The organism is Labrenzia sp. CP4 (assembly GCF_001579905.1).
GTDB classification, from domain to species: Bacteria; Pseudomonadota; Alphaproteobacteria; order Rhizobiales; family Stappiaceae; genus Roseibium; species Roseibium algicola.
The window spans coordinates 2,427,725-2,540,843 of the sequence record NZ_CP011927.1 but is presented as its reverse complement, the minus strand read 5'-3'; the positions used below and the strand labels follow the sequence as shown (position 1 = coordinate 2,540,843).

Genomic DNA, 113,119 nt, shown 5'->3' with positions numbered 1-113,119 from the left:
CGCCCGCCAAGTCAGAATAGACCGTTCATCTGCCCGCCTCGGCTACAGCTTCGGGGCGGGCAGATCTAATGCATGCATTGAAACGCCTGTTTCAAGAACAGTTTCCAGTTTTAGATTTCAGTTACACACCCCTGATAATAATAGCATCACAAACTTCAAGAACATCGGGGTGGGACTTGTCTGTACTACGGAGTTTTGCTTGCACCTGCGTGCGCGCGCTGGTTTTCGGCCTCGGCTTGGGACTTGCCGGCCAACCGGTCCTGTCTTCACCAGCTGCCGCAGAAGAACTTGTCGCATTCACCGGATATCTGCCCCCTCTCTCCATCAACGAGCAGGAGAAGGGCATTGCAGTCGAGCTCATGGAGCTCGTTGCAGAAGAGGCCGGCCTGGATATCAAGATCCGCTTCGCCCCCTGGAGGCGCGCGCAGCTGCTGGCTGAAAACACGCCCGGTTCACTTCTCTTTACTGCTGCCTATTCCAGGAACCGCAGTGAGAAATTCCAGTACATCGCCCCCCTGCTTTATACGGAAAGCGCATTCGTAACGCTCGACCAGCCGTTGGATACCTTTGAAAAGGCTATTGAGAGCGGCAAGGTCATCGGGGTGCATCTCGGCAGCCAGCGCAGCCAGATCCTCCAGCGGTTCGGAGTTCGCAACGTTGAGGAAATACCATCAGCCGAACAGATGAGCGTCATGCTCAAGACCGGCAGGATCGATGCCTGGTACACCATGTCTGTTCGGGCCAGCTACATGTTCCGCCAGCAGGGATACGACCCGGGAAGTCTCGTCATCGGCGCCCCGGTTACCCACGGCATCCAGTGGCTGGCGGCCAACAAGGATCTCGACCCGCAGATCAGAGGCCGACTGTCGGCTGCCGTCTCCAGGGTGTGGCGCGATCCGAGATACTGGCAGATCGTCGACCGTTATACCCACTGACGGTTCATCTCCCGATCAAGGGCCGGAAAAACGCCTCAAATCCTTATTCCGCTGCCATGGCGTCCTCGTGGCCGGATTTGGCGGACAGGATCCTGGCGATATTGACCTCGATCCAGTCAGCGAATTCTCGCACTTTCTCTGCAGCCTCCCGGCCGATCGGGGACAGGCTGTAATCGACATGCGGTGGCACCACCAGGTGGGAATACCGGTTGACGAACCCGTCGGCCTCCAAAGTCTGCAGCGTTTGCGCCAGCATCTTTTCACTGACGCCGCCCACGGTGCGGCGAAGTTCTGAAAACCGCTGATCTTTTTCCAGAAGCGCAATCAGCACCAACACGCCCCAACGGCTCGTGAGATGCCGCAGGATTTCGCGTGATGGACAGTTCTGGTTGAGCAGTTCCCCCTGCTGCATCAATTCGGACAAGGGCGCGCCGCTGTTCAGCACGCACTTGGGGGTTATTTCTGCCGTGTCGCTCATCCTGTTTTCCAGTTTTTTGTCCGAGATCCGATAAATCTCAAAACTAACCTTTTTGTACGTACTAACAAAAAGTAAGTGATCCGTCTACATGGGCAGCATCCGATGCATTTTCGAACGATCAACCTTCAAGGAGAAACACAATGATCGCAGTCACGGGTGCCAATGGTCAGCTGGGCCGTCTTGTCCTCAAACATCTTGCCGGCCTCACAGCCGAGCCAGTTCGCGCGCTTGTCCGCTCACCGGAAAAAGCGGGCGATCTTGCCACGGACCAGGTTTCGGTGGTGAAGGCTGATTACGATGATAGCGCCGCCCTGCCGGCTGCGTTGGAAGGTGTTGAGCGTCTTCTGCTGATCTCCGGATCGGAGGTCGGCAAGCGCGCGCCGCAGCACAAGGCCGTCATCGATGCAGCCAAGGCAGCCGGCGTGCGTTTCATCGTCTACACCAGCCTTCTCAACGTTCCGCAGTCCAGCCTCCAGCTGGGTGTGGAACATGCCGAAACGGAACGGATGCTGCGCGAAAGCGGCATTGCCCATGCCGTGCTGCGCAACGGCTGGTACATCGAGAATTTCGGCGGCACTGTAGCGGCTGCCCTTGCCCATGGTGCCGTTGCGGGCGCAAGCGGTGACGGCAAGTTTTCCGCCGCTGGACGCGAAGATTACGCAGAAGCCGCAGCCCGCACCGTTGCCGGCAGCGACCTGAGCACGCGAGCACTGGAACTTGGCGGATCACCTGCGTTCAGTCTTGCCGACCTGGCAGCAGAGCTCTCCAGCCAGTCCGGACGTGAGATACCGTTCAACAACCTGCCAGAAGCAACCTATGCCGGCATCCTGGTCCAGGCAGGTCTGCCGGAAGGCTTTGCAAATGTCCTCGCTGATTCCGACAGAGGCGCGTCTCAAGGCGAGCTCTTCACGACTTCCACGGCCCTGGAGGACCTGATCGGTCATCCGACCCGCTCGTTGAGTGATTTCATCTCCGAAAGCCTGAAAGCGAACGCCTGACGTCCGCTAAACGTCTGCTCCTGCACGAAGGCGGCCCTTTCGCCTTCGTGCAATCATTTGAATTTGTGGTCGGTTGGTTCAAGGATATTTGTTGGTTCCCCATCGGCGAACCTGTTAGGCAGATGGTTCTGCACTTTCCCGGTACCCGATCATGTCCCTTGCCAACGCATCCGATCCATACGTCCAGGACGGGCCTTACGCCTGGTTCCGGTTGGCGATTTCGATTTTGCTGAGCACCCTTGGTGGTGCCGGCATGTGGGCGGTTGTCATCGTTCTGCCCGCCGTCCAGACGGATTTCGGGATCGATCGTGCCGGAGCGTCCCTGCCCTACACCGCGACGATGTTCGGGTTTGCTGCGGGCAACTACCTGCTTGGCCGCGTCGTCGACCGTTACGGCATTGTCATACCCGTCATAGGCTCTGCTCTATCACTCGGTGCCGGCTTCGTTCTGGCCGCCTTTGCGCCGGATGTCTGGAGCTTCTCTCTGGCGCAGGGCCTGCTGATCGGTCTGGGCACCGCGGCCACATTCGGCCCGCTGATCGCCGACATCTCACACTGGTTCCTGAAACGGCGCGGTTTTGCGGTCGCCTGCGCCGCCTGCGGAAACTATCTCGCCGGTGTGCTCTGGCCATCGCTGATCCAGTGGAGCCTTGCGACGTCCGACTGGCGCCACACCTATATCCTCATCGGCGTCATCTGCCTTGTCGCCATGGTGCCGCTGGCCCTTTTGCTGCGCCGGCCGCCTCCGGACACCTCCTTGAGCACCGGCGCGGCCACGGCCCGTTTCGGTCGCCAGGACACCGGCCTGCCGCCTGCCATCCTGCAGGCTCTTCTCGTGGTCGCTGGTCTTGCATGCTGCGTCGCCATGTCGATGCCACAGGTTCACATCGTCGCCTATTGCGTCGATCTGGGTTATGGTGTTGCCCCTGGAGCGGACATGATCGCACTGATGACCGGTGCGGGTGTCATCAGCCGGCTGGCATCCGGATATATTGCCGACAAGATCGGCGGTGTCATGACCCTGCTGATCGGTTCCGTGCTGCAATGCGCCGCGCTGTTCCTGTTCATTCCCTTCAACGGCCTGGCTTCGCTCTACCTCGTGTCCCTCATCTTCGGTCTGTCGCAAGGCGGCATCGTGCCCAGCTATGCCGTGATCGTGCGAGAATACCTGCCGGCCCGCGAAGCTGGACAGCGTGTCGGCCTGGTGATCATGGCGACAATACTCGGCATGGCCCTCGGGGGCTGGCTGTCCGGCTGGATTTACGACCTCACAGGCTCCTACCAGGCCGCGTTCCTGAACGGTATCGCCTGGAACTTCCTCAACATGGCGGTGATGATCTTCATCTTCATGCGCGGCAAGATGAGGCCGACGGGCGCAGCGGCTTGAGACTGTGGTTCCGATGAACGGCCAGAGGACGCCAGTTACTTCAGAACGCTGAAGTTGCTGGTGATCAACCAGATCTGCGACAGCAGGACAACGCTGACGAGACCGATGTGATAAGCGGACTTGCGGATCCTCGTCGCGGCCAGCACCAGCACGATCATCACGATCTGACGCACAAGATACGCGGTTCCAAGATCGTTGAAATAATCGATCCCCTTCAGCCGCGAGTCCACGATGTCGAGCACGAACATCAGGGCAAGCAAGCCGTAGATCCAGGTCTGCCTGGCGTGAAAATAGTCCTTGTAGCTGGCGTATTCGCCCATCTTGTCCGGATAAAGCACGGCGGTAATAAAAAAGTAGAGTGCGGCAAAGGCGATGACGAACAGATAGCTTTCGAACGTCCAGACCTGAATGCGGCCAAGTGCGAATTCGAACCACCAGAAGTGAACGACGGACAAAAGCATGAACAACGACCACCCAAGGTGCACGCTGTAGATCTCTTCGCGTTGGGGATGCTGAACATACCGCGCGAGGCCATTGAGAAGCCGCGCAACACCCAGCCCGATCACCATGCCGATGATGATCCGGATGTGTGTGAATTCCGCAAGATTGGTAGGAAGTTTGTCCATGTGGGTCCGTTTTGGTCTCGATAGAGCAACACTATACAAATGCTGCCTGATGGAAACCGTCGAGATCTGCCACAACGAACCTTGAGCCGCGCTCTGACCAGCGACCGTTCAACCTGGCCCGGTTGAACGGTCGGACGCGGACCATGCGAGGTTCTAGTGTGCCTGACCCGTGCGGGAGCGCAGGAGGAGCACGAAGAAAATGCCGCCAATCAGCCCGGTGACAATGCCGATAGGCATATCCTCGGGGGACAGGAGCGTTCGTGCGATGATGTCCGCCCAGATCAGAAAGATTGCGCCAAGCATCATTGATGCCGGCAGAACCCGGCTATAATTGCCCCCTACCAGGAAGCGGGCAATATGCGGCACCATCAGCCCGACAAAGCCGATGATGCCTGAAAAGGCTACCATCACACCGGTGATCAGAGCTCCCAGCACAAACACCGTGAGACGGAACCGGGCAACCGGAATGCCGAGCGTCGACGCTGTTTCATCGCCGATGGTCATCGCATTGAGATCGGCAGACCGCAGCAGAAAATACGGCGCCACCAGCAGCAGAATGCCAAGCGGAAACGGCAGTTGAGCCCATTGGGCAAGGCCGAGACCGCCCAGCATCCAGAAGACAACCGTATGCGTTGCCCTCGGATCGCCCAGGAAAATCAGGATATTGGCGATCGCCATGATGATGAAGGACACGGCCACACCGGCCAGCACCAGCCGGTCGGCACTGGTTGCAGATGCAAACCGCGTCACCCCGAGCACCAGAAAAGTTGCCGCCAACGCACCGGCGAATGCCATCAGCGGAACGGTCATCAGCCCCAGGAAAAGACCAGTATGCAACAGCGCAAGAATGGCGCCAGCCGCTGCTCCGGACGAAATGCCAAGCAGATGCGGATCGGCCAGGGGATTGCGCGTGACGGATTGCAGGGCGGCGCCGACAACGGCCAGACCTGCGCCGACAAACCCGGCCAGAAGCGCCCGCGGAAACCGGATCTCCCAGACGATAGCCTCCCGGCCCTTGGACCAGTCCACGTCGAAATAGCCGGGCACCACGCCGTTGACGAGGACCTTGAAAACAGTGCTACCCGGGATCGGCACCGCACCTGCACCGATGGCGGCTACAATGGAAATAGCCAGCACCAGCACGCCGGCCAGAAGCAATACGCCATTCCCCCGCAACCGGCGCAGGCCAGCGCTTTTGGCCGTGAGCAGGCTCATGCCGGTCTATCGTTTCTGCCTGCAACGGCAGTTCGAAGCATCTTCTGCAAGGCTCACTCTCCCCAGAACGCTTCGGTGAGCTTTCCGATGGCCTTGAGGTTCCGCGGCCCCGGGGTTGCCTCGACATAGTCCAGCACGACAAAACGGTCGTTCTTGACGGCTGCAATATTAGCCAGAGCGGGATTGTGTTTCATGAAGTCGCGTTTCTGGTCAGCCGTCACTTCGCCGTAGTTGACGATCACGACCATGTCCGGGTCTTTTTCCACCACGGTTTCCCAGTCGACGGTTGCCCAGCTCTTTTCAAAATCGTCCATCACGTTGACGCCGCCGGCTGCCTCGATAAGCGCTGTCGGCATGGCATATCGTCCGGCGGTGAACGGCTTGTCCTCGCCGCTGTCGTAGACAAAGACCCGCAGCGGCTCTTCACCAGCAGGCACCGTTGCCGCGATCCGGTCCAGCTCCAGCTTGTAGGCCGCAACAAGATCGTGGGCTGTGTCTTCGACACCGAAGATCTTTCCGAGGTTGAGGAGGTCGTTATAGAGATCCTGCAGGGACGCCTTCGGCTTGTCGCCGATATGAATGCAGGATTCGGTCAGCTCGTAGACCTTGATGCCGAACGGCTCCAGCGTTTCAGGCGTCACTTCACCGCCCACCTTCATGCCGTAATTCCAGCCGGCGAAGAAGAAATCGGCGTCGGCCCCGATCAGCACTTCCTTGCTCGGATATTTCGACGCGAGTTCCGGAAGTTCGGCAACGCCCTCACGCATTTCCGCGTCCAGCGTCTTCCAGCCTGAAATGCCGGTATATCCAACCATGCGGTCGCGCAGGCCCAGTACCAGCATCATCTCGGTCAGGTTGACGTCATTCGAAACGGCTGCTTTGGGCGGCGTGTCGAAGGTCACTGTGCGGTTGCAGCTTTCCACGGTCGTTTGCGCAATTGCCGGTACAGACAGAAAGGCGAGCACGAGGCTCAGGGCAATCTTTTTCATTTTAAGTCTCCAGAAATTCAAAGATGGAAGGTCAGGTAGCGCTCGCGGCTGGCAGACAGTTGCTCCAGACGGACCTGTACCGAATAGGCTTGCTCAATGTTGCCGGGGGTCAGCACCGTCTCCGGCATTCCCTGGGCAACCAGTCGGCCCTCATGCAACAGCAAGACCTTGTCGCAGACACGGCTTGCCAGGTTGAGGTCGTGCAGGCTGGTGACAATGGTAATGTCCAGATCGGCAATCAGCTCGACGATCTCGAGCTGATGACGGATGTCCAGATGGTTCGTCGGCTCATCCAGCACCAGAAGCCTTGGTTCTTGCGCCAGCGCCCGGGCCACCATCACCCGTTGCCTTTCCCCCCCTGACAATGTGCCGAAGGCTCTTTTTGCATAGGACAGCAGATCCATTTTCCCGAGACAGTCATCGACGATCTCGGCGTCCCGCTTGCCTGCGCCGGCAATACCGGTTGCATGGGGACGCCGACCGAGTGTGACGATCTCGCGCACGGACAAGGCAAAGTCGGTCGGCTGCTCCTGAAGCACGGCGGCGATCGTTTTGGCAGCCTCCCTGGCACTGATGTGCCAGAGGTCCGTGCCATCCAGAAGGATTTCGCCCGTTTTCGGTTTCAGGAAGCGATAGAGCAGCCGCAACAGGGTGGATTTGCCGGCACCATTGGCGCCGGCAATTCCAAGAACCTCACCGGCAGGCAGATCGAAGCTGAGCGGATGCAGAATGGTTTTGCCCTGCCCCGTCTTCCAGCTGACCTCCCGGACAAACAGATCGACCCCCGTCATGAGAACGCCGTCGCGTCTGCTTCCGAAACGATCATCGCTGCCGGAAGCCGGCCTTGCGATGCGCTCCAGCGCTTGCCGTGGCTTTCCTCGGTCACCTCGCATCCATTTTCAATCTGGCGATACCGATTGGCGTAGTCGACAAGGTCATCGATGTCCGTATCGTCCTCAATGTCCCCAAAGAGGTAGATCGCCTTGTCGGTGGCCTTGAATGCCAGCGTGCAAGGTCTCGAACAGCTCTCCATGTCGGCTGTTCCACTGATTTCGAATTCGTCTCCAACAACAGGCACTGCCTGTGCCATTGCACTCTTCAGCTTGCAGATCAGCCCATATCCGGGATGGCAAGTCTGCCCATTGTGACGACAGGTCGTGCAAACAAATATCTTGTGCGGATCATTGCCCATGACGCGCCTCCACGGCTTCTGCCAGTGAACCGACAGGAGGCTGCGGAAAAGCAAAGGCATTGCTTTCCTCGTTGCACTGGGCACGGCCGGATCGGGTACGTTTGGCACAATCATCATGTAATGTTATTACATTACCTATGTTCTTGCTGACAACAGATTTTTGCAGCCCATCCGGAACCATCGCGCGTGCTGCGCGCGTCGCCAGCGGATCAGCCTCGGTCAGGAGGTTGGCAAGTCTTGAGAATTCAGCAGAAAATTTCCGGTTCATATCGCCCTCCGCGATTTCGCGGGGCAGTCAGGAACCGAATGTGCAACTTTGCCGGCAGGTGCCGATTGGCCATGTCACTCACTCCTCCGGGGCACCCCGCCCGGGTTAAGGTTTAAGGTGAAATGGCAGGTCTCCTGACTTGCGGGTCATTGCTTGCCTGATCCTTCCCGGGGTCTCCCCAGTGGCGCTTTCAGGTTTGCTCACCGCTCACAGTTGCGGGGGCAGTCACGGATTTGCAGCCTTTCGGGCTCGTCGCACCGTGTTCCCTTTTAATCCCGGTCCGGAGTTCGGAGTCGGGAACCATCTCTTCCTAAGTGCGCGAACGCCTGAAAAATGTCAAAGACTTTTGCGGGTCGCCGCTCTTGTCTGAAAGCACGACAGGATTGCCTGCAAGCGGAAACGCCCAGCCGCCTCGGCAGGATTGACCCTTGCCTTCAAGGCTCAAAAATCTTACCTCCGATCCATGAAACAGGATGCCCTTCCCCCGCGCGCCGCAGCGCGCCCCCTCACCCTTGAGACCCACGGCATTACCCGCCAGGACGACTTCGCCTGGCTGAGGGCGGACAACTGGCAGGAGGTCATGAAGGACCCGTCCGTGCTGGATGCCGACATCCGCAGCTATCTGGAAGCGGAAAATGCCTATCACGAAGCGCAGATGGCACCGACGAAGGCTCTGCAGGAGAAGCTTTTTGCGGAGATGCGCGGCCGCATCAAGGAAGACGACAGCTCGGTTCCTGCGCCCGACGGGCCCTTCGCTTACGGCCTCAAGTATGAAACCGGCGGCCAGCAACCGGTTTTCTTTCGCACCCCGCGTGACGGTGGCGCGGAAACGGTTCTTCTCCATGGCGACAAGGAAGCCGAAGGAACGGCATATTTCCGGATCGGCGGCGTCAGCCAGTCGACGGATCACAAGCTCATCGCCTGGGCCTATGACGACAAGGGCTCGGAATATTATTCACTGAAGCTGCGCGACGCCCAGTCTGCCAAGGATTTCGACTACGCCATCGAGGACACGGGCGGCGGCGGCGTCTTCTCGGAAGACAGCCGCTATGTCTTCTACGTTCGCCTCGACGCCAACCACCGGCCCTCGAAACTCTTCCGTCACGAAGTCGGTTCCGACCCTGCGAGCGACGTTCTCGTCTACGAGGAAAAGGATGCCGGCTTCTTCATGGGAGTCGGCAAGACCCAGTCCGGCGACACCATCGTCATCGACATTCACGATCACGAGACGTCCGAAGTCTGGATGATCCCGGCCACCGACCCGACCGCCGAACCGGTGCTTGTCGCAGAGCGCGAGACCGGTATCGAGTATTCCATCGACGATCACGGCGACACACTCTACATCCTGACCAACGCAGGCGGCGCCGAGGACTTCATGATCGTCACTGCGCCGAAAGGCAATCCCGGCCGCGAAAACTGGTCCGATCTTGTGCCCCACAAGGCAGGATGCCTGATCCTGTCGCATTGCGTCTACAAGTCCTTCATGACGCGGCTGGAGCGCGAAGACGGCTTGCCGCGCATCGTGATCCGCCGGCTTGCAGACAACATCGAGCACTCCATCGCCTTCGACGAGGAAGCCTATTCGCTCGGCCTTGGCGGCGGCTACGAGTTCGACACGAGCACGATCCGCTTTACCTATTCCTCGATGACAACGCCATCGCAGACCTTCGACTACAATGTCGAGACCCGCGAGCGTGTTCTGCGCAAGGAACAGGAAGTGCCTTCCGGCCATGATGCGGACGACTATGTCACCCGCCGGTTGATGGCTCCCGCAGCCGACGGCGAGACCGTGCCGGTGTCTGTGCTCTACCGCAAGGACACCAAGCTCGACGGTTCCGCACCTCTGCTGCTTTACGGCTATGGTTCCTACGGCATCACCATTCCGGCGAGCTTCAACACCAACTGCCTGTCGCTGGTCGACCGGGGGTTCGTCTACGCCATCGCCCATATTCGCGGCGGCAAGGACAAGGGCTTCCACTGGTACAAGGATGGGCGGCGCGAGAACAAGAAGAATACCTTCACCGACTTCATAGCCGCAGCAGACCATCTTGTTGCGGAAAACTTCACCTCGCACGACCGTATCGTCGCTCAGGGCGGCTCGGCCGGCGGCATGCTGATGGGGGCGATTGCCAATCTGGCACCGGAAAAATTCGGAGGCATCATTGCCGAAGTTCCGTTTGTCGACGTTCTGTCGACCATGCTGGACGACACGCTGCCGCTCACGCCGCCGGAATGGCCGGAATGGGGCAACCCCATCACGGACAAGGCAGCCTACGATTACATCGCGTCCTGCTCGCCCTACGACAACGTCGAGGCAATGGCCTATCCGGCCATCCTGGCGGTAGGCGGATTGACCGATCCGCGCGTAACCTACTGGGAGCCGGCCAAATGGGTTGCCAAGCTGCGGGCAACCGGCACAGGTGACAAGCTGCTGATGCTGAAAACCAACATGGAAGCCGGCCATGGCGGCGCTTCCGGCCGTTTCGACCGGCTGAAGGAAGTCGCCGAAACCCAGGCCTTTGCCCTTTTGGTGACCGACAAGGCCTGACACCTCGTCAGACCCGAAGATTTTCCGGGCGTGCGGAGTAGTTCGCACGCCCGGAACCCTAAATTCCTTTCACACGCCCTTGCGGGTACCGCCCGAGCGAACGTGACTTGATTTTGACCAAGTCTTCGGCTCATGTGAGAGTTGTTGCAAATCAATCAATTGAACGGTCCTGGACCGTACCGATGCTGTTCACTGGAGCCCGTGATGACCTGCTACCGCACACTTCCACACCGCCTTGCTGATGGGCTGAAAAAGGGGTTGCGCCTGGTTCCGGTCATGGCCGCCACGCTGTGCCTTGCCGCATGCCAGTCCTACGACACGACCGGCGGCAATGTGGTGGAAACGCTGCTGTTCTCCCCTACCTTCACCAAGAACCGGCAGGACATTCCCAGCACATACAACACAGCTTATGACTGCCGCACCTTTACCGGCAGCGGCTGGAAAGGCATTGCCGGTGGCAAGGTCTTCAATTTCAGCCAGAAATACATCATTTCCCAGGCCGGTTGCTTCAAGACTCAAGGCGAATGCAACGCATGGCTTGCGGTCATGTCCAGCTACATCGATCAGCCGCGCTACATCCGCTGCAATCCCTACACTGCGTAGGACATCAAGCAGATCTTGCAGGATCACGCTGGACGACAGTCCCCTGAAACACGGGAAGCGCTGCCATGAACGGTTCCATGTAATCAAGCAGGCAGCGCGCCCGGGCATTGAGCAGCCGCCCGGTGGGCCATACCGCAAAGATATCCCGTTGCTGCCCTTGCCAGTCTGCGAGCACAGGTGTGAGGCGGCCTGAAATCAGGTCATCGGAAATCTCGCTCGCAGGCAACAGAGCGAGCCCGTGACCGTCGCCGGCCAGCTGCCGGGCAAGGCTGATGTCATCGACAACCACACGTGCATCGACAGGCACGGTTTCGCGGCAGCCCGTTTCCCGATTTGTCAGTTGCCATTGCGGAAGCGTGGACACCCGCACCACCTTGTGCCGGCCGATCTGGTCCGGACTTTCCGGGGCACCCGCCTGTTCAAGATAAGCAGGCGCCGCAACGAGAACCGTTGCCACCACCCCGAGACGCTTCTGGTAAAGCCGCTCATCGGTCTGGGGTCCGGCTCGGAGGGCAATATCGACCCTGTGTTCCAGCAGATCCTTGTTCTCGTTGCTAAGCGTCAGCGTCAGCTGGATCTCCGGAAAGGTCTTGAGAAATTCCGACCACATGGGTTGCAGGATGCCGATGGAAATATTGGTGGGCGCCGCCACCTTCAACGCTCCCCGAAGACCGTGCAGGTCGGTGCTTAACCCGTCCAATGTCGTCTCAGCGTTTTGAACCAGGTCGGCAAAGGCCTCGAAATACGCTTCACCCGCCACCGTCAGATCGAACTTCCGCGCGGACCGGAAGACCAGCTGCGTGCCTATGGTTTCCTCCAGCTTCGCCAGGCGCCGGGTCACCGTTGCCGCAGGCAATCCGAGATGCGCAGCAGCCTTTGCCAGGCTTCGATTGCGCGCGATATGAACAAACAAGGCGATGTCGTCGAGCATGATTTCATTTTCAAAATTTAAACTCTCATTATTCGATATAGATTGAGGTTAGAGAAATCAATAAGTCTGTCTTCGTCCTTAAACGCAACGGAGACACTCATGGGCAATTACTTCATCAGCGCTGGTATCGAACTGCAACAGGGTGCGGTGCGGACCAGGGCAGAGACGGAACTGCGCCGACTTGTGGCTGAAACCCAACACGAACCCGGCTGCAATTTCTTTGAAATCCGGCAGAACCTGCAGGATCCCGACAAGTTCACCCTGTGGGAGAGCTGGACAGACAAGGACGCCCTGGCCGCCCATTTCGAAATGCCGCACACCAAGGCCTATCTCGCGCAGAACCTGACACAGGTCAGCTACATTGAAGAACTGGGCGAAATCGGCACCAGCGAAGCGATCGAAAGTTAGTCAGTCATGAAGAATCGATTGATCGCGACGTTGCTGATGTCGCTGGGGCTGTCGCTCTTGATGTCGTGCTGGGTCACATTCCTGAACCTCGGCTGGAGCGACAGGTTCTTCTGGCAATGGATGAGCGCCTTTCGCCTGGCATGGCCCGCTGCTGCCGTCATCGCCTTTTTTCTTGGCCCGCCCGTGCAAAGGGCAACGCTGTTCCTTTCAGCCCGCCTGCCGTAATCAGAAAAGGAAAAATAATGCCTCTTGCCCGACAGAATTTCGAGGAACTGGGCCTGCCGGCCGGCCCCTATACCCACGCCGTTCGGCATGGACAGACGGTCTATACATCCGGTTTCACAGCTTTCGGCACACCTGCTCAGGCCGATTCGGCCGGCCCGCAAATCAGGGCGGTGTTCGCTCAGCTGAACACGATCGCCGCCTACTACGGAAGATCACTGAAAGATCTGGTGAAAGTAACCGTGTTCGTCACCAACATGACCGACTTGCCGGAAATCCGGTCAGCCCTTGCAGAACTCTATGAAAATGAGGTTCCTGCTAGCTCGCTGGTCTGTGTTGCCGCACTGTTTCACCCACAGCTGAGGGTCGAAGTTGAAGCGATCATTGCAACCTGATCGATGAACGACTTGCAACCGGATTGAGAAATACGTATTATCCCTTAGTTGAATAGCAATGGACCGGCTCTACAACTTTCTGGAGATACGCGTTCCAATTTCTCGAATAACTGTGCACGGGCAAAACGACCCAATAATAAAAAGCGAAACTTGACCACCTGCTCGCAGGTGGTTTTGTTTGAAAGCGTCAGTTGTTTACCCGTTCAGTTGCTTTCTGAAGAAAACCGTCTCCAGGATCGGCGTATCGTAATAGGCGCCAACTTGCTCAAACCCCGCGGCTTCATAGAGCTTGATGGCACCCGTCATGCTTGGCAGCGTGTCCAGCAGCATCTCCCGGTAGCCGGCGGCAACCGCCGCTGCGATTACAGCCTCCACCAGCGCACCACCAACACCCTTGCCGCGTCCGTCCGGCAGGACGTAAAGCCGCTTCATTTCACACGCACCGTCTTTTCCGAACGCCCGCAGGCCAACACAACCGAGAACCGAGCCCTCCTCATCCTTCGCCAGGAAAAGCGCCCCGGACGGCGGCGCGTATTTCCCCGGCAGACCTGCAAGCTCTTCTTCAAAGCCCTGGTAGGAAAGGTCGATGCCGAGCCAGTCGACATAGGCCCGAAACAGGTGCCGGATCGGGGCCAGGTCGTTTTCGGTTGAAACGGGTACGATCGAAATTTGCTGCAATTGAATCATGGAATGACAAAAGGTCCGCGTGATGTCGTCAGTTGGCTGTCGGCGCAACGGGCGGGATGGCTTTCAGGTAGGCGGCGATCGCTTCACGATCACTGGCAGGAAGCTTGGCCATGTTTTCCTGAACATGCACCATTTCACCACCGACGGAATCATATTCAGGCGTGAAGCCGCTTTCCAGATAATAGGCAATATCGCTTGCACTCCAACTGCCGAAACCACCGTCTACCGGCGTAATGTCCGGAATGCGGCCTTCACCTGTGGGAGCCGGTGCGCCACCGAGCCATTTCGCCAGATCCAGTCCCCCTGCAAAATTTCGAGCCGTGTGGCATTCACCGCAATGGCCGGGCCCTTCCACCAGATACCGCCCGCGGTCCCAAAGGGCAGCGTCGACCTCGTTCCCGCTTGAAGGGGCGGCTATGACAGGTGACGGATCCAGGAAGAGCCGTTTCCAAAGCCCCAACCCCCGACGGATATTGAACGGAAAACCGAGCTCGTGAGGTGGCGTCTTGCCATTGACGGACGGCAGCGTTTTCATGAAGGCAAATAGATTGCCGATGTCTTCGCCAGACATGCGGGCATAGGAAGTATAAGGGAACGCCGGGTAATAGTTTCGCCCGTCCGGTGATGTGCCATGCGTCATGGCATTGGCGAAATCAGCAAGCGACCAGGCTCCGATACCGTCTGCCGTGCTGGACGAAATGTTCGGGGCAACAAACACCCCGAACGGCGTCTCCAGGCGAAGGCCTCCGCCAAGCTTCAGCTTGTCGTCTCCCGCAGCATCCTTGGCCGCATGGCAGGAGGTGCAGCCGCCGGCCCAGAATACAAGTTCCCCTTGCGACGCATCCCCTTCCGCAATGGCGGCAAGCTGGGCTTCGCTCAGCTTCGTCGGCGCGGACAGGAACCAACCCGCACCTGCCGCAACAACGGCAAGAACGACGAGGACGATGACAGCCTTTTTCATGAGGTCTCCCTGGGTCTTCCTGGCACCGAAACGCCAAAACAGCGGCTCTTCAACCCGGACAGGGTGAAAAGCCGCTGATCTGTCTCACAGTCTGGAGCCTGCCTGTTGCAGTCTGTGTGCGGTAGACCCCGGAATGCCGCCGGTCAGTTTTTCTTACGGTAAGTTTCGTGGCACGATTTGCAAGAGCCGAACACGGGACCCATCGCAGCCTTGAAAGCCTCGACATCCGCAGGACCGTCCTTGCCGGATGCTTCGAAGGCTTTTGCAGTCGCGTCCGCAAACTTGGCCAGCTCAGCGGAAAATCCGTCCGGATCTTCCCAAATGGCCGCAGCGGCTCCGGTTTCACCCTGATCGGAACCAGCAGGGAAATAGTCTCCGAATGTCAGGGCTGCTGCATTCATGGTTGCGATGGCAGCCTTACCGGCAGCAGGAGAATAGGCGATCTCCCCTTTCATCAGGCCTCCACCGAGCCCGGCGGCCGCGCCGACCGACGACATGATGGCCTGCCGGGTCGCAATCGGATCGTCAGACGCCTGAGCAATGGAACCGGCAAGGCCAGTCCCGGCCGCAAGACCCAATACAACAGCCGATTTGATCATTCGCATCGTTCTCTCCCTCTCGTGGAAATTGCCTTCGGCAATGAATCACCAGTGCGAGTACAGCCCATGTACCGCTCGGTCGGAAAATCACGGTCGCGTGAAGTGCGCCATGTTCGGTGAACACAGCGTCAACGCTGACGAAACAGCCAAACAAAAAACCCCGGCCTGTTCAGGCCGGGGTTTCGCAAAACGGGATGTATCCCGAATTACTTCGTTGCAGCTTCGTACATTTCCAGCACGTAGTCCCAGTTGACCATGCTGTCGATGAAAGCTTCGAGGTACTTCGGGCGCGCATTGCGATAGTCGATGTAATAGGAGTGTTCCCACACATCGCAGCCGAGAATCGGCGCGGCGCCGTGTACCAGCGGGTTTTCACCGTTCGGGGTCTTCATGATTTCCAGCTTGCCGTCCTTGACTGCGAGCCAGGCCCAGCCGGAGCCGAACTGGCCAACACCTGCGGCGATGAAGTCGGCGCGGAACTTGTCGAAACCACCAAGATCACTGTCGATAGCGGAAGCCAGCGCACCCGGAAGCGAGCTGCCGCCACCGTCTTTCTTCATCCACTTCCAGAAGTGAATGTGGTTGTAGTGCTGACCGGCGTTGTTGAACAGCGGAGCGTTCTTGCCGAAGCTTTCCTTCACGATTTCTTCCAGGGACTTGCCTTCCAGGCCGCTGCCGGCGAGCAGCTCGTTGCCTTTGGTGACATAGGCCTGGTGGTGCTTGTCGTGGTGAAACTCGAGAGTTTCAGCAGACATGTAAGGGGCCAGCGCGTCATATGCATACGGCAGGTCAGGCAATTCGAAAGACATGACAAACTCCTTAAAAGGTCGGTGACCGGCGGCGACATGCCTGCCTCAAGAATGAATGCAGGAACGGCCGCGTCGAGCGGCAAAATAGGATTGCTGGGCCGTCACGGCAAGCGCCGATCCCCAAAATAAAGAAATTTTTTCTTTTTATTTTAGGACGTACGATCTGCCATTGACACTTCCCACGACGGGAACGCGTCCACACGGCTGCAGTTGCGCCGCTCACGGAAATGTGATCAGTAATTTTCGAAAGAAAAGCATCGTTATTTATAACGAAAACACTTTAACAATATAGAATTATATAATAATAATCTTATTTCGATCATTATCTAATGTATATCTAGAATGATATTAAATAGAAATCTTCACTTCTTTTCTCAAGAAAAATTCTCCTCGCTACCACCATCACCTCTCAGGCCAGTCTCTGAAACGGCGTTTCTCTTGGAGAATGCTAAAACAACTGGAGTTGATGATGTAACGACAAGACCTGCGACTACCCGAACAGTTGCTACGGTGGAGCATGGCTCATTGCGACTGTATCCATAAGGCCTGCATGACCCGGGCTCCCGGTTCCAAGGTCCAGTCGGTGCGAACCAATGCCCTGCGAAAGGCAATGCGCACCAATACTCGGCTTGTCGCCCCTGGTGTCCGCACCGGAAACTGATCGCCTTAACCCTACCCTGCACCAACCCTACTTCAACGTGTTCCTGGAAATGACAAAGCAGAGCGATCGTGCAAGATAGCAACGACTGCATGTCAGTTTTCAGCTATCGCCTCACGACCGGAACTCCATGTCACCCATCTCGCGCTCTCCTGCCGCATTGGCTTTCGGCGGTCTGCTCGCCCTTGCTGCCGCGATGGGCATCGGCCGGTTCGTCTATACCCCTATCCTGCCCTTCATGACCGACGGCCTGCAGTTGCCGCCCGATGATGCCGGCCTGATCGCGTCCGCGAATTTTCTCGGATATCTGGCCGGAGCTCTTGCCGGCGCCTCAAGGTCCCTGCCCGGTAATCCCCGGCTGTGGTTTCTCGGTGGGCTTCTTGCCAGCGCCCTGACCAGTGCCGCCATGGCGCTGACCACTTCCCTGTCTCTGTTTCTGTTGATCCGCTTCGCCAGCGGCGTCGCAAGCGCCTTTGCGCTGGTATTTTCAACCAGCCTGATCCTGGAGCGGCTGACGGCAGCCGGTCGCGGCGGCTTGAGCGCCCTCCACTTTGCCGGGGTCGGCTGCGGCATTGCCTTTTCCGCCGTTCTGGTTGCCCTCCTGGCGCATCTGGGGGCAGATTGGCGTGGGCTCTGGCTGGCCAGTGGCGCTGCCACGCTTTGCTTTCTTCTGGTGGCTGCATTTCTGGTGCCGTCCGAGCCGTCTCCCCAGCCGGTCACCGCACCTGCGCAAAACTCCCCCGACGAAACCCCGGCATCTCCGTTTGGCTCTGCCAGTCGCATCCGCCTCATTCTGGCCTACGGTCTGTTCGGTTTCGGCTATGTCATCACCGCGACCTTCGTCAATACGATCGCACGCGCCAATCCGGCGCTTCAATCAACCGAAGCCTTCGTCTGGTTGACAGTTGGGCTGTGCGCGGCACCTTCAATTTACGTCTGGAACAGGATTGCCGCCCGCATGGGCACTCGAAAGGGCTTCGCTCTTGCTTGCGTGCTGGAAGCGGCAGGGGTTGCCTTGACGGCGGTGAGCACAGCGCCTGGGCTTTTCCTCTTCGGAGCAGCGCTCCTCGGGGCAACCTTCATGGGTATCACCGCGCTTGGCTTGATGGAGGCACGGCGCGAAGTCAGCCGGGACGGACCGGCAGCAATCCGTCAGATGCTTGCGGTACTGACGGCAAGCTTTGGCGTCGGGCAGATGGCCGGGCCCTGGGTTGCCGGCCAGATGCACCATCTGACCGGGTCCTTTACTGCTTCATCCCTGGCAGCCGCCGCGGCGCTTGTGGTAGCCGCGGCACTGGTCGTCAGATGAAACTCCCCACTCAGGCGTGGGAAAATTCCCAGTAGAGTTCTCTTGCGCGAGCCGCGATCGGACCCGGCTGCAGGTCGCGGTCCTCGATCCGCTTGACCGGCGTTACCTTGCTGTAGTTCCCGGTCGAGAAGATCTCGTCGGCTTCCAGGAACTCGCCATAGTCCATGGTGCGCTCGAAAACGTCATAGCCAACGGACCGCAGCAGCTGAATGACGCGCTGACGGGTAATGCCGTTCAGGAAGGTGCCGTTGGGAACCGGCGTGTGTACCTTGCCTTCCTTGGCCATGAAGATATTGGCCGATGTCAGTTCAGCGACATTGCCCAGCATGTCGCGAACGACCGCGTTGTCGAAGCCGCGCCCCTTGGCCTCCAGCATCGCTCTCGCATTGTTGGGATAAAGGCAGCCGGCCTTGGCGTTGACAGGCATGCATTCAACAGTCGGACGGCGGAATGGAGACAGCGTGATGCTCATCGCCGCATCCTTGGGTGCCATCGGCGCATCGAACAGGCACAGGCAGAACCGCGTGCTGTCCGGATCGCCCACGATCACCCCGGGTCCGTCACTTTCGACCCAGTACATGGGCTTGACGTAGATCTGCTGGTCACCACCGAATTTGGCGCAGCCTTCCTTGGTGAGCTCGACCATTTCACCAACCTTCATGGTCGGCTTCATGCCCAGCGCCACGGCACTGTCGTTGACGCGTTTGCAGTGGAGATCGATGTCCGGCATCACACCTTCAAAGTAGCGGGCGCCGTCAAAAACGCTGGAACCGAGCCAGGAAGCATGTGTGCGCGGGCCCATGATCGGCGGATTGCCCTCGTGCCAAGTCCCGTCGATCCAGGTCCAGGTGTCACTCCATCCGCTCATGTCTCTTCCCTTTTCTGCGCTGCGGTTGTGCAGTCTGTCCGCCGAAACAACACCGCTCATCCCGGCAGGTCAATAGCTTACCGCGAAATTGAGGAAAGTTGCTGTCATTCTTCGCAAGATACGGTGATATCAGGATAAAAATCACCAAAACACCCACTTGAGCGACATCATTTTTTCAAGTCGAGTTCTGCAATGACAAGATGTGGATCCCCTCACCGACCCCTGGCTTGGAAACAATGCCCCCGCCCGCGGACCATTGACTCTCGTCACACAAAGTTCACTATATGTTCCTGCTACAATTTTGGGAGTTCAGGATGGAACAGCGCATTTCCGTGACGACGCTCGTGGTCGAAGACGTTGCCGAGGCACGCCGCTTCTTCGAAGACGGCCTGGGATGGCAGGTTCATTCCTCCCCAGGCCCCGAAGTGGTCTTTTTCCAGGTTCCCGGCAGTGTATTTGCCCTCTATGGCCGCGCCTCCCTGGAAGAGGAAATCGGACGCTCTGTCACCGACAGCCCCACCGGTGCGGTGACGCTCGCCTGGAACGGCAGGTCGGAAGCCGAGGTGGACACAAGCTTCCTGAAAGCGCTCGCCGCGGGTGCCCGATCGGTCAAGGAACCCCAGAAAGCCTTCTGGGGCGGGTATTCCTCTTACGTGGAAGTCCCCGGCGGTCACCTGCTCGAGATTGCCTATAACCCGTTCTGGCCGGTGGAAGAGGATGGCGCAATCACCCTGCCTCCAGTCCAATAGCAGGGCACAATTGTTGTATAAGTCCTGCCTGCGACCTTTGTCGCAGATAGCTGCGCTTGACGCAGGAGGCCGCAGGCTGTTCTCTTCCGCGGTTTCGTGAAAGGGCTTGGAGGTCTTGAAGATGGCGCATGCAGCTTACGTGTTCGATGCGTATGGAACCTTGTTCGATGTGCATGCCGCCGTCCGCAAACATGCGGAGAAGCTCGGACCGGATGCCCAGAGGCTGTCGTCTCTCTGGCGGGAAAAGCAGCTTGAATATTCCTGGGTGCGTGCCCTCATGGGCAAGTATCTGGACTTCTGGGAACTGACCCAGCAAGGCCTGGACACCGCATTCGCCCTGGTGCCTTCCGCTGACAAGTCGTTGCGCGAAGATCTTCTCAGCGCCTATTGGGAACTTGATTGTTACCCGGAAGTGCCGCAGGTGCTGACCAACCTCAAGGCAACCGGCGCTAAAATCGCGATCCTGTCCAACGGATCTCCGGCCATGCTCGAAGCTGCCGCCAAGGCCGCCGGATTGACGGAACTTTTCGACGAAATCTTTTCCGTCGACGCCCTTCGAACCTTCAAGACCGATCCGCAGGTCTATGAAATGGTCACGACCCATTTCCGGATCTATCCGGAAGAGGTTTCCTTCCAGTCTTCAAACCGTTGGGATATTGCCGGTGCTACCGCATTCGGGTTCCGTACCGTGTGGATGAACCGGATGGGCATGCCTGACGAATATCCGGACCTTTCTCCCAAGGCGGTTCTGGCGGATCTGACAGGGCTCGCCACACTCGGCTGACCTGACACCACTTCCCTTCAGGAAGAGGAGACAGCGTCAGCTTTGTGTTTCTCTATTTTCAAAACAGTTCCGGCCATTTTTTCCAAAAAGGAAAAGATGTTTTGAGCGTCCGGCAAGGTTGCAGGATTCTGTAAGTGTAATATCCTTCCCTTGGTTGGGAGGAAAAGAAGAGCGACAGACTTCCTCGAGGTCATCCCGAACCAGTTACAAAACAACTGCTTAAGAACACAAACAGCTGGTTTGTCTCCGCGAAGAAGAAGGGGCGTTGAAACACTCCCCGCGCGAGCGCTCATTTGCTCCCAGACCTATTTGGGAGGATACCATGAAACAACTTACGACTCGCAGGCAGGCCCTGCGGACGCTCGCAGGTGCCGGCACGGTCGGAGCAGCGACACTCGCTGCGCCGCATATCGCTTCGGCACAAGGCCAGACGACGACCTGGAAAATCCAGACGTCCTGGCCAGGCGGTGCCGGTTTGCAGATCTTCAAGGACTGGTGCGCAACCATTGCCGAAAAGACAGGCGGGGAGCTCGCCTTCCAGCCATTCGGCGCCAACGACGTCGTGGGCGATTTCCAGCTGTTCGACGCCGTCAAGAATGGCGTTCTGGACGCGGTCAACCCGTTCACGATCTATGCGCAGGGCATCATCCCCGCGGCCACCTTCCTGACGAGTTATCCGCTCGGTATGCGCAACCCGCACGAATGGGACGTGTTCTACTATTCCCTTGGCGGTCTTGAGATCGCCCGTGAACTCTACGCCGCACAGAACATGATGTTTGTCGGACCGGTGCATCACGGCCCCAACATCATCCACTCCAAGGTGCCGATCCGCTCCATCGATGACTTCCGCGGCCGCAAGATGCGCCTGCCGGGCGGCATGGTCGCCGAAGTCTTCACAGAGATCGGCGCGGAAACGACGGTGCTTCCGGGATCGGAGATTTTCCCGGCACTTGAAAAAGGCACCATCGACGTCGCCGATTATGTCGGTCCGGCGGTCAACTATGCCCTCGGCTTCAGCCAGGTCACCAAATACATTTCCATGGGCCCTCCGGGCTTCATGTCGCTGTATCAGCCGGTCGACCTGATGGACATCACCGTCGGCATGGATGCCTGGAATGCGCTCAGCCCGCAGATGCAGCAGTTCGTCGAGATGGAAACACACGTCTATTCCGACATGCACCATGCAGCCATCCAGAAGGCAGACCAGGAAGCCTGGGCGAAGTTCGAGGCCGACGGCACCGAAATCACCCGGCTCAGCCAGGACGATGTCGAACTGATGACCGAAGTCGCCGTTCCGATCTGGTTCAACTATGCGAACCGGGACAAGGACAGCGCGCGCCTCTTCAAGATTCAGCTCGACTACATGATGTCCGGTTCACTCGGCTACGTCACGCCGGAGCAGGTCGAAGGCCTCGAACTCGACCTCTGATCCCAGACGACGTCTCGGGAAACGGACCCGCGCGGCCAGCCGCGCGGGTCCTGTTCAACTCAACAGGGGCTTGTTTCCCCTGGGGAAGGGAGAGGCATGCCTCATCTGGACTTTACCCTGCCGCATTGGGCCTATTGGCTGGGGCTGATCATCTTTCCGCTGATCGCCGCTGCCCTTGCCAAGCGGCCGAAGCCGACTGAACGGCGCTACTCGCTGGTGCTCGGCTATTTCATTCTTGTCACCGGCGGCATCCTGGGTCTGCATCGGCTTTACCTGAAAAGCCTGATCGGGCTGGTCTATATCCCGGTGTTCGTGCTGATCCTCTACGCCAACGCGCAAAGCCAGGATGCGCGCGCGGTTGTCTCGGACATGGCCAACGCAGTGCGACAGGCGGAGCGCACGCTCGAGCGCGAAGGCGAAAGGGTGAAGACCGCAGAGGCCGATCTGCCTGCCTTGCGCCAAAAGCTCGCCGAGGCGGAAGCGCAGGCCGAAGAAGGCAGCTTTGCCAAGCGCCGCGCGGAACGGGATGTCCAGCGCGCCGAACAACGTGTCGAACAGGGCAAGACCCGGGTTGCCGAGGCCGAGGCAACTCTGGAGACCGCCCGCCCGGCTGCCGTAACAGCTCGCGAAACCCTCGATTTCTGGGGCAATGTTGCCAAATACGCCTTCTGGCTACTGCTTGCAGGTGTGGCGGTCGACGCACTCCTCCTGCCCCGGCTGGTTTCCAAAGCAAACGAGAACCTGCCACCGGACCCGGAACTCAGCGAGGCGGAAAAGAAGCTCAAGGAGCTGGAAGAAGCCGAGCGCAAGGACGATGCGGATCACGTCTCTTCCGGCTGGACCGGCTGGATTGACCGGCTCTCGCTCTACTGTGGCGAGTTTGTCAGCTACTGGGCGGTGATCGCCGTTCTTGTCTACTACTTCGAGGTCATGAGCCGCTACGTCTTCGGCAGCCCGACCAACTGGGCTCACGAGGCGATGTATCTCATGTTCGGCATGCAGTACCTGGTCGCCGGTTCCTACGCCATGCTGACGGAATCCCACGTACGGGTCGATGTCTTCTATGCGCCGCTGTCGCCGCGCCGCAAGGCAATTGTCGATCTATTGACATCCGTCTTCTTCTTCATCTTCGCCGGCACCCTGCTGGTGACTTCGTGGATCTTCGCGTTCGATGCCATCGCGGTTCCTTCCGGCAACTCGCTGGTTTCTGACTGGGCGCGCGGTGAAATCGGCTTCAGCGATGTCGTTGCAAGCTGGAACCTGGCCCAATGGACCGATCCGAACATCCGCTGGGGCGAAATCAGCTTCAACGAATGGGAAGTGCCGCTCTGGCCAATGAAGTGGGTCATGGTGCTCGGCGGGTTGCTGCTGGTGCTCCAGGGAATTTCCAAATTCGCGCAGGACATCCGCGCAGTGATGGGCAGGGCTTGATCGATGGGACTTGAAATCGGAATCGAGTGGCTGACACTCATCATGTTCGGCTCGCTGCTGGTCCTCTTGATGGCAGGGCTGCCGCTGGCCTTCGTTACGGGAGGGCTCGCCTGTGTGTTCCTGTTCGTCCTGGGTGACGAGCGGGCGCTCAACATCGTGCCGTCGCGCATCTTTCCGCTGATGACCAACTACCAGCTATCGGCAATCCCGCTGTTCATATTCATGGCATCGATGCTGGAACGGGCCGGCATCATCAACGACATGTTCGATGTCATCTACAAGGTGCTTGGCGGCGTGAAGGGTGGCCTGGCGGCTGCCACCATCATCGCCTCCACCGTACTGGCGGCCATGGTGGGTGTCATCGGGGCGGCCGTTGTCACGATGGGCATCATCGCCCTTCCCGCCATGCTGAAGCGAAACTACGATCCGAAGATCGCCATGGGCTCGATCATGGCCGGCGGAACGCTCGGCATCCTGATCCCGCCGTCGATCCTGGCAATCATCTACGCCGTCGTGGCCGAACAGTCCGTTGGTGAGCTCTTCATCGGCGCGGTCATTCCCGGCCTGCTGCTGTCCGGGCTCTACATCCTTTATGTGATCGTCAGCTGCATGATCGACCCCAGTAAAGGCCCGCCGATCCCGGAGGAAGAACGTATTCCGTTCAAGGAAAAGGTCCGGCTGCTGTCGAACATGTCCGCTCCGATCGCGCTGATCGTGATCGTGCTGGGCGTGATCTTCACCGGCGTCGCAACTCCGGTGGAAGCAGCCGGCATCGGCACCTTCGGCGCCATCGTCGTGGCCGCCATCCACCGCAATCTCGACTGGCAGACACTGCGCGAAGCCTCGCTGACCACCTTGAAGGCTTCGGCCATGGTGATCTGGATCATGTTCGGCGCGACCATCTTCGTTGGTCTCTATGTACTGGAAGGCGGTCAGCAGTTCGTGCAAGGCGCGCTGGAAGCCACCGGCCTCGGCCCATGGGGCATTCTGATCATCATGCAGATCGTGCTTGTCGTCCTGGGCATGTTCCTGGACTGGGTCGGCATCCTGCTCCTGTGCGTGCCGATCTTCGTGCCGATCATCAAGGCGCTCGGAGCGGCGTCCTTCGGGCTCGACAGCCCGGACGATCTGGTGCTGTGGTTCGGTGTTCTCTATCTGGTGAACATGCAGATGAGCTTCCTGTCACCACCGTTCGGCTACGCACTCTTTTACCTGCGAGGCGTCGCTCCGGCGGACATTCCGATGACAGACATCTTCAAGTCTGCCCTGCCTTTCCTGGCGCTCCAGGTGCTTGGACTGGCATTGTGCATGCTGTTCCCCGGACTGATCACCTGGTTGCCGGACCTGGTCTACGGATAACAGAGCCCACAAAGACAAAGGGAAACGGCTGCGCTCAGTGGGAAAAGCGCAGCCGTTCCATGCTGCCGGACAAATGGCCCGAAAGGGTTGGCTTGCCAGGAGACAGATCAGAACGAACGGGAGAGCCCGATCATGAGCCGATGGTTACCGGCCGTCCGATCTACCTTCGCACCGCCATATCCGGCCTTCTCGTCCAGGATCCCGGTCATCGAGTAGTCGGCCCTGAGATGCCACGCATCCGTTACCGCAACCTCGACACCCCCGCCGATCACCGGACCAATCGAAACGGAGTTTCTCTCCGTCCCGTTCGCCTTTAGGCTGTGTTCTGTCGCAGCAATACCGAGGCTGAGATAAGGCATCACGTTATTGATCGGCACGCCGACCCGGGCCTTGGCATTGATCGTCCACTTGGATCCTGTCTCGATGGTGCCCAGCGTCGGATGGTTGCCTTTTTCACGGCCGCCGAGATAGGCCGCACCGCCTTCGACACCCAGGACGAAGCGGGAAACTTCCCAGTTGTAACCGCCGAAAAGACCGAACGCTGCGTCGACCCGTGAAAATTCCTTCGATCGCCCCCCTGATTTGACGTCTGTCACGGTCTGCGAAACACCTGCTTCAAAGCCGAGATAAGGCCCTGCCCAGAGCGACTGTGGCGCTTGCGAATAGACAGGAGCGTCAAAAGTCTCCAGATCGGCAGCACTCGCCCCAACGACAAGCACACCAAGAACGGCACACAGAACCAGCGGCTCCAACAGCCAGTGGCTCCGCAGAATACGCCTGATCACACCGGGGCGTTGCCTGGAGCGACCGCGCCCGATGGCCGGCGGCGCACGAAAAACATAATTGGCAAAGGAACTTACCATCAGTGATCTCACTTCATGTATGACAATCTCATCGCCTCACAAATTTAAAAAAATTAATGTAAAACGATAATTTGAAAATTGATTGCAATAATTTTTTTGTCAATAGCAATGTTTTTGAATTTGTGTTTTCCCGACAGATGAACTAGATACGATGCCGCAATGACACGATGCGGAGTAACCGATGAGCGAACTTGAATGGGCGGAACGGGAGAAGCGGCTGACGCGGATCCGGCGTGTATCCGCGTTCATGAAATGGGCCGTCACCATCATCCTGTTGATCCTGCTGGGTCTGGGCGCGGTCGTCACGATCGGTATCGCCCTGCCGAACGAGTTGATGATCGGTGCGCAAGAAACATTTGATGTCGCCGATACCGAACGCATGCTGGGTGACATTCCGCAGGTTCAGCGCATCGGAATATCCATACTGGCAGCCATTGCCTTCAGTCTGCTGCTGGCGGTGGGCTGGAACATCCGCCAGGTCTTCAAGCGGTTTCAGAAGATGGAGTTCTTCTCGCCGAAGACGCTTGCAAACGTGTTTTCCTTCGGCATCTGGCTTATCGTGTTCGCGGTCTTCGACCTGATCAGCGATCCGATCGGCTCGGTCCTCCTGACCTATGACTTTCCCCCGGGCCAGCGCACCGTCGACATCAGTCTGGATGGTGGCGAGATCTTCTTTCTCGTCCTTGGTGCCTTGATGCTGCTGTTCGGCTGGATCCTTCGCGAGGCTGCGCTTATTGCAGACGAGAACCAGCAGTTCATTTGAGGTGGACCATGGAGCGTTGCGAATGCTGAACATCAATGGCGTTGCCTGTCTCCGGCAACTCGGCCTCATGCACGGTGGCACCGAGGTGGGCGGATGTCTTCAGCCTCCGCACCTTCTCTCAGCCTTTGCAAGCAACAAGGCTCCCGGTCATCCACGGCCAGTCGCGTTTGCGCGCCGGAAGCTTTCACAAGAACAAAGGATTGTTGACGCCGTGGCTGATGGCAGTGAAATATCAGGCATGATTCTCGGGACACTCATGCCTTGCTCATCTCTCTCTTGCGTAAGGCCGTCCAGCTCGCAGAAGAAAATCGAAAAATAAGCAAGCGACAGCGCCGGGGGTCCCTTCATGCCCATCATCATTGAACTGGACGTAATGCTCGCCCGCAGGAAGATGCGGTCCAAGGAGCTTGCCGAACGCATTGGCATCACCGAGCAGAATGTTTCGCTGCTCAAGTCCGGAAAAGTGAAGGGTGTCCGTTTCGAGACCCTGGAAAAGATCTGCGACGTGCTCGACTGCCAACCCGGCGACATTCTGATTTACGAGCCCGAAAAAACTCCGGAAGATTAGACAGAAACACGCCGCCAGAACCACAAAAGTGCAGCCAACGCCGCACCGATCCAGATCAGTAGAACCAGGACCGCCGCCATTTTGCTGGCAGGCAGCTTTTCCGATCTCCTGTCAGCTTCCACCCGGCAGTCCTCCATCACCTGCGGTGGAATGAGCTTCACCACCAGGTAGATGCCGAGCGGCACGAGAAGCAGATCATCGAGATATCCGATCACCGGAATGAAATCCGGAATCAGGTCAATAGGTGACAGAGCATAGGCTGCGGTTGCGATGGCCAGGGCCTTCACATACCAGGGAACCCTCGGATCCCTTCCAGCCAGATAAAGGGCGTGGAGATCTCGCTTGATGCGCTTTGCCCAGGTCTTGATGGTGTCCTTCAGCATGTCAGCCTGCGTGAATTGGAGACAGTCCCTGCGACACGGCAGCCCCTGGGCAGTGTCGGCCGGAAGGTCATCGGGCCCAGAACACCTTCCAGTCCTGCGCAAGCTACGCCGCCTAGAACATCCTCCGTAATTTCAACAGGTCCGACGGAGCGAGCGGTCTTTAGCCATGACGCGATCAAATTCCCCCCTTGAAGGCAGGCCGGTGCCTGCAACAAGAGCGCGGCTGCGATCAGGCAAGCTGCTCAATCTGGACAGCACGCACCTGAGCGAATGCACGCTTTACGACCTTGAGAACGGCGACATCGGTATCGTCGTTCAGGACCCGGACCTGCCGGTGCCGGACCGGGTGCTGATCGATGACGACAAGGAACTGACCCGGGTCTTTACGGAAATCCGTTGGCGCATGGGTCCTTACCTCTTCGGCATGTACCTGGAGCCACCGGTCCCGGTGAGCAAGTTCCAGGATACCTGACGACTGCCGACATGGGCCTTATTCAGCTGCTTCAGCGGAGCCATATCCCAATTGCTCGTTGAGTTTGCCGATCAAACCGATGGCCGCTTCCGCAATCACGGTTCCCGGTGGGAAGATCGCCGCTGCCCCGGACTTGTAGAGTTCGTCATAATCCTGCGGAGGCACGACACCGCCAACGACGATCATGATGTCTTCCCGGCCTTCTTCCGCCAGCGCCCGCCTCAGAGCCGGCACCAGTGTCAGATGGCCCGCAGCCAGCGATGACACGCCGACCACGTGAACATCGTTTTCGACCGCCTGGCGGGCAGCTTCTTCCGGGGTCTGGAACAAGGGTCCGATATCAACGTCGAAACCGAGATCGGCAAACGCCGAGGCAATCACCTTCTGACCGCGGTCGTGTCCGTCCTGCCCCATCTTGGCGACCAGGATACGCGGTCGGCGGCCATCGTTGTCTTCAAAGGCTTCCACCAGCTTCTGGACTTTCTCGATGGTTCCGGACATGGCTCCGGCCTCCCGTTTGTAGACACCGGCAATCGACTTGATCTCGGCCTTGTGCCGGTCAAACACTTTCTCCATTGCCAGGGAGATTTCACCCACGGTTGCCTTGGCCCGTGCGGCCTTGACCGAAAGATCCAGCAGATTGCCGTCACCGGATGCGGCACATTCGGTCAACGCTTCCAGGGCGGCCTGGGTCTCGGCCTCGTTGCGCTCTTCACGCAGGCGCTTGAGCTTGTCGATCTGGGCGGCGCGCACCTGGGCGTTGTCGACCTTCAGGACGTCGATCGCCTGTTCGCTTTCCGGCTTGAACTTGTTGACGCCGACTACGGTTTGCGCACCGCTGTCGATGCGCGCCTGTGTCTTGGCGGCTGCTTCCTCGATCCGCAGCTTCGGAATGCCCTTCTCGATGGCCTTCGCCATGCCGCCAAGCTCTTCCACTTCGCGGATGTGCGCCATGGCCTTCTCGGCAAGGTCTGCCGTCAGCTTCTCGACGTAATAGGAACCGCCCCAGGGATCGATCACCTGCGTCGTGCCGCTTTCCTGCTGCAGAAACAACTGCGTGTTGCGGGCGATACGTGCGGAGAAATCGGTCGGCAGAGCCAGCGCCTCGTCCAGCGCATTCGTGTGCAGCGACTGCGTATGCCCCTGCGTTGCCGCCATGGCTTCCACACAGGTTCTAATGACGTTGTTGAAGACGTCCTGTGCCGTCAGTGACCAGCCGGAGGTCTGCGAATGGGTGCGCAGCGACAGGGATTTCGGGTTCTTCGGCTGGAAGTTTTCTTCCATCAGGGTCGCCCAGATCAGGCGCGCGGCACGCAGCTTGGCAACTTCCATGAAGAAGTTCATGCCGATCGCCCAGAAGAAGGACAGCCGCGGTGCGAACTGGTCGATGTCCATGCCGGCGGCGACACCGGCGCGGGCATATTCGATGCCGTCGGCAATCGTATAGGCCAGCTCCAGATCCGCCGTCGCCCCCGCTTCCTGCATGTGGTAGCCGGAAATGGAGATCGAATTGAAGCGCGGCATGTTCTGGGACGTGTATTTGAAGATGTCCGAGATGATCCGCATGGAGTGCTTGGGCGGATAGATATAGGTGTTGCGGACCATGAACTCCTTCAGAATATCGTTCTGAATGGTGCCTGAAAGGTCCTTCTGGGCAACGCCCTGCTCTTCCGCCGCCACGATGTAAAGCGCCAGCACCGGCAACACCGCGCCGTTCATGGTCATGGAGACGCTCATCTTGTCCAGCGGAATGCCGGAAAAGAGCGTACGCATGTCATAGATGGAATCGATCGCCACCCCTGCCATGCCGACATCACCCGAAACACGCGGATGGTCGCTGTCGTAGCCGCGGTGCGTGGCAAGGTCGAAGGCCACCGAAAGGCCCTTCTGACCGGCGGCAAGGTTACGCCGGTAAAAGGCGTTTGAATCTTCGGCCGTTGAGAACCCGGCATACTGGCGCACTGTCCAGGGCTGCTGGACATACATCGTCGGGTAAGGACCGCGCAGAAACGGCGGCAGGCCCGGCCAGGTATCCAGATGTTTCAGTCCCTCAAGATCCTGCGCCCCACAAACAGGCGGCACAACGATGTCTTCCGGCGTTTGCCAGCTCTCCTGCGAGCCGGCGTCCGCAGCCTTCACGATTTTCCGGAACGGCTTGTCAGCGAAATTCGGGATCCTGCTCATGATTGGACCTCCAGATCTTTCGGCTGGACCCCTTGTTGGGTCTCCAGCCGGTCAAATGCATCCTTCAACAGTGCAAGCAGATCGCATCCGGCAAAGACAAAAGCGTCCACACCGGCTTTGCGATAGGCATCTTCCCGGTCTCCAGGGCGCCCTGCAAGGTAGAGGTAATTCACCCCTGCCGTTTTCAGGGCTTGAGCTGCCTCTTCCGCCTGCGCCTCGTAAACATCGTCCGTGGAGACGAGACAGGCTAGCATCGCCCCGCTTTGCCGGAAGGCCTCAACGAGATCTTCAAGCGAACCATAGACAGCCGGCCCGACGGGTTTCAACCCGCCCGCCGCAAAGGCGTTTGCCGTCCAGGTGGCTCTCGCCGAGAACTGGGCCAGACTGCCGAGAGACGCCAGGAATACCGCTGGTGTTGTCGACGCGGCCTGCTCGAAGGCTTCTGACCTGATACGAAGCTGCTCGAAGGGCTCCGCTATCCGGGCCGTTTCCAGCTTCGGAAGGGAATAGTCGCGCGGCAGAAGGTCAAGCCGCATGCCCAGCTCGCTCAGGGGCACTCCCTGAAGGGCAAGCTTGCGCAGGGTCGCAAAGCGCTCGCCGTCTCCCGGTTCCGGCAGGTCCTCACGCGGTGCGCTCACGCCTGCGAGATCTTCCTTGCTCGATTTCAGCACCGCGACTGGCTTTTCAGCAAGGTCCGGGAACTCGCTTACGCCGGTGATCGGACGCCTTCTCGTGGCGATGTTCTTGGCAAGACCGGCCCTGGCAGCTCCGATACGATCATGCACGAGGCCCGTGCGCACCGCCTCGAACAGGCCACCGGCCGCCTCGATATCCTGGAAGAGGCTCCAGGCGGCCTCGCAAACTGCATCCGTCCGGTCTTCAATGGCGCCAGAGCCGGCGGCCGGATCGGTCACCTTCGCAAGGTTGCTTTCTTCCAGAAGGATAGACTGCGTATTGCGCGCCAGCCTGCGGGCAAAGCCGTCGGGCAAACCGACAGCCAGCGTATGTGGCAGAACACAGACACTGTCTGCACCACCGACACCGGCTGCAAAGGTTGCCACGGTGTTGCGCAGCAGATTGACCCAGGGATCCCGACGGGTCAGCATTCTGTAGGAAGTCGACATATGCAACGGCAGACCTGCTTGCGGCAGTCCTGCACCGTCCAGTACCGACGCCCAGAGCGAGCGGATCGCGCGGGCCTTGGCAATGGTTCCGATCTGGTCGGCTTCCGCGATCAGGCTGAAGGAAATTCTGTCAGCCCATTGTTCGGGCGCCAGTCTCGTGCCTTCCAGCAAGCGCATGTGAGCTGTGGCGGAAGCCAGAACAAGCGCAAGCTCCTGCGCAGGCGTTGCCCCCGCTTCGTGCCATATGCGGCCATCGGCCTTCATTACCCGTGCCGGGCTGCCAAAATCATGCGCTGCGACCACAAGATCGCGGAAATGCCTGTAGGCGTTTTCCATGTCGGCAAGTGCAACACCATTGACTGCCACCCAGCCATAGGGATCGATCCCGGCCGTCAGGCGAACGCTTGCCGGATCGATCTTGCGTTTTTCGAGCAATGCCAGAATGGAGGCGAAAATCTCGACATTTTCCCGCCCCGCCTCAAAGCGCAGGTCAATCAGATCCAGTTCGACGTCTTTCAGGAGGCGGTCGACACCGGATAGATCGTCTACCCGGATGCCATTGCCGTATGATGCGGCAGCACCGCGGAAAACCAGGTCAAGGCCGCTCGCGCCACCCTGCAGATCTTCAAGAATTTGTGCGTTTGCGGCAGCAGGATCGGGAATGTCGATCCGCTGGACCACGGACCAGTCGCCTGCGGCAGCCCGAAGGGCGCGCGCCGGACTATCTGTCCTGCGCTCATAAAGCGGCGCGATATCCAGTCCATCTTCGGTTTTCCCGTAAAGCTTCTGCCGGGCACTCCCCTTCAGGGCCTTGTCGACGGCAGCCCACCAGGCCTCCGCGTCGGCAGAATAAAAACTTTCAGGTCCAGTAAAGCTGTTCGGCATCGCACGTACTCCCTGGCCCCGTTTTAGTCCCTGGGCCCGAAGCTTGGCAACTCAGCAGAATGGGTAAGGATTTGAAGTTCACAAGGTCTCGGACAGTTGAATCAGGTGAAACCGGGAGCCAGTTCCGACTTGCGATTCGCTCGTAGAATTAATTAGACGCGCAAAATAAAAATTTATCTACAAATTGCGTTTTTCGACTTACACTTACGAAGACGTTAAACACTTCTCAGAAAGACAATTTGGCCTCTTCTAGGCGCCAACTTGTCAATTTTTTGGCGGAATAAGCTAAATTTGCCAGTTTTCCCTATTGGTACGATCATCAATTGTATTGTAGCGTATAGGTGCTGACGCATGGGAAATTCTACCCTCATAAGAAATGCGCGGCGTCCGGATCCGACACTTACCTGAATAGGTTTGGCGGGAACGGGTTTCACCCATCAGCGGATGTTCCGGCTCGCGTACGGACACCCGCAAAGACGCGGCCACCCAAGCCGCAAAGGATGTGCACAATGCTTGATCAAACGGAATTGAAGAGCAAGCTGAGAGCAATCTCGGAAGCAAATGCCGCCCATCATGTTCTCGATATTTTGGAATCGAACCTTCGCCGCATGGGGGCGACGCATATCCTCATTACCGGCCTGCCGATGCCGAACCGCCCGATCGACAACCTCGTACAACGGTTCCGGTGGCCCGATCAACGCAATGACGGAATTGAAAGCACTTCGCTTTCTGCAAATGACAGCGCCTTGATGCTTGGCCTCGGCTCCAACCGGGCTCGCGTCTGGACAATCTCCGCCGGTGACATGGAACATTCCGACCTTCTGGCGTCAGCCGGGGAAGGAAGTCAGGTTCTCGTGATACCAGTGACGGAACTCTATCCTTTCCAGGCATTCGTGTTTGCAAGCGGCCCTGCTCTTCAGGTCAACAAATACGATCTTTCCAATCTGGAAGCACTTGCAGCTGCCGCATTCTCGCGCCTGCGCGAACTTGGCGTGATTTCCGGACAGCGACCGGGCGCATTGTCGACCCGTGAGCGCAAGGTTCTGGAACTGACGGCCTATGGCAAGACAGCCGGCGAAATTGCAGACGTGCTCGACATTTCCCAGCGAACTGTCCACGCTCACCTGCAGAATGCCAGTGTCAAGCTGAACGCTTCCAACAAGACCCACACCGTGGTCGAAGCGCTTCGTTACGGCCAGATCAGCGTGTAACGCTGCTTCTCCAGCCAACAGCTTCCAGAGGCTAACAACAGGCGCACTTCGGTGCGCCTTTTTTGTTCTGGCGCGGATGCAAAACAACATGGGTCAGATGGGACAACGCCAGGCACGCACGCCGGGCAACAACGTCAAAATGCCAATCACCAAAAGGAAAAGGCGCGCTTTCCGCACGCCTTTTTTGTCATTTCATCTTTCAGCTTGCCGACCTCAGTAGGTCATCATCGGCGGCAATTCCTTGGCCTGATCGACCCATTTGGTGACCTGGCTTTCACTCGGCAACTGGCGAACAAGCTTCTTGGCTTCGTTCACTTCCTGCATCTTCTCCGCCAGGTTGGCGGCATTGCGATGCTTCAGTTCCTTCACCGTGTCGACGCCGGCAGCTTCCAGGAGTTCGGAATATTCCTCACCAACGCCGCTGATGCGCATCAGATCCGCCATGTTGGCCCATTTCAAGATCCGCTTGCCGTCGATGCCGGTTTCTTCTTCCAGCGCCTTGCGACCTTTCGGGTCCTTCGCACGCTCCAGATAAGCTTCCGTTGTCTTGATGCCGACTTCACCCAGCTTTGCAGCATAGGTTGGGCCGATACCTTCGATTTCATCGATGGAATAAGACATGCGCTCAGAACTCCCTAATCAACCGGCAACCGAACCTGGGACAGTCAGACGATCTGGCTCAGTCCCGGAATTTGTGAAACCACTTCATTCACAACATCGTCCCCTGCTTTTTCCTTAGCATAGGACACGAGTTCTTTGACAACACTTTGCACGCCATCCATGTCGAGGCCCGCATTTGTCAATTCATTGAGTGCCGCCATGGCGCCCATGCCACCGCCCATCATGCTTCCGAGACCGCTCAAGAACCCGCCGCCGGAACCGGCTTCCGCACGCGCATCGACAAGATCCTTCGCTCCGGGCAAAGCGTCGAAGATGAGCTGCATCTTGTCTTCCGGACCTTCCTTGTTCAAGAAGCCCAGAATGATGCCGATGGCGTTCTTGGCGACATCTTCCTCGATGCCTGCTGCCGCCATGATCCGCTGGATGAGCTCGTCCATGAAAATCTCCTGATCAAATGACTGACGCCCTGTCATCCGGCGCCCGTTTGGCTTCTCTATACAAGTCTCGAGGTGCCCACGTCGATGGGCAATGTCTTTTCTGCTCGACTATGCCGCATGCAGGCCGCACGCTCGTCCAATGCCGCCCGGCAACAGAATGTTTCAATCTGGCAGCGAAAGGCTCTAGGCTGCGGCAAGATGCAGGGATTCGGGGGTAATCGTGACGGTAAAAGACAGTATTTTCATCGGTGCCAGCACCAGGGAAGAAACCCTCACGCTCAAGCTCGCAAACCGCCATGGCTTGATTGCCGGAGCAACAGGCACCGGCAAGACCGTTTCGCTGCAGATCCTTGCCGAAGGCTTTTCCAAGGCCGGTGTTCCCGTGTTCTGCGCCGATATCAAGGGCGACCTGTCCGGACTTGCAACCGCGGGTGTTTCCAAGGACTTTCTTGAAAAACGCGCCAGCGATGTCGGGATCGCCGACGAATACACCTACGAAGCGTTCCCCGCGGTGTTCTGGGACCTGCTCGGCGAGCAAGGCCATCCGATCCGCACCACCGTTTCCGAGATCGGGCCCCTGCTCCTCGCCCGACTGCTGGAACTCAACGATACGCAGGAAGGTGTACTGAACGTCCTGTTCGAGCTGGCCGACGATGAAGGCCTGCTGCTGCTGGATCTGAAAGACCTTAGGGCAATGCTTGCCCACGTGGCAGAACGTGCCTCCGAGCTTTCCACGATCTACGGCAACGTTTCCAAGGCGTCCGTCGGGGCCATTCAGCGCAGGCTTCTGGTGCTGGAGCGTCAGGGCGGAGAACACTTCTTCGGAGAACCGGCCCTCGACATCCGTGACTTCATTCGCACAGCGCCGGACGGCCGGGGCGTCGTCAACATCCTCGCTGCCGACAAGCTCATGTCCGCTCCCCGGCTCTATGGCGTCTTCCTGCTCTGGATGCTGTCTGAACTCTTTGAGGAACTGCCCGAAGTCGGTGATCCGGAAAAGCCGAAGCTGGTGTTCTTCTTCGACGAAGCCCACCTTCTGTTTTCCGATGCTCCCAAGGCACTTATCGAGAAGGTGGAACAGGTAGTCCGGCTGATACGTTCCAAGGGTGTCGGCGTCTATTTTGTTACACAGAACCCGCTGGACGTACCGGAGACCGTTCTTTCCCAGCTTGGCAACCGCATTCAACACGCCCTGCGCGCGTTCACGCCGCGTGACCAGAAGGCTGTCAGAGCAGCTGCGGAAACTTTCCGTCCCAACCCGGATCTCAACACCGAACGGGTCATCACGGAACTCGGTGTCGGCGAAGCACTGGTCTCGACCCTGGAAGGCAAAGGCATTCCGTCCGTTGTTCAGCGCACGCTGATCCGTCCGCCCTGTTCGCGGCTGGGTCCCGTCACTCAGGCCGAACGACGGGCCTTGATCCAGTCCAGCCCCGTCTTTGGCACTTATGAGCGCACCCGCGACCGGACGTCGGCTTACGAAGTCTTGATGGGGCGCGCGCAGGAAGCACAGAGACAGGAACAGCGGCGCCAGGAAAAGGAAGACAGCTACGCCAGGAAACATGGCGAGCCACGGCGCTCGCGGTCCGGTTTTCAGCTGCCCGACTTCGGACGCGATGACAGGCCGCGTCAGGAAAGCCGGGAACGGCGCAGCAACCGCCGTGGCCAGCGCGACACGGCCCTGGAAGCCGGGCTCAAGTCCGCAGCCAGAAGTCTCGGCTCCTCGCTCGGCCGTGCGCTGGTTCGGGGCCTGCTCGGTTCGCTGAAAAGAGGCAACTAGACGAAGCGATGCCGGCAACCGCGACCCAAAATCTGGAGACCGAGCGCAAGGCGCTTGTCATCGGCAAATGGGCCAACCTGTTCATGGCCGTTGCCGGCCTTCTGACGGCATGGGTATCCCGGTCCGACGCCATGCTGGTGGATGGGCTGTATTCGGCGGTCAACTTCATCTCCGCCATTGCGGCCGCTCGTATCGGGGCAAGGGTCGGCCTGCCACCAACTCGCTCCAGACCCTGGGGACACGATTTCGACGAGGTGCTCTATGTCACCTTCCGGAGCCTCATCCTCATTGGCGTGCTGGTCTTCGCAGCCTTTGTCTCCATCTCGAAAATCTGGACCTTCTTTTCCGGAGGCATTGTCCCGGAACTGGTGTTTGGTCCGATCGCGGTCTACGCAGTCGTCATCGTCAGCATCTGCCTTGGCCTTGCATTCAACTTTCACCGTGCCTACCGGAAAACCGGCAAGCGCAGCGCCATCCTGAAGACCGAAGCCCGCGCCGCTCTCATCGACGGCGCGCTCAGCGTCGGCTCGGGAGCAGCCCTTCTGTCACTGCCCTATCTGGAAGATACGGTTCTCGGACCATTTGTCCCGATCGGTGATGCCGTCATCGTTCTGGTGTTGATCCTGGCGATCATCTGGCAGCCGCTTTCGACCTTCCGCACGACGCTGGCAGATCTTGCCGGCGTCAGCGCCCCCAGCAGCACCTATGCCAAGGTCGCCCGGGCTGCCCGGGACCTTGCCCGCGAAACAGGCTATCGCCTGCATCGGGCAGCTGTCCTTCAGGCAGGGCGCATGCACTGGGTGGCCGTCTATCTCGACCCCGAAAAACCCGTTCGTGCCGAAGACATAGACACGTTCCGCGACATTCTCTCCGCCCGGCTGGAAGATGTCATCGGGCCTGCAAGGGTGGAAATTGTCCTCACCGCAAGCGATTACACCAATCCGGTTCAGGAGTGATGAGCCCCCCCATTATCCCCTGAGTAACAGGATAGTTACCCCTTCCCGTTAAGGCTGCAATTGAAACAACGGCAGACGGGGCAACATGCGTTACCGAGAAAACCAGCCACAACCGCAATACAAAGCTGAGTGCTTGCAACAGCGCCTCTTCGGTTCGGCCCTGCAATTGCTTTTCCTGCTGTCCCTGGTTGCTGTTCTCCTGACCGGCGCGCCGATGGCCGGTGCACAGGAGCCCGGCGCAGCCCCCACCAGTACGGAAGAGCGGGCAGGATCACTGGATCAAAATCGGGTGGCCCGCGCCCGGGAGTACCTGCGCGACAACCCGATTTCTCCACCCGACACGTCCAGTCCGCGTGCGACACTGGAAAGCTTCGTCTACATCATGAACGAAGTGAACACGCTCTGGATGTCGGTTCGGGACAGTTATGATGACAGCAACCGGTTGTTCCTGTCGGACAGCGAAGAGGAAAAACTGGTTCTGGTACGTGCGCTTCTTTCAAAAGCCGCGCAGACTTTCGACCTCAGCGGCATTCCCGTGACTTCCCGGGAAAATGCCAGCGTCGAGATTGCACTGCAGCTTCAGGAGATCCTGGACAGGATCCCGGCGCCGCTTTTCGAAGACATTCCCGGCTCGCCTGCAGGCAGCTCGCGAAAGGCCGGCAACGCGGCGGATTTGCCTGACCATTGGACCATTCCCGGCACCAGCATCAACCTGCTGCGCCAGGATGAAGGGGAACTGCGCGGGCAGTACCTGTTTTCCAGGTCCTCCGTTGAGCGCATTCCCGAAGACTATGCAGTTGTACGGGTTCTGCCAATCACCGCGGATCGCGGGGAAGACCTCTTTGAATACTACACCTACACCCCCGGCAACCTGATTGCACCGCTCTGGTATGACGTCATTGAAGCAGGGCCAGACCTGCTTCAGTACCATTTTGCCGACCAGGCGTATTGGCAGTGGCTGGCACTTGGAGGACTTCTCGTCCTCTACGCGGTCGTGTTCGGATACTACGTCCGCTGGCGCAGGTGGCGTGCGGTCTCCGTGAACGAAGGTACCCGCATCGTCCACGCGATCCTCAATCCGGTTGTCGTCATCCTTGCCGCAAGTCTCTTCCGCTATGTTTGCGAAGATCAGATCAACATCACAGGCATGCCTTTGGTGGCAGTCGGAACGTCGACGACAGCCATCATCTGGTCGGCGACCGCCTGGATGGTCTATCAGCTTCTGCAGCTGTTCTACGTCTGGTTTTCCAGCAGTGCCGGGGCTGCAAGAGATGGACTTGACGTCAGCCTTCTGCGCACCGGCTTCCGGGTCTTCTCCCTTGCCATCGCGCTGATCGTGCTCGGGTATGGCGCAACTCAGATCGGCATTCCGATCTACGGTGTCATCGCCGGTCTCGGCGTGGGCGGTCTTGCAATTGCCCTTGCTGCCCAGCCAACAATCGAAAACCTGATCGGTGGTATCATTCTCTATGCTGACCGGATGGTGCGTGTCGGCGAATTCTGCCAGTTCGACGATCTGGCGGGCACCGTGGAATCCATCGGCATCCGTTCAACCCGTATCAGGGCGCTCGACCGAACACTCATTACCGTTGCCAATGCCGATCTCGCTAAACGAAAGATCATCAACTACAGCTACCGCGACCAGTTTCACTTCCGACACAAGCTCAAACTGCGGTATGAGACGAGCCAGGCATCACTGAAGTGCGTTCTGGCAGCGATCCACGACTATCTCCTCGCCCACGAAAAGGTAATCGAAGATCCCCTTCGCGTGCGACTGATCGGCTTTGACGATTACGCTGTCACGGTCGACGTCTATGCCTATGTGCAGGCAGCCACCGTCGCAGCGTTTCAGGAAATCCAGGAAGAGCTGCTCTTCGGCATACGGGAGATCGTCGAGGCCAACGGATCTGAAATCGCCTATCCCTCCTCGACTGTCTATCTGGCGCAAGACAAGGGTCTGCAGGACGAACAGACGGCCGGTGACACAGCACCTGCCACCGGCGAGAAAGAGATCCAGGCCGCCTGATGGATCGGCGGCCGGCGCTTTGCGGGCCGTCTTCTGCTTCCTGAATAAGCAATTGCGCAACGCGCGCCGATATGGCCTGTTAGGGCCTTCTCACATTGCCCGAGTCCATCGGGCCTGCTCCTATCTGTTCAAAAATTCAAGGATCCGTCATGAGTTCCATCGACAAGGTCTTGGCGCGCATCGATGCCAATCTCGACAACAGCCTCGACCGACTGTTCGACCTCCTCAAGATCAAGAGCATTTCCACCGACCCTGCGTTCAAGGCTCCGTGCCGTGAGGCTGCTGAATGGCTGGCAAAAGAACTGAACGACATCGGCATTGAGGCATCGGTACGCAACACGACCGGCCATCCGATGGTTGTCGGTCACCGCAAGTCCGGCAAGCCGGGACCGCATGTCCTGTTCTACGGCCACTACGACGTTCAGCCGGTCGATCCGCTGAACCTGTGGAAGCGCGATCCGTTCGACCCGGCCATCGAGACAAAGCCGGACGGCAGCAAGATCATCGTTGCCCGCGGTTCCGCCGACGACAAGGGCCAGCTGATGACCTTCGTCGAAGCGGCCCGCGCCTATCTCGAAGAAACCGGCGACCTGCCGATCGACGTGACGATCCTGTTCGAAGGTGAGGAAGAGTCTGGCTCTCCGTCGCTTCATCCGTTCCTGGAAGCCAACAAGGACGAACTGTCCTGCGATCTTGCGCTCGTGTGCGACACCGGCATGTGGGACGCTGAAACACCGGCTATTTCCATCATGCTGCGCGGCATGGTCGGCGACGAGATCATCGTCAAGGCGGCCAGCCGCGACCTGCATTCCGGCTCCTATGGTGGCTCGGCTCAAAACCCGAACCACATCGTCGCCTCGATCATTGCCGGCCTGCACGATGAAAACGGCAAGGTGACCCTGCCCGGTTTCTACGACGGCGTCATCGACATGCCGGAAGAAGTCACCAAGATGTGGGACGAGCTCGGTTTCTCGGTCGAGGAATTCCTCGGAGATGTCGGCCTGAAATATCCGCGCGGTGAAAAGGACCGCATGCCGCTTGAACACCTCTGGACCCGCCCGACCGTTGAAGTGAACGGAATGTGGGGCGGTTACCAGGGTGCCGGTTCCAAGACAGTGATCCCCGCCGAAGCACATGCCAAGTTTACCTTCCGCCTTGTCGGCGATCAGGACCCGGACAAGGTCCAGGAAGCTTTCCGCGCCTACGTGCGCTCGAAGATCCCGGCAGACTGCACGGTGGATTTCATTGCCAAGGAAGGCAGCCCTGCCCTCAGGCTCGACTTTGCGATGCCTGCGCTGGAAAAGGGCAAGACAGCCCTCAAGGCGGAATGGGGCAAGGATGCTGCGCTGACCGGCATGGGCGGTTCGATCCCGATCGTGGGTGATTTCAAGCGCATGCTGGGTATGGATTCCCTGATGATCGGCTTTGGTCTGGAAGATGACCAGATCCATTCGCCGAACGAAAAATACAACCTGACCAGCTTCCACAAGGGCATCCGTTCCTGGGCCCGGGTTCTGGACGAGTTGGCCAAAGACTGACCTTGAAGATGACACGCGGGCCCACGGGTCCGCGTGTCATGGATCGAACACGATCAACATGCCTGAGGGCAGAGCCTGCTACCTCAGCGACCGGAGAACAGACATGAAATCCATTTGCGTCTTTTGTGGCTCCAGCTACGGCGCTCTCGAGGCATATGCGGATATTGCGCGCGAAACGGGACGCGTCATCGCCGAACAGGGCTACACGCTTGTCTATGGCGGTGCCAAGGTCGGCCTGATGGGCACCGTTGCCGACGCGGCACTTGAAGCCGGCGGCAAGGTGATCGGTGTGCTGCCGCGATCTCTTCAGGACAAGGAAATCGGCCACGAAGGATTGAGCGAACTGCATCTCGTGGATTCGATGCATGAGCGCAAGGCGATGATGGCAGACTTGTCCGACGCCTTCATAGCCCTTCCGGGCGGCGTTGGCACGCTGGAAGAGATTTTCGAAGTCTGGACCTGGGGCCAGCTCGGTTATCACAAGAAGCCCTGCGGTTTCCTCAATGCCGAAGGCTACTACGATCACCTGATCGCCTTCCTCGATCACCAGACAGAGCAGGGTTTCACCAAACAGGTGATGCGCGACATGGCGCAGATCGCCAGTTCGCCGCTGGATATGATCCGCCAGTTCGAAAACTATACGCCCCCTTCCGCACCCAAATGGATCAACCGGGACGAGACCTGACAGGCACGCTGAAACGCAAGCCTTGATGCCCCTGCGGCAGTTGCCTGCAAGCTTCGGGAACTGTCCACAGGGGGCATCGCTCTCTTTGCAAACAAGACGTTACTTGGTAAATCCCGTATCGCTTCTGCGCACTTCGGCGCAGCCCAATCAGCCCGAGTATCATCATGCGTCTAACTGCTATCGGTTTTGCCTGCCTTTTCGCACTTACGGGAGCGGCCTGCGCACCGACGGCGGATCTGGACGGCACATCCGGGCGCCTGGTGCGGACATCCAACATCACGCTGGTGCAAATCGCTGAAGATCATGTCGGCGGCATTACCGGTGAAACCCAATACGGCCAGAAAGCCATTGAGGCAGCCCTGCCCGGCTTCACCACCGAAGGCATTCAAACCGCCAACGAAAACTCCACCGAGTGGGCACTAGCAGCTTTCAACAGTGACGGCTTTCAGGTGTTGCAGGTGTTCAAGGGTCAGAACGGCAAGGTCCGCACTGTTCACGGTGTGACACACCACCTGCAGGGCCCGAACGGCGAACGGATCGGCATGACCTTTTCCGAAATCGGCTCCTCGCGTGCCGACTGCCGCGTCGGCCAGAACCTGTGGCGAGGCATGGCGATCTGCCATTCCGATGGCCATCCGAACGTGGAACTGGTCTACGCAATCCCGGGCTACGACGGCCCGTTCGACCGCCTTCCGGCTGAAAACGACCTGTTCGATGCACAGCTCCAGCGGATCCTCTGGACACCGAAGAGCTGACGGTTACACGGCCGGCCAGGTTCATTCCGACAGATCACCCCCAATTTCCCCTCATCCTGAGGAAGCGCGAAAGCGCTGTCTCGAAGGATGGGCGGCACACACTTGAGCAAGTGTCCCATCCTTCGAGACGGACCTGATGGTCCTCCTCAGGATGAGGTTGGATGGGAACAATTGACTATCGGATCTTTGAAACGAAGAAATCAGAAGACACCTCAGCCCTCACACGTGCGGCTGCGAGCGCACCATGACTTCGCCCACCTTGCGCCACACGTTGCGCTGCTTCAGCGTCTTTTCAGCCACATCCGCAAGATCCATCAGAACCGGCATGCCGCGATCCTTCAAACCCGGCATGGATTTCAGGTCGCCGCCGGTCCACGGCAGGAACGGATTGCGGCGCATGTGCCAGTGGATTTCCGAACGGACTGTCGGTTTGTCGGACGGCGTGCGGCCGTGAAAGGCAAAGGTATCGGCCACGATCAACGTGTTTTCCGGCACCGCCATCTTCTTGGGCTGCGGCAGGCCAAGGGAGGCAAGCTCATCCGCCTTGATCCGGAAAGACCCGCTGGCATGGTGGGACCTCAGATCCTTGGCTGCGCTCAGGGAGCATTCATACTCCCATTCCAGCCGCTCCTTCGTGAGCTTGTGTGAGCCCGGCACGAAGAAGAAGGGCCCGTCGTCCTCGCCGACGTCCTGCAGGAACAGCCAGGCCTTGGACGTTGCGTGGAACGTATCTGCATGGGCATCGGACTGCGGATCTTTTTTCTTCACCTTCAACGGTTCTACCAGGACCGTCTGAATGAAGTTGAGTGGCTGTCCGCCCTGCGAGGCGGCATATCGGATCATGTTGATCGCGCGCGGATCACGCACCGCCTGAGCCAACGCAGCGTTTTTGCGCAACACCTCCGGCGGCAGCAAGGTCATCCGCGTCACCGCCTGGCCCTGACGCATCTCCCGCGATTCGAACGGCTGGTTGAACACTTCTTCCTTGAGCTGGCGGAAAGTTTCTTCCGGCAGGAAGTTCTTGACCAGGAAATAGCCGTTCTCATCGAAGAAAGCCTGCTGGTCCCGATCAACCAGATGGGCCAGCTTCGCGCGTCTGTGTGCTGCAAGATCGGCCGCAAGCTGCACTCTTTTCTTGTGCAGGCCCCAGGTATTCAGCCTCTCGCTTCCCAGAAGCGGATTCTTGCGCGGAGACTTGTCGGTTCCGGCGAGACCCAGAACCCAGAACGGGGCTTTCAGATAGGACAAGGGTGTCATGCAGCACCAAAAATGAATTTCATCGAAGTGGCGTGTATCTAACACGTTTTTGCCTGCGGGTTTCAATGTTTCCATCCGTTTCGGCGCTGTTTTGCGCCGTCAGAACGCGTCGCGAATGCGTCTTCACCCTTTGGCGGCAGTGACCTTTGCCGAATCCTGCGCTAACACCTTGAGGCATGATGACAACGGCACGAAATCTCGACCCCGCGAAGCTGGCGGACGGTCTGAAAGCCGGACAGCGCGCTGCGCTTGCCCGCGCCATCACGCTTGTGGAATCGCGCAAGCGCGAGCATCGCCGCCTTGCCCAGCATCTGATCCAGGAACTGCTACCCCTCACAGGCAAGGCCCTCAGGGTCGGCATCACCGGCGTGCCAGGTGTCGGCAAGTCCACGACCATCGACACGCTCGGATCCAACCTGACTGCCGCCGGGCACAAGGTCGCCGTTCTGGCGGTCGATCCGTCATCCACCCGTACCGGTGGGTCGATCCTGGGTGACAAGACACGAATGGCCCAGCTCGCAGTGGATCCGAACGCCTTCATCCGCCCTTCGCCTTCCGCCGGCACGCTTGGCGGGGTCGCCGCGAAGACGCGCGAAACCATGCTGTTGTGCGAGGCCGCCGGGTACGACGTGATCCTGGTTGAAACCGTCGGCATCGGGCAATCGGAAACCACTGTTGCCGACATGGTCGACTTCTTTCTGGTCCTGATGCTGCCTGGCGCCGGTGACGAGCTTCAGGGCATAAAGAAGGGCGTTCTTGAGCTCGCCGACATGATCGCCGTCAACAAGGCCGACGGCGACGGCGCTACCCGTGCCCGTACCGCGGCCTCGGACTATCGCGCAGCGCTGCATATTCTTGCTCCCAAGTCACCCACATGGACACCGCCTGTCATCACGGTATCTGGCCTCGCCAACGAAGGGCTGGACCACCTGTGGGAGCAGATTACGGTGTTTCGCGAGCGCATGCAGGCCAGCGGTGAATGGCATCAAAAACGCAGCGGCCAACAAGTCGCCTGGATGTGGGACATGCTTCAACAGCGCATGATGGAAGCCCTGACATCGAACACGCGTACCGCCGACCGTCTCAAATCCCTGGAGGAGGAAGTGCGCGGCGGCAAGACCGCTGTCTCGCTCGCGGTGGACGAATTAGCGACCTTGATGGGGCTTGGCGAATGAACACTTCAGGACGCAAGACCGTTCTGGTGACCGGTTTTTCGCCGTTCCCGGGGGCACCCGTCAATCCGACGGAGCGCCTCATGAGACGGCTCGCCAAACGCATTGGGGCGCATCAGTCAGGTGTCGACTTCGTCTTCCATGTCCTGCCGACAACCTGGGCAGGGCGTGAGGATGTCACAGACCGGCTCCGCACCACCCTTTCGCCAGACGCCATCGTGCACTTCGGCGTCGACGGGACGCGGAGAACGATCAATATTGAAACAAGGGCCGTCAACAAAGCCGTACGCGTGCGTCCGGATGCGTTGGGCAGAGCACCGGTCAGGCCGGAACTGGCAATCTCTCAAGAGCGCGCGCGGAGCTCAACCCTGCCTGCCAGGGCCCTGCGCGATGCTGCGCTTGCCGCAGGTGCGCCCGCACAGCTTTCCACCAACGCCGGAACCTATCTCTGCAATGCCACCTTATGGGATTCCATCGGCTCGGGCATTGCCAGCATCTTCGTTCACGTTCCGGCTTTGCCGAAAGGTCCGCGCGATACGAGACCCGCCTACCCTGTCATCGAGGAAGCCGCGGTCCGTATTCTGCGCGAACTGGCAAGGCGCCTGCGATAGGGGGAAGCTCGGGACACTCTCCTGAAGAACTTTCCCCTCATCCCATCTCCCTCATCCTGAGGAAGGCTGAAAGCCCGTCTCGAAGGATGGACCGCTTGCTCCGGAATGTGTCGTCCATCCTTCGAGACAGCACTTCGTGCTCTCTCAGGATGAGGTGGTATTGGGTTATCTGAAATTCAGTATTTCGCGGCTTAAAAGTCCCCGAGCTTCAATATAGCACTTGCTCCAGCTCCTGCCCCTGCCTCAATGCATACGGCCAAGCAATCTCTCGACCTGGCGGATGCAGTCGGCCGCCATGTCGGCGGACAATCCCGCCCGGCCGAGAACCCGCAAGCCGAAATAGGCTGTCAGTACGCCGCGCGCGGTGCCGCGAGCTTCCGTTCCCTCAAGCCCATCGTCCTGAAGCGCGCGGTAAAAACCGTTTTCCAGACGCCTTGTCATGGCCTGCAGCCTTGCCTCTGCTTCTGCACCCCCCGCCTTGTCGACCAGGGCATTGCACAGAAAGCAGCCAAGCCTGTCGCCATCTTTCTGGGCGAGGTCGGCAATGCGGCCGAACAAGGCAAGTATCCGGTCCCGTCCAGCCCCTTCCGAAGGATCACCAAGAAAAGCGACCGTGTTGCTGACAACCTGATCGTTGTACCTGTCGAGTGCCGCCAGATAGACCGACTGTTTGTCCTGGAACGCCTTGTAGAAAGAACCCTTCGTAATGGCCATGGCATCGAGCAGTTCGGACAGCGAGGCTTCGTCGTAGCCAACGTCCCAGAACAGCTCCATGGCTTTTTCCAATGCCTCATCGGCGTCGAATTCCCGAGGTCTTGCCATGCGATCTCCCGTCAAGCCACTTCACAAAAAACTCAACCGCGTGTCACGCGCTTGTGTTTTGTACCATTCGGTTCCTAACTCTATTTAGGAACCACCGGCAGGGTTGGTCAAGTGCGACCGATTAGGAACCAATCGGTTCCTTTCTCAAGATCGCTTGAACACGTCTTTGCCGGACCAATTCAACCCCTTGGGAGTGTCTCCAGATGTTTGCAAACCTCATTCGCGGCTCAGTTGCCGCCCTGGTCGTCGTCACCGGGCTTGTCTCCAGCGCTTTCGGTGCCGGTTTTGATGTCAACGCCACCATCACCGGCCTGGCCCTGCGCGGTGTCGATCCGGTTTCCTATTTCGTCAATGGCGCTCCGCAGGACGGCGACATTGCCATTACCGAAGTTCACAACGGCGCCACCTACCGTTTCGCCTCTGAAGAGAACCGCGATCTCTTCAAGCAGAACCCGGAAAAATATCTTCCGCAATACGGCGGCTTCTGCGCCTTCGGTGCTGCCATGGGCGTGAAGGTCGATGGTGACCCGGACCTGTGGAAGATCGTCGACAACAAGCTTTACCTGAACCTCGCACCGTCGATCCAGGAACGTTGGAACAAGGACGTACCGGGCTTCATTTCCAAGGCTGACGAAAACTGGGTTGGTCTGGAAAGCGTTGACCCGAGCAGCCTCTAATTGCCTCTGACCGGTCTCTTCTGCCCCTGTAGACCGGTTACCTGACCGGCCAGACCCTGTGTCTGGCCGGTCTCTTTTTTTCCGCCGGTTACAGTGTGCGGTCTCGCAAATGCCAATTCGGCACGGCTCTTGCGATTTCAGCCATAGACACTTGAGGCGCATCCCAATCCGGGACGTCGGAAAGCAATTGGCCGGATCGATGACACGTAATCTTTCAAAACTGAACCGACGCGCGTTTCTTGCCGGGACAGCATTGTGTCTTTCCGGGACAGTCGCCACGGCCCAGATGAAGGTTGCCGACCTGCGCGGTTCTATCGACTCAGAGGATCTTGGTCTTCTGCCCAACGCGGCAGATGACCAGACCGCTCAATTCCAGAATGCCGTCAATCGTGCCGTTGAGCGTGGCCGCGCGCTGTTCCTGCCTGCCGGTACCTATCCGGTCGCCAATCTGCGCCTTCCCTCTGGCACATTGATTGTCGGGGTTCCGGGCAGAACACGGCTCGTCTACCAGGGCGGCGGCGGTCAGTTGATCCGTGCCGAGGATGTTGCCAATGTCGGTCTGACCGGGATTACCTTCGATGGCGCTAATCGATCCATCGGCGATTTCACCGAGGGACTGCTGCATTTCATCAACGTCAAGAACGTCACGCTGGACAATTGCGAGATCACCGGTTCTTCCAAGATGGGACTGTTGCTGGACCGCTGTTCAGGCCGGGTCGAAAATTGCCGGATCTCCGGTGCCGCGGAAGCGGGACTGCGTTCGAACGAGGCCAACGGCCTTGCCATAACCGGCAACACGGTGACCGACTGCGCCAACGGCGGCATCTGGGTGCACCGCTGGCGCGAAGGCGAGGACGGAACCATCGTTTCCGGCAACTGGGTGGAACGTATCGGCGCCCGCTACGGCGGCACCGGCCAGTTCGGCAACGGCATCAATGTATTCCGCGCTCATGGCGTCATGGTTTCCAACAACCGCGTGGCGGATTGCGCCTTCTCCGCAATCCGCTCCAATGCAGGTTCCAACGTCCAGATCATCGGTAATTCCTGCCTGCGCTCCGGAGAAACGGCGATCTATTCCGAGTTCGGTTTCCAGGGAGCGGTCATTGCCAACAATATCGTTGACGGCGGTACGATCGGCATATCCATCGCCAACTTCATGGATGGCGGCCGTATGGCGGTCTGCTCCGGCAACCTGATCCGCAACATCAAGAAGGAAGGCCCCTACCCGCCGGAAGTGGCCGGCTTCGGCATCGGCATCGCCGTTGAAGCGGATACGACATTGACCGGCAATGTGGTGGAGGGCGCACCGAAATTCGGCCTGATGCTCGGCTGGGGTCCCTATATGCGCAACATCGCAGCCTCCCAGAACGTTGTTCGGGACTGCGGCACGGGTATTGCCGTAACCGTGGTTGATGGCGCGGGCGCTGCCGTCATCACCAACAACATCGTTCAAGGTTCGCAACAGGGCGCGATCAACGGTTACCGCTGGCTCGAAAAAGCGACCGGTGAACTGAACAATGTTTCGGAATTCGACAATCTCACCGTTCACGGCAACCAGATAGCCGCCTGACCGACCCGACCGCCCGGCACAAACGCGCTCGTCCTCTGAGACATCCTGTCGACCGCTCTCTCCACAACTCAGGTTAAAACCTTACGAGCGGAAACGGAATGGATGCCATGGTCAAGCCATGGCATGACGAGAGAGATGCGCACGCCGAGGGACAAGATCCAGCCAGCGCAATTCGCATCTCAAACCAAAAGACTGACCACTTCCCAATCCCAGTCATTGCAGGGCTTGACCCTGCAATCCATGCCATGGCTGTGCCTGAAACAAAGGCCGTTCAAGCAGAAACCGAACGGCGTGGATGCTATGGAGTCCGAATGCCTGATGCTTCTCAATGAACTCATCCCGAGAACGCACTTACGCGCGTTCACAGGCCCAAGACGAACCGCTGTCAGAACTGCAAAGCTCTGGAGCAATCAGTCCAGGGCAAAGCGCAGTGAGAGGCACGACAGGCCACCATCGACCTTGCGGGCTTCGTGGGTCGGCAGGACGACGGTCGTGAAACCGGCCGCCTCGATAGCTGCCAATGTCTTCGGGTAGCCTTCCGGCACCATCACGACATCATTCACACGGATGACGTTGGCAGCGTAGTCTTCCCCTTCCGGAACGACCACGATTTCCCGGTCACCGAAAAAGCCGCTGTCTGCCATGACCTTGGTCGCCAGGATGACGCCGTCGCCAAGGGTGGAACAGGCCGTCTTGAAATGCAGCACGCCATCGGGTGTCTCGCAGACTTCGGCCTTGTAGCCCCACTCGCCCAGCAACCCGGCAAAGGCATCGGCACCCTCCCGGTCGGTGCGGGCGGACAGGCCGATCAGGATGACGTCGTCGAGCATCAGGACATCGCCGCCGTCGACATGACCGTTCCCCGGCAGGTCGACAACCTTGCCGAACCGGCTTTCCAGCGCCGCACGGATCTCCGCGCCTTCGCCTTCCCGGCTGGCCGTGCCCGGCCGAAGCTGGATGGCGCCTTCAGGCAGGCAGAAGGCAGGATCCTCAACAAAACAACTGTCCGGGTAAGTTTCAAGCTGCGGCAGAACGTCAACCGTCAAGCCGGCTTCTTGCAAGGCCGAGACATAACGCTCATGTTCTGCCCTGAATTTTTCGCCACTCGGGTTGCCCGTGTCCACCGCACGGATGCCGTCGGCCACGCTGTCGGCGGGCGTGCGCGTGATCGCGTGGGTGAAACGGAAAGACAAATCGGGACGATGTGCCATGAGACAACTCCTGTGACAGAACCAAGCGCTCAACCAGCCATCCGCATGGCCAAATTGCAAGACGTCCCGGCCCTGAAAACATGCATCGACAGGGCCTATGCACCGGTAAAATCAACCTTGCCAGACCTGCCGGACGTCTCCTCCGGCCTGGAGGAAGACATCGGGCAAAATCAGGTCTTCGTTGCCGAAACGGATGGCCGCATTGTCGGCTGCGCAATCCTGGGTCTCCACGGCCAAAGTGCTCATCTCATGAACATAGCCGTCGATCCGGATATCAGGGGCATGGGCATCGGGCGTCTGTTGATCGAAGCCGTAGAGGTCCTCGCCAGTGAGAGCGGAGCCACCGAGATACAACTGGCAACCCATGTCGCCATGCCTGAGAACGTTGCTCTTTACGCGCACCTGGGCTGGAGTGAATTGGAAAGAAACGGCAACAAGGTGCTGATGAAAAAAGATCTTTGAGCCAGATCATAAGCGCTCGTCACACGCCTCTGCCTCAAGAGCCGAAAAAGCGGCATCTGAAACTAAACGGAAAAAGGTGAGAGCCAGGAATGAAGCCTGAGAGTGCGCCGGCTTGTTAAGGCAGCGCTGCTTTCAACTCGGTCAGGAACTCTTCGCGCGGCTTGATGTGTCCGGCCTGGATACCGACCCGGGTCAGGATCGGCGGGTTCACCAGTCCGTCAAGCAGAGCTGCCTCATCATCGTTCAGCTCCAGCATCGCTTCCAGAACGGTTGCCATCATCACTTCGGACGCCCGGGTTGCTCCGTCGTCGCATTTCAGCGCGACACCGAAACCAAGCTCGGGAATGGAAGCACAGAAGACACCTTCGGCTCCGGTCTTGACGAACACTCGGCCACGGAAAGCTTCCATCACCCTGGTGCAAAAACGGCCTGTCCCGGCAACCATGTAGGGTTCGTTGATGCAGGCATCAAACAGCCGTTCGGCAGCCTCTGCCCGAAGCGGCTCCAGCCCTTCACCCGTTCCAAAGGCGGCAAAGGCGCGCGCGAAGCTGCGCAAAGGTGAAGCGTAGGTCGGGATTGAACAGCCGTCTGTTCCGCAGACATCCTCGGACAGAGTATCGCCGGTCATCTGCTCCATCACGTTGCGAACTTCACGCTGCACAGGGTGTTCCGCGTTTACATAGCCGCGTGTCTCGACACCCATAACCTTGGCCAGGCCAAGGAAACCGGCATGTTTGCCTGAGCAGTTGTTGTGCAGGCCGCAGGGCGATTCATCAGCCAGGATAAGTTTGGCTGCATCTTCCATCCGCTGGGGCCACTGCGGGCCGCACTCGAGATTGTCTTCGGCAAGGCCTGCCTTCATCAGCATGACCCGTGCCGAATTGGCGTGAACTTCCTCTCCGTTGTGAGACGCACAGGCAAGTGCCAGTTCGGCATCTGAATAGTCGAGCGCTTCCGCCGCTCCCGATTCAACCAGGGGCAATGCCTGAAGTGCCTTGATGGCGGAGCGCGGAAACACCCGGGCTTCCACATTGCCGATACCGAAAACCAGCTTTCCGGCGCTATCGACGATCGCAATGCTGCCCCGATGCAGGCTTTCGATTACGGTGCCGCGGGTGACGTCGACCAGAGCCGGATTGTCCATGAAGTTTCTCATTTCCAAGGTTTCACACTATCAGGCTAAGCGGATTCGGCCCGGGCCGCAGTCAAAAATGCGGAAAGACGGGCGAGCGCTTCATCGATCACGGCATCCTGCTTGCAGAAGCAGAAGCGAATGTAGCCCTCGGGCGCATCCGATCCATAAAAGGCAGACACGGGAACTGCCGCAACACCGGCGGCCGTGACCAGGGTTTCACACGCCTCGACATCAGTCCGTCCAAGCCCCAGCCCTTCGAACCCGCATGTCAGGAAGTAGGTTGCATTGCAAGGCAGAACGGAAAACCCGAGGGCGGCAAGGCCTGCCGCCATGCGGTCGCGCTTTGCGGCAAGGTCTTGCGACAGGCCATCGTAGTAGCTGTCGTCCTTGCGCAGGCCATAGGCAACAGCCTTTTGCAGATGTGGCGGTGTCGTGAAGGTCACCCACTGGTGCGCCTTGGCAATCGGGTCCATCAGCGCGGCAGGCCCGGTGACATAGCCGACCTTCCACCCGGTGAGCGAGAAGGTCTTGCCCGCAGAGCCGATCCGCACCGTGCGCTCGCGCATGCCGTCCAGCGCCATCAGCGGTGTGTGCCTATGACCGTCAAAGACGAGGTGCTCGTAGACTTCGTCACAGATCGCATAGGCATCATACTGGCGGCAGAGAGAGGCGACCAACGCAAGCTCTTCGTCTGAAAACACCTTGGCCGTCGGGTTCATCGGGTTGTTGATGAGAACTGCCTTGGTCTTGTCGGAGAAGGCTGCCTTGAGAGCTTCAGCATCCAGCGACCAGTTGGGCGGGGTCACCCGGACGCGCACGGGAATGCCGCCGGCCTGCTTCACCAGCGGCAGGTAGCAATCGTAGAGCGGTTCGATCAGCACGACCTCGTCACCCGGCGAGACCAGCGCGAAAATGCAATCCGCCAACGCCTCGGTCGCACCGGAAGTCACCATCACTTCGGTTTGCGGATCGACCTCGAGACCGTAGAAACGGCGATTGGCCTCGGCAACGGCCTGGCGAAGGTCCGGTATTCCCAACATGGGCGGATATTGGTTCGGCCCCTGCAACAACGCATCAGCTGCCGCCTGCCGGATATCCACCGGCCCGTCGACATCTGGAAATCCCTGTCCGAGGTTCACTGCCCCATGCGCCATTGCCAAGCGCGACATGGTCTCGAACACGGTGGTGGCAATGCCGGTGAAGACCGGATTGGTCGGCTTCATGGTTCCTCCCGAGCGTCTTTTCGCCGGTTCTAATCCTACCCGCGTTTGCCGTCGAGCTTTTTCATCTGAACGAGGCCCAGGCGCAGTTCGACCACCACGTGTCACATGAGTGTCGTTGACTCAGTCCATCACCCGCAGTCAGATAGGTTCCGCATCGGAACCTTGGCGGAGGAAACGTGATGCTCGGTGTGACTATTGGAATTGTGGCAATCCTTCTGGGAGCCAGCATCATTCTTCGAAGAGCCGGAGTTCCCGCCGGCGGTCACAGGCTGGTTCAAATTTTTTCGAGCCGGTTCATGGGCATCATTCTGGTGCTGATCGGCGGCTTCATGCTCCTGTCCTCTTCCTTCATCTTGGTGGACGCCAACAGTGTTGGTCACCTGAAGAGGATCTATGCGTTCGAGGAGTTGCCTGAGGGCCGCATCCTTGCCCTGGACGGCGAAAAAGGCCCGCAGGCCCAGATCCTCGGGCCCGGCTTTCATTTCATTCCGCTTGTCCGGGTGCTCTACGATTTCGAGGAATGGGACGTCGTCACCATTCCCGAAGGCTATTATGGCCAGTTGACCGCACTCGACGGCGACGCCATGCCCTCCGGCATGTTCATGGCACCGGCAATTGCAGATGCAGATGTCGGCGACATGCTGAAGGCCGACAGCTTCCTGACAAAGGGCGGTCTGCGCGGACCGCAGGAAACGGTGCTGAAGCCCGGGCAATACCGTCTGAACCGGTATCTCTTCGACATTCGCCTCGATGAGAATACCAACGCGACGATTATCCCCGCCGGGCACGTGGGTGTGGTCAAGTCCAATGTCAGTCAGCCCGGCATCAATTGCATCGAGGAAGAAGTCTCTGCCTCCTCTGTTTCCCGCGAGGCGCTTACCGTTCCCCTGGTACCCAGAGGCTGCGTCGGCATCTGGAAAGACCCGCTCTTCCCAGGGGCCTATTACCTCAACCGGCAGGCCTATGAAGTGACGCTGGTCGATACCCGCGTCCAGACCTGGGAATACAAGGGCGGCTACGTAAAACGCATCATCGATCTCTCGGTCGATCAACAGGGCAATATCCAGCAGAACGAACGCTCCGTGCAGGAACAGATCCCCAGCGACGCTGCCGACCGGGCGGTCTACGTGAAGGTGGAAGGCTGGGACATTCCCCTGGAACTGCGCGCCCTCGTCCAGGTCGACCCTGACAATGCACCCGTGGTCGTCGGCTCCGTCGGCGGACTGGAGGAGATTGAAAACCGCATCCTGACACCGGCCATCCGTTCGATCGTGAGGAACGTCGCCGGTGCCTCGATCCGCGTGCAGGACAAGAATGCCGACGGAACGCCGGTGCAGCCCGCGACCTACACCGTGCGCCCGACCAAGGTTCTGGATCTCATCGAAAACCGCGATGCCCTGGAACAGACCATCGAGCAGCAGATCAAAATCGAAGGCAACAAGGCCGGCGTCGACATTCGCGAGATCCGTCTGGGCGAACCGGCCATCCCGCCGGAACTGCTGGTCTCCCGCCTGCGCGTGCAATTGGCCGATCAGCTATCCACTGCCTACGAACGCGAAACGGATGCGCAGCAAAAACGCATCGAAACGGAACAGGCACGTTCCACGGCGGACGAACAGCCCCGTCTCGTGGAAGCCCAGATAGCCGTGCAGGTGGCCAATCAGCGCGAACAGGAACGCGCTGCCCTTGGCCGCGCCGAGCGCCAGTATCTGGAGGAACTTGCCCGAGGCCAGAGAGCGCAAGTCGACGTTCTCGGCCAGGACCGCGTAGCGCTCCTGCAGGCACTGGAGAAACTGCTGACCTCGCTGGAACGCAAACCGGAGCTGGTCGGCCTCGTCGGCAAGCTTGTTCCCAATACAGTTGTCGGTGGAGACAGCGGCTTTGCCGGTGCGGCCGCCCTTCTCGGAGCAAGCCTGGGCCAGGCCCAGCAACCGGCAGCTAACCGTGCATCCGGCGGGCAGTAGTCCGGAGCAGCGGATTGGCCCGCCTAGCTCGGGCCATCCCCGGTATCCTTGTCCTTCTCACCCAGGACGGCGCGCAAGGCCTCCTCCACCCGAGGCACCAGATCCCGGTGCCGCTCGTGAAGGTAATGATAGAAGGCATATTCCTTGCGGCTGGACGGGAGAGAAAAAGCATCCTCAAGACCGAACCTCTCTATCATCTCCTTCGCCCTCAACTCGCGGACGAAAACCAGATCGAGCCGCTTCTGTTTCAGCATGAGAAACAGCTGCTCCGGTTCTTCAGCCGACCAGACCTCTGCAAACCCGCTGGCCGCCATTTCGCCAAAGACAGCCCCGCGCACATGCCCTGCCCGCAGGGATTTAAGATCCTCCAGTGATTTGTCCTTCAGGTCTGCGCGGTTGGTGTAGCCATAGGCCACAACAGAAAGCAGCGGCACATCCACCCTGACGAGGGTGGGATAACGGTCCCCCACAGAGCCGATCCGGATCACTTCGCCATCGGTTTTGCCGGAGGTGGATTCCACCAGTGCCCGGCTTGGCGTGTTTTCGACAATCTCCAGTTCGATCCCAAGGCTCGAATAGGCTTTTTGCAGATATCCGACCGCCACCGGGGTCAAACCGGGAGCCTCAAACCCGGACAGCACAATTCTCTCGCCCGCGGAAGCGGCAGTAGCCAGAAGGAACCCGGCCAGCAGACAGATGAGCCTCTTCGTGCGCATAGTGTTCCTCGCAGCGTCTCGTCGGCCGTGCAGCCCGCGTAAAACCTTCAGCTCAAGCCGGTCTTGTGCAGAACGTGTCCATCTTTCTCCGGCGTCGTCTCACCGACACCGTCGGTTTCCTCACCCACTGGTACCGCCAGCATTCTTTTCAGAACGGCCTCGATCCTGGGCACCAGATCCGCATGTTTTTCATGCAGATAGTGATAGAATGCGACCTCCTGCAAAGACGGTCGCAACGGGAAGACACCCACCAGCTTGCGGTCGCGGATAATGCGCCGCCCCGTGCTCTCCCCGGCTATGACAAGGTCGATCCGGTCTCGCTGGAGCATCTCGAACAATTGTTCGGGCGTATCTGCGGTCCATACCTCTGCAAACCCATCTGCCAGTTCAGCGGCGAACCGTGCGCCCGCCACATGGCCGACCCGCAAATGCCGGAGCTGCTTGAAGGACTTGCCGCGAAGCTGAGGCTTGTTCGCATAGGCGAAGGTTCGAGCCAGGATAATCGGAACATCGACACGCAACAGGCTGCTGTGATCGGCTTCGATGGTCCTGATCCGCACCAGTTCACCGTCGGTCTTGCCGGAAGCTGAATCCAGCAGTGCCCTGCGAGGGCTGGTGATAACCTTCTGGATGCGGATGCCTAACTCCCCATAGGCCTGACTTAGAATACTCTCGGCAACGGGGGTCAGGTTTGGGGCTTCAAAACCGGACAGCTTGAGAACGTCCTGTGCCCGGGCGCTGGACATCAGAAGAAGAACGCTCAGCATGGCGCAAAACATGAGCCGATGCATTCCGCCCTCCTTAAGCTGCCTGCACGACAATTTCGTTCAAAACAAGCCGTTTGACTGCGGTCACGTCCTCCGCAGTCCCGTATCTAGAGCAATAACCCTACGGGACAATTTGCAGACTTTCCAAGCTGATTGCAATGCGGTTGTACAATCTATTATGAATAACCAATAACGTGCGCTTGCATGTTTCTCCTTCCGCCAGTCAGGAAAAGACTTCAAGGATCAAAGGAGTTGGCAACGCTAGGAGTGCGTGCCGTACTAGTCCTCTGCAATCTTGTCGATGAAGCCTTCGTCGACAAGCTCCTTGATGACACGGTTCAGTTCATCGAGCTTTGCCGCCCAACCCGATTTCTTGGAAACACCGAGATACAGGTCGACCGAGTTTCCCGGATTATACGGCGCCTTTTCAATCTTGTCGGCGAACCCCTGACGTTTGATCAGGTAGTCCACCTGGCAATCCGTACCGATCATGATACCGAAACGCCTCTTCATCAGCATGTCGATCAGGATCTGCTCCTGCGCAACGCCGACCTTGTCCAATGACCTGTCCTTGTCGAACCTTTCGAAGTAGGCCGAATGCAACACGTAGCCGACCTGGTATGGCGCCAGGTCTTCGTAGCTCCGGATCTTATCGGCCTGTCCCTTGATGGTGTAGAAGGCGGTCGTGCATCTGAAATAAGGCGTATCGGTATAGGCGATATATTCTGCCCGGTCCGGACGGAAAGCCAGCCCGGTCATGACGTCGACGCCGCCCCCTTGCATTTCGGTGAGCGCCCGCCCCCAGGGCAGTTTGGCAATCCGGAGTTCGGCTTCTGTGCGCCTGGCAACTTCGTCCATCAGGTCCAGATCCAGCCCGATGAAGGTATCTCCCTCCGAAATCCGGAAGGGCGGCCAGTCATCGGTGGCCATGATCATCTCGTCCGCGCGTGCGGCGCCTGCTGACACCGCAAGCAAAAAGGAAAAAGCAACGCAACAGACACGAGAAATTGACACAACAACAACCCCAAATAATCAGAGAATTAAAGTTGTTACCCAATTTCATCAAATATTATCGCTCGTATTATTGCAATATCGTAAATTGTATCCAGCAAGAACCAATTCTTCTTCCTTAACGGAAAACTCCTGTCATACACGCGCTTTACTGGTTCAACAGGCAACCATCGAACCTTTATCAAGGAAGAACCCCGGTCAACGCATGGCTGCTCCTGCCTGGCCCGCCTTGCTGCGTTGCAAAAAATCGATTAGAAGGTGGCAAATTGATCCAGGTCAAAAGTGGAAATCCGGGCAGGGATTGGCGCTGACCTAAAAAACCACACCAAATATCCGGAGCAGCCCGTGTCAGCACGCGCGGAGGCCGTTGCGCCTGAACAACCGTTGAAAATGGATGCGTCCCGCATCAAAACCGAACTTCTGGCCGGGCTTACAGTTGCCCTGGCGCTCGTTCCCGAAGCCGTGGCCTTTGCCTTTGTTGCCGGCGTCAATCCGCTGGTAGGTCTCTACGCGGCGTTCTTTGTCGGTCTGATTACGGCCTGTATCGGTGGTCGTCCCGGCATGATTTCCGGCGCGACCGGCGCACTGGCCGTGGTGATGGTCTCCCTCGTCAGCCAGCACGGGGTGGAATACCTTTTCGCCACCGTCGTGCTGATGGGCCTGATCCAGATCGTGGTGGGCTTGCTGAAGTGGGGCAAGTTCATCCGCATGGTGCCCCATCCGGTCATGCTTGGTTTCGTCAACGGCCTTGCGATCGTGATCTTCCTTGCACAGCTCGGCCAGTTCAAGGTTCCAGATGGCGCTGGCGGACTGACATGGATGGAAGGCTCCCAGCTGTATCTGATGCTCGGCCTGATCGCCCTCACCATGGCTGTTATCTGGTTCCTGCCCAAGATCACATCGTCTTTCCCTGCGCCGCTTGCAGGCATTCTGGTTGTCTCCGCGCTCGTGCTCGGCTTCAACCTCGACACCCGCTCGGTTGGCGATCTCGCCTCGATCGCCGGCGGCCTGCCGGATTTCCACATTCCCATGGTGCCGCTGACGCTCGACACATTGCAGATCATCCTGCCTTATGCCGTGATCCTGGCAGCCATCGGCCTCATTGAATCCCTGCTGACGTTGAACCTCGTGGCTGACCTGACGGGCACCAAGGGCGGCGCGTCCAAGGAATGCCTTGCACAGGGCACGGCGAACGTCGTGACCGGCTTTTTCGGTGGCATGGGTGGTTGCGCCATGATCGGCCAGTCCATGATCAACGTGAAATCCGGTGCACGCACCCGGATTTCCGGCATTGCCGCAGCTCTTTTCCTGCTGTCCTTCATCGTCATCGCTTCGCCCTTGATCGAACGGATCCCGGTCGCAGCCCTGGTCGGCGTAATGTTCATGGTGGTCATCGGCACCTTCGCGTGGACCAGCCTGAAGATCATGCACAAGATCCCGCCAATCGACGCGCTTGTGATGGTCATTGTCACCTGCGTCACCGTTTATTCGGATCTCGCGGTCGCTGTTGTCGTCGGTGTGATCATCTCCGCGCTTGCTTACGCCTGGAATGCAGCCAGCCGGATCCGTGCCCGCATCGGCACCAGCAAGGAGGGCTGGAAGGTCTATCGCCTGACCGGCCCGCTGTTCTTCGGCTCCACCACAGGCTTTGCCGACCTCTTCGATCCGTTGAACGATCCCGAGGACGTTGTCGTCGACTTCATCGACAGCCGCGTGGTCGATCATTCCGGCCTGGAAGCAATTGACGCCCTCGCCTCGAAATACCTTGCTGCTGGCAAGCGACTGCACCTGCGCCACCTGTCGCCGGACTGCAAGAAGCTGCTGGCCAAGGCTGGCGACCTTGTCGAAGTCTCGGTCCTTGAAGATCCGGATTACGAGATTGCCGTGGACTACGGTCACACGTTCGACCGGGCAGAAAAGACCTCCTGACGCACGCTTTACCAAGCGCAACAAACCAAGACCCGCACGGTTGCCCCGTGCGGGTCTTTTTGTATCTGAAACAGGTTTCAAGCTTCCTGTGCTGTTCCCCGATTGCTACGCGCGGCGTAATTTGAAAGAGATATCGGCTTACGACGACACAACTCACAATCGGGACGTCACGGTGCCAGCACGCAGGAAACTCTTCATCACACCGACCCTTGCTTCCGTCATCGGCAGTTTCGTGCTGGTGACCGCGGCTGCGATCCTCTTCATCCAGGCCGTCACTTCTTCGGAAGTCGTCAGGAGAATGGGCGGTGAGTTGGTCGATATCGGCATGGATGCAGCCGAAACGGCGTTTGTCGAGCAGCTTCATGCCATCACCGAAACTGCCGAATTCACCCGGCTGACCTATGAGCGCAAGGAACTGCCGGTCGATGATCCTGATCTCATCCTGTCTTACCTTTACGGCGCGCTCGCCCCGATGGAGCAGGTCTCCTTTCTGGTTCTGGTAGACGAAAATGGCGAAGGCGTTGATGTCGACAGAGGCGATGCGGACGGCAAGCTGCTGGGCGGCAACGTCAATCTGGCGAAGGATATTCCGATCCTGGCTCCGCTGGCGGAACGCGCGAAAAAGCAGTCTGGTGCTTTCTGGAGCGAGCCGTTCTACATGCCGAACCGCGAGCACACCTATTACGTCTTTGTGCGCCCGCTGCATGATGGCAAGACCTACCGTGGCAGCCTGATGATCGGCATGTCGCTCGACAGAATGTCCGAAATCACCTGGCACGTTTCGACAGACGACATAACCGTCTTTCTCATGAAGGAGGGATCAGACGAAATCGTCGCCCATCCCGACCTTCACAAATCCTTCGATGACCTGACAGCAGAAATGCCTCTTCTGAATGTCGATCGTTTGCCCGATGCCTTTCTGGCTGGCTTCAAGGACATGCCGAGAGTCAAGAATGAGTCCTTCGACATTTCCGAGAAGCTGGCTGTCTATTCCGGCACTGCCCCTGACGGCGCCGAACGGTTCGTGATCCTTGAACAGAAGAACGAAAACCTTTTGGGTCTTCCGGTCAGGATCGGTGTTCACTTTCCTGCCGAGTACCTTTCCCAGCCGCTGAAACAACTGCTGATGGCGCTACTTATTGGTGGCGGACTGCTCGTCCTGTCCCTGCTTGGCGCGGTTTTGCTGGCGAGACGGATTGCAAGACCGGTGCAACGTGCTTCGGTCGCGGCAAGAGAAGTGGCGGATCTGAACCTTTCGACCGTAGCCCCGCTGCCTTCCAGCATCATCCGGGAACTGGACGACCTGTCCAAGGGCTTCAATGCCATGTTAGGCGGCTTGAAAGCCTTCAATCGCTACGTTCCGGGCACACTTGTCAGGAAACTTCTGAGCGAAGGCCGGGCGGATGCCCCGCCGGAAGAAAGGGAGGTTGCAGTGCTGTTCACCGACATCGCCGGCTTCACCTCGGCCTCCGAAGGCATGACGGCAACCGAAACCGCTGCGTTCGTCAATCACCACCTGTCCCTGCTCGGCGCCGAAATCACAAAGGAAGGCGGCACCATCGACAAATACATCGGCGACAGTGTTATGGCATTCTGGGGCGCACCGGAAAGGCTGGAAAATCCGGCAGAACCTGCCGCTCGTGCGGCAATCGGCATGGCCCGTGCCATCCGGGAGGACAACATTGCACGCGTTGCCCGCGGTGAAGCACCTGTTCGTATTCGCATCGGCCTTCACATGGGACCGCTTGTCGTCGGTGACATCGGCGCACCGGAGCGAGTCAACTACACTGTCATCGGCGACACGGTAAACGCCGCTTCCCGGCTGGAGAGCCTCGGCAAGGAGATCGACGGCGACGCCGATGTTGTGATTCTCGTCTCCAGCGAGATCGCCAAGCGTCTCGACAGCAGCATCGAGCAGGAGGCTATCGGACTGCACAAGGTCAAGGGGAAATCGGCAGCGGTCGAGGTCGTTCGGCTGCGTGGCTAGCACCGAGCCGATCATCCGTTGCAATCCTCACGGTTTCATCCGGTCTCCCGCGCTTTGCCTCGCCACGTTATCAGGGTATGGGTATTGCGTCGAAATTCAGTACGCAGGCCAAGCACTTGCCCTTTAACAGGCGCCTTCACATCACGCCGACGCTCACGACGGTCATCGGTGGTTTTGTCTTCATAACCGCTGCGCTTGTCCTGATCGTTCAGGCGGCCACGTCCGAAAAGGTCGTGCGCAACCTGGGCGGCTCGCTGATCAACTCGGGCATGCACTCCCTGGAGCAGGCCTTTTCCGCCCAGATAGAAGCCGTCGAGGAAGCAAGCTCCTTTACCACGGCAGCGCTTTCCACCGGCAGCATCCTGTTGCGCCGTCCTCAGGAAGTCGCCGACTACATGTTCGGTGCGCTATCGGCCATGGAGCATGTCTCCTTTGTCATCGTCGCCGACAGGAACGGCAATTTCATCCAAGTCGACCGGGGCCGTGCAGACGGAATTCTTGTACCCCAATTCGTGCCGAAGACCGACGAAACGCATGCCCTTGCGGGTCTGATCTCGTCTTCAAGGGACAAGACAGCCCCCTTCTGGTCTGGCCCGGCCTTTTATCCTCAGCGCCAGCACACCTATATCGCTCACGTTCAACCGATCCTGTCCGACGGCCCTGACGGCAGTGATTACGAAGGCCTCGTCCTGATGGCCATGTCCATGGAGCGCTTGTCGGAAGTCACAAGCGACATCTCCACCGGCCTGGTTCAGGTGTTCATGATCAACCCGCAGACCTACGGTCTGATTGCTCATCCTGCGTTGTCGGAGGTCTTCAACCTTCTGTCGCCGACAAGTCCGCTGATTGAACTCGAGAACGTTCCGGACACTTTTTTGCAAACCCTCAAATCGACCGAAACAGTCGATGCATCAGGCTACGGGATACGCCAGGGACACGAAATGCGTGCCGGCTATGATGCCCTTGGCAACAAGCGGTTTGTCGTCCTCCAAAGCCCGGACCTCGGCCCGACGGGGTTGCCGATTTCCATCGGCGCCCATTTTCCGGCGGAGGTTCTTGAGCAGCCGCTTGAGCAATTGAGCGATGCGATACTGATCGGCATCGCCCTCCTCGGACTGTCGCTGATCGGCGCCGGCTTTCTTGCCCACCGCATCGGCCAGCCGATCCGCCGGGCAGCGCTTGGGGCAAGGGCCGTCGCGGATCTTGAACTGGACTCTGCCGAGCACCTGCCAGGCAGCTTCGTGCGCGAACTGGACGACCTCGCCAACGGTTTCAATTCCATGGTCAGCGGCCTGACCGCTTTCAGCCGGTACGTACCCAAAACACTGGTCAGGAAACTCCTGCGTGAAGGCCGGGCGTATGCGCCGCCGGAAGAACGAGAAGTCGCGGTTATGTTCACCGACATTGCCGGCTTCACCTCGGCCTCCGAAGGCATGACGGCAACCGAAACCGCTGCCTTCGTCAATCATCACCTGTCCCTGCTCGGCGCCGAAATCACAAAGGAAGGCGGCACCATCGACAAATACATCGGCGACAGTGTCATGGCATTTTGGGGCGCTCCGGAACGGCTGGAAAATCCGGCAGAGCCTGCCGCCCGAGCGGCAATCGGCATGGCCCGAGCCATCCGGGCGGACAACATTGCACGCGTTGCCCGCGGTGAAGCCCCGGTGCGTATTCGCATCGGCCTTCACATGGGACCGCTTGTCGTTGGCGACATCGGCGCACCGGAGCGGGTCAACTACACGGTTATCGGCGACACGGTAAACGCCGCTTCCCGGCTGGAGAGCCTCGGCAAGGAAATCGACGGCAGCTCCGATGTGGTGATCCTCGTTTCCAGCGAGATCGCCAAGCGCCTTGGCAACACCGTTGAGTACCGGTCCATCGGCCAGCATCAGGTAAAAGGCAGAGTTGAGCCCCTGGAGGTGGTGCGGCTGATCGATTGACGCTCACCACGGGAGGAAGCGGTCAGCGTTGCCCAGCACTGGCCGTTCGGCTCAGAGGATCCTGTAGAGTGTCCGGTCACGCCTCAGAACGTGGTGAAACAGTACCGCGCCGATGTGAAGGGCAAACAGTGCCAGCAAAGCCCATGCGCTCCAGGAATGAATGGCCGACAGTGTCCCCGCAATGTCTGGCGACTTGCCGATCGGGCTCCAGACCGGAACCAGGCCGAACCAGCTCAGCGGAAATCCGTGGGCGTTTGTTGCCAGAAACCCGCTGACCGGCATGACGATCAGGAACAGATAGAGGAGGCCGTGAACGACGCTGGCCGCCAGTTGTTCCAGAGCCGGGCCCTCCTCCGCCGGCTTTCGGGCAACAAGCTTGTTGCCGACACGAACCAGCATCAGCCAGAGCACCAGAAAGCCGAAACTTTCGTGCAGCAGGTAGAAATCCAGGGACACATCGCTTTTCACGAACTTGATCACGTAGCCCAGTGGCCATGTCGCCAGAACCAAAGCGGCAATAATCCAGTGCAGGATCCTGGTGGTTCCGGCATGACGGCTTTCCGGTCCAAGAGGATGCGCATCGGTTCGCGAAGTCGTTTCCATGGAGTTCAGCACTGTCATTGTCCTTTTTATGCCTCAACAGCCCGGGTTCGTTTTGCGCCCGGTTCTTTCACGGTCGGCTGCCCGTCAGGTTCGGGTAGATGGCAACCGTTGTCACCAGCGTTTGAACCTGACACGAGCCCTGTCACCGTCTCTTGTTAGCTCATCCCCTTCCCGGCCTCCTGTGACCAGCGACACTGCCTGAACAGCAGGCGCAAACGGTCTAGACATGAACCGGGGGAAACAACGCAAGGCGGCCCGGGTCCGGCAAGATCAGCGACAACGGATCCAGTATAAATCTGTCAGGCATTCCGGATGGCAAGAGCTTCGCAGGTCAGCGAAGACGGAAGAAGCAGAACCGCTCGACCAGCCGCAAAAGGTCTTTCTGCGAGCGGCAGTTGGCCTTGGCCATTGTATTCTTCAGGTGTTTTCTCGCGGTGTCGAGTGAGATGCCGCGTTCAACGCAATGTTGCGACAGATCCTGCCCGGACGCGATCGCGCCAACCACAAGCTCCTCGGAAGGTGTCAGGCGGAACAATCCGGCAAATTGCCTGATCTCCGATGGGTCCGGCCCATGCTGCATGTGGAGCGGAATACACAGGACAGCCAGCATCGAGCCACCACCACCGATCCCTCCGGGAACGGGCAGGAAGCGGACGCCGATCTGATGATCCGTTGTATCGGTGAGCGTAACGGTCTCGCCCGAAGGCACGCTCGAACGGAAGTGAAGGGCATCCAGTGCAAGCGCAAGACGCCGGTTCAAGGCTCTGTCCCGGAAGACAAGACCCCGGCTGCTCATTTTCAGAACCTGTTCTTGCTGCAAGGCTTCGGCCTGATCGTTCGCGAAGACGATCCTGCCCCCTGCGGTCACCAGGATTATCCCTTGCCCGCGTGCCGTCAGGAGATTGCCGAGCGTTTCCGTATTCGCTTTTGCTTCCGCTAGTGTCAGATGGATCCGCAAGGCCTGCCGGGTGTGGCCGAGGATCAGCTGCTGTGCCTCAAGCTGGTCTTTTTCCCAAGGCTCCTCGTCATAGAGAGAAAAGCCAAGCCAGCTCAACCGATCAGGCATGGCGAGCTGGGCGCCAGTTACCTCGTAGAGTTCGAAAGGAAGCAGGTTCTCGTGATAGACGGGGCTGGCCATCCGCTCTTCGTCGGTCCACAGAAGATCTCCGTGCAGAACTCTTCCGACCGGTGCATCCAGGATGCGCGGATACCTGACATCGAGCTCTGCGTAAGTGCCCATGTAATCCTTGTGAAAATCAGGATCCATGCGAACCGTGACGAAGAGGTCGTCCCCCGCATCTGTCAGGTTGTTGGAGAAAAAGTGACAACTCTTTGCCTGGAGGGCGTCAGTCACCTCTTCCATGGCCGGCTTCCAGAGCTCCGCCGTAACCGCGGCCTCATAAAGGCCCCGGATGGCAGCGTTCAGTCTTGCCTGATCGACTTTCACCTTGCCCTCGCCGAATGGTTGCACCCTATGACGTATATTCTGCCAAGATCTATTTCAAGAATGTTATGTAGATCACAAAGTTTTCGCGTTCGGCGACTTTCCGAATTTCAACAAACAACAAAAAAGCCGCCGGAGTTACCCGGCGGCTATATTCAACAAAGGTTGCCCTTTTTCGCTATCGCACCAGAATGTTACGGAACTGCCAGGGATCCTTGGTGTCGATATCTTCCTTGTAGAAGCCAGGCCGCCCCTCCAGAGGTGTCCAGTCCGTATAATAGCCTTTGACCGGCCCAAGATACGGCAGCTGAATTTCGAGGCAGCGCTTGTAGTCCATCTCGTCCGTCTCGACGATGCCCGCTTCCGGGTTCTCCAACGCCCAGACCATCCCGGCCAGAACGGCCGAAGTCACCTGCAGACCGGTCGCGTTCTGATACGGCGCAAGGTCCCGGGCTTCCTCGACAGACAGCTGGGAGCCAAACCAGTAGGCGTTTTTCTTGTGACCGTAGAGCAGGACGCCGAGTTCATCGATGCCGTCCTGCAATTCACTTTCGTCGAGAACGTGCAGCGTCTCCTGAACCTTTCCTGCGGAGCCGAACAGTTCATGCAGCGAGAGCACGGCTACGTTCGCCGGATGATAGGCATAGTGGCATGTCGGGCGGTAGCTGACCTTCTTGCCGTCGCTCACGGAGAAGTAGTCGGCGATGGAGATTGCTTCATTGTGCGTGACAAGGAAGCCATATTGCGCGCCTGGCGTCGGGCACCAGGTCCGCACACGGGTGTTGGCGCCCGGCTGTTCCAGATAGATCGCCGCCTTGCAGCCTTTCTTGTGCTTCTTGGCATTCGCAGGCTTCCAGGTTTCATGCGTGCCCCAGCCGAGTTCCGCAGGCTGGAAACCTTCGGAAAGGAAACCTTCCACCGACCAGGTGTTCCAGAACTCGCCAAATGGTTTCGGTTCCTTGGCTCGCTGAGTGTCACGCTCGGCAATATGGATGCCCTTGACACCCACCTTTTTCATCAGCTTGGCCCAGCCCTTCTGGCTGGACGGTTCCTTGAACTTGACGCCGGTATCGGTCGCGATATCCACCAGCGCCTTCTTCACGAACCACGAGACCATGCCGGGATTGGCGCCGCAGCAGGAAACTGCCGTAGTGCCGCCAGGATGTTTTTTCTTTTCGCGTCGTACGGCCTCTCGCAGCGCATAATTGGTCCGGTCGGCTGCCGTTGCGGTGTCGTCGAAGTAGAACCCCGGCCAGGGTTCGACCACCGTGTCGATATAGAGCACGCCAAGCTTGCGGCAGAATTTCATCAGGTCCAGCGATGAAGTGTCGACAGACAGATTAACGACAAAACCCTGCCCCTCTCCCTCCGTGAGCAAAGGCGTGAGTATGTCCTTGTAGTTTTCAGGCGTCAGGGCGACTTTTTCGAACCGGTATCCCCGGTCGGTCACCAGCTTGGCATCACCATCAACCGGGTCGATGACGGTAAACCGGCTCTTGTCGAATTTGAAATGACGCTCGATCAGCGGCAGCGTTCCCTTGCCGATGGACCCGAGACCGATCATCACAAGCGGGCCGGTGATCGTTCCGTGAACAGCGCCTGCTGATGCTGTAGAACCTGCTTTCGGTTCAGCGGCCTTCGAAGCTGCTGCCTTCGGTGCAGAAGCTTCAGGAGCGGCTGTCTTCGCCTTGGAAGCATTCGCTGCTTCCGGTTTCACCGGAGCCGCTTTTTTGGCAGCCGGCTTGGCAGCAGTCTGGGCCTCAGTCTTGGTCTGCGCTTTTGCAGCAGCAGGTTTCGGTGTCCTGCTTGTCGAAGGTTTTGTGGCCGCCACAGACTTTGCGGGCGCTTTCGCGTCAGCTGCCTTGGTGGCGGAGGCGGACGGTTTGTTGGTTGCGGGTTTCGCAGCAGCAGGCTTTGCAGAGGCCGTTTTGGCCTGAGATTTTGCAGCAGCCGGTTTCGCAGCCGCCGATTTCGCAGCCGCCGGTTTCGCAGCAGCAGGTTTGGCGGGCGCAGCCTTGGCTGCAGCCGGCTTCGCAGACGGTGATTTGGCAGGTGTCGATTTGGCAGGTGTCGATTTGGAGCTTGCCGGCTTTGCCGATGCGGCTCTGGAAGCAGGCGTACGCGATGTGGTCTTGCGCCGTGTTGTTGGCTTTGCGGCAGCTTTTGCCGCCGGCTTCTTCGGCGCACCGTCGTTGGTGTCGTCGGTCATATGCGTAACTCCAATCCTATCCGATATGCCGCCCACATCGCTTCCAGAGGGTCCGGCCCGTTGGGAAATCCTTCAAACAGCAAAGCGCACTTATTGCGCCTTTGTTAGGTGTGGCTGGTTTCTGCAGGAATTTCAAGTCTTCTCGGTGAAAGCCCGTTCAAGGAAAGACAAATGACTGTCTCAAACCCTGTTATTTTTAAACAAACAAGCCTGTGCTTAAAAAACAAGAGACGGCGGCGAAAAACTTCGCCGCCGTCTCCAAGTCTAAAGCTTCAAATTGCTTGCGAAACCGAGAAGACGTCTTCCCGGGCAGCCGACACTGCCATCGGATCCAGTACACCGGATGCCGAAAGCACACCCTCCAGGCCGTCAATGTGCCCTGGAGTGAACTCCAGTGCGAGGAAACGGTGATAGTCCACCGGTCCCGGCATCCCGACCTTGTCGAGAAGGCCCGCAGCAAAACCGAAGCGGGTATAATACGGCTGATCGCCGACCAGGATCACGGATCCATGGCCAAGCACGGCAGCCTGGTTGAGGGCGTGCCGCATCAGGCGGTCTCCGACCTTCAGTCCCCGGCAAGCCGGATCGACGGCAAGGGGTCCGAGCAACAGGCTTTGCGAGCCGTTGCGGTCCGCCACAGACCAGAGCCTTACCGTGCCAACGAGCTTGCCAGATTCGTCGATAGCAGAAAATGCGAAGACCGGAAGCCGGCCTTCACGCAGACGCTCGGAGGTTTTCCTGAAGCGGTCCTCGCCGAAACAAAGGTCAAGCAGACCCTCGCGGGCGCCGGTGTGATCCGGCGCCTCGTCCACAATATCAATCATGGCACTTGCCTCAGATGACGAAGGACGCCAGCGGCGCGAAGCCGTTGAAGCCGACCGTGGAATAGGTCGTGGTGTAGGCACCACAGGCCTCGATCAGCACCTTGTCGCCAATGGACAGGCTCACCGGCAGTTCGTACGGCGTCTTTTCGTAAAGAACGTCGACGCTGTCGCAGGTCGGGCCGGCCAGCACGCAAGGTGCGGTGGTGTCGCCGTCGCGCGGGGTGCGGATCGGATAACGGATCGCCTCGTCCATGGTTTCGGCCAGGCCGTGGAACTTGCCGATATCGAGATAGACCCAGCGCACTTCGTCGTTTGCGGATTTGCGGGAAATCAGCACGACTTCAGCTTCGATCATGCCGGCATTGCCGACCATGCCGCGGCCCGGCTCGATGATGGTGGACGGCAGACGGTTGCCGAAGTGCTTGCACAGCGCCTGGAAGATCGCTTCGCCGTATGTCGAAACGCCCGGGACGTCCTTCAGGTAACGGGTCGGGAAGCCCCCACCCATGTTGACCATTTTCAGTTCGATGCCGCGGAGCGCCATTTCCTGGAAAACGCCTGCTGCCATGGCGAGAGCGAGATCCCACGCCGTGAGGTTGGCTTGCTGGGAGCCGACATGGAAGGAAACGCCATGGGCGACAAGGCCGAGCCGGTGCCCGTGTTCGAGGACGTCGGGCGCCATTTCGGGGTCGCAGCCGAATTTGCGGGAGAGCGGCCACTCGGCGCCGACACCGTCGCACAGGACGCGGCAGAAGATTTTGGAGCCAGGGGCAACGCGGGCGATTTTTTCAACTTCTTCGACGCAGTCGACGGCGAAGAGGCGGACGCCATACTGATAGGCACGCGCAATATCCTTCTCCTTCTTGATCGTGTTGCCGTAGGAAATGCGGTCGGCGGATGCGCCGGTTGCCAGCACCATTTCGATTTCGCCGACGGAGGCGCAATCGAAGGAGGAGCCGAGGCTTTCCAGGAGCGACAGGATTTCAGGTGCCGGGTTGGCTTTCACTGCGTAGTAGACGGAGGTGTCCGGCAGGGACTTGGCAAAAGCTTCAAAGTTGTCGCGCACGATGTCGAGATCGACAACAACGCACGGGCCATCTTCGTCACGTCGGCGGAGGAAATCGCGGATACGGTCGCTCATTGGGGGGCCCCCCTCTTTCTCAATCTCAGCCGCAGGCGCGCTAATCCTTGGCGTGCGCGCTGCGTTCACGTCGCAGGGTGCTGCAATGCGCACCGGGCCTCCCCCGGGATGGAACCGGAGGCCGGGTTGACTGCAGCGACGGTTGGGCTATGCGACTGCCAAGCAGCACAAAGCTTTCCCGCGTCGGGAAATGCCGTTGATTGGATCGGGAGAACCGAACCGCACGTCGGGCAATGATGTAACAAGTGCCTCTTCAGTGACGCCGGAGGTTGGAAACCCCGGCAGAGACCAAAAAAGCCCTCTTACGTCGTTGCTTTAAGCCGTCCGGATCTCAACTGCCCCGCCCCTTGGCGGATTGTCTGGCAGCGGCCCCTTAAGAGATGTCTTGTTGAACATCCCATGGACGACCACGGGCACGTGCGAATTTGGGCAAGGCGTATATGCGCCCGTTCGCCCCCCGATGCAATAGGAAATTTTCAGTTGCAGAAGGTTTTTTTCACGCTGAACCGGACGAGTGGTCTTCAGAGCCGAAAGCCTTGCCCGACCTTAACTATTTGCTAAAAATTGTGACAGTCCCGGCAGGCGTTTCGCGGTGCCTTGCCCGGTCCCCTGGATGCCGACTGGCATTGACTTGCCAGCCCTCGAGGGCCAGACAGCAAATCACCACTTACCGGACCAAACGGACCGCTCGGGAAAGGCCAGCGCATGAAGATCGGAAAGCTAGACCACGTCAATCTTCGCACCACGCGGCTCGACGAACTGATCGCCTGGTATGGCGACATTCTCGGGATGGAACCCGGACCGCGTCCCGATTTTCCCTTTCCAGGTGCCTGGCTCTACGCGGGTAACGATGCAGCCATTCATCTGGTCGGTGTTGAGGGGCCGGAAGCGACCGGATCCGAAGCCAAGCTGAAACTGGAACATTTCGCCTTTAGCGCTTCCGGTCTGGAGGCTTTCGAAGCAAGACTGAACGAACGCGGCGAACGTTATCGCCGCTCCGTTCAGCCCGGCACGGGGACGGTTGCCATCAATGTCTGGGACCCGGACGGCAACCATATCCATGTCGACTTCACCCCGGAAAGCTGAGTACCGGATCGAAACGCCCGGATCCCCCTCAGAAGGCTTCGAAGTGGATCCGCTCCTGCGAAACACCGAGCTGTTCCAGCCCGGACTTCAGATCAGCCAGGAAGGCAGACGGACCGCACAGGAAGTATTGCGTCTGCAGTTTGGGTGACAAGTCCAGCAGCTCTTGTGCCGTTATCCGGCCGACCGCGTCATAATCCCGACCTGAAACGTCCGAAGTCTGTGGGCGGCTATAACGGATCTCGTGCCGAATGTTCGGCCTCCCCGCCGTCAGGCTTTCGACTTCCTGCCGGAAGGGATGATGATCGCCATCCCTGACACTCTGGACGAACCAGACGGGCCGGCTCCCATCCTCACCTGCCAGATGATGCAGCATGCTCAGGAGCGGCGTGATACCGATGCCCGCACTTGCCAGCACCACCGGGTCCTTCTTCTCCGGCAGCGAAAAATCGCCAGCCGGCCTTCCAGCGTCTATGTATCCGCCAACCTGAAGCACGTCATGCAGGAGACGCGAGACAAGTCCGTTCGGCTCGCGCTTCACGGATATTCGATAGCGGCCTTCGGACGGATCGCCGGAAAGCGAATAGCTTCGCTGGATCTTGCCATGGCCGGCAGGAAGGCTGAGTTCGATCGGCAAATGCTGACCGGCCTTGAACGAAGGCAAAGCTCCCTCGTCGCGAGCCTCGAACACAAACGACGTCACGTCGGAACTTTCCCGAATTTTCTCGGCAAGCCGCAATGACCGGATTGCCGATGCATCTTTCTGCCAGCGCAAATGCAAGACCGACGTCAGCTCAACGATTTCGTCGACCTCGAAGGACACGAGTTGACGTGCACCAGGCACTTTCGCCACTTCTTCCGCATCCCAAACGATCGTTGCCCGGCCGGTCACCTGCAACAGGCTGCCGCTTGCAAAATCCAGGAACAACAGCCCTGTTCGCGCATCCGCCAGAATGTTGCCGAGCGTGTTGTAGAACCTGTTGCCCGCATAGTCCGGGAAGATCAGCCGGCGATCATCCAGAACATGCACGAAGCCGCGTTCACCACCCCGGTGAGACACGTCCATGCCGAAGGCCTCGTCATCGCCCTCTCCCCGGTAGCCGGTTGCGATGAAGAACGTATCGGCAGACCTGATCCACACCGTTTGCGCCGCGCTCAGACGCGATCCACGAACAGCTTCTCCCGAGGCAGCTTCCGTGCTCCAGCGCACATCCCGTGCCCGGATATATTGCGGGCAATTTCCGAACGACTGCCCGACAGCAAACCGGAAACCGTCGGACCCTGCTGACGCGACTGTCCCGTTAACGCGGTTGCGCCGCCGGGTCGCAAGCTCGATCCCGATGAACCCGACATCCGCACCTTCGACAAATGCCTCTTCCAGGGCGTCTCCTGCGACAGGACGCGCTGAAATCGTCAACGACGCGGGATCGGGTGAGCGTACAAATCCGGGCCAGCCCTCCAGCACGGTCGCCCAGGGGCGACCGGCAGCATCGCGCGCCGAGGCGATCATGAATGGCTGATCCTCGAAGAAGGCCCGATGCTGATCAGGCATGAAGCCGCGGATGGCACCACGCGCCCAGCGCTCCACGTCCCTGTCGCCAAGTCGTTCTTGCACCTGGCGTTCGCCGTCATGAAACGGAGAAGGGATGACCGTCCGGTTTGCAGTCTCATCGATCTCAGCCATCGTCAAATCCTTTCGGTACCTTCGAGAACGCCAGACGCAGGCCCTTGCTCGCAAGGACCTGCAGCTCCGGTGAAACGTTACGCGGCAAGGCCTGCCTTGGTAGCCGGCATGGCCACAAAGCCCGGCAAATCCTCGATGCGCTTCAAAAGACCGCGGATGCGCGGATAGGGCTCCAGCGAAACGTTGCCTTCCGGCGCATGTGCCGTGTAGCTGTAGATGGCAATGTCAGCGATCGTCGGCCGATCGCCAACGAGCCACTCGCGGCCATCCAGATGGGCTTCCAGGTTATCGAAAGCCACCTTGGCGACAGACTTCGCACGTTCCGGATCAAGCGGCCGTCCGAAGACCGTGATCAACCGCGCCGCACCCGGTCCGCTGGCAAGTTCACCGGCGGCAAAGGCCAGGAAGCGATGGACTTCCGCTTCCAGATACGGATCTGTCGGCAGCCAGTCCGGCGCATATTTGCGGGCCAGGTAGACGAGGATCGCGTTGGAGTCAGAGAGCACGGTCGAACCATCTTCGATGACCGGAACCAGGCCCACCGGATTGAGTTTCAGGAACGGATCGCGTTTATGCTCGCCATTGGCCAGGTCGACCTCGACCAGCTCGTAATTGATGCCGGTGAGGCTGGAAAAGAGTTCCACCCGGTGGCAGTGACCGGAGAGCGGAAAACGGTGGATCTTGATTGCGTTGGACATCGCCAGCTTCCTCTTGCCTTGAAGGATCTTCCTGCGGCCGAAGCGTCTTGGTCCGGTCCGCTGCCTGCAATATGCCTCCTGACTTGAATGGAGATAATCTTCGAATTCATTCAATGATTATGTACAAACAAGGGATAAATAGCTGACGAGAGCAGGATCCGCCGAGGACAATAGTGATGGACAAGATCGAAACCATGCGAGCCTTCATCGCCGTCGCGCAGGAAGGGTCCTTCACAAGCGCGGGGCGACGGCTGGGCCTGTCGACCAAGCTAGTCAGCAAATATGTCCAGCATCTGGAAGGCCAGTTGAAGACCCAGCTTTTCAACCGGACCACGCGCAGTGTGTCCCTGACCGACGTCGGCGCTGCCTATCTGGAACATTGCCGGCCGATCCTGGAGCAGATCGATGATCTGGATTCGCTTGTGCGTGAACGTCAGGGCGCCCTTGCCGGCCAGATCAGGCTGACGGCACCGACAGGCTTCGGCAGCACGAGGCTGAGCGAGGCGCTTGTCCCTTTCCTGCGCAAGCATCCGGATGTCGAGGTGGATATGCGCCTGACCGATCACCGGCTTGCCCTGGTGGAGGAAGGTCTCGACCTGGCGATCCGCATCGGAGCCTTGCGGGATTCCACCCTGATCGCTCGCAAGCTTGCCGGCATGCCGCTGGTTCTTTGTGCCTCACCGGATTATCTGAAGCGGCACGGCAGACCGCAGGACCCAAGAGCCCTTTCAACCCATGTCTGCCTTGTCGATAGCAATCAGACCGAACTCAACACCTGGCGGTTTCATTCCGGGGATGAAGAGCAGGTCATCCGGTTGCATGGTGCCGTCCGCTCCAACTCTCCCGGAGCCCTGGCCCGTATGGCAATGGGAGGTCTCGGCCTCACCATCGCGCCGCTCTATGCCATCGAGGACGCCCTGGCGGACGGACGGCTTGAGCGCGTGCTGCCGGAATACAAGACCGACACGTTCGGCCTCTATGCACTCTACCCGCCCAACCGGCACCTGACCCGCCGTGTGCGTGCACTGCTTGATCATCTGGCCGCAGTGTTCAGCTCCCGCTGGCCGGACTAATGGCAGGCGACCTCACCGGAAAGAAGAGTTCGAAGGTTGCGCCACCGGCACCCGGCAGCAGTCGGATCGCTGCACCATGGGCCTTCAGGAGCGCCTGGACGATGCCAAGCCCCATGCCGGTGCCCCCGCTTTGCCGCCGGGTGGTGAAGAAGAGTTCGAAGACCTGGTCCTGATTGCCTTCGGAAATGCCCTCGCCATCGTCTTGCACCTGAACCGTCAGGCCTTTCTCGTCGGGCACGGCAACAATCGACACCCTGGACGCGGCGTGGCGGCGGGAGTTGTCGATCAGGTTTTCAAAAACGATCCGGGCGTTTTCCGCCGACATAGGCAGATCCGCCTCGCCGGACAGGTCGATTTCCAGCCCTTCGAAGCGTCTCCTGAGCGCGGTGGCAACTTCGCTCAGCCGACAACTCCCGCCGATCTCGACGCTGTCGGCCCGGGCGAGATCACGAAGTCGGTTCAAGAGCTTCGAGGCACGTTCGGTATCGTGCAGGATATTGCCCAGGAACTTCTCCCTGTCCGCTTCGCTCAGCTCTGCCCCTTCGTCCTTCAACAGCTCCGCCGCACCCTGGATAGAGGTCAGCGGCGTCTTCAACTCGTGAGTCACGTGGTTGGCGAAGGTGGAGATATAGTCGTTCCGATCGAACAACTTGCGCGACATGTCCAGCATGCTTTCTGAAAGCGCATGGATCTCGCGGTTGCCGTGAATGGCAAGCGGCACCAATGCCTCCCGCTCGCCATTACCGATCGCCAGAGAACGCCGTGTCAGTGCCTTGATTGGTCCGGTGATGGCGCGCGCGAAAATGAAACCGACGACAAAAGTCGCAGCCAGCACAAAGACCACGACCCAGAAGACGGCCTCGCGCTTAACGAACATTTCCTTGAGAATGTTGCTGGGTGTTCGCGAGGCATAGACAACGCCCGCGACCCGGTCGCTCACGATAATCGGCATCGCGACAAAAACGCGAACGCTGGTTCCCCGGCTGATGGAATAGATCGGCTGCGGATTGTCGACGATGCGCTCGCGCAGCGCACTGGCATAATGTCCCGAAAGCGCTCTTTTGATCTCCTCCACATGGGCAAGCGACAGGCCGATATCCTCACGTCCGGCGATGATTACACCATTGAAATCCAGCACCCGGAATCCGGCCAGGGTCTTCTTCTGAGTTTCCTGCAGGATGCGGTCCACGGCTTGTCCGGCACTCAGGTATTCGAGAAGCGGTGGTTCGGCAGCCGGCCGTGGCGCCCCTCTTCCGGGCAAGACATTTGTGCGCGTGAGATCGAGTTCCGGAAGTTGCGGCGTCCAGCTTCCGCCCGGGTTCCGCAGATAGATGCTGCGACTGCCGGGCACCTCAGTAGCCTTCGCAACCTCCGGCCCCAAAGGCAGGTCGGCGCCACCGATCTCTTCAAGGCGCTGCGCCATTGCCGCGGCAATTGCCGCCGACTGCCCGATCAGCTCCGCTTCTGTCGTCTCGATGAGCTGGTTTTCATAGACGCGAAAGAAGGCGACACCTGCGAGAGGCACCAGCAGCATGATGCCAAGAACACCCGCCACCACGAGCGACAGCGGCGGACGCCATTTGTCTCGGAAGGTGCGCGACAGGATCATCCGCCGTTTCCATTCTCGACCCGGCAGGGCCCAAGCCGGAACCCGACGCCGTGCACGGTCTCGATGGCATCGCCGCATCCAGCGGTTCCAAGCTTGCCGCGGATGTTGCGGATGTGGCTGTCGATGGTGCGATCGGAGACGTGGATATTATCCCGGTAGGCATTCTGGAGGATCTGCTCGCGGGAAAAGACGATCTTCGGCCGGGCCAGCAGGGTAGCCAGGATATCGAACTCGATGGCCGTCAGCGTGACAGGTGTTCCATCGACTGTCACATGGCGCTGCGACCGGTCAAGTTCGACCGCACCGAAACGCAGCGCAGGCAAGTCTTCAACTATTTCGGCAGCCGCGGGGGCGCCATAGCGCTTCAGGATCACGCCGACGCGGGCGATCAGTTCGCGCGGGCTGAAAGGTTTGGTCACATAGTCATCGGCGCCCAGTTCCAGACCGACGATCCTGTCGATCTCGTCATCGCGCGCCGATAGAAACAGGATCGGCACTTCCGACGTGCGGCGCAGATGCCGGCAGACGTCCAGCCCGTCCATTTCCGGCAGGCCGATGTCCAGAACGATCAGGGACGGATTGCATAAAAGCGCCTTGTCGAGCGCTTCCTTCCCGTCAGCGGCAACTTCGAACACATAGGACGCTTTTTGAAGCGCGAAACAGATGACGTCCCGGATATGCGGGTCGTCATCGACAACAAGAATGGTTTGACCTGGCAAATGTCTCTTCCCGAAAAATGGCCCCCGCAGTTGCCTGCGAGAGCGTTACCAATAGCGAAGCACGGATCAGGTTTCCAGCCACCAACCATCCCGGCGCAACGTACGGGGCAAGGCAAGATCCGGCTCGCCAGACGCAGCTTCCTCGTCGCGTGACCGGAACCCCCGAACCCTTTCCCGCAACTTGCGGAAGCTATTTGCCAGTTTAAGCCGGAACCGGGCAGCCACAGCCAGGAGGACCAGCATCACACCCAATATGCCTTCCGGTTCCGGCGCGGAACTGCCGGAAAGGTTCAAGGACGGATAGGCATTGGTCGAAACGCCTGCAACCTGCGGCAAGGGCACGTTTCGGTGAGAGGCGGTCGCCGGTGCGCCGTTCACCACCTTTTCTGAGACGGCGACAAAGGACGTGAACCGGGTCTGAAGCGAATAGGTCAGGCCCAGATCGACGATTTCGTGCTTCAGTTGCGTGTCGGTGTTGCCGCCGATCGTATAGGCACGCTCCTTGTCGAATATCTGCTCGCGCGCCCAGATCAGCGGCAGGGCCCGGCTGGAAACCGCACTGCCATCGACAGAAGACTTCAGGTCGATTTCAAGCGGCAGTCTGGCAGCATGTCCGTTGACCAGACCGTTGATGAAAATCGTGTGATTGCCGCCGGCAGCGTATCGCCCCATCACGCGCACCGAGCCGCCTTCGAACAGATCGGGTATCCTGGCCGGGCTCTGTCCCTCGACCTTGAGACCGTTCCAGTCGATGGTGATGTCTGTCAGGAGCGGTGTCTTCAGGTTCGCGGCAAGGCTTCCCGCCGCTTCGCCCGCGTCTTCTCCCAAAGCCACATAGCGGGCATAGCCCCTGCCCTCCGTGGCCATCGCATCCAGCAGAAACCGGTTGACCGAGTTGCCGACGCCGAAGGCATAGATACGCGCCTTGCCGATACGGCTCGCGACACTCGAGATCACGGTCGCCTCGTCGCCGATATAACCGTCGGTCAGAAAGACAACGATGCGTGTGGTGTTTTCCGGTTGTGCCTGATCAAAGGCGGTGTTTACCGCCTGGTTGATTTCCGTCCCGCCACCGGTCGAAAGGCCAGCCACGAACTTCAAGGCCTGCCGCTTGTTTCGCTCCGTTGCCAGAACGGCATTTCCGGCAAATTGGGAAGTGTTATTGGAAAAGCGGAGGATGCGGAAATAGTCATCAGGGCGCAGAGACCTGATCGCTGCCGTCATGAAGGTCTTGCTCGCTTCGATCGGCTGCCCGCTCATGGACCCGGATGTATCCAGCACGAAGACAAGCTCGCGCTGGCCAATCATGTCTTCAGCCGGCAGTTTCGGCGGCTCGATCAGCAGTGAAAAATAGCCCCCGCCATCGGCTTCGTACCGGGACGAGACACCGGCAGCAACATTGCTCTGTGCGGCAAGCTCGTAACGCAAAACGAAGTCCCGATTGTCGATGGCCCTGCCGGACTTGAAGCGGACTGTCCGCATCTCGCCCTGGCTGGAAACCTCCAGTGCATGGGTATCGCTCGACAGCCGCGAGACAGGCATCGGTGCCTTGAGAGCAAGTTCCAGCGACACCCGCCTCGCATCGATTTCCTTCGGAGCATTCTGCCCGATGACCTCCGGATAGGCCGGAAGCTTGTCGATCTGCCAGCCGGAGACTGTTTCACTGTGGTTGAAGGCAGCAGGTTTCGCAGAGACGGGTTCATCGCTCGCATACTCAGTAGCGCCGTATACTGGACTGTCGTCCTCCGGCACACTTTTGTCCGCGATGTTTTGCGAATGCTTCAGGGCGGGTTGCGCGCCCAGCCCCTCGTAACGCGGCCCCACCACCATCGGCATTACGAGCTCATAGGCGCCGTCGATCTTGGGGACGGTCTGGGCGTATTCCAGTGTCACTTTCACCGGGCGACCGGGCATCAGATGCGCAATATCCTGGGTGAACATGTTGGGCCGGTGCTGCGTCAGAAGGGCAGCGGCCTTGCCTTCCCGTTTCGCTTTCTCGAAGGTTGCCTTGGCATCTTCCTTCTTCTTCATCCGCGCCACGATGGTCTCGCCGTCGAGATCCATCCGCATGGCGTGAACGGCCGCCTTCTGGTTCAGCGGAAACAGGTAGGTCGCATTGAGCGGCAGCTTGGTCGGGTTCAGGAAGGTCTGCGTCAGTTCCACATGGGCAACATCGCCTTCAACCTCGACCCTGTAATCGGCCTTCAGAAGCGGCAGATGGATCTCCTTGCCACCGGCAGTGGCAACCACGGTGCCGGACAGTTCGTCGAGATCTGGCTCGGCTGAAGCCGGCAGCGCTGAAAGCGTGCCAAAGACGATGGCCAGCGAGGCTGCCAAAGTGGCTTTCAGAGTTGGTTTTAGAGAACTGGCAGACGCCAATGGGGACAGGAACGTCATATGCGTTTCTCCTTTTGGGCAGGGAAAATACCGGAAGTGCGGGTGTTGAGATCGAGCGCAGCCCCTGCGGCGGCCTCAAAGGCGGCGCGTTGCGGCTCGTCTAGTGTCCACGGGGTAATTCGCTGAATGCTGGTCCAGGTGGTGCCGGGCCGTTTCAGCCACAGCCAGATCGCCTCGGCGATGTTGTGGGTCGTCTCGCCGGTGCTGGAGGTAAAGGTGACGGCAACGCGCCAGTCTCCTCCGGTTTTCGACCGGGCCCGGTAGAGCGCTGTCGGAACCGGTTCGAAACGGCTGCCGAGAAAGGTCACGTCGAAGCCGAGTCCGCGCAGGCAATCGTCCGGGGTGTGCAAATGGCGCAGCGGCGAAGAGGTGTGCACCAGCGTCAATGCCATCGGCCCGTAGCGCCGCTTCTGGGCGTGACCACCATATTGCAGGAAGTATTGCTCCTCGATCGGCAACAGCGCCTCGTCGACACCGACCTCACCCGCCAGTGTCAAAGGCAATGGCTGCGGCCCGGTCGAAGAAGAAACATCAAGCGCGTGCCGCGGCAGGCTGACGATGAACAAGGCAAGGCTCAGGAACACCAGAGCAGACATCTTCTGCAAGGGCCGCGACATCACCGGCAAGCTGAAGACAGCCTGGGCAGCTCGCCACTCAGCGGGACGTGGCTTGTAAAACGCCAGCACCGGTGCCATCGACAGAAGAAGCGTCAGATAACCGATAATGTCGTGAAGCGGCTGCGCCATGACATCGGCCTCAAGGACACTTTCCGGATAGGCAATGCCGACGGCAAGCAAAGCGATGCGCAGAGAATTGCCGATCAGAGCCAGCCCGAGCGTGATGCCAATCCAGAGCACGGCAGTCAGCAGGTTCGGCCGGTAAAGCGCAGTCAGGATGACCAGAAAGGCCATGGCGAGCATCAGCCCGGATGTGCCCGAGCAAGGCAGGTCCACCAGAACGTCCTTGCCGGCAAGACCGATCCGGATGCCTGAGCACGAGAGGTCCGAAAAGAAGAGGCCGAGACCGCCGCAGGAAAGCTTGGCCGACAGTTCCTGCAGCGGATAGCCGAGCAGCCGTTGCAGAATGCGCTCGACCGGCAGAGTGAACAGAAACAGGACGGACAGCCAGAAGGGGGAAACGGCACGCTGCCTCTCCCCTGTCCGCAAAAGGGTCGCCAGCGCGAAGACATCAATTGCCAGCGCCACCCCGCCGATCACGTTGATCGCCAGAACCTGGCTTGTCAGCCGGATCAGCGCCGCCCCCAACAGGAGCAGCACTGCCATTTGCCGGTGCCCGATCGAGTTCTGCCGAACCGGGCTCGTCATCGACCAGAGCACCAGGGCTGCCACCGCGATCAGATAGAGCGCGCCGGTCGATGGGTAGGACGGGTCAGTCCATGTGCCGACCAGCCAGCGTAGCGGCTCATAGGCAAGGATCAGCGAGGCCAGGAGCAAGGCCAGTGAGGTCGGGGAAGAGGTTGCCAGGCGGGTCATGGCACCTGTTGTGCCAAGCCCGCTTGCAGGCCTTTGTCAGCCTATGTGCAGATTTTGCGCATTTTGCCGGACGACAGGCCGGAAACGCCCGCGCCGGTGGCCTTGCCCCAGGAAACGATGACCGGTCGTTCCAACCCGTCCAGGGGCATGATCCTGCAGGCGATGCCAAATACGGAAGAGACGGTCGCTTCCGTCAGCACCTCCGTTGTCGGCCCGTTGGCGGCGATCCGTCCCTTTTCGAAAAGCACAACGTGATCGGCGTAGCGCATGGCCATGTTGAGATCATGCAGGACAATGACGAAGCTTCGGTTCTCGGAGCGGCTCAGGTGCTTGACGAGGTCCAGCAACTCAAACGCATGGGCAATGTCCAGATGGTTGGTCGGCTCGTCCAGGAAGATCCGGGGCGCATCCTGCGCCAGTGTCATGGCAACCCAGGCACGTTGCAGCTGCCCGCCGGAAAGCTGGGCGAGAGCCCGGGTTTTCAGCTCGGTCATTTCGGTGATTTCAAGTGCACGGTCGCAGGCGGCCCTGTCCGCTGCCGATGGCCCGCCGAACCGGCTTCGATGCGCAAACCGCCCCATCAGCACCAGATCCTCAACCGAAAGATCCGACGGTGCATCGGGCGACTGGGACAACATGGCGACCTGGCGCGCAAGATCCTTCTGCGACCAGTCGCCAAGCGCCCTGCCTGCGATTTCAACATTGCCGGCATCCGGCCGGTGCAGACCGCGCATCACTTTCAGGGCAGTCGATTTGCCGCTGCCGTTCGGTCCGCAAAAGGCAATGATCCTGCCGTCGGGCAGGTCGAGACAGACCTCGTTCAGCGCAAGAGCGCCGTCATATGCGGCACTGACACGATCGAGACTGGCCAGAGTGTCAGGCATGGGATTGCCGTCCTTTTACAAGCAGATAGAGAAACAGCGGCGCACCGACGAGCGCAGTCAACGCGCCTGCGGGCAATTCCAGCGGCGGTGCGATGATCCGGGCCAGCGTATCGGCTGCCAGCACCAGGAAGCTCCCGGTCAGAGCCACGGAAACCAGATAACCGGACCGGAACTGACCGTGGAAGATCCGTGCAACATGCGGCGCGACCAGACCGACAAAACCGATGGCACCGACATGGGCCGTTGCGATGGCCGTCAGGAAAACGGCAACTGCCAGCAGGCAGAACTGGGCCTTGTCGAGCGACAGGCCTGTCACGGCAGCGCTTTGAGGGTCAAGTACGAGTTGCCGAAGTGTGAGCCGTTGCCACAGCAACACCGGGATGATTGCGACAAGTCCGAGACCGACCGCCAGAACGTCCTGCCAGTGGGCTGCACCAACCGAGCCCGTCAGCCAGGTAAGTGCCTGACTTGCCCTGTAGACAGGCCCGAGAATAATCAACAGCGTGACCGCGGCCTTTGCGAGTGCTGCCAGGGCAATCCCGTACAAGATGATTTTCAGCGGCTTGCTGCCTGCCCGATCAAGCGATGCCAATGCGATTACCAGGGCTCCGAAGACTGCCGCCCCGGCGATGGCGGCCAGAGGCTGCCAGTGAATGGAGACTGTCAGATTGTTCGCCTGATCGGAAAACAGCCACAAGAACAGCACGACGCCAACCGCCGCGCCGTCGGTAATGCCCAGAACCGAGGGCGACGCCATGGGATTGCGCACGACCCGCTGCAGCAAGGCACCCGCAAGGGCAAGCGCCGCTCCGGCCAGTATGGCAAGGGCAACACGGGGCAAGCGGAGGGTCCAGACGATTACTTCATCCATGCGGCTGCCTTGCCCGGCCAGCGCCGCGACAACACGTTCCGGCGGCATGAAGCTGGACCCGATGCCCGTTGCTGCCAGTGTCAACGCAAACACGAGCAGCATGACCGGAAGCAGCCTGACAAGAGGAAATGCGCCTGCCATCACGCTGCCAGCCCTTTCCGCCTGTGAAGCAGATGCACCAGCATCGGAACGCCGACAAGCGCAAGAACGGCACTCATCGGCGCCTCACCGGGCGCAACCACAATACGCGCAAGAATATCGGCAAGGACTGCGATCAGGGCACCGGTCAGAAGGGAAAGCACGATCAACTGCCGTGTCGACGGCAGGGCGCCGTCGGTCAGGCGCCGGGCAAGATGCGGCGCAACCAGCCCCAGAAACAGCACCGGCCCCGCCATCGCCACCGCGCCCGCCGCAAGCAGGGCCGCAAGCCCGAGCGCCGTCAATCGGACTGCGCCAACATTGACACCCACGGACCGGGCACTGGCATCGTCGAGGCGCAGCACATCCAGCGGTGTTGCCAGAAGAAGGCTGCCTGCGACCCCGACGGCAAGCAACGGCAACCCGAGTTGCAACAACCCTATCGGCCTGTCGGAAAAACTGCCCGACAGCCAGAACAGCAGTGTCTCAAGAGCGCTTTCGTCGATCAGCAGCAAGGTCTGCGTGAACGACGCCAGCAGGGCGGCGACCGTAAATCCGGCCAGCAATGTGGTTGCCGGATTGCCTGCACCGCCAGTGGACGCTGAAATCGAAAACACCAGGGCCGTTGCCGCCAGCGCGCCCATCACTGCTGCCATGCCGATACCCGCAAGGCTTGCCACGCCGAAGACCGTCACCCCGAAGGTCACGAACAGCGCACCGCCTGCATTGACCCCGAGCAATCCCGGCTCTGCCAGCGGATTGCGCGTAACCGATTGCATCAACAGGCCGGAAAGGCCGAGGGAGGCCCCGCAAACCACGCCGATCGCGGTTCTTGGAAGACGCAACGTCGTCACAATCAGCGCATCTGCGCCCTCGCCCCCCAAGAGCGCGGAAAAGACCGTATGAGGCGAATAGAAGGTCAATCCGGCATGCAGGCTGAAAATGACAGCCGCGCACAGCGCCAGACACAATGCAATCGCCGGCCGCCTCATGCGCCCTCACCCCTCCGATTGACAAATCAACGGCCCGTCCATACACGGGTTTAATACTGGAGGCAAATATTCAACTTTTTGGAGTCATTCTAATGAAGATCTGGTCACGCCTGCTGTGCGCCCTGCCGCTGTGTGCGATGCTGGCATCGGCCCCTGCGATTGCCCGCGATGTCACCGACAGCATGGGCACCGTCACGGTTCCGGACGCCCCGAAACGGATTGTCGTCCTTACCAATGAAGGCACGGAAGCGCTGCTGGCACTGGGAGTGACGCCGGTGGGCGCGGCCAATTCCTGGAATGGCGATCCCTGGTGGGACCATATTTCCGATGCCATGGACGGAGCAGAACCTGTCGGCAAGGAAAGCGCGGTGAACCTGGAGCTGATCGCGGCACTGGAGCCCGACCTGATCCTGGCAAACAAGCAGCGGCACGAGGAAATCTATCCGCAGCTGACTGCAATCGCCCCGACCGTCATGTCCAAGGAGCTTCGTGGTGACTGGAAAATCAACTTCCGCCTCTATGCCGAAGCACTCGGCAAGGAGCAGGAAGCGGATGCAGCCATCGCCGATTACGATGCTTCAGTCGCAGACCTTCGCGAGAAACTTGGTGACCACCTCAACGAGGAAGTTTCCGTGATCCGTTTCGTGCCCGGCCAGATCCGCATCTATCAGCTCGACAGTTTCTCCGGTGTGCTTTTGAAAGACATCGGCTTTCACCGGCCGGCGAACCAGAATGTGGAAGAATTTGCCATCCGCACCGGCAAGGAGAGCATTCCGGATATGGACGGCAACCGGATCTTCTATTTCACCTATGACTCTGGCGATGGCAAAGGCACGTCTCTGGAAGAAGAAGTGCTTGCCGATCCGTTGTGGCAGTCCCTGTCCGCCGTGAAGGCGGGCAAGGTGCATCAGGTCAGCGATGCGATCTGGAACACCGCCGGTGGCATTCTGGCTGCAAAGCTGATGCTTCACGACATTGCCGGCATTTACGGCCTTGACTAGAAAACCGTTCGGCTTCCGCTTGAACGGAAGCCGTTCCCCCACAGGCACCGCCCTGAGATTGCGGATAAGCGGGTTCTCACCGGCACCGACCGGTTGCCTTGCTGTCCGTCATTGAAAACAGAAGGGTAAGCCATGACCACCGACACTTCCTCGCAGCTGCGGCTCGGCCGCATCGCCGCAACACTGGGCGTCAGCGATATTGAACGTTCCCGTACACTCTACCGGGAAATCTTCGGCCTGGAAAAAGTGTTCGAAAACGGCAGTCCGGTTGGCTTCATGATCCTGAAGAAGGACGAGGCCGAATTGCACCTGACACTCCAGAAAGGCTACCGGGCTCCGCCATTCAATCAGGCCCACATCATGGTGTCCGACGCCGACGCCGCCTGCCGGGCCTGCGAGCGCCATGGTTTGCGCATCGTCAAGCGCCTCCAGAACAAGGACTACGGCCTCAGAGCCTTCGTCTTCGCCGATCCGGACGGCAACCGGATCGACGTTGCCGAGGAAATCTGACCTGGCCGACCTGCTATCTGGTTGCCAGCTGGTGGGCGGCGAATTCGCCCATCAGCTTCATGAAGTCTTCCGGCGGCGGAAAGCCTTCATAACGGTGCCTGGCAGGCGTTTCCGCCCAAGGCAACTTGCTGGCAGTCATTGTTTCCATGAAAGGTTCTGTCCAGTGGACGTCGTCGAGCAGGACCGAGCGGACATTGACGATTTCGTCGTACCCGGGAATTCGCGTGAACATCCAGGTCTTGCAGTCCGGGCAGAAGTAATGATCCGCCTCAGGTCCCTGCAATCCTCCTTTGACCGGCGTACCTTCGGTCACCTTGAACGCGGGCGCCGGCATGATCGCCGTCAGGGAATAGGCGCTGGAACTCATTTGCTGGCACCCTCTGCAATGGCAGGCACAGGTGATCAGCGGCGGCGCGGAAACCTCGAAGCTCGTGTGACCACAACGGCATGTCCCCTTGAGTGAAAAAGTCTCTTGCGTCATGTCCGGCTCCATCTGGTTCGGCTGGCCGTTTGGCCATTGGCGACGGCAACTTGCAGAGGTTCGCGTCTCCTTTCAAGTGTCTTCTGGACTGTGGCAATTGCTGACGAGCCTGGCCAGAATATTCACCACAAGGCTGTAATCAGCCTCGGAGATTCCCTGCATCGCCTTTCTCCGCAAGGCGGTTTGGCGTTCCATCGCGCTTCTGTGGACGTCCCTGCCCTTGTCCGTAAGCCGCCAGAAATCTTCCTCGGACCGAAGAAGCCCCCGGTCTGCAAGACTGATCAGAACCTTGTGCAGGTCCCTTACCTCCAGCATGGGATCAAAGGTCTCTCTCAGCCGGCCAAACGGCATTCCTGCTGCACTTTCGGCAAGCGTATTGAGCACCTGCCAGTCGGCTCGCTCAAGCCCCAGCTCAGACTGGATGGCCTCGATCGCCTTGGTAAGACATCTATCGGCAGAGCGGATCCAGTACCCGATCGGGCGCGTGGAACCCTGCGTTTCAAATGGGATCGTCATGACATGCTCCCTCGACTTCGCAAACGCGAAGGGGGCGGCACCTCCGCCGCCACAGTCGGGGGTTCTTGCCGGACGGCGTTTATGCCGCCTGACCGAACAAAGCCTTCACGTGTGAAGGGACCGGGGCTTACCCGGGCGATAGGCCCAACCGGTCACGCCTTTTTCGACAACCTTCAGGTAACCGGACCGCGGCATCCTTGCAATATTGACGACGGGCCAAGAAGCCGGGATGGAACAAAAAAACGTTGGCCGGACTGGTACCCGGTCAAACTTTCTCCAGCAATGGCCGGAGAGAGGGATGAATGTTCGGGCTTTCTTCCCGGATGAACCGCAGCAGGGCCTTCTCGTTTTCATGCAGGATACCGTCGCGGCCAATGCGCTCCACCAGCCAGCTGGCTTCGTCTTCCGTCACCACCTCATTGGCGGCAATCTCCGCAAGCATCTCGTTTCCGCGGGCGGTGAACGGGTCAGGCGTGTCGCCATAGGCGTCACGAATGCCGCCGACATCACCGCTGAACATCTTCTTGAAAAAACCGCCGAGCCCACCTTCAAATCCGCCGGGCTGTTCCAGCCAGTTTTCACGCTCGAGGGCAATCTTGCGGGAGGGTGGCGTGAAACCGGACATCGCCATCATGTAATTGGCGACCGCCTTGGCAAAGAGCTCCGACCAGCCGGGAGCATTTTCCGCCTCTATTGTCGCGTCATTGATATCGAACAGTACCTCGGCTTCAGCCTTCGAGATGGCAACGCCGCGACTGCCGGCACCGGCATAGAGCACCCGGCGCAGCAGCTCCACTTCAGCCTCGGCAATGACGCCGGGCTTGAGGTCCAGGCCCGAGCGTGTCGGCCCTTTCCCCGAAATCACGCTGTCCGCCACAGCCCGCAGTGCAAACTGTTCGAGACTTTCCGGTGCTTCGCGGGCTTTTTCCAGCACATGCAGCACGGCGTCCAGCTCGGTTTTGCCACAGATATGACGATCCGCCATGATCTGGTTGACCAGCCAGGCAGCCTTGTCCTCGGAAACATAGCCCTCTGGTTTTGCCTGGTGCACCAGGATATCGAGGATGGCTTCGGGAAAGAGTTCGTACCAGGTGTCGTGATAGGTGATGTCGGCATTGTTCAGCCGAAAAAGAGCCTCGCCTTCTTCAACGGACACGGCCATGTCGCCGTAAACGTAGCGGCGTACGTTGATGACATCATCCTCACTGAGATGTCCCGCTGCTATTCTGGCAGTCACGAATTCATTCAACGTCGGTTTGGCCATGCTGTCCCCCTTGAAAACCGGAACGACTATTGCCGAAATTTCTTGAAGTTACCCTAAAACCGAACCGACAAAAAAAAGGGAGCCGCGAGGGACGGCTCCCTTATCCGTTTCCCGTGCGCGGGGTGGGGCCGCCGGGGGTGGGAAACGGCTCCGGCCGGTGTGATCGGCCGGAGTTTTTCAGGTGTTCTGCGCCAGATCAGCCGCGGTGGTGTTTACCCCATCCCTGACCTTGGCCCTGACCTTGACCCTGACCACGACCTTCGCCATCACCATGGCCGTGACCTTTCTTCCAGCCGTGGCCCTTGTCCGGACCATGGCCACCTTTCCGGCCACCCTTGAAGTCCGCCTTGGTGATCACGCCGTCGTTGTTGCGGTCGGCGCGCTCCAGCATGCGGTCCTGGTGTTTGCTCTGTTCTTCCGCGGTAATCCCGAGGCTGCCGTCGGCATCGGCACGCTGGAACATGTCGACCACCCGGTTCTCGTTGATCGAAAGCCACAGCGGACCGAAATCCTGAAGCGTGAACGAGCCGTTGCCGTCGGTGTCGGCCAGAGCAAACAATTCACCGCGCCTTGCATCGAATTCCTCGCGGCTCACCTTGCCGTCCGCATCGGTATCGAACATGCCCAGGAACATGCCTCCCGGGCCGCCGTGACCACCACGACCCATGTGGTGTCCACCTTGTCTCATTTGCGGTCCACCGCGCCAGCCGTGCTCACCACGGCCGCCGCGCTCGGCTCGCTCTCCGCGCTCACCCCGCTCTGCTCTTTCGCCACGAGGGCCACGATCATCGTCGTCATCGTCGGCCATAGGGCCACGCGGACCGCGAACACGTTCAACGGTTCCGTTGCCGTCACGATCCAGCATGTTGAACATGCGATTGGCGAGAAAATCCGCTTCTTCCTGGGTTACAGTGCCATCGCCGTCACGGTCGAGGAACTGAAATGCCCTGACCATGCGGTCATTGGAGCGGGTGAGAAATTCGGCCTTGAATTCCTCCAGACTGATCTCGCCGTTGCCATCTGCATCGGCCGATGTGAACTCCTGCGTCCGGACTTCCTCGATTTCAGCCTTGGTGATGACACCGTCTTCATTGACATCGAAACGTTCGAACAGCCGCTCGGCGCGTTCCTTGCCACCGCGCATGCCATGACCCCGGCCGAAGCCGTATCCCGGACCACCGCGCCCATCCATAAGCGCGACACGCTGTCCGTCGGTCTGCTGAATTTGTTGCCCCCCGTCCTGGTTTGCAGTCGCGTTCTGGGCGGAAGCGGACAGGCCGGCCGTCAGCGCGGTACCCGCGACGCTCGCAGCCAGGGCGGCAATTGCAATCTTCTTGAACGGTTTCATTCCAACAACTCCTTGGTTCGTTGATGAGCTGAAGGTAGGCAGCAATTGTCGCAGGAATACCGTCCGAATGGGCCCGAAGTGTCGCCATCTGTCCCGGATGGGCACTGCGACACACTTTGTTACAAGTTCCGGTCGCGCAAGCGCGTTCCGGAGACTATTTTTACCTTAGAAACAGTAGGATCACAGCGCCCGGCCGGTTTGAGACCATTCCCGGCAGGCCAGATTGGAGAGACACTTGAGCGATCCGAGCCCGCATATCCTGGTGGTGGACGATCACCGCGACATCCGCGAAACCCTTGCACGCTACCTCGTCAAGAACGGACTGCGCGCAACCGTGGCGGAAAATGCCGCACAGGCGCGCAAGACTTTAAAGGCAGCGTCCATCGATCTTGTCGTCCTGGATATCATGATGCCGGGCGAGGACGGACTGTCCCTGTGCCGTCATCTGGTGGAAACCGGCTCCATGCCCGTGATCCTGCTGACCGCGATGGCAGACGACACAGACCGGGTGATCGGTCTGGAAATCGGTGCCGACGACTATGTTACTAAGCCCTTCAACCCCCGCGAACTGCTCGCGCGCATTCGCGCGGTTCTGCGCCGTACATCGCTTGTGCCGAAGGAACGCGATCCGATCGAGCACGACAGGCTTCATTTTGACGGCTGGTCGCTGAATGTCTCGCGTCGAGAGCTTCTGGACCCCGAAGGGACTTCGGTGGCCCTTTCCAGCGGTGAATTCCAGTTGCTGTGTGCCTTCCTCAAACGTCCGAAAATGGTGCTGAACCGCGACCAGCTGATGGACCTGACAACCGGCCGGACACCCGCCGTCTTCGACAGGTCCATCGACAACCAGGTCTCCCGTCTGCGCCGAAAGATCGAGATCGATCCGAAAGACCCCAAACTCATCAAGACCGTCTGGGGCGGCGGCTACATGTTCACCGCGGAAGTGAGAGACACGGCCGAATGACGACACGTCCGACGCCCCGCCCGATCCTGTCCCGTCTCTGGCCGAGCCCCCTCGCCTCGCAGCTGATCATTCTGCTGCTCGCAGCCATCGTCGCGGCACAGGCCTTCAGCATCTGGATCTTCCAGGACGAGCGGCGCATCGCGCTCGTGGCGGCGGCCCGTGACAACCTTCTGTCGCGCGCTGTTTCCCTGGCGGAGCTGATGGAAGATACACCTGCAAACCTGCAGGACAGGATCCTTGTGGCCAGCAGCAGCCGGTTCGCAGTGTTCTGGCTTGGCGACAAGCCGCTGGCACCGGCGCCCGGCAACTCGCGTTTCGAAAAACGCCTGCAGGGCTACATGGCCGAAAGGCTGGAACACGGCCAGACTGTGCATCTCAACATTCTTGCCGACGAAAAACGTGGACCGCGTGGCCGCGAGGCAGACGACGATGATCATCCGAAGTGGCGCGACGAGCCGCGGCACGAACGCCCTTCGAAACTGCGCAAGATTATGAACAAGCCGGAAGACCTGTCGCTGTCTATCCAGATGAGTGACGGGCGCTGGCTGAATGTCGCCACCAGCTATCGCCCGCCAGCCGGCGATTTTCTGCCTCTGGTCGTGCAGCTGTCGATTACGGCCTTGCTGATGGTGCTCATTATCGGTTTTGCCGTCCGCCGCGTGACCCGGCCCTTGAAGGAACTGTCCGTGGCTGCCGAGAAGTTCGGTCGCGGCGAACAACAGAAGCCACTGACACCCAGCGGGCCGAGCGAAGTCCGCTCGCTGACGAACGCCTTCAACGACATGCAGGACCGCCTGACACGGTTTGTCAGGGACCGCACACGGATGCTGGCCGCCATCAGTCACGATCTCAGAACCCCGATCACTTCATTGCGCCTGCGGGCCGAGTTCATCGAGGACGAGGAAAACCGCGACAAGATGATCGAAACCCTGGAAGAAATGGCTGCGATGACGGAAGCCGCGCTGCGTTTCGCCAGGGACGACGCCCAGGCGGAAACAGCGGAAAACGCCGATCTTGGTGCGATCCTGGAGGCACTTGCAGGCGACCAGCAGGACCTTGGCCACAAATGCACCGTTGAAACGGAAGAACGGATCGTGCTTCCGTGCCGTCCGGTGGCCTTGAAACGGGCCCTGAGGAACCTGATAGAGAACGGGATCCGCTACGGAGACGGCGTCTCGGTCCACGCGGCCAGATCCGCCGGCGAAGCCATCATCCGCATCACCGACAAGGGTCCCGGCATTCCCGAGGAAAAGTTGAAGGACGTCTTCGAACCCTTTGTCAGGCTTGAAGAATCCCGCAGCGAAGAAACAGGCGGCATCGGTCTGGGATTGGCGATCACCCGTTCGATCATCCATGCACATGGCGGCCGGATCGAGTTGAAGAACCGTCCGGAAGGTGGTCTTCAGGCCGACGTCAGATTGCCGCTCGGGGCGGGCAAATAGACTGGATCAAATACCGCGTGGCACAAGCGTTCCCGAGATCAGATGCGACAGCACCGAGGGAACGGGCGGGATACGGCTGACAGGAAACAGCACATTGTCGCGCAAAAAGGGCAGCAACCGGCTGTCACTTTGATAGGCCGGCGTGAACATCGCGCTGAACGCCTGATAGACACCTACGTGCCAACGTCTGGCCTTGCCGTAGGCAGGTAGAGCCTGGTCAAGCGGCAGGGTCTCCAAAGACTTTGCCAGGGCGGCAGCGTCCAGCAGAGCCATGTTCGCGCCCTGCCCGAGCTGCGGGCTCGCCCGGTGGGCGGCATCACCGACAAAGGCAATCCTGTCACCCCAGGGCTGGCGCAAGGTGCCATGGCTGTAGCGCGCCATGGTCATTTGCTCCGGATCCGTGATCTGCTCCAGAAAGGGTCCGGCATCGGGCCAGATCGACAGCGCCGTGTCCTTCCAGGCTGCCAGCCCGCCCTTGAGCCAGTCTTCATAAGCGTCGTGGCGAAGTGACCAGAAGAACGCGGCCTTCCGCCGGTCCTGTCCCGGCATGAGGCCGACAGGCAACACACCAATCATGTGGTCTGCACCGCGATACCTCTGGGAAAGATGATCCTCGGGCAGACCGCCGGAAACCCAGTCGACAGTTCCCCAGATCGCACCGAACGACAGTGCGCGTGCTTTCAGCGGCGACAAAACCGAATTTGCACCCGACGCATCGATGATCAGGTCGAAGGCCTCGGAAAAGCTGCCATCGGCGAAACGCAGTTTCCCGTCCTGGTGACCGGTGATCCGGCAATCCGTGTGCCAGTAAAGCGCACGGGTCAGCACCTTTTCATAAAGCGCGGAAAACAGCGCGGCCCGGTGGATACCAAGCCCCGGGACTGCGCCATAGTCCACGTCAAGAACCCGTCTGCCGGTCTGCGACGACCTGCCAAGCACACGCTTGATCGGTGTTGCGTGCTTCAGAACCGCATCTGCGACACCAGCCAGCTCCAGGACTTCAAGCCCGACAGGCTGGATCATCAAGCCCGAACCGATGGGAACCGGTTTGCGGAATTGTTCAAACAGGGAAATCCGGTGGCCCAGACGCTCCAGAAGAATGGCTGTGGCCAGTCCTCCGATCCCGGCCCCGACAATGGCAATGTTCATCGGGCAATCACTTCATGAATGGATGGGTCCTTTTGACCAGAGTCTGCCGGCAAGCACAATATGCTCCGGCACCCCGTGCCGCGGATGAACGCAAGGCATTCGCCGAGAGGAGCCGAGGCAACTGCAACACTGGACGCTCAACGCCGCGCCTGAAGGCCACCGGCGTAAGTGGCCTCATCGACCGGTTCGAGCCACTCCGCCGTCGCACCGTCCTGTTCTTCCTGTATGGCCAGATGGACAAGAGACGTGTTCGGTCCGGCGCCATGCCAATGTTTGACGCCAGGCGGGATCCAGATGACATCACCTGGCAGTATCGACAGTTTCTCCTGCCCCCACAGATGCACAAAACCTGCCCCTTCCAGTATCTGAAGGGTCTGCCCAAGCGGATGGGTATGCCAGTGGGTACGTGCCCCCGGTTCGAACGTCACCCGCAATGCGCGCACGCGGGCCGGCGCGGGCGCCTCGATCACCGGGTCCTGCCAGACCGTTCCAGTGAAATAATCCGGATTTGCACGTCGCGATGGCCTGGAACCGGCCTCGAATACGGTCAGGACACTCATGGACACCTCCTCGCAAGTCTCTGCCACCATGCGCACGGATCGGGCCGCCAAGTTACCTGCCGGCCAAATGCCCTCTTACTTGGCGGCAGATACTGGAGCCGAAACGTCTTGACGCTTCACCGCACGTGGCCAGTTGATCAGAACAACACCGAAAATGGCAAGGCAAATTCCGGCAAAGGTCTCCAGATCCAGCGTCTCCGACAGGAATACGACACCGAGAAAGACACCTACGCCTGAGCGCAGGTAGGCCTGACTGGCCGTTCCCATTGCCCCAAGGGTCGACAGCAGACGGAAATAGATCAGAAATGCCAACGCGGTGCACGCGAGCGAGAGCGTCAGCGCAGCAACGATGCCGGTCGTGTCCGGCGTCAACTGCCAGGGCCGGTCGACGATGAGGCTTGCCGGGACCAGCACAACCGATGCGCAGATGAGCGTTCCCGCAGCCGGCACTATGGGCGGCAAACCCGCAAAGACACGGCCGCGCAGGGCCGCGATGCCATAGAGCGCAGCCCCGAACAGGACGACAAGCTGCGGCACAAGGTTCCTGCCGATATCCTCAAGCGCACCGACACCGACGATCAGCACGATACCGGCAAAGCCGAACAAGGCGCCGGTGAGTTGCCGGGCACCTGGCCTTTCGCCATGGTTCAGCAGCAGGAACGAAAAGGCGAAGACCCAGAGCGGCGAGGTTGAATTCAGAACGCTGGAGACGGCCGTCCCGGCATATTGCTGGCCCCACGCAAGCATCAGCCAGGGTCCTGTGCTGTTCACCAGGGACTGGATGAAGAACTGCTTCCAGTTTTGCCTGTCCAGCGGCATCCGAATGCCCCTTGCAGCCATGATGGCCAGCAGCGCCAGCGCAGCAAGAGACACACGGATGGCAATCAGCGTCGCAGGAGGAAACGATGGCAGCGCCAGGCTGATCCACATGTAGGACGAGCCCCAGAGCAGGGCGAGCACACCCAAAAGCGCCAGTTCGATGGATCTGTTTTGCATGGCTGCCGGCTTAACCGTTCACGTCGCGGCTGTCGGCGGGAGCCTCGTCGCGCTCGTCCATGCCATAGTCGCGCAGCACCTGCGCCACCCGCAACCGGTAGTCCTTGAAATAGCTGTTCCGTCCGGCACGCTGCGCCTTGCGATGCTGCGTGAGCTGCCGCCATTCATTCAGCGCGGCTTCATCGCGAAAGAAGGAGACCGACAGTAATTTCTCCGGATTGGTGAGGCTCTGGAATCGCTCGACGGACAGGAACCCGTCGATCTGTTCGACCAGGGGCTTCATCTCGGCAGCCATGTCGAGATAAGCCTGTTTCTTGTCCGCATGCGGGATCACTTCGAAGATGACGGCAATCATTTGAGTTTCTCTCCCATGCCATGCGGTGCGGAGGCCAGTTTCAGAAACGTGCGGTCTTCCCGCAAGATGAATTTTTCCTTCATGGCAAACGCATAGTTCTCCTGCCCCAACGGGTCCGCGGCAAGCCGCGCCCGGTAGGCTTCATATGCCGCAAGGTTCTCGATGGAATAAACACCGTACGCCAGCGTCGTCGAGCCTTCGTGGGGTGCAAAATAGCCGATCAGATCCGCACCGCAACGCGGGATCGCCTGCCCCCAGTTTCGCGCGTATTGCTCAAAGGCGGCTTTCTTCGTCGGGTCGATGTGATAGCGGATGAAACAGGTAATCACCAAGGTCTCCTTCAAGGCTGTGTCGATTGCGCTTGTGTGCCACGGTCCATGTCTGCAATGCTTCGACGCAGATCGAACCATGGAGGAGATCCGATGAAGGATGGACCGGACATTGCCCGCATCGGCGCCTTGATGGGTGACCCGGCCCGCGCCAACATTCTGAGCGCGCTGTTAAGCGGCAAGGCCCTGACGGCGACGGAACTGGCAACCGAAGCCGGCATCACCGGCCAGACCGCCAGTTCGCACCTGAAGAAACTGATGGAAGGCGGCTTGCTGACCCAGGCCAAGCAGGGCCGGCATCGCTATTTCACGCTCGCGGGCCCGGAAGTTGGAGCCGTGCTGGAAGCCGTGATGGGCCTTGCTGCCCGCAAGGGTCACCTGCGCACCCGCACCGGCCCCAGAGACCCGCAGATGCGGGCCGCCCGTGTGTGCTACGACCATTTGGCCGGCGATATGGCGGTGCGTATTTTCGACAGCCTGCAGAAGCGCGGGTTCCTTGCCGTCTCGACGGATAAAGGCGGCCTCGCCCTGACCGCAGATGGTGAAGGTTTCGTCTCAGGCATCGGCATTGACCTGGGTGCCCTCACAGCAAGCCGTCGCCCGATGTGCCGTGCCTGCCTGGACTGGAGCGAAAGACGCAATCATCTGGCGGGAGGTCTGGGGGCCGCACTTCTGACGCGCTTCACCGAAAGCGGCTTTCTGCGCCGCGAACCGGCGGGACGCATCGTTCATATTTCGCCGAAAGGTGAAGCGGAACTGAAAAAACTGTTTCCGGTGGCCTGAGCAACACCCCCGTCCCTTTCTGCTCATCCACAGATCAACAAAAAACCCGGCCGAAGCCGGGCTTTGTAAGGAAGTGGGCAGACGCCAGGGGCAAACGAGGCGCCCAGTGATCTTGTTCTTGTTTCTTGGGGCCAATTTCGGGGTGGGCCCAGCTCAAAGAGACCGGATGGTCTCCTGAACCTTCGGAAGGGCTTCACGCCAGGAGCGATAAAGCCGCGCCGGCAACCACGCAAGGCGGTCCCGGTTGTAATCCTGGCGATGCTGAACCAGCAAAATTCTAGCGATTTGCACAGTCATGTTTTTTTCTCCTTTGGTGTGCGCAGAACCTTTATCGGCACTCACCTGATAGAACATATGTTAGCGCACTGCGTGCACATTACAAGAGTGCACAATGTGCATATTCTCAAAAATTTGTGTTATTTTCCTTACGTCATTTAATTCATTGGAGAAAATAAATGGCCTCCCGCGTGCGACACGCGAGAGGCCATCTGTTTCCAGTCGGTTCTGGTGATGCGGCCCCTACTCGGCAGCGACCATCCGGGCCGGATCGTAGTTGAGAATCGGAGCCAGCCAGCGTTCCGCGTAGGCCAGATCCCAACCTTTGCGTGCGGCGTAATCCTCCACCTGGTCCTTCTCGATCTTGCCGACACCGAAATAATGGCTGTCGGCATGACCGAAATAGAGCCCGGAAACGGAAGACCCCGGCAACATGGCCCTGCTCTCTGTCAGCTGAATGCCTGTCAGGCGTTCCGCATCGAGCAGCCGGAACAGGGTATCCTTTTCCGTATGGTCCGGCTGGGCCGGGTAGCCCGGTGCCGGACGAATGCCCTGATATTTTTCCGAGATGATATCGTCGATGGACAAGTCTTCGGCGGCGGCGTAGCCCCAAATGTCCTTGCGTACGATCTGGTGCAGCTTCTCGGCAAAGGCTTCCGCCAGCCGGTCTGCCAGGGCCTGGGAGAGGATCTTGTTGTAGTCGTCCGACTCCCTGGTGTAACGCGCCGCCAGCTCGTCCTCGCCATGACCCGAAGTAACGGCAAATCCGCCAATCCAGTCGGCAATGCCGCTGGCCTCGGGCGCAACGAAATCGCTGAGGGCGATATTGGCGCGGCCACCTGCAGTCCGGCTCATCTGCTGGCGCAGCGTGTGGAAGGTCGCCAGCGTTTCGCTCCGGCTTTCATCGGTGAAGACACGCACATCGTCACCAACCGCATTGGCCGGCCACAGGCTTGCAACACCACGTGCCGTCAGCAGCTTCTTTTCAACGATTTCATCGAGCATCCGCCGGGCATCGTCGAAAAGCGCCTTGGCCGCCGGGCCGTAGCGATTGTCGGTCAGTACCGCCGGATAACGGCCCTTGATCTCCCAGGTGGAGAAGAACGGCGTCCAGTCGATGAACGGCACGAGTTCCTCCAGCGGGAAATCGTCATAGACAGTGGTGCCTGGCTTCTTCGGCGCAACCGGCTGTTTGCCCTTAAAGTCGGCCTTGAAGGCATTGTCCCGCGCGGCTTTCAGCGACGTGCGCTGCTGAGAGCCCCTGCCGGCTGCATGCTTTTCGGCAATATCGGCATATTCGGCGCGCACATCGGCATAGTAAGGCGCGCGGCCACCTTCGCTCATCAGCTTGGAGGCAACACCGACAGCCCGGCCCGCATCGGTGACATAGATTGCCTGGCCGCGGGCATAGTTCGGGTGGATCTTCACCGCTGTATGGATCTTGGACGTGGTCGCCCCGCCGATCAGCAGCGGCACATCAAGCCCTTCACGTTCCAGCTCGGCGGCAACGTGGCACATTTCGTCCAGCGACGGTGTGATCAGGCCGGACAGCCCGATCATGTCGACCTTTTCCTGACGCGCGGTATCGAGGATCTTCGCTGCCGGCACCATGACGCCGAGATCGATCACCTCGAAGTTGTTGCACTGGAGCACGACGCCGACAATGTTCTTGCCGATGTCATGCACATCGCCCTTGACCGTCGCCATCAGGATCTTGCCGGCGGAAGAATGACCCGTCTGGCCAAGCTCTTCCTTTTCCTTTTCCATGAACGGCATCAGATAGGCGACCGCCTTCTTCATGACGCGGGCGGATTTGACCACCTGCGGCAGGAACATCTGCCCGGAGCCGAAGAGATCGCCGACGACGTTCATGCCGTCCATCAGCGGGCCTTCGATCACGTGCAGCGGCCGGTCGAAGGCCTGGCGGGCTTCTTCGGTATCTTCTTCCACGTAATCGGCAATGCCGTGAACGAGCGCGTGTTCCAGGCGCTTGGCAACACCCCAGGTGCGCCAGGTGAGATCGGCTTCCCGTTTCTTGCCGCCCTCGCCTTTCCAGCGCTCGGCCGCTTCCAGCATCCGGTCGGTGCTGTCCTTGCGCCGGTTGAGAACGACGTCCTCACACAGCTCGCGCAGCTCGGTTTCCAGATCGTTGTAGACCGCAAGCTGGCCGGCGTTGACGATGCCCATGTCCATGCCGCGCTTGATGGCGTGGTAGAGGAAGACAGAGTGCATTGCCTCGCGCACGGCTTCATTGCCGCGGAATGAGAACGACAGGTTCGACACGCCGCCCGACACATGGGCGTGCGGCAGGTTCTCGCGAATCCAGCCGGTCGCCTCGATGAAATCGACGCCGTAGTTGTTGTGTTCCTCAATGCCAGTTGCAACCGCAAAGATGTTCGGGTCGAAGATGATGTCTTCCGGCGGGAAGCCGACCTTCTCGGTCAGGATCTTGTAGGAGCGCGCACAGATCTCGGTCTTGCGCTCGAAAGTGTCCGCCTGCCCCTTCTCGTCGAAAGCCATGACGACGACGGCAGCACCATAGCGGCGTACTTTCTTCGCCTGCTCGATAAAGGCTTCTTCACCTTCCTTCATCGAGATGGAGTTCACGACACCCTTGCCCTGAATGCATTTGAGACCCGCTTCGATCACGGTCCACTTGGAACTGTCGATCATGATCGGAACCTTGGCGATATCCGGCTCGGCGGCGACCAGGTTCAGGAACGTGACCATGGCTTCCTCGGAATCGAGCAGGCCTTCGTCCATGTTGATGTCGATGATCTGCGCGCCGTTTTCCACCTGTTGGCGGGCAACGTCGAGCGCGGTCGCGTAATCACCTTCCTTGATCAGCTTGCGGAACCTGGCCGAACCAGTGACGTTGGTCCTTTCGCCGACGTTGACGAAGTTGGTCTCTTTCGTCACCACGAAGGGCTCCAGGCCAGACAGGCGCATGTGAACGTCGATTTCCGGAATCTCGCGCGGCTTCTTGTCCGCAACGGCTTCGGCAATCGCCCTGATGTGCGCAGGCGTGGTGCCGCAGCAGCCACCGACAACGTTGACCAGACCGGCCGAGGCGAACTCCTCGATCAGGCCGGCCATATGTTCCGGGCTCTCGTCATATTCGCCAAACTCGTTCGGCAGCCCGGCGTTCGGATAGGCGCAGACAAGCGTGTCGGCAACACGGCCGAGTTCGTCCACATGGGCGCGCATTTCCTTGGCGCCAAGTGCGCAGTTCAGGCCGATGGTCAGCGGGCTCGTGTGGCGGACGGAGTTCCAGAAGGCTTCCGGCGTCTGACCGGAAAGCGTCCGGCCCGAAAGGTCGGTGATCGTGCCGGAGATCATCACCGGCAGGATCTTGCCGGTTTCCTCGAAGACCTCATCAACGGCAAACAGGGCCGCCTTGGCATTCAGCGTATCGAAGATGGTTTCGACCAGGATGATATCGGCACCGCCGGCAATCAGCCCGCGTGTGGCTTCAGCATAGGCAATGCGAAGATCATCAAAGGAAACAGCACGGTAGCCCGGATTGTTCACATCCGGCGAGATCGATGCCGTCCGGTTGGTCGGGCCGAGGGCACCGGCCACGAAGCGCGGCCGTGAAGGATCCTGCGCCATGACCTTGTCGCAGGCTTCGCGCGCGAGTTTCGCGCTTTCAAAGTTCAGCTCATAGGCTAGCTCTTCCATGCCGTAATCGGCCTGGGCAATCGTCGTGGAGGAAAAGGTATTGGTCTCGACGATGTCGGCACCGGCTTCCAGGTAATCGACATGGATCTTCCGGATCGCGTCCGGCTGGGTCAGGCTCAGCAGATCGTTGTTGCCCTTGATGTCGCTCGGCCAGTCCTTGAAGCGGTCACCGCGGTAGGCCGCTTCATCCAGTTTCAGAAGCTGGATTTCCGTGCCCATGGCACCGTCAAGGACGAGAATACGGGTCTTGGCGAGGTCACGGAGGCGCTCGAAGGCGTCTGACTTGATCACGGGGTTTCCTTCCGGAAATTTCTGTTGGTTTGGCCGGCGGAAGCCGGCGTGATTTAACTGTGCAACCGGACAGCGTGTCAGCTGTCCCGGTCGGTATCGTTGTAAGAGGCGTCCCAGAACTTGGTGCGGCTGTGAACGTCGTCTTCGGTCGGGTGCCAGTCTTCGCCGCGTGCCTCATAAACGGCCAGGAGCCCGAGAATTTCGAGGGCCGAATGCCCGCGGAACTCGTGGTCCTTGTCGGTGGCGACGATCAGACGATTGTTGTCCGCGCCCATGTCGACGACATGAAGCTCGAAGCCCTTCTCGCGCAACACCGCATAGGCGGTCGATTCAATGGCATCGGCAGTGCTTAACTTGATCATCTCGCTCCGCTTCCCGCTTGGTTTCCGGCCGTTCCTGTCCTGAATGACAGCAGCGTGTCCCGGCTGCGCCGATACCCCCAACCCTGCCCCACCCAGATAAGGGTAGGAGGCCAAGAGGGGGCATCCGCTCTAAATCCAAAACAACTGGCGCGTTTCTGCGCCCGGCCCGGCCGCCTCGCCTCCCTCAGGCCGCCAGGGTTTCCTTGGTTTCCGGCTGCCCCATGCCAAGCATGTGGCAGATGGCAAAGGTCAGGTCGGCCCGGTTCATGGTGTAGAAATGGAAGTCGTTGATGCCGCGGTCGACCAGGTCCATCACCTGTTCGCAGGCAACCGAAACGCCAACCAGCTTCCGGGTTTCCGGATCGTTGGTCAGGCCGGCAAAACGCCGAGCCAGCCACTGCGGAATGGAGGTGCCGCACTTGGCGGAGAACACCATCGTCTGTTCGAAATTGTGGATCGGCAGAATGCCCGGGATCACCGGAATATTGATGCCGGCGGCCGCAATCCGGTCGAGGTAATCATCGAACAGGTCATTGTCGAAGAAGTACTGGGTAATGATCCGGTCCGCACCGGCGTCGACCTTGCGCTTCAGATTGTCGATCTCTTTCTGCCAATTGCCGCTTTCCGGATGCCTTTCCGGATAGCCGGAGACGGAAATATCGAAATTGGCGATCTTCTTGACGCCTTCAACCAGGTCGGTCGCATAGGCATAGCCCTCCGGATGCGGCACGTAACGCGAGCCGATGCCGTCGAGCGGGTCACCGCGCAGCGCCACCAGATGACGCACGCCCAGATCCCAGTAGTCCTTGACGATCGCATCGATTTCGCTGCGCGCCGCACCGACACAGGTCAGGTGTGCCGCCGGTGCAAGGTCGGTTTCCTTCAGGATCCGCTCGACAGTGCGGTGCGTGCGCTCGCGGGTGGAACCGCCTGCACCATAGGTCACGGAAACAAAGGACGGGCTGAGCGGCGCCAGCCGCTGAACCGTCTGCCACAGCGTCTCCGCCATCTTGTCGGACTTCGGCGGGAAAAATTCGAACGAAGCCGTGATTGGCGAAGGTGCGGCCTGGTGAGACCGGCGGTTGGAACAGGTTGTCATGTTAGGCGACCTCTCGGGACGTGTCTCGGGCAGGCAGGTCGGTGACAATTCGGCGGTCACGCGCAAGCCAAAGGGTTACGGTAAGGTTGGTGTCGTTGCCGTCTCCCGGAACAAGATCGGTGACCTGTTCCAGGTCCAGTTCGAGCGCTTCAAGCCAGCGCTCCATCTGGTCATGGGCAAAGCCCAGGCGACGATGCGCGTGTTTTTCGCGCAGGAACTCCAGCTGATGCGGAGCAAAATCGATGATCAACAGGCGGCCGCCGGGACGCAGCGCGCGAGCAGCTTCGTTGAGCGCCCTTGCCGGTTCCTCAAGGAAGTGCAGCACCTGGTGGATCGCCACGACATCGAAGGACCGTGGCGGCACATTCAGTGCGTAAACATCGCCATGGCGCACCTGGGCGTTTGAAAGCCCGGCCTTGGCGAGGTTCGCGCGGGCAACGGCAAGCATGTCATGCGAGGCATCGACACCAAGTGCCGTCGCATACTGGTCTGCAAACACTTCCAGCAACCGGCCGGTGCCGGTGCCAAGGTCGAGGAACGACTGGAACGGCTTGTCGCCCAGTGCCTTGCGCATCGCCTTCTCGACATCGTCTTCGGAAACATGCAGCGAACGCTCCCGGTCCCAGGTAAGCGCGCGGGCTGCAAAATATGCAGCCGCCTCGTCCGCCTTGGCCTTGCGGATCGCCCGAAACCGTTCCTGGTCGGCCGCCAGCACCGGGTCTTCCAGGGAAATACGGGCAACAAGATCGCGTGCAAGCTGGCCTTCAGGACCATCCGCCAACCGGTAGTAGACCCAGGCCCCTTCCGGGAACCGCTGAATGAGATCCGCTTCTGCAAGCAGCTTCAGATGACGGGAGATGCGCGGCTGGCTCTGTCCGAGGATCGCCGTGGCATCCTTCACCGTCAGCTCGCTTTCCGCCAGAAGCGCAATCAGCCTCAGGCGCGTCGCCTCGCCGACAGCCCTCAGGGCGGCCAGGGTATCGTCAACGGACAGGGTTTGTTCTTCGGTCATGCGCTTCGCCATCAATGTCGATATAAAGATATCTTTATATGAAATCGAAGCGCCATGCAAGAGATCAAAACAAATACGACACTGATTGGTCTGTATTCGTCGAAATTACGCCCGCAGGAGAAAAACGAGAGCCGACCTGCGCACCACCTCGCATCCGCTGAGCGGGGCCATAAGTACAAATGGAACGAGCCACTTCAGGTCAGGTGAGCTGCCTTACGCGGTCTTGAGCTCGGGCAAGGGCAATAGCCCAGCCCTCGCGTGACACGCCGAATTGCACCACCTCCCGCATCTGAGCAATGCGGCAGCGCTGACCTAGAGCGTCTGTGCGGCGTTGATGGAGGAGACAAACCGGCGGGTGCGCTCGCGCTCTGGATGACGGAAGATCGCGTCCGCATCTCCGGTTTCCACCACCTGCCCGGCCTCCAGAAAGACGACATGATTTGCGATCTGCGATGCCAGTCGCAGGTCGTGTGTCGCCATCACCATGGTGGTCCCTTCCCGGGCAAGCTGACCGAGTACGTCGACCACCTCACCGGCCAGTTCCGGATCGAGCGCGGAAGTCGGCTCGTCGCATAAAAGCACCTTGGGCGAAGGTGCAAGAGCACGGGCAATCGCAACACGCTGCTGCTGACCGCCGGAAAGATTGGCCGGCCAGGCGTCGGTCTTGTGCGACATGCCGACCTTTTCGAGCAGATCCAATGCCCGCTGCCGAGCCTTTTCACGGGGCCATTTCTGAACCACCAGCAGGCCTTCCATCACATTCTCGATCACTGTCCTGTGCGGAAAGAGCTGAAAGTTCTGGAACACCATGCCCGTCTCGCAGCGGATCTTCTGAACCGATGCCTGCTGCACCGCCGCACCTGGCTTGAAGGTGATCCTGTGATCGCCGACCTGAACGCTGCCGGAGGTCGGGATCTCCAGAAGATTGATACAGCGCAGCAGCGTGCTCTTGCCGCCACCTGAAGGGCCAACAAGCGCCGTAACGCTGCCCTCGGGAAAACGCAGCGAAATATCATCCAGGATGAGCGCTTCGCCGAACTTCTTCTCGATATTGGAAAGCTCGATCATCTTGAGGTCTCCAGCATGCCGCCATATCGTGCAAACCGGACTTCCAGCCGCTCCTGCAGCCAGGCAAGCACGGAACTCATGGCAAGGTAGATCAGGGCTGCCTCGATGTAGAGGATCAGTGGCTCATATGTGGTGGCAACGATGCGCTGCGCCGACTGGAACAACTCCGGCACCGTGATGGCAGCGGCCAGAGACGTATCCTTGACCAGCGAAATGAAAGTATTCGACAGCGGCGGCACCGCCACGCGTCCGGCTTGCGGCAGGATCGTGCGCATCATCGCCTGGCGCCATGTCATCCCGGTGGAAAACGCGGCTTCCCACTGTCCCTTCGGCACGGAGGAAATGGCAGCCCGGATGATCTCCGACGAATAGGCACCGACATTGAGCGTAAAGCCGATCAGGGCGGCTGGAAACGCATCCAGCAAGATACCGATACTGGGCAGGCCGTAAAAGATCACGAAGAGCTGTACCAGCAGCGGCGTTCCCCGGAAGACCCAGACATAAAAGCGCGCGACCAGCACCAGCGGCAGCGGCGCGAACAGGCGTGTGACAGCCGTGGTCAGACCAAGACTGAGCCCCAGTGCGAAGGACAACAGCGTGAGCGGAATGGTGAATTTGACCCCAGCCCACAGAAGTGTCGGCAGGGAATCGATCATCAACTGAAGCCAGTGAGGCACGATAAAGCTCCAAAAAAACGCGCCCGGCGCGAACGCCCGGCGCTTTTCGTTTAGGTGAGAAGGGCCGGTCTAGATCTGCGTTGACCGGCCTTCATCATGTCAGTTGGACACGTCCTGACCAAAGTACTTGTCGGAAATCGCCTGGTAGGTACCATCCGCCTTGATGTCGGCCAGCGCCGAATTCAGGGCTGCAACCAGTTCCGGATCACCCTTGCGCACCAGAATGCCGGAATAGTCGGCATTTGCTTTCTCGGCGACAACCTTCACCGGCGCATCCGGTTTCTGCTTCTTGAAGTCCAGATAGGACAGGCTGTCGTTGATGGTCGCATCGGCGCGGCGTGTCAGCACCAGCTGGATGGACTGGTCGAACCCGTCGGTGCCGACCAGTTCCGCTCCGGCTTCTTCCGCCAGCTTGCCGAAATTGCTGGTCAAGGACTGAGCCGCCTTTTTGCCGGCGAGGTCTTCGAAGCCATTGATGTCGTCATTGCTGTCGCGAACGATCAGCACTGCCTTGGAGGCGATATAGGGGTCGGAGAAATCGTATTTCTGCTTGCGGGCGTCGGTGATGCCAACCTGATTGATGACCACGTCGTAGCGCTTGACGTCCAGGCCGGCGATCAGTCCGTCCCATTTGCCTTCGATGAACTCGGCCTTGACGCCAAGTTTTTCGGCAACGGCCTCGCCGATTTCGACATCGAAACCGACCAGCTTGCCTTCCCCGTCGTGGAAGGTGAAAGGCGCGTAGGTGCCTTCGGTGCCGATCTTCAGGACACCTGCCGATTTGATCGCATCGAGGTTGTCACCCGCCTGCGAGGGAGAAAGGGTAAGTACCTGCAGCACTGCGGCCGCGGCAATCGCTTTGAACCAGCTCATATCAATTCCTTTCCGGCATGATGAGTGAGTGGCCTTAGTGCCGGAATGTGGAAGCGATTGCAGGAGAAGAAAGAGCAAAAATGCAGAAAGAGGGAGAATATTTTGCTCTCATATCGCGGATCGGCAGCACACGACACAACACCGGTCGCAGGCTCGACCACCCTCTCTGGAAGTATCCTCGCGGCAACTGTCCGCCACTGAAACTCTTCCCGTGGCCGCTCCTACAGATGCCGTCAGTCGCTAAAGCGGCGGAAGGTTCATGGATACGTTCTCCAGGTCAGGCCCCAAATCGGCTTCATGTGAATATTTCCCACAAGAAGACGACGCCATCTCCTTGGGCGAGGAAGCCTCCAGCCCGCATCGTGTAGAAGCTCGATCGGAATAGTCACATGGTTGCGATCTTCGAGCGTGCCCTCCCGAACGGATCAGGTATCCGATTACCAAAGACCGAATTCGGCGGAACTCTTCAGCTTTCGGCAGGCACAGCACCTTGATCCAGCATGTGATCGAAGCGCCCCTCACGCACACAGCCCGGCAGACCTTCGCGCGGGATGATCTCGGTGCCGACAAGCTCTTTCGCGTAGAGCCTTTCGATATCGCTGGTATCGACCGTCTGCCCATGGACGACAGATGCCAGTTTGGTCCGGAAGGCTTCCACGCCGCCCATGGAGGAAAAATGCCAGCCTGCATCGGGCAGGATTTTCACCGGGCGGCTGATGCCCGACAGGTTGTTGTTGCGGATCCTGAGAAGCGGCTGGGTGACGAAACCCGGCACGTAGGGCTTTTTCGTCATCCGGGCCTTTGTCCGGCGCAGTTGCTGCGGCGTGGTCAGGTACTTCTTTTCAATCATCCGCGACCCCAGCAGCCAGGTCTTGCCGGGAACGATCCGGTCGAGATGGTGTTTGTGCAGGCTCTGTTCGAACACCAGCAGCCGCCCCTTGTAGAGCTGCTCGTCCAGCACCTTCTTCAGAACTTCCGCCCGCACGATCTCGTCGACATCCGACAGAAGGATGACGTCGTCCGGCGCACAGGCTTCCAGCCCCCGTGCAATGCAATTGCGCTGATAGTTCTCGCGCTCCCAGTCCGCTTTCCGGCGATTCTTGTAGACGCCGAGCGCCGGTGGCAATTCATCGGGAAACTCGACCTGAAGATCGATGATCTTGTCGGCCCAGGGCGCAAACCGTTCGCGATTTTCCGCAAAGTAGAACGGCTTGGGACCACCGCGTTGCGTCTGGTTCGCTTCCACCAGGACAAACTTGTCGACATGGTTCTCCATCTCCCGAAGACGGATTTCCAGAAGGTCGAATTCGTTATGGAAGACAAAACAGTCGTAGAGCTTCATGCCTGGGCCCGGTTTCCTCGATCAGCGAAGGGTGGCGCATCCCGGCTGCCGGATGGCAGCTCAAGTCATGGCAAGCCTCTTCCTGGTGCCTGCCGGGACCGATATCGGATTTCAGTCAAGAGGTCCACGGACCTGGCGCACAAAAGCGAATAGACCGCCCCTCACCCTGTTGCCGATGCACCTACTTGATCGAAAAGGGCATCCGGACTTTCGCGGAATTGCCGCTGAATTCATCGTTGACGGTGAGTTCCAGTACATAGTCGCCCGCCGGAGCCCCGCTGACATTCAGGGTCAGGTTGGCCATGTATTCGGTATTGGGCACGTGGCTCTTGAAGTCGAACCGGCCGAAGCCCTTTTGCCCTGCCAGCACCTTGCCATCGGGCGACGCGAGGTCGAAGTCGACGGTCAGAAGGGATGTGAACAGGCCATCCTGCTGTTTCCAGTCGAAGCCAACCGGCTCCAGATAGATGCGCAACGGCTCGTCCGCTCCGAAAGCTGCATCCCCCCTGGGTTTATAGATGCCGAAGCCGTCGGCAGGGGCCATCACGAACAAGGCGGTTGGAATGGAAATGGTGGCTTTCGACCAAACGTCGAAAAGAGCCTCGCGCATCAAAGAGATGGCTTCCCCGCCCTTGCCAGCATCAAGCGCGGCCTCCGCTTCAGCCGCCTTGTCCTGCAAAGGTCCCGCAATGGCCTGGCATGACAGGGCAACCGCAAGCGCAGTTCCCAGAAACATTGGTTTCAGCATAGTCTCCCCCTTCACATTTGCGATCCGAGAAGTGAAGCACACCATTATGGCGGTCTCGCCGCAAGTCCAGGATCCGGCGCTGCGACACAGCGGGTGCTAGAGCTGGTCCTCGGCGCTGCCGCCGGTCTCGTCACCAATTCCCTCACCCAGCATTCCAGCCGCGGCAGCACCAGCCGCAGCAGCTTCCCTGGCGCCGGGTGTCACGACCTCCTCATCGCCGTCAGACCCGGCAACACGCACGGTCACCTGGCGATGTGCGAACCTGATGCCGTTCTTTTCGAAGAGGTCGCGAAGCCCCGCATAAACAACCTTGCGAAGCTCGAACTGCTTGCCAGGCTTGGTGGTGAACTTGACACGCGCGATCATGGCACTGTCTTCCATCGACATGATGCCCTGAGATTTCAGCGGCGCCAGGAACATGGGCCCGAAATACTCGTCCTCCAGCAGTTCCTTGCCGAAGTTCTTGATGATCTTGCGCATCTTTTCCACGTCGGTGTCGTAGGTAACGCGGAACGCAAGTTTCATCACCGCCCAGTCTCGCGAGAAATTCTCCACTTTCTGAATTTCGCCAAAGGGAACCGTCGTAAGCGCACCGCGGTGGTGCCGCAACTGCATCGACCGGATCGAAATCTTTTCGACAACGCCCTTGGCGCTGCCGATATCGATGTATTCCCCTTTCCGGAAGGCATCGTCGATCAGATAGAAAGCTCCGGAGAAGATATCCCGGATGAGGGTTTGAGCCCCGAATCCAACTGCCAGACCGACGACACCGGCACCGGCGAACAATGGCGCGATATTTACGCCCAGTTGCGACAGGATCACCATTGTGGCGATCACCACGATCGTGATGAGCAGGAAATTGCGGAAGATCGGCAGCAAGGTGGAAATCCGGCTCTCACCGGTTCCGCCGACTTCCGCCTCTTCGTCTTTCTCGGCAGGCGCTTCCTTGGCAATTTCCCGGTCAATGACGATTTTCACGGCCTCATAGGCCATGTAGCCAAGGAACATGACCAGAAGCACCTCGACGAAGGAACCGATCAGCGAGCCGCTACCGGCAAGCGGCAGTCCCCATTTGGAAGCCAGCATGTCCAGCGAGGTGAACACGACCAGAATAGTGGCGCCCCGGTCGAACAGGTCCCGGAAGGGTGAGCGCCGCGCTTCCCGCTCGGCAGCTTCCGCGCGCGCCTGGGCCAAAGTGCTGGCAACATCCTCTTCGCCGCCCTCGCCTGCTTCGGCACGTTTGATATCCTCGGCAATCTTCTCCTGTGCGGCGGCCGTGTCCAGCCGCGGCAACAGAACCCGGTCGATGAGCAGGATCAGCAGCCCATAGGCAACCGCAGCCATCAGCAGCACTTCCAGCGGCGCACCGACCAGACCGATCGCGTCCGGCAAGTCGAGCAGGATACGCACTGCCGAAATCCCCCAGGCGAGGAAGAAATAGGCAACGGCAACAAAGTGCCAGCCGCTGGCCAGAACTCTTCGCCAGATCGGCGCTTCAGCCCCCTTCTTTCCCCGGATCAGCCGCGCAATCACCCTGCGATAGACAATCGCGATGCCGGACAGGATGACCATCGACAGCGCGGAGGCTGCAATCAATGCCAGCTTGTGAATGTCAGGCGACAGACCCAGTCGCTCCATCCAGAGGCAGAAGGCAACCGCCGCAAGGGAAATGGCGGAGCCGACAAGCAGCGTCCTGTAGAGCCTGGTCGCTTCCTGATTGGAAAGCGCCAGCAACCGGTGGCTCTCCGCGTCGGGTGCCAGCACATTCAGCCAGACAACACGGAGCGCCAGAAAAACCGCCATGGTGCCGACAACCACAAGTGCGGTCTTGTTGGATGCATCAATGCCCGTTCCGACCAGAAGAAATACCCCGGCCGCTACGGCAAAGAAGAGCCCGACACCGACGAACATCAGGATCGCCCGGGCATAAAGATAGATAATCTTGTCAGCCCGTGTCGTCGCGTCCGGCTGGTACCAGGACGCGAATTGCCGCCGGCCCCAACGGTTCACCAGGGAAGAGGCCACAAGGCCGAGAACAACGGCTATCAGAATGTCCACCAGCGTCGACGACATCCAGTTGAGACCCCGTTCGCCCCCCTGGGCGCGCAGGGTCTCCACCATCACATCCTGGATCTCGGGAATTTTCTGCACGATGGATTTGAGGACATCCCGGGCCTCGACGGCATCTTCGGTGAACTCGTCCACGGTCTGAAGAAGGTTTGCGCCTTCGCCGGCGCCGTCGGCCGGCGCCACTACAGAGCCAGCCGCTTCCGGCTGCGCGTTTCCATCTGTCGTCGTTTCAGCGGCCGGAGCCCCGGTACCGGTGTCGGTCTTGGTAGAGCCCTTTCCGGAAAACAGCCCGGGTATTCCCTGTGCCTGCGCCCCTGAGGGCAAACCACCCAGACACAGAAAGAGTGCAAGCAGACCTGACAGAAGAAGGAATGCCTTGCCTGGCCTCTTGCGGCCGCCATCGGCAAGACAGGATCGGCGATTGGTTGGATGTGAAAAGCGCATGTCAGCCCCAGGACGAGTCGCGAAAAGGATCCCCGTCTTTCTTGGCACGGATCTGTGCCATTTGAAAGAAAGCTGGCTTTTCGCAAGGCGCTGAAAAAGAAGAGGCCCGATCCTTTCGAACCGGGCCTTACATGCAGGCAGGAGGCGCCTTGCTTAATTGTGTCAGTGCAGAACGGTGTTGTTCCAATGAGCCATCTTGCGTTTGGCTTCGGCGATCGTCATGCGCTCGAACATGGCCATGGCATCGCTGCGCACATCCGGTGTCAGGCGGTGGCGCCAGGGGCCGATGGCCAGCAGGGAACCCACGGTGATGGAGGAGAACCCGGAAGCCTTGGCAAGGATGACGAACGGCTCCGGATCGGGGCGCACCATCCAGTGGCTGACTTCCTCGACACCGCATCTCACCAGCCAGGCAAAGGTGGCGACCGCTTCCGCGAACCGGTCTTCCGAGGCGAACCGGCGCAGGGCCGCCTCATTGACCATCCCGCGTTTGGCCAGCAGCAGTACCCGGCTGCGCGCTGTTTCGAAGTCGTAACGGCCCAGCCAGTACTGGTTGGACATGCGCTGTGCGGCGATATCGGCCGCTTCCTCTACCCGCTCGGCTTCGTGACCACGGCCGGTTGCATGCAGCTTCCGCCGGACTTCCTCGCTGGCAACCGAGATCAGGCTGGCGATATGCGCTTCGGCAAGATCCGCACGCTCGCTCAAGGAAAGCTGCAGCGTCGCATCGGAGGCAGCATCGCTGATAAGGGCCATGATCGATGCATCCGACAGGCAAGCACCGTCGTTGCTGGCCACCTTGCGCTTGACCTTCAGATCACCGCGACGCACCAGCACATCGGTCAGCTCTTCAGACAGAACTTCGCGCTGTGCGATGGCGAACCGGTGCGCATTGCCGCGTTTTTCGGCGATCTTGATCAGATCGGCCTCCCGCAGCACGGTGGAGCGCAGCAGGATCGGCTCAGCTACCTCGATCTCGTCATCGGCCAGACGGCGGATGGTTTCTTCCGGACCGCGTCTCAGGCTGGACATCTGGTCAGCGACATAACGGCGAACTTCGTCTTCCACCATGTCGACAAGCCGCAAGAGAACGGAGTCATAAATATCCACCTGCTCGTCGGAGCACCGATCGGAGGTCAGGGCAAACAGGGTTGCGACATGCCGGGCCAGTTCGGCCCTCCGGGCGCTGCCAGCTTCACCGGTCAGCTCCGAGAAGTTCACCAGTTCTGTTTTCAACGCTTCAGTCATGTTCCATTACCAATTTTCACAAGTGTGCCGGTTTGGCGTTGGTACAGAAAATGACGATGAGTTTTAAAGAAGGTCGAAACGCGCTTTTCCAGAATGTAATTGTCTTTTTTTAAAACTTGAGAACAATTCTAACTATATCGCATGTATTCATTACATGTCATTGAAATGTAACAATTTTGACCGCGTCGTTCCCCGCTCGAAGTCACTTTTTTATCCCGTTGAAATCCGAATATTTTTTCCGAAAAAAGATTTTCAAGGGCCGTTTCAATAGCCTCCGAAGGTCAGAAATTGCGACTGGTTTAAATACATTCGCTGCGCCGCAAGGTCCCTGGACAGAGGCGTGCCCGTCAGCAGCGCACGAGATAAAGAAATATTTCCCTTTTCTTATTGACCCTTCACCAGGCGCAATCTAAATAAAGAAAGCAATATATTTCTTTATTTGAGCCAGCCATGTCCTCCGTGGTCCGTTTTCCCCGTGTCGCCGCCATACCGCCCTCCCGCACCCGCGGTCTCTATCAACTGGCGGCCCTCCTGCGACGGAAACTCGGCAAGGCCCTTTCCCGCCGATCCAGCCATCAATCCATTCCGGACGATCTTCTTTTCGATGTCCTCAGCGACAACGATTTGAGAGCCCGCGAAGAAAACCGGCGGCGGCCGATCATTAGCGGCCCCTGGCGCTAGCTCGTCCATGGACTTGCCTTCTGCTTCAGGATTGCAGCGCCCTCACCCGGAGCAAAAGACATAAAAAAACCGGCACCCTGCGGCGCCGGTTTTTTGCTGTTCCTGCTCAGCCTTTATTCGGCTGCCGCCAGAAACTCCTTGGTGCCGGTCTTGTTGTCCGAACCGCCGTCGTTGCTTCTGTCGAGCTGCTCCAGAAGCACACGGCGCTTTTCAGTCGCCTTTTCGATGTTGTCATCCTTGATCGGACCAAACCCGCGGATAAGATCCGGAACCCGGGCGAGCTCGACCAACAGGCCGTAGTGTCCTTCCGGCAGCCGCTTCAGGATCTCGGCAATATCGCCCTCATACTGGCTGATGAGCGCGCGCTCGGTCTTGCGTTCCGCCGTCCGGCCGAACGGGTCGTACCATTTGCCGCGCATGCCCTTGAACTTCGCCAGGAAGCTGAACGCGGAGAAGATCCAGGGTCCGAAGGCAATCTTCTGCGGACGGCCGGTCTTTGGATCCTTGCGATGCGCGAGGAACGGCGGCGCCAGATGAACCTTCAGCTTCTTCGGGTCTTCAAAGCGCTGCGCGATCTTCTCCTTGAAGGCAGGATCGCTATAAAGCCGCGCGACTTCATATTCGTCCTTGTAGGCCATCAACTTGAAGAGCATGTCGGACACAGTCTGCGTCAGGCGGAACGGGCCCGGACCATGCGCTTCGTCAGCCTCTTTGACCTTGCCGACCAGATCCAGATAACGCTGTGCGTAGGCCGCATCCTGATAGGCAGTCAGCTCCTGGGCGTTGAAGGCAATCTTCTCATCGACGGTAAAGACACGCTGTTTTGCTTCCGACGGCAGGGCCTTGAGCAGTTTTTCCGGATCTGCAGCCAGCACGCGGCCTGCACGGAACGCCTTGATGTTGTTCTTCACCGACGCGCCGTTGAGCTCCAGCGCGGTTTCAATGGCATAGTCCGAGACCGGCAATGCGCCACTCTGGAAAGCCATACCGACCAGCAGCATGTTGGCATAGATGGCATCGCCCAGAAGCTTCTCGGCAATGTCTGCTGCATTGACAGGCAGATATGTGCCGGAGGCTTTGCGCAGGGTGCTGTCCATCTGCTTTTCATCGAAGGAAAGCGTCTGCTTCAGCACGAATTCCGCAGTCGGGGCCACCTTGGTGTTGGCGACGGTCATCGTGTGACCACGATGAGCGAGCGCGAGCTGATCCGCGTTCGCGGCCACCACCATGTCACTCGCGATCAGAAGGTCGAGGCTGGCTGCCGGAACCCGCGGACCTTCAATCGACCTGTTGCCCGCCGCAAAACGCACGTGAGACGTCACCGGGCCACCCTTCTGGGCAAGGCCGGTCATGTCCAGCGTGGAAGCCTGCTTGCCGTCCACATGGGCCGCCATAGCCAGGATCGCGCTGATCGTGGTCACACCCATGCCGCCGATACCGGCCACAAGCGTGTTCCAGGTGCGGTCAAGCGAAGCAAGCGTCGGCAGCGGCAGGGTTTCCACCAAGGTGTCGATATCGACATCCGCCTTCTTCGGCTTCTTCAGTGCAGCGCCGTTGATCTCGACAAAGGACGGGCAGAACCCCTTGATACAGGAGAAGTCCTTGTTGCAGCTCGACTGGTTGATGACGCGCTTTTCACCGAATGGCGTTGCCAGTGGCTCCACCGACAGGCAGTTGGACTGCACGGAACAGTCTCCGCAGCCTTCACACACCCGGTCATTGATAAAGAGGCGCATGTCCGGATCGGGAAACTGCCCGCGCTTGCGCCGGCGGCGCTTTTCCGCGGCGCAGGTCTGGTCGTAAACGATCACCGACACGCCCTTGAAGGTCTGGAACTCTTCCTGAACGTCCATCAGTTCGTCGCGGTGGTGAATCTTGGTTCCCGGGGCAAGCGGTGTCCAGGAGCCGTAGCTGTCCGGGTTCTCCGAAACCACCGCTATCCGCTCGACGCCTTCGGCTTCAAGCTGACGGGTGATCTGCGGAACGGTCAGCTGGCCGTCCACCTTCTGGCCACCGGTCATGGCAACCGCGTCGTTGTAGAGGATCTTGTAGGTGATCGGGACGTTGGAGGCGAGCGCCTGCCGGATCGCCAGGATGCCGGAATGGAAGTAGGTGCCGTCGCCGACGTTGGCAAAGACGTGGCTGTCGCCGGAGAAAGGCTGCTGCCCGACCCACAAGACACCCTCGCCGCCCATCGCAATCTGGCCTTCCGTTGTCCGCCCGGCCATTTCCGTCATCGCGTGGCAGCCGATGCCCGGCAGCGAGCGGGAGCCTTCCGGTGTCTTGGTCGACGTGGAATGCGGGCAGCCGGAGCAGAAGTAGGGAATACGGGCAGCGCGTTCCGCATGGCCCTGGGCCCACATGGCCTGTTTGGTCATCCGGTTGGCAACCGCGCGCATTTCTTCCGAAACCACATCGCCCGGCAGCCAGGTCATGAGGCCTTCGATCAGCTCGGCAACGGACAGTTCCAGAACGTCGGACAGGAACGGTGTCCCGTCCGGACGGCGTTTGCCCCAGATCTCCGGCCGGCTCATTTCCGGCCAGTGATAGGAGATGTCCTTGATCTGGGATTCCATGAACGCGCGCTTGTGCTCCACCACCAGCAAACGTTCTGTGCCACGGGCGAAATCACGCAGGCCGAGCGGCTCCAGAGGCCAGCTCATTGCCACCTTGTAAACCCCGAGGCCCAGCGCCTTGGCAAAGTCCTCTGTAATGCCCATCAGGTCGAGTGCCTGCAGAAGATCCCGATAGGCCTTGCCGGAAGCAACGATGCCGTATTTGGGATTGGTCCTCGTTCCGAAGGTGACCCGGTCCAGACCGTTCGTCCGCACATAGGCCTGAGCCGCCGGAATACGAAGATCGCGCACCAGACGCTCTGTCTCCAGGCGGTTACCCAGAAGGAGATCGCGGTTCTGGTGATAGTCCTTGCGCGGATCGCCTTCCAGCGGACGCACCATGCGCAGCCTGTTCGGAGAGATATTGATCGTTGCCGATGCATCCATCGTGTCGGCAACGCAGATCAGGGCCGTCCAGAGGCTGGTGAAGCGGGACATTTCCAGGCCGTGCAGGCCGTAGTCGAGAACATCCTGGATATCGGCCGGGTTCAGGACCGGAATTTCTGCATGCTCGAAATAGAACTCG

Annotated in this window: 106 protein-coding genes and 1 riboswitch (2 of these 107 cut by a window edge); of the genes, 43 read left to right on the top strand and 63 right to left on the bottom strand. The window is 59.4% G+C overall.

Annotated features, from left to right (window positions below; genetic code table 11):
* Together msrB and ACP90_RS11795 are read left to right on the top strand one after the other, a co-directional pair.
* Window positions 1-20 carry the 3' portion of a peptide-methionine (R)-S-oxide reductase MsrB gene (gene msrB, locus ACP90_RS11800; RefSeq protein ID WP_062488456.1) on the top strand. The gene continues 430 nt to the left of window position 1, outside the view, so only the last 20 of its 450 coding nucleotides appear in the window; the start codon falls outside the window, past its left edge; it ends in the stop codon at window positions 18-20.
* A gap of 156 nt (window positions 21-176) precedes the next feature.
* Entirely contained in the window at window positions 177-935 is a 759-nt protein-coding gene (locus ACP90_RS11795; protein WP_208984195.1) for a transporter substrate-binding domain-containing protein, read from the top strand.
* A 43-nt stretch (window positions 936-978) separates the two neighbouring features.
* On the opposite strand, the gene ACP90_RS11790 is transcribed toward ACP90_RS11795, so the two are convergent.
* Window positions 979-1,413: a helix-turn-helix domain-containing protein gene (locus ACP90_RS11790; RefSeq protein WP_062488455.1), complete on the bottom strand. Its 435-nt coding sequence runs from the start codon at window positions 1,411-1,413 to the stop codon at window positions 979-981.
* Window positions 1,414-1,553: 140 nt separating this feature from the next.
* Here ACP90_RS11790 and ACP90_RS11785 point away from each other — a divergent pair, with 140 nt between their 5' ends.
* Window positions 1,554-2,411 carry an SDR family oxidoreductase gene (locus ACP90_RS11785; RefSeq protein WP_062488454.1) on the top strand — a complete coding sequence of 286 codons (858 nt, stop codon included), beginning with the start codon at window positions 1,554-1,556 and terminating at the stop codon, window positions 2,409-2,411.
* Between the two features lie 151 nt (window positions 2,412-2,562).
* Window positions 2,563-3,798: an MFS transporter gene (locus ACP90_RS11780; RefSeq protein ID WP_062488453.1), complete on the top strand. Its 1,236-nt coding sequence runs from the start codon at window positions 2,563-2,565 to the stop codon at window positions 3,796-3,798.
* Window positions 3,799-3,833: 35 nt separating this feature from the next.
* On the opposite strand, the gene ACP90_RS11775 is transcribed toward ACP90_RS11780, so the two are convergent.
* The 6 genes from ACP90_RS11775 to ACP90_RS28230 form a co-directional block, all read right to left on the bottom strand.
* Complete coding sequence (locus ACP90_RS11775) at window positions 3,834-4,424, bottom strand: hypothetical protein (RefSeq protein WP_023000998.1); 591 nt, start codon at window positions 4,422-4,424, stop codon at window positions 3,834-3,836.
* 153 nt (window positions 4,425-4,577) lie between these two features.
* Window positions 4,578-5,639, bottom strand: a complete 1,062-nt coding sequence (locus ACP90_RS11770; RefSeq protein ID WP_062488452.1) for an iron ABC transporter permease — start codon at window positions 5,637-5,639, stop codon at window positions 4,578-4,580.
* 53 nt (window positions 5,640-5,692) lie between these two features.
* Complete coding sequence (locus ACP90_RS11765) at window positions 5,693-6,628, bottom strand: ABC transporter substrate-binding protein (RefSeq protein WP_062488451.1); 936 nt, start codon at window positions 6,626-6,628, stop codon at window positions 5,693-5,695.
* Between the two features lie 17 nt (window positions 6,629-6,645).
* Window positions 6,646-7,419, bottom strand: coding sequence for an ABC transporter ATP-binding protein (locus tag ACP90_RS11760; protein WP_062488450.1), 774 nt, complete (start codon window positions 7,417-7,419; stop codon window positions 6,646-6,648).
* Window positions 7,416-7,820: a DUF1636 family protein gene (locus ACP90_RS11755; protein WP_062491549.1), complete on the bottom strand. Its 405-nt coding sequence runs from the start codon at window positions 7,818-7,820 to the stop codon at window positions 7,416-7,418. The genes ACP90_RS11760 and ACP90_RS11755 overlap by 4 nt, the downstream gene beginning before the upstream one ends.
* Window positions 7,810-8,088, bottom strand: a complete 279-nt coding sequence (locus ACP90_RS28230) for a hypothetical protein (protein WP_145915758.1) — start codon at window positions 8,086-8,088, stop codon at window positions 7,810-7,812. Before ACP90_RS28230 ends, ACP90_RS11755 begins: the two co-directional genes overlap by 11 nt.
* Before the next feature lie 106 nt (window positions 8,089-8,194).
* Window positions 8,195-8,408: riboswitch (cobalamin riboswitch) on the bottom strand.
* A 143-nt stretch (window positions 8,409-8,551) separates the two neighbouring features.
* Between ACP90_RS28230 and ACP90_RS11750 the strand changes: the two genes are divergently transcribed.
* Together ACP90_RS11750 and ACP90_RS11745 are read left to right on the top strand one after the other, a co-directional pair.
* Window positions 8,552-10,636: a S9 family peptidase gene (locus ACP90_RS11750; RefSeq protein ID WP_062488449.1), complete on the top strand. Its 2,085-nt coding sequence runs from the start codon at window positions 8,552-8,554 to the stop codon at window positions 10,634-10,636.
* 204 nt (window positions 10,637-10,840) lie between these two features.
* A complete protein-coding gene (locus tag ACP90_RS11745) occupies window positions 10,841-11,239 on the top strand; it encodes a hypothetical protein (protein ID WP_062488448.1) in 399 nt (132 codons plus the stop codon).
* 4 nt (window positions 11,240-11,243) lie between these two features.
* Here ACP90_RS11745 and ACP90_RS11740 read toward each other — a convergent pair whose 3' ends face one another.
* On the bottom strand, window positions 11,244-12,170 hold the full coding sequence (locus tag ACP90_RS11740; protein ID WP_062488447.1) for a LysR family transcriptional regulator: 927 nt from the start codon (window positions 12,168-12,170) through the stop codon (window positions 11,244-11,246).
* A gap of 99 nt (window positions 12,171-12,269) precedes the next feature.
* Between ACP90_RS11740 and ACP90_RS11735 the strand changes: the two genes are divergently transcribed.
* The 3 genes from ACP90_RS11735 to ACP90_RS11730 are packed head-to-tail and all read left to right on the top strand — an operon-like array spanning window position 12,270 to window position 13,195.
* The gene (locus ACP90_RS11735) at window positions 12,270-12,578 is read left to right on the top strand and encodes a putative quinol monooxygenase (protein ID WP_062488446.1); all 309 of its coding nucleotides are present in this window, start codon (window positions 12,270-12,272) and stop codon (window positions 12,576-12,578) included.
* Between the two features lie 6 nt (window positions 12,579-12,584).
* The gene (locus ACP90_RS27965) at window positions 12,585-12,803 is read left to right on the top strand and encodes a DUF2798 domain-containing protein (protein ID WP_082809728.1); all 219 of its coding nucleotides are present in this window, start codon (window positions 12,585-12,587) and stop codon (window positions 12,801-12,803) included.
* A gap of 17 nt (window positions 12,804-12,820) precedes the next feature.
* The gene (locus ACP90_RS11730) at window positions 12,821-13,195 is read left to right on the top strand and encodes a RidA family protein (protein WP_062488445.1); all 375 of its coding nucleotides are present in this window, start codon (window positions 12,821-12,823) and stop codon (window positions 13,193-13,195) included.
* Window positions 13,196-13,390: 195 nt separating this feature from the next.
* Here the strand turns inward: ACP90_RS11730 and ACP90_RS11725 are convergent, their stop codons facing one another.
* From ACP90_RS11725 to ACP90_RS11710, 4 genes are all read right to left on the bottom strand, one after another.
* On the bottom strand, window positions 13,391-13,882 hold the full coding sequence (locus tag ACP90_RS11725; RefSeq protein WP_062488444.1) for a GNAT family N-acetyltransferase: 492 nt from the start codon (window positions 13,880-13,882) through the stop codon (window positions 13,391-13,393).
* Between the two features lie 28 nt (window positions 13,883-13,910).
* The gene (locus ACP90_RS11720) at window positions 13,911-14,843 is read right to left on the bottom strand and encodes a cytochrome c (protein ID WP_062488443.1); all 933 of its coding nucleotides are present in this window, start codon (window positions 14,841-14,843) and stop codon (window positions 13,911-13,913) included.
* A gap of 143 nt (window positions 14,844-14,986) precedes the next feature.
* Window positions 14,987-15,442 (bottom strand): cytochrome c, encoded by a 456-nt coding sequence (locus ACP90_RS11715; protein WP_062488442.1) that lies wholly within the window; start codon window positions 15,440-15,442, stop codon window positions 14,987-14,989.
* 206 nt (window positions 15,443-15,648) lie between these two features.
* Window positions 15,649-16,251 (bottom strand): superoxide dismutase, encoded by a 603-nt coding sequence (locus ACP90_RS11710; protein ID WP_023000984.1) that lies wholly within the window; start codon window positions 16,249-16,251, stop codon window positions 15,649-15,651.
* 788 nt (window positions 16,252-17,039) lie between these two features.
* Between ACP90_RS11710 and ACP90_RS11705 the strand changes: the two genes are divergently transcribed.
* Complete coding sequence (locus ACP90_RS11705) at window positions 17,040-18,218, top strand: YbfB/YjiJ family MFS transporter (protein ID WP_062488441.1); 1,179 nt, start codon at window positions 17,040-17,042, stop codon at window positions 18,216-18,218.
* A gap of 10 nt (window positions 18,219-18,228) precedes the next feature.
* Here ACP90_RS11705 and ACP90_RS11700 read toward each other — a convergent pair whose 3' ends face one another.
* Entirely contained in the window at window positions 18,229-19,086 is an 858-nt protein-coding gene (locus ACP90_RS11700; protein ID WP_062491547.1) for a branched-chain amino acid aminotransferase, read from the bottom strand.
* Between the two features lie 314 nt (window positions 19,087-19,400).
* On the opposite strand from ACP90_RS11700, the gene ACP90_RS11695 reads away from it, so the two are divergent.
* From ACP90_RS11695 to ACP90_RS11675, 5 genes are all read left to right on the top strand, one after another.
* Complete coding sequence (locus tag ACP90_RS11695) at window positions 19,401-19,835, top strand: VOC family protein (RefSeq protein ID WP_055654941.1); 435 nt, start codon at window positions 19,401-19,403, stop codon at window positions 19,833-19,835.
* Between the two features lie 121 nt (window positions 19,836-19,956).
* Complete coding sequence (locus ACP90_RS11690) at window positions 19,957-20,619, top strand: haloacid dehalogenase type II (protein ID WP_023000980.1); 663 nt, start codon at window positions 19,957-19,959, stop codon at window positions 20,617-20,619.
* A 322-nt stretch (window positions 20,620-20,941) separates the two neighbouring features.
* Window positions 20,942-22,048 (top strand): TRAP transporter substrate-binding protein DctP, encoded by a 1,107-nt coding sequence (dctP, locus tag ACP90_RS11685; protein WP_023000978.1) that lies wholly within the window; start codon window positions 20,942-20,944, stop codon window positions 22,046-22,048.
* Between the two features lie 96 nt (window positions 22,049-22,144).
* On the top strand, window positions 22,145-23,479 hold the full coding sequence (locus ACP90_RS11680; protein ID WP_062488440.1) for a TRAP transporter small permease subunit: 1,335 nt from the start codon (window positions 22,145-22,147) through the stop codon (window positions 23,477-23,479).
* Between the two features lie 3 nt (window positions 23,480-23,482).
* Complete coding sequence (locus tag ACP90_RS11675) at window positions 23,483-24,838, top strand: TRAP transporter large permease subunit (RefSeq protein WP_062488439.1); 1,356 nt, start codon at window positions 23,483-23,485, stop codon at window positions 24,836-24,838.
* Window positions 24,839-24,945: 107 nt separating this feature from the next.
* Here the strand turns inward: ACP90_RS11675 and ACP90_RS11670 are convergent, their stop codons facing one another.
* Window positions 24,946-25,701, bottom strand: a complete 756-nt coding sequence (locus tag ACP90_RS11670) for an outer membrane beta-barrel protein (protein WP_062488438.1) — start codon at window positions 25,699-25,701, stop codon at window positions 24,946-24,948.
* Window positions 25,702-25,882: 181 nt separating this feature from the next.
* On the opposite strand from ACP90_RS11670, the gene ACP90_RS11665 reads away from it, so the two are divergent.
* Window positions 25,883-26,464, top strand: a complete 582-nt coding sequence (locus ACP90_RS11665) for a hypothetical protein (RefSeq protein ID WP_062488437.1) — start codon at window positions 25,883-25,885, stop codon at window positions 26,462-26,464.
* A gap of 346 nt (window positions 26,465-26,810) precedes the next feature.
* On the top strand, window positions 26,811-27,032 hold the full coding sequence (locus tag ACP90_RS11660) for a helix-turn-helix transcriptional regulator (RefSeq protein ID WP_023000973.1): 222 nt from the start codon (window positions 26,811-26,813) through the stop codon (window positions 27,030-27,032).
* Here ACP90_RS11660 and ACP90_RS11655 read toward each other — a convergent pair.
* On the bottom strand, window positions 27,029-27,415 hold the full coding sequence (locus tag ACP90_RS11655) for a YkvA family protein (RefSeq protein ID WP_062488436.1): 387 nt from the start codon (window positions 27,413-27,415) through the stop codon (window positions 27,029-27,031). The genes ACP90_RS11660 and ACP90_RS11655 overlap by 4 nt on opposite strands.
* A 202-nt stretch (window positions 27,416-27,617) precedes the next feature.
* Here ACP90_RS11655 and ACP90_RS11650 point away from each other — a divergent pair, with 202 nt between their 5' ends.
* Complete coding sequence (locus ACP90_RS11650; RefSeq protein ID WP_077292599.1) at window positions 27,618-27,887, top strand: hypothetical protein; 270 nt, start codon at window positions 27,618-27,620, stop codon at window positions 27,885-27,887.
* A gap of 18 nt (window positions 27,888-27,905) precedes the next feature.
* On the opposite strand, the gene scpA is transcribed toward ACP90_RS11650, so the two are convergent.
* Window positions 27,906-30,071 (bottom strand): methylmalonyl-CoA mutase, encoded by a 2,166-nt coding sequence (gene scpA, locus ACP90_RS11645; protein ID WP_062488435.1) that lies wholly within the window; start codon window positions 30,069-30,071, stop codon window positions 27,906-27,908.
* Complete coding sequence (locus tag ACP90_RS11640) at window positions 30,068-32,080, bottom strand: methylmalonyl-CoA mutase subunit beta (protein WP_062488434.1); 2,013 nt, start codon at window positions 32,078-32,080, stop codon at window positions 30,068-30,070. The genes scpA and ACP90_RS11640 overlap by 4 nt, the downstream gene beginning before the upstream one ends.
* Before the next feature lie 509 nt (window positions 32,081-32,589).
* On the opposite strand from ACP90_RS11640, the gene ACP90_RS28750 reads away from it, so the two are divergent.
* The gene (locus tag ACP90_RS28750) at window positions 32,590-33,291 is read left to right on the top strand and encodes a helix-turn-helix domain-containing protein (RefSeq protein ID WP_006939443.1); all 702 of its coding nucleotides are present in this window, start codon (window positions 32,590-32,592) and stop codon (window positions 33,289-33,291) included.
* Between the two features lie 213 nt (window positions 33,292-33,504).
* On the opposite strand, the gene ACP90_RS11630 is transcribed toward ACP90_RS28750, so the two are convergent.
* Together ACP90_RS11630 and ACP90_RS11625 are read right to left on the bottom strand one after the other, a co-directional pair.
* Window positions 33,505-33,912: a DUF4332 domain-containing protein gene (locus tag ACP90_RS11630; RefSeq protein ID WP_062488433.1), complete on the bottom strand. Its 408-nt coding sequence runs from the start codon at window positions 33,910-33,912 to the stop codon at window positions 33,505-33,507.
* Window positions 33,913-33,956: 44 nt separating this feature from the next.
* Entirely contained in the window at window positions 33,957-34,349 is a 393-nt protein-coding gene (locus ACP90_RS11625; RefSeq protein WP_055656631.1) for a DUF2780 domain-containing protein, read from the bottom strand.
* 220 nt (window positions 34,350-34,569) lie between these two features.
* Here ACP90_RS11625 and ACP90_RS11620 point away from each other — a divergent pair, with 220 nt between their 5' ends.
* From ACP90_RS11620 to ACP90_RS11595, 6 genes are all read left to right on the top strand, one after another.
* Complete coding sequence (locus tag ACP90_RS11620; RefSeq protein WP_023000966.1) at window positions 34,570-36,129, top strand: helicase HerA-like domain-containing protein; 1,560 nt, start codon at window positions 34,570-34,572, stop codon at window positions 36,127-36,129.
* 8 nt (window positions 36,130-36,137) lie between these two features.
* The gene (locus ACP90_RS11615; RefSeq protein ID WP_062488432.1) at window positions 36,138-37,085 is read left to right on the top strand and encodes a cation transporter; all 948 of its coding nucleotides are present in this window, start codon (window positions 36,138-36,140) and stop codon (window positions 37,083-37,085) included.
* 133 nt (window positions 37,086-37,218) lie between these two features.
* On the top strand, window positions 37,219-39,111 hold the full coding sequence (locus tag ACP90_RS11610; RefSeq protein WP_062491546.1) for a mechanosensitive ion channel family protein: 1,893 nt from the start codon (window positions 37,219-37,221) through the stop codon (window positions 39,109-39,111).
* Window positions 39,112-39,260: 149 nt separating this feature from the next.
* Window positions 39,261-40,649: a dipeptidase gene (locus ACP90_RS11605; protein ID WP_062488431.1), complete on the top strand. Its 1,389-nt coding sequence runs from the start codon at window positions 39,261-39,263 to the stop codon at window positions 40,647-40,649.
* A 103-nt stretch (window positions 40,650-40,752) separates the two neighbouring features.
* Window positions 40,753-41,334 carry a TIGR00730 family Rossman fold protein gene (locus ACP90_RS11600; protein WP_062488430.1) on the top strand — a complete coding sequence of 194 codons (582 nt, stop codon included), beginning with the start codon at window positions 40,753-40,755 and terminating at the stop codon, window positions 41,332-41,334.
* 164 nt (window positions 41,335-41,498) lie between these two features.
* Window positions 41,499-42,089 (top strand): DUF1131 family protein, encoded by a 591-nt coding sequence (locus ACP90_RS11595; RefSeq protein ID WP_023000961.1) that lies wholly within the window; start codon window positions 41,499-41,501, stop codon window positions 42,087-42,089.
* 219 nt (window positions 42,090-42,308) lie between these two features.
* On the opposite strand, the gene ACP90_RS11590 is transcribed toward ACP90_RS11595, so the two are convergent.
* Window positions 42,309-43,346 carry a phytanoyl-CoA dioxygenase family protein gene (locus ACP90_RS11590; RefSeq protein WP_055654961.1) on the bottom strand — a complete coding sequence of 346 codons (1,038 nt, stop codon included), beginning with the start codon at window positions 43,344-43,346 and terminating at the stop codon, window positions 42,309-42,311.
* Window positions 43,347-43,522: 176 nt separating this feature from the next.
* Here ACP90_RS11590 and meaB point away from each other — a divergent pair, with 176 nt between their 5' ends.
* On the top strand, window positions 43,523-44,521 hold the full coding sequence (gene meaB / locus ACP90_RS11585; protein WP_088665200.1) for a methylmalonyl Co-A mutase-associated GTPase MeaB: 999 nt from the start codon (window positions 43,523-43,525) through the stop codon (window positions 44,519-44,521).
* Window positions 44,518-45,129: a peptidase C15 gene (locus tag ACP90_RS11580; RefSeq protein ID WP_062488429.1), complete on the top strand. Its 612-nt coding sequence runs from the start codon at window positions 44,518-44,520 to the stop codon at window positions 45,127-45,129. Before meaB ends, ACP90_RS11580 begins: the two co-directional genes overlap by 4 nt.
* A gap of 243 nt (window positions 45,130-45,372) precedes the next feature.
* On the opposite strand, the gene ACP90_RS11575 is transcribed toward ACP90_RS11580, so the two are convergent.
* Entirely contained in the window at window positions 45,373-45,951 is a 579-nt protein-coding gene (locus tag ACP90_RS11575) for a TetR/AcrR family transcriptional regulator (protein WP_062488428.1), read from the bottom strand.
* 203 nt (window positions 45,952-46,154) lie between these two features.
* Here ACP90_RS11575 and ACP90_RS11570 point away from each other — a divergent pair, with 203 nt between their 5' ends.
* Both ACP90_RS11570 and ACP90_RS11565 read left to right on the top strand, forming a co-directional pair.
* Window positions 46,155-46,628, top strand: coding sequence for a YHS domain-containing (seleno)protein (locus ACP90_RS11570; protein WP_023000956.1), 474 nt, complete (start codon window positions 46,155-46,157; stop codon window positions 46,626-46,628).
* Window positions 46,629-46,827: 199 nt separating this feature from the next.
* Window positions 46,828-48,198, top strand: a complete 1,371-nt coding sequence (locus ACP90_RS11565; RefSeq protein ID WP_082809915.1) for a TIGR03808 family TAT-translocated repetitive protein — start codon at window positions 46,828-46,830, stop codon at window positions 48,196-48,198.
* A gap of 410 nt (window positions 48,199-48,608) precedes the next feature.
* On the opposite strand, the gene ACP90_RS11560 is transcribed toward ACP90_RS11565, so the two are convergent.
* On the bottom strand, window positions 48,609-49,409 hold the full coding sequence (locus ACP90_RS11560; protein WP_023000954.1) for an arginine deiminase-related protein: 801 nt from the start codon (window positions 49,407-49,409) through the stop codon (window positions 48,609-48,611).
* Between the two features lie 45 nt (window positions 49,410-49,454).
* On the opposite strand from ACP90_RS11560, the gene ACP90_RS11555 reads away from it, so the two are divergent.
* Window positions 49,455-49,871, top strand: coding sequence for a GNAT family N-acetyltransferase (locus ACP90_RS11555; protein ID WP_208993510.1), 417 nt, complete (start codon window positions 49,455-49,457; stop codon window positions 49,869-49,871).
* A gap of 115 nt (window positions 49,872-49,986) precedes the next feature.
* Here the strand turns inward: ACP90_RS11555 and ACP90_RS11550 are convergent, their stop codons facing one another.
* Together ACP90_RS11550 and ACP90_RS11545 are read right to left on the bottom strand one after the other, a co-directional pair.
* Window positions 49,987-51,015 carry an asparaginase gene (locus tag ACP90_RS11550; protein WP_062488426.1) on the bottom strand — a complete coding sequence of 343 codons (1,029 nt, stop codon included), beginning with the start codon at window positions 51,013-51,015 and terminating at the stop codon, window positions 49,987-49,989.
* 35 nt (window positions 51,016-51,050) lie between these two features.
* Window positions 51,051-52,229 (bottom strand): aminotransferase, encoded by a 1,179-nt coding sequence (locus ACP90_RS11545; protein ID WP_062488425.1) that lies wholly within the window; start codon window positions 52,227-52,229, stop codon window positions 51,051-51,053.
* A 179-nt stretch (window positions 52,230-52,408) separates the two neighbouring features.
* On the opposite strand from ACP90_RS11545, the gene ACP90_RS11540 reads away from it, so the two are divergent.
* On the top strand, window positions 52,409-54,193 hold the full coding sequence (locus ACP90_RS11540; RefSeq protein ID WP_062488424.1) for an SPFH domain-containing protein: 1,785 nt from the start codon (window positions 52,409-52,411) through the stop codon (window positions 54,191-54,193).
* A gap of 23 nt (window positions 54,194-54,216) precedes the next feature.
* Here the strand turns inward: ACP90_RS11540 and ACP90_RS11535 are convergent, their stop codons facing one another.
* From ACP90_RS11535 to ACP90_RS11525, 3 genes are all read right to left on the bottom strand, one after another.
* Window positions 54,217-54,909 carry a transporter substrate-binding domain-containing protein gene (locus ACP90_RS11535; RefSeq protein WP_062488423.1) on the bottom strand — a complete coding sequence of 231 codons (693 nt, stop codon included), beginning with the start codon at window positions 54,907-54,909 and terminating at the stop codon, window positions 54,217-54,219.
* Window positions 54,910-54,956: 47 nt separating this feature from the next.
* Complete coding sequence (locus ACP90_RS11530; RefSeq protein ID WP_062488422.1) at window positions 54,957-55,700, bottom strand: hypothetical protein; 744 nt, start codon at window positions 55,698-55,700, stop codon at window positions 54,957-54,959.
* Window positions 55,701-55,955: 255 nt separating this feature from the next.
* Window positions 55,956-56,606 carry an ABC transporter substrate-binding protein gene (locus tag ACP90_RS11525; protein ID WP_208993509.1) on the bottom strand — a complete coding sequence of 217 codons (651 nt, stop codon included), beginning with the start codon at window positions 56,604-56,606 and terminating at the stop codon, window positions 55,956-55,958.
* On the opposite strand from ACP90_RS11525, the gene ACP90_RS28225 reads away from it, so the two are divergent.
* From ACP90_RS28225 to ACP90_RS11510, 4 genes are all read left to right on the top strand, one after another.
* The gene (locus tag ACP90_RS28225; RefSeq protein WP_145915757.1) at window positions 56,599-57,003 is read left to right on the top strand and encodes a hypothetical protein; all 405 of its coding nucleotides are present in this window, start codon (window positions 56,599-56,601) and stop codon (window positions 57,001-57,003) included. The two genes, ACP90_RS11525 and ACP90_RS28225, sit on opposite strands and share 8 nt — an antisense overlap.
* 74 nt (window positions 57,004-57,077) lie before the next feature.
* Entirely contained in the window at window positions 57,078-58,616 is a 1,539-nt protein-coding gene (locus tag ACP90_RS11520; RefSeq protein WP_055656639.1) for a SulP family inorganic anion transporter, read from the top strand.
* Window positions 58,617-58,788: 172 nt separating this feature from the next.
* On the top strand, window positions 58,789-60,603 hold the full coding sequence (locus ACP90_RS11515; protein WP_062491539.1) for an adenylate/guanylate cyclase domain-containing protein: 1,815 nt from the start codon (window positions 58,789-58,791) through the stop codon (window positions 60,601-60,603).
* Between the two features lie 116 nt (window positions 60,604-60,719).
* Window positions 60,720-62,546: an adenylate/guanylate cyclase domain-containing protein gene (locus ACP90_RS11510; protein ID WP_208993508.1), complete on the top strand. Its 1,827-nt coding sequence runs from the start codon at window positions 60,720-60,722 to the stop codon at window positions 62,544-62,546.
* Window positions 62,547-62,597: 51 nt separating this feature from the next.
* Here ACP90_RS11510 and ACP90_RS11505 read toward each other — a convergent pair whose 3' ends face one another.
* The 5 genes from ACP90_RS11505 to ACP90_RS11485 all read right to left on the bottom strand — a co-directional run bounded on the left by ACP90_RS11505 (window position 62,598) and on the right by ACP90_RS11485 (window position 68,767).
* Window positions 62,598-63,167 (bottom strand): cytochrome b, encoded by a 570-nt coding sequence (locus ACP90_RS11505; RefSeq protein ID WP_286145754.1) that lies wholly within the window; start codon window positions 63,165-63,167, stop codon window positions 62,598-62,600.
* A 313-nt stretch (window positions 63,168-63,480) separates the two neighbouring features.
* Window positions 63,481-64,596 carry a hypothetical protein gene (locus tag ACP90_RS11500; protein WP_145915756.1) on the bottom strand — a complete coding sequence of 372 codons (1,116 nt, stop codon included), beginning with the start codon at window positions 64,594-64,596 and terminating at the stop codon, window positions 63,481-63,483.
* Between the two features lie 175 nt (window positions 64,597-64,771).
* The gene (locus ACP90_RS11495) at window positions 64,772-66,157 is read right to left on the bottom strand and encodes a homospermidine synthase (protein WP_062491535.1); all 1,386 of its coding nucleotides are present in this window, start codon (window positions 66,155-66,157) and stop codon (window positions 64,772-64,774) included.
* Window positions 66,158-67,074: 917 nt separating this feature from the next.
* A complete protein-coding gene (locus ACP90_RS11490) occupies window positions 67,075-67,626 on the bottom strand; it encodes an N-acetyltransferase (RefSeq protein WP_062488419.1) in 552 nt (183 codons plus the stop codon).
* Window positions 67,627-67,636: 10 nt separating this feature from the next.
* On the bottom strand, window positions 67,637-68,767 hold the full coding sequence (locus tag ACP90_RS11485) for a type III PLP-dependent enzyme (protein WP_023000938.1): 1,131 nt from the start codon (window positions 68,765-68,767) through the stop codon (window positions 67,637-67,639).
* Window positions 68,768-69,472: 705 nt separating this feature from the next.
* Here ACP90_RS11485 and ACP90_RS11480 point away from each other — a divergent pair.
* Window positions 69,473-69,853, top strand: coding sequence for a VOC family protein (locus ACP90_RS11480; protein ID WP_062488418.1), 381 nt, complete (start codon window positions 69,473-69,475; stop codon window positions 69,851-69,853).
* A 28-nt stretch (window positions 69,854-69,881) separates the two neighbouring features.
* Here ACP90_RS11480 and ACP90_RS11475 read toward each other — a convergent pair whose 3' ends face one another.
* Complete coding sequence (locus ACP90_RS11475) at window positions 69,882-71,534, bottom strand: pyridoxamine 5'-phosphate oxidase family protein (RefSeq protein ID WP_062488417.1); 1,653 nt, start codon at window positions 71,532-71,534, stop codon at window positions 69,882-69,884.
* A gap of 77 nt (window positions 71,535-71,611) precedes the next feature.
* Entirely contained in the window at window positions 71,612-72,232 is a 621-nt protein-coding gene (locus tag ACP90_RS11470) for a glutathione S-transferase (protein ID WP_023000935.1), read from the bottom strand.
* Window positions 72,233-72,408: 176 nt separating this feature from the next.
* Here ACP90_RS11470 and ACP90_RS11465 point away from each other — a divergent pair, with 176 nt between their 5' ends.
* A complete protein-coding gene (locus ACP90_RS11465) occupies window positions 72,409-73,305 on the top strand; it encodes a LysR family transcriptional regulator (protein WP_062488416.1) in 897 nt (298 codons plus the stop codon).
* Here the strand turns inward: ACP90_RS11465 and ACP90_RS11460 are convergent.
* From ACP90_RS11460 to ACP90_RS11430, 7 genes are all read right to left on the bottom strand, one after another.
* Complete coding sequence (locus tag ACP90_RS11460) at window positions 73,283-74,914, bottom strand: ATP-binding protein (protein ID WP_062488415.1); 1,632 nt, start codon at window positions 74,912-74,914, stop codon at window positions 73,283-73,285. The two genes, ACP90_RS11465 and ACP90_RS11460, sit on opposite strands and share 23 nt — an antisense overlap.
* Window positions 74,911-75,633, bottom strand: coding sequence for a response regulator transcription factor (locus tag ACP90_RS11455; RefSeq protein WP_062488414.1), 723 nt, complete (start codon window positions 75,631-75,633; stop codon window positions 74,911-74,913). The genes ACP90_RS11460 and ACP90_RS11455 overlap by 4 nt, the downstream gene beginning before the upstream one ends.
* Before the next feature lie 66 nt (window positions 75,634-75,699).
* The gene (locus ACP90_RS11450) at window positions 75,700-78,030 is read right to left on the bottom strand and encodes a VIT domain-containing protein (RefSeq protein ID WP_062488413.1); all 2,331 of its coding nucleotides are present in this window, start codon (window positions 78,028-78,030) and stop codon (window positions 75,700-75,702) included.
* Window positions 78,027-79,523, bottom strand: coding sequence for an exosortase T (gene xrtT, locus ACP90_RS11445; RefSeq protein ID WP_062488412.1), 1,497 nt, complete (start codon window positions 79,521-79,523; stop codon window positions 78,027-78,029). The genes ACP90_RS11450 and xrtT overlap by 4 nt, the downstream gene beginning before the upstream one ends.
* A 41-nt stretch (window positions 79,524-79,564) precedes the next feature.
* On the bottom strand, window positions 79,565-80,407 hold the full coding sequence (locus ACP90_RS11440) for an ABC transporter ATP-binding protein (RefSeq protein ID WP_062488411.1): 843 nt from the start codon (window positions 80,405-80,407) through the stop codon (window positions 79,565-79,567).
* On the bottom strand, window positions 80,400-81,419 hold the full coding sequence (locus tag ACP90_RS11435) for an iron ABC transporter permease (protein ID WP_062488410.1): 1,020 nt from the start codon (window positions 81,417-81,419) through the stop codon (window positions 80,400-80,402). The genes ACP90_RS11440 and ACP90_RS11435 overlap by 8 nt, the downstream gene beginning before the upstream one ends.
* Window positions 81,419-82,408 (bottom strand): iron ABC transporter permease, encoded by a 990-nt coding sequence (locus ACP90_RS11430; RefSeq protein ID WP_062488409.1) that lies wholly within the window; start codon window positions 82,406-82,408, stop codon window positions 81,419-81,421. The genes ACP90_RS11435 and ACP90_RS11430 overlap by 1 nt, the downstream gene beginning before the upstream one ends.
* A 92-nt stretch (window positions 82,409-82,500) precedes the next feature.
* On the opposite strand from ACP90_RS11430, the gene ACP90_RS11425 reads away from it, so the two are divergent.
* Both ACP90_RS11425 and ACP90_RS11420 read left to right on the top strand, forming a co-directional pair.
* A complete protein-coding gene (locus ACP90_RS11425; protein ID WP_062488408.1) occupies window positions 82,501-83,409 on the top strand; it encodes an iron-siderophore ABC transporter substrate-binding protein in 909 nt (302 codons plus the stop codon).
* 132 nt (window positions 83,410-83,541) lie between these two features.
* A complete protein-coding gene (locus tag ACP90_RS11420) occupies window positions 83,542-83,919 on the top strand; it encodes a VOC family protein (RefSeq protein WP_023000925.1) in 378 nt (125 codons plus the stop codon).
* Window positions 83,920-83,932: 13 nt separating this feature from the next.
* Here the strand turns inward: ACP90_RS11420 and ACP90_RS11415 are convergent, their stop codons facing one another.
* From ACP90_RS11415 to ACP90_RS11400, 4 genes are all read right to left on the bottom strand, one after another.
* Window positions 83,933-84,400, bottom strand: a complete 468-nt coding sequence (locus tag ACP90_RS11415) for a GFA family protein (RefSeq protein WP_062491533.1) — start codon at window positions 84,398-84,400, stop codon at window positions 83,933-83,935.
* Window positions 84,401-84,472: 72 nt separating this feature from the next.
* Window positions 84,473-84,916, bottom strand: a complete 444-nt coding sequence (locus tag ACP90_RS11410) for a MarR family winged helix-turn-helix transcriptional regulator (protein ID WP_062488407.1) — start codon at window positions 84,914-84,916, stop codon at window positions 84,473-84,475.
* A 265-nt stretch (window positions 84,917-85,181) separates the two neighbouring features.
* Window positions 85,182-86,180 (bottom strand): hypothetical protein, encoded by a 999-nt coding sequence (locus ACP90_RS11405; RefSeq protein ID WP_062488406.1) that lies wholly within the window; start codon window positions 86,178-86,180, stop codon window positions 85,182-85,184.
* A 196-nt stretch (window positions 86,181-86,376) separates the two neighbouring features.
* Window positions 86,377-87,528 (bottom strand): calcium-binding protein, encoded by a 1,152-nt coding sequence (locus ACP90_RS11400; protein WP_062488405.1) that lies wholly within the window; start codon window positions 87,526-87,528, stop codon window positions 86,377-86,379.
* A gap of 235 nt (window positions 87,529-87,763) precedes the next feature.
* Here ACP90_RS11400 and ACP90_RS11395 point away from each other — a divergent pair, with 235 nt between their 5' ends.
* Both ACP90_RS11395 and ACP90_RS11390 read left to right on the top strand, forming a co-directional pair.
* Window positions 87,764-88,492: a response regulator gene (locus tag ACP90_RS11395; protein ID WP_023000920.1), complete on the top strand. Its 729-nt coding sequence runs from the start codon at window positions 87,764-87,766 to the stop codon at window positions 88,490-88,492.
* Window positions 88,489-89,934, top strand: coding sequence for an ATP-binding protein (locus tag ACP90_RS11390; protein WP_062488404.1), 1,446 nt, complete (start codon window positions 88,489-88,491; stop codon window positions 89,932-89,934). Before ACP90_RS11395 ends, ACP90_RS11390 begins: the two co-directional genes overlap by 4 nt.
* Before the next feature lie 6 nt (window positions 89,935-89,940).
* Here the strand turns inward: ACP90_RS11390 and ACP90_RS11385 are convergent, their stop codons facing one another.
* The 5 genes from ACP90_RS11385 to ACP90_RS11365 all read right to left on the bottom strand — a co-directional run bounded on the left by ACP90_RS11385 (window position 89,941) and on the right by ACP90_RS11365 (window position 93,323).
* Window positions 89,941-91,083, bottom strand: a complete 1,143-nt coding sequence (locus ACP90_RS11385; RefSeq protein ID WP_062488403.1) for an NAD(P)/FAD-dependent oxidoreductase — start codon at window positions 91,081-91,083, stop codon at window positions 89,941-89,943.
* Window positions 91,084-91,220: 137 nt separating this feature from the next.
* A complete protein-coding gene (locus ACP90_RS11380; protein ID WP_023000917.1) occupies window positions 91,221-91,643 on the bottom strand; it encodes a cupin domain-containing protein in 423 nt (140 codons plus the stop codon).
* A gap of 75 nt (window positions 91,644-91,718) precedes the next feature.
* A complete protein-coding gene (locus tag ACP90_RS11375) occupies window positions 91,719-92,639 on the bottom strand; it encodes an EamA family transporter (protein ID WP_062488402.1) in 921 nt (306 codons plus the stop codon).
* A 10-nt stretch (window positions 92,640-92,649) separates the two neighbouring features.
* A complete protein-coding gene (locus ACP90_RS11370) occupies window positions 92,650-92,994 on the bottom strand; it encodes an antibiotic biosynthesis monooxygenase (protein ID WP_023000915.1) in 345 nt (114 codons plus the stop codon).
* Entirely contained in the window at window positions 92,991-93,323 is a 333-nt protein-coding gene (locus ACP90_RS11365; protein WP_055656646.1) for an NIPSNAP family protein, read from the bottom strand. Before ACP90_RS11365 ends, ACP90_RS11370 begins: the two co-directional genes overlap by 4 nt.
* A 93-nt stretch (window positions 93,324-93,416) precedes the next feature.
* Here ACP90_RS11365 and ACP90_RS11360 point away from each other — a divergent pair, with 93 nt between their 5' ends.
* Complete coding sequence (locus ACP90_RS11360; RefSeq protein WP_062488401.1) at window positions 93,417-94,106, top strand: winged helix-turn-helix domain-containing protein; 690 nt, start codon at window positions 93,417-93,419, stop codon at window positions 94,104-94,106.
* A 153-nt stretch (window positions 94,107-94,259) separates the two neighbouring features.
* Here ACP90_RS11360 and ACP90_RS28425 read toward each other — a convergent pair whose 3' ends face one another.
* The 12 genes from ACP90_RS28425 to ACP90_RS11300 all read right to left on the bottom strand — a co-directional run bounded on the left by ACP90_RS28425 (window position 94,260) and on the right by ACP90_RS11300 (window position 109,297).
* Window positions 94,260-94,403 (bottom strand): hypothetical protein, encoded by a 144-nt coding sequence (locus ACP90_RS28425; protein WP_156912470.1) that lies wholly within the window; start codon window positions 94,401-94,403, stop codon window positions 94,260-94,262.
* 222 nt (window positions 94,404-94,625) lie between these two features.
* Complete coding sequence (gene metH / locus ACP90_RS11350) at window positions 94,626-98,354, bottom strand: methionine synthase (RefSeq protein WP_062488399.1); 3,729 nt, start codon at window positions 98,352-98,354, stop codon at window positions 94,626-94,628.
* A gap of 77 nt (window positions 98,355-98,431) precedes the next feature.
* Complete coding sequence (locus tag ACP90_RS11345) at window positions 98,432-98,716, bottom strand: hypothetical protein (RefSeq protein ID WP_077292563.1); 285 nt, start codon at window positions 98,714-98,716, stop codon at window positions 98,432-98,434.
* A 184-nt stretch (window positions 98,717-98,900) separates the two neighbouring features.
* Window positions 98,901-99,815 (bottom strand): methylenetetrahydrofolate reductase [NAD(P)H], encoded by a 915-nt coding sequence (metF, locus tag ACP90_RS11340; RefSeq protein ID WP_023000909.1) that lies wholly within the window; start codon window positions 99,813-99,815, stop codon window positions 98,901-98,903.
* Between the two features lies 1 nt (window position 99,816).
* Entirely contained in the window at window positions 99,817-100,827 is a 1,011-nt protein-coding gene (locus ACP90_RS11335; RefSeq protein WP_031269253.1) for a metalloregulator ArsR/SmtB family transcription factor, read from the bottom strand.
* A gap of 312 nt (window positions 100,828-101,139) precedes the next feature.
* Window positions 101,140-101,895 carry an amino acid ABC transporter ATP-binding protein gene (locus ACP90_RS11330; RefSeq protein WP_062488398.1) on the bottom strand — a complete coding sequence of 252 codons (756 nt, stop codon included), beginning with the start codon at window positions 101,893-101,895 and terminating at the stop codon, window positions 101,140-101,142.
* Window positions 101,892-102,572: an amino acid ABC transporter permease gene (locus ACP90_RS11325; RefSeq protein ID WP_031269252.1), complete on the bottom strand. Its 681-nt coding sequence runs from the start codon at window positions 102,570-102,572 to the stop codon at window positions 101,892-101,894. Before ACP90_RS11325 ends, ACP90_RS11330 begins: the two co-directional genes overlap by 4 nt.
* Before the next feature lie 99 nt (window positions 102,573-102,671).
* Window positions 102,672-103,445, bottom strand: a complete 774-nt coding sequence (locus tag ACP90_RS11320) for an amino acid ABC transporter substrate-binding protein (protein ID WP_062488397.1) — start codon at window positions 103,443-103,445, stop codon at window positions 102,672-102,674.
* A 466-nt stretch (window positions 103,446-103,911) separates the two neighbouring features.
* A complete protein-coding gene (locus tag ACP90_RS11315; protein ID WP_062488396.1) occupies window positions 103,912-104,787 on the bottom strand; it encodes a hypothetical protein in 876 nt (291 codons plus the stop codon).
* Window positions 104,788-104,968: 181 nt separating this feature from the next.
* Window positions 104,969-105,535, bottom strand: coding sequence for a hypothetical protein (locus tag ACP90_RS11310; protein WP_055655034.1), 567 nt, complete (start codon window positions 105,533-105,535; stop codon window positions 104,969-104,971).
* 96 nt (window positions 105,536-105,631) lie between these two features.
* Window positions 105,632-108,049, bottom strand: a complete 2,418-nt coding sequence (locus tag ACP90_RS11305; protein WP_062488395.1) for a mechanosensitive ion channel domain-containing protein — start codon at window positions 108,047-108,049, stop codon at window positions 105,632-105,634.
* A gap of 162 nt (window positions 108,050-108,211) precedes the next feature.
* Window positions 108,212-109,297, bottom strand: coding sequence for a DUF2336 domain-containing protein (locus ACP90_RS11300; protein WP_023000900.1), 1,086 nt, complete (start codon window positions 109,295-109,297; stop codon window positions 108,212-108,214).
* 450 nt (window positions 109,298-109,747) lie between these two features.
* Here ACP90_RS11300 and ACP90_RS11295 point away from each other — a divergent pair, with 450 nt between their 5' ends.
* Window positions 109,748-109,978 carry a hypothetical protein gene (locus ACP90_RS11295; protein WP_062488394.1) on the top strand — a complete coding sequence of 77 codons (231 nt, stop codon included), beginning with the start codon at window positions 109,748-109,750 and terminating at the stop codon, window positions 109,976-109,978.
* Window positions 109,979-110,091: 113 nt separating this feature from the next.
* Here ACP90_RS11295 and ACP90_RS11290 read toward each other — a convergent pair whose 3' ends face one another.
* Window positions 110,092-113,119, bottom strand: the 3' portion of a protein-coding gene (locus ACP90_RS11290; RefSeq protein WP_062488393.1) for an indolepyruvate ferredoxin oxidoreductase family protein. It continues 494 nt past the right edge of the window; the window shows 3,028 of its 3,522 coding nt (coding positions 495-3,522); its start codon lies off the right edge, out of view; its stop codon occupies window positions 110,092-110,094.

What these genes read in the sequence shown, in the direction of transcription:
- ACP90_RS11790 (WP_062488455.1), bottom strand. Translation starts at nt 1,413, where the DNA reads ATGAGCGACACGGCAGAAATAACCCCCAAGTGCGTGCTGAACAGCGGC.
- ACP90_RS11785 (WP_062488454.1), top strand. Translation starts at nt 1,554, where the DNA reads ATGATCGCAGTCACGGGTGCCAATGGTCAGCTGGGCCGTCTTGTCCTC.
- ACP90_RS11780 (WP_062488453.1), top strand. Translation starts at nt 2,563, where the DNA reads ATGTCCCTTGCCAACGCATCCGATCCATACGTCCAGGACGGGCCTTAC.
- ACP90_RS11775 (WP_023000998.1), bottom strand. Translation starts at nt 4,424, where the DNA reads ATGGACAAACTTCCTACCAATCTTGCGGAATTCACACACATCCGGATC.
- ACP90_RS11770 (WP_062488452.1), bottom strand. Translation starts at nt 5,639, where the DNA reads ATGAGCCTGCTCACGGCCAAAAGCGCTGGCCTGCGCCGGTTGCGGGGG.
- ACP90_RS11765 (WP_062488451.1), bottom strand. Translation starts at nt 6,628, where the DNA reads ATGAAAAAGATTGCCCTGAGCCTCGTGCTCGCCTTTCTGTCTGTACCG.
- ACP90_RS11760 (WP_062488450.1), bottom strand. Translation starts at nt 7,419, where the DNA reads ATGACGGGGGTCGATCTGTTTGTCCGGGAGGTCAGCTGGAAGACGGGG.
- ACP90_RS11755 (WP_062491549.1), bottom strand. Translation starts at nt 7,820, where the DNA reads ATGGGCAATGATCCGCACAAGATATTTGTTTGCACGACCTGTCGTCAC.
- ACP90_RS28230 (WP_145915758.1), bottom strand. Translation starts at nt 8,088, where the DNA reads ATGAACCGGAAATTTTCTGCTGAATTCTCAAGACTTGCCAACCTCCTG.
- ACP90_RS11750 (WP_062488449.1), top strand. Translation starts at nt 8,552, where the DNA reads ATGAAACAGGATGCCCTTCCCCCGCGCGCCGCAGCGCGCCCCCTCACC.
- ACP90_RS11745 (WP_062488448.1), top strand. Translation starts at nt 10,841, where the DNA reads ATGACCTGCTACCGCACACTTCCACACCGCCTTGCTGATGGGCTGAAA.
- ACP90_RS11740 (WP_062488447.1), bottom strand. Translation starts at nt 12,170, where the DNA reads ATGCTCGACGACATCGCCTTGTTTGTTCATATCGCGCGCAATCGAAGC.
- ACP90_RS11735 (WP_062488446.1), top strand. Translation starts at nt 12,270, where the DNA reads ATGGGCAATTACTTCATCAGCGCTGGTATCGAACTGCAACAGGGTGCG.
- ACP90_RS27965 (WP_082809728.1), top strand. Translation starts at nt 12,585, where the DNA reads ATGAAGAATCGATTGATCGCGACGTTGCTGATGTCGCTGGGGCTGTCG.
- ACP90_RS11730 (WP_062488445.1), top strand. Translation starts at nt 12,821, where the DNA reads ATGCCTCTTGCCCGACAGAATTTCGAGGAACTGGGCCTGCCGGCCGGC.
- ACP90_RS11725 (WP_062488444.1), bottom strand. Translation starts at nt 13,882, where the DNA reads ATGATTCAATTGCAGCAAATTTCGATCGTACCCGTTTCAACCGAAAAC.
- ACP90_RS11720 (WP_062488443.1), bottom strand. Translation starts at nt 14,843, where the DNA reads ATGAAAAAGGCTGTCATCGTCCTCGTCGTTCTTGCCGTTGTTGCGGCA.
- ACP90_RS11715 (WP_062488442.1), bottom strand. Translation starts at nt 15,442, where the DNA reads ATGATCAAATCGGCTGTTGTATTGGGTCTTGCGGCCGGGACTGGCCTT.
- ACP90_RS11710 (WP_023000984.1), bottom strand. Translation starts at nt 16,251, where the DNA reads ATGTCTTTCGAATTGCCTGACCTGCCGTATGCATATGACGCGCTGGCC.
- ACP90_RS11705 (WP_062488441.1), top strand. Translation starts at nt 17,040, where the DNA reads ATGTCACCCATCTCGCGCTCTCCTGCCGCATTGGCTTTCGGCGGTCTG.
- ACP90_RS11700 (WP_062491547.1), bottom strand. Translation starts at nt 19,086, where the DNA reads ATGAGCGGATGGAGTGACACCTGGACCTGGATCGACGGGACTTGGCAC.
- ACP90_RS11695 (WP_055654941.1), top strand. Translation starts at nt 19,401, where the DNA reads ATGGAACAGCGCATTTCCGTGACGACGCTCGTGGTCGAAGACGTTGCC.
- ACP90_RS11690 (WP_023000980.1), top strand. Translation starts at nt 19,957, where the DNA reads ATGGCGCATGCAGCTTACGTGTTCGATGCGTATGGAACCTTGTTCGAT.
- dctP (WP_023000978.1), top strand. Translation starts at nt 20,942, where the DNA reads ATGAAACAACTTACGACTCGCAGGCAGGCCCTGCGGACGCTCGCAGGT.
- ACP90_RS11680 (WP_062488440.1), top strand. Translation starts at nt 22,145, where the DNA reads ATGCCTCATCTGGACTTTACCCTGCCGCATTGGGCCTATTGGCTGGGG.
- ACP90_RS11675 (WP_062488439.1), top strand. Translation starts at nt 23,483, where the DNA reads ATGGGACTTGAAATCGGAATCGAGTGGCTGACACTCATCATGTTCGGC.
- ACP90_RS11670 (WP_062488438.1), bottom strand. Translation starts at nt 25,701, where the DNA reads ATGGTAAGTTCCTTTGCCAATTATGTTTTTCGTGCGCCGCCGGCCATC.
- ACP90_RS11665 (WP_062488437.1), top strand. Translation starts at nt 25,883, where the DNA reads ATGAGCGAACTTGAATGGGCGGAACGGGAGAAGCGGCTGACGCGGATC.
- ACP90_RS11660 (WP_023000973.1), top strand. Translation starts at nt 26,811, where the DNA reads ATGCCCATCATCATTGAACTGGACGTAATGCTCGCCCGCAGGAAGATG.
- ACP90_RS11655 (WP_062488436.1), bottom strand. Translation starts at nt 27,415, where the DNA reads ATGCTGAAGGACACCATCAAGACCTGGGCAAAGCGCATCAAGCGAGAT.
- scpA (WP_062488435.1), bottom strand. Translation starts at nt 30,071, where the DNA reads ATGAGCAGGATCCCGAATTTCGCTGACAAGCCGTTCCGGAAAATCGTG.
- ACP90_RS11640 (WP_062488434.1), bottom strand. Translation starts at nt 32,080, where the DNA reads ATGCCGAACAGCTTTACTGGACCTGAAAGTTTTTATTCTGCCGACGCG.
- ACP90_RS28750 (WP_006939443.1), top strand. Translation starts at nt 32,590, where the DNA reads ATGCTTGATCAAACGGAATTGAAGAGCAAGCTGAGAGCAATCTCGGAA.
- ACP90_RS11630 (WP_062488433.1), bottom strand. Translation starts at nt 33,912, where the DNA reads ATGTCTTATTCCATCGATGAAATCGAAGGTATCGGCCCAACCTATGCT.
- ACP90_RS11625 (WP_055656631.1), bottom strand. Translation starts at nt 34,349, where the DNA reads ATGGACGAGCTCATCCAGCGGATCATGGCGGCAGCAGGCATCGAGGAA.
- ACP90_RS11615 (WP_062488432.1), top strand. Translation starts at nt 36,138, where the DNA reads ATGCCGGCAACCGCGACCCAAAATCTGGAGACCGAGCGCAAGGCGCTT.
- ACP90_RS11605 (WP_062488431.1), top strand. Translation starts at nt 39,261, where the DNA reads ATGAGTTCCATCGACAAGGTCTTGGCGCGCATCGATGCCAATCTCGAC.
- ACP90_RS11600 (WP_062488430.1), top strand. Translation starts at nt 40,753, where the DNA reads ATGAAATCCATTTGCGTCTTTTGTGGCTCCAGCTACGGCGCTCTCGAG.
- ACP90_RS11595 (WP_023000961.1), top strand. Translation starts at nt 41,499, where the DNA reads ATGCGTCTAACTGCTATCGGTTTTGCCTGCCTTTTCGCACTTACGGGA.
- ACP90_RS11590 (WP_055654961.1), bottom strand. Translation starts at nt 43,346, where the DNA reads ATGACACCCTTGTCCTATCTGAAAGCCCCGTTCTGGGTTCTGGGTCTC.
- meaB (WP_088665200.1), top strand. Translation starts at nt 43,523, where the DNA reads ATGATGACAACGGCACGAAATCTCGACCCCGCGAAGCTGGCGGACGGT.
- ACP90_RS11580 (WP_062488429.1), top strand. Translation starts at nt 44,518, where the DNA reads ATGAACACTTCAGGACGCAAGACCGTTCTGGTGACCGGTTTTTCGCCG.
- ACP90_RS11575 (WP_062488428.1), bottom strand. Translation starts at nt 45,951, where the DNA reads ATGGCAAGACCTCGGGAATTCGACGCCGATGAGGCATTGGAAAAAGCC.
- ACP90_RS11570 (WP_023000956.1), top strand. Translation starts at nt 46,155, where the DNA reads ATGTTTGCAAACCTCATTCGCGGCTCAGTTGCCGCCCTGGTCGTCGTC.
- ACP90_RS11565 (WP_082809915.1), top strand. Translation starts at nt 46,828, where the DNA reads ATGACACGTAATCTTTCAAAACTGAACCGACGCGCGTTTCTTGCCGGG.
- ACP90_RS11560 (WP_023000954.1), bottom strand. Translation starts at nt 49,409, where the DNA reads ATGGCACATCGTCCCGATTTGTCTTTCCGTTTCACCCACGCGATCACG.
- ACP90_RS11555 (WP_208993510.1), top strand. Translation starts at nt 49,455, where the DNA reads ATGGCCAAATTGCAAGACGTCCCGGCCCTGAAAACATGCATCGACAGG.
- ACP90_RS11550 (WP_062488426.1), bottom strand. Translation starts at nt 51,015, where the DNA reads ATGGACAATCCGGCTCTGGTCGACGTCACCCGCGGCACCGTAATCGAA.
- ACP90_RS11545 (WP_062488425.1), bottom strand. Translation starts at nt 52,229, where the DNA reads ATGAAGCCGACCAATCCGGTCTTCACCGGCATTGCCACCACCGTGTTC.
- ACP90_RS11540 (WP_062488424.1), top strand. Translation starts at nt 52,409, where the DNA reads ATGCTCGGTGTGACTATTGGAATTGTGGCAATCCTTCTGGGAGCCAGC.
- ACP90_RS11535 (WP_062488423.1), bottom strand. Translation starts at nt 54,909, where the DNA reads ATGCGCACGAAGAGGCTCATCTGTCTGCTGGCCGGGTTCCTTCTGGCT.
- ACP90_RS11530 (WP_062488422.1), bottom strand. Translation starts at nt 55,700, where the DNA reads ATGCATCGGCTCATGTTTTGCGCCATGCTGAGCGTTCTTCTTCTGATG.
- ACP90_RS11525 (WP_208993509.1), bottom strand. Translation starts at nt 56,606, where the DNA reads ATGGCCACCGATGACTGGCCGCCCTTCCGGATTTCGGAGGGAGATACC.
- ACP90_RS11520 (WP_055656639.1), top strand. Translation starts at nt 57,078, where the DNA reads ATGGATGCGTCCCGCATCAAAACCGAACTTCTGGCCGGGCTTACAGTT.
- ACP90_RS11505 (WP_286145754.1), bottom strand. Translation starts at nt 63,167, where the DNA reads ATGACAGTGCTGAACTCCATGGAAACGACTTCGCGAACCGATGCGCAT.
- ACP90_RS11495 (WP_062491535.1), bottom strand. Translation starts at nt 66,157, where the DNA reads ATGATCGGTCTCGGGTCCATCGGCAAGGGAACGCTGCCGCTGATCGAG.
- ACP90_RS11490 (WP_062488419.1), bottom strand. Translation starts at nt 67,626, where the DNA reads ATGATTGATATTGTGGACGAGGCGCCGGATCACACCGGCGCCCGCGAG.
- ACP90_RS11485 (WP_023000938.1), bottom strand. Translation starts at nt 68,767, where the DNA reads ATGAGCGACCGTATCCGCGATTTCCTCCGCCGACGTGACGAAGATGGC.
- ACP90_RS11480 (WP_062488418.1), top strand. Translation starts at nt 69,473, where the DNA reads ATGAAGATCGGAAAGCTAGACCACGTCAATCTTCGCACCACGCGGCTC.
- ACP90_RS11475 (WP_062488417.1), bottom strand. Translation starts at nt 71,534, where the DNA reads ATGGCTGAGATCGATGAGACTGCAAACCGGACGGTCATCCCTTCTCCG.
- ACP90_RS11470 (WP_023000935.1), bottom strand. Translation starts at nt 72,232, where the DNA reads ATGTCCAACGCAATCAAGATCCACCGTTTTCCGCTCTCCGGTCACTGC.
- ACP90_RS11465 (WP_062488416.1), top strand. Translation starts at nt 72,409, where the DNA reads ATGGACAAGATCGAAACCATGCGAGCCTTCATCGCCGTCGCGCAGGAA.
- ACP90_RS11460 (WP_062488415.1), bottom strand. Translation starts at nt 74,914, where the DNA reads ATGATCCTGTCGCGCACCTTCCGAGACAAATGGCGTCCGCCGCTGTCG.
- ACP90_RS11450 (WP_062488413.1), bottom strand. Translation starts at nt 78,030, where the DNA reads ATGACGTTCCTGTCCCCATTGGCGTCTGCCAGTTCTCTAAAACCAACT.
- xrtT (WP_062488412.1), bottom strand. Translation starts at nt 79,523, where the DNA reads ATGACCCGCCTGGCAACCTCTTCCCCGACCTCACTGGCCTTGCTCCTG.
- ACP90_RS11440 (WP_062488411.1), bottom strand. Translation starts at nt 80,407, where the DNA reads ATGCCTGACACTCTGGCCAGTCTCGATCGTGTCAGTGCCGCATATGAC.
- ACP90_RS11435 (WP_062488410.1), bottom strand. Translation starts at nt 81,419, where the DNA reads ATGGCAGGCGCATTTCCTCTTGTCAGGCTGCTTCCGGTCATGCTGCTC.
- ACP90_RS11430 (WP_062488409.1), bottom strand. Translation starts at nt 82,408, where the DNA reads ATGAGGCGGCCGGCGATTGCATTGTGTCTGGCGCTGTGCGCGGCTGTC.
- ACP90_RS11425 (WP_062488408.1), top strand. Translation starts at nt 82,501, where the DNA reads ATGAAGATCTGGTCACGCCTGCTGTGCGCCCTGCCGCTGTGTGCGATG.
- ACP90_RS11420 (WP_023000925.1), top strand. Translation starts at nt 83,542, where the DNA reads ATGACCACCGACACTTCCTCGCAGCTGCGGCTCGGCCGCATCGCCGCA.
- ACP90_RS11415 (WP_062491533.1), bottom strand. Translation starts at nt 84,400, where the DNA reads ATGACGCAAGAGACTTTTTCACTCAAGGGGACATGCCGTTGTGGTCAC.
- ACP90_RS11410 (WP_062488407.1), bottom strand. Translation starts at nt 84,916, where the DNA reads ATGACGATCCCATTTGAAACGCAGGGTTCCACGCGCCCGATCGGGTAC.
- ACP90_RS11405 (WP_062488406.1), bottom strand. Translation starts at nt 86,180, where the DNA reads ATGGCCAAACCGACGTTGAATGAATTCGTGACTGCCAGAATAGCAGCG.
- ACP90_RS11400 (WP_062488405.1), bottom strand. Translation starts at nt 87,528, where the DNA reads ATGAAACCGTTCAAGAAGATTGCAATTGCCGCCCTGGCTGCGAGCGTC.
- ACP90_RS11390 (WP_062488404.1), top strand. Translation starts at nt 88,489, where the DNA reads ATGACGACACGTCCGACGCCCCGCCCGATCCTGTCCCGTCTCTGGCCG.
- ACP90_RS11385 (WP_062488403.1), bottom strand. Translation starts at nt 91,083, where the DNA reads ATGAACATTGCCATTGTCGGGGCCGGGATCGGAGGACTGGCCACAGCC.
- ACP90_RS11380 (WP_023000917.1), bottom strand. Translation starts at nt 91,643, where the DNA reads ATGAGTGTCCTGACCGTATTCGAGGCCGGTTCCAGGCCATCGCGACGT.
- ACP90_RS11375 (WP_062488402.1), bottom strand. Translation starts at nt 92,639, where the DNA reads ATGCAAAACAGATCCATCGAACTGGCGCTTTTGGGTGTGCTCGCCCTG.
- ACP90_RS11370 (WP_023000915.1), bottom strand. Translation starts at nt 92,994, where the DNA reads ATGATTGCCGTCATCTTCGAAGTGATCCCGCATGCGGACAAGAAACAG.
- ACP90_RS11360 (WP_062488401.1), top strand. Translation starts at nt 93,417, where the DNA reads ATGAAGGATGGACCGGACATTGCCCGCATCGGCGCCTTGATGGGTGAC.
- ACP90_RS28425 (WP_156912470.1), bottom strand. Translation starts at nt 94,403, where the DNA reads ATGACTGTGCAAATCGCTAGAATTTTGCTGGTTCAGCATCGCCAGGAT.
- ACP90_RS11345 (WP_077292563.1), bottom strand. Translation starts at nt 98,716, where the DNA reads ATGATCAAGTTAAGCACTGCCGATGCCATTGAATCGACCGCCTATGCG.
- metF (WP_023000909.1), bottom strand. Translation starts at nt 99,815, where the DNA reads ATGACAACCTGTTCCAACCGCCGGTCTCACCAGGCCGCACCTTCGCCA.
- ACP90_RS11335 (WP_031269253.1), bottom strand. Translation starts at nt 100,827, where the DNA reads ATGACCGAAGAACAAACCCTGTCCGTTGACGATACCCTGGCCGCCCTG.
- ACP90_RS11330 (WP_062488398.1), bottom strand. Translation starts at nt 101,895, where the DNA reads ATGATCGAGCTTTCCAATATCGAGAAGAAGTTCGGCGAAGCGCTCATC.
- ACP90_RS11320 (WP_062488397.1), bottom strand. Translation starts at nt 103,445, where the DNA reads ATGAGCTGGTTCAAAGCGATTGCCGCGGCCGCAGTGCTGCAGGTACTT.
- ACP90_RS11315 (WP_062488396.1), bottom strand. Translation starts at nt 104,787, where the DNA reads ATGAAGCTCTACGACTGTTTTGTCTTCCATAACGAATTCGACCTTCTG.
- ACP90_RS11310 (WP_055655034.1), bottom strand. Translation starts at nt 105,535, where the DNA reads ATGCTGAAACCAATGTTTCTGGGAACTGCGCTTGCGGTTGCCCTGTCA.
- ACP90_RS11305 (WP_062488395.1), bottom strand. Translation starts at nt 108,049, where the DNA reads ATGCGCTTTTCACATCCAACCAATCGCCGATCCTGTCTTGCCGATGGC.
- ACP90_RS11300 (WP_023000900.1), bottom strand. Translation starts at nt 109,297, where the DNA reads ATGACTGAAGCGTTGAAAACAGAACTGGTGAACTTCTCGGAGCTGACC.
- ACP90_RS11295 (WP_062488394.1), top strand. Translation starts at nt 109,748, where the DNA reads ATGTCCTCCGTGGTCCGTTTTCCCCGTGTCGCCGCCATACCGCCCTCC.